Source organism: Candidatus Binatia bacterium (assembly GCA_023150935.1).
GTDB lineage: Bacteria > Desulfobacterota > Binatia > HRBIN30 > HRBIN30 > JAKLJW01.
The window spans coordinates 1-115343 of sequence record JAKLJW010000007.1 but is presented as its reverse complement, the minus strand read 5'-3'; the positions used below and the strand labels follow the sequence as shown (position 1 = coordinate 115343).

The 115343-nt window shown below is 66.5% G+C and carries 94 protein-coding genes and 2 pseudogenes; 46 read left to right on the top strand and 50 right to left on the bottom strand.

What is annotated here, in order from left to right; translation table 11 throughout:
* Positions 1-8: 8 nt before the first annotated feature.
* The 3 genes from L6Q96_06950 to L6Q96_06940 all read right to left on the bottom strand — a co-directional run bounded on the left by L6Q96_06950 (position 9) and on the right by L6Q96_06940 (position 2466).
* Positions 9-254 (bottom strand): hypothetical protein, encoded by a 246-nt coding sequence (locus tag L6Q96_06950; GenBank protein ID MCK6554311.1) that lies wholly within the window; start codon positions 252-254, stop codon positions 9-11.
* 95 nt (positions 255-349) lie between these two features.
* The gene (locus L6Q96_06945; GenBank protein ID MCK6554310.1) at positions 350-1249 is read right to left on the bottom strand and encodes a CoA-binding protein; all 900 of its coding nucleotides are present in this window, start codon (positions 1247-1249) and stop codon (positions 350-352) included.
* A 14-nt stretch (positions 1250-1263) separates the two neighbouring features.
* Positions 1264-2466 carry an acetate--CoA ligase family protein gene (locus tag L6Q96_06940; protein ID MCK6554309.1) on the bottom strand — a complete coding sequence of 401 codons (1203 nt, stop codon included), beginning with the start codon at positions 2464-2466 and terminating at the stop codon, positions 1264-1266.
* A 245-nt stretch (positions 2467-2711) separates the two neighbouring features.
* On the opposite strand from L6Q96_06940, the gene L6Q96_06935 reads away from it, so the two are divergent.
* On the top strand, positions 2712-4373 hold the full coding sequence (locus tag L6Q96_06935) for an acyl-CoA dehydrogenase family protein (GenBank protein MCK6554308.1): 1662 nt from the start codon (positions 2712-2714) through the stop codon (positions 4371-4373).
* 156 nt (positions 4374-4529) lie between these two features.
* Positions 4530-5120, top strand: coding sequence for a Uma2 family endonuclease (locus L6Q96_06930; GenBank protein ID MCK6554307.1), 591 nt, complete (start codon positions 4530-4532; stop codon positions 5118-5120).
* 87 nt (positions 5121-5207) lie between these two features.
* Here L6Q96_06930 and L6Q96_06925 read toward each other — a convergent pair whose 3' ends face one another.
* Positions 5208-5597, bottom strand: coding sequence for a putative Ig domain-containing protein (locus L6Q96_06925; GenBank protein MCK6554306.1), 390 nt, complete (start codon positions 5595-5597; stop codon positions 5208-5210).
* A 43-nt stretch (positions 5598-5640) separates the two neighbouring features.
* Positions 5641-7299 carry a nitrite/sulfite reductase gene (locus L6Q96_06920; protein ID MCK6554305.1) on the bottom strand — a complete coding sequence of 553 codons (1659 nt, stop codon included), beginning with the start codon at positions 7297-7299 and terminating at the stop codon, positions 5641-5643.
* A 107-nt stretch (positions 7300-7406) separates the two neighbouring features.
* On the opposite strand from L6Q96_06920, the gene L6Q96_06915 reads away from it, so the two are divergent.
* Complete coding sequence (locus tag L6Q96_06915; GenBank protein ID MCK6554304.1) at positions 7407-7727, top strand: cupin domain-containing protein; 321 nt, start codon at positions 7407-7409, stop codon at positions 7725-7727.
* Between the two features lie 55 nt (positions 7728-7782).
* Here L6Q96_06915 and L6Q96_06910 read toward each other — a convergent pair whose 3' ends face one another.
* On the bottom strand, positions 7783-9135 hold the full coding sequence (locus tag L6Q96_06910) for a c-type cytochrome (GenBank protein ID MCK6554303.1): 1353 nt from the start codon (positions 9133-9135) through the stop codon (positions 7783-7785).
* A gap of 211 nt (positions 9136-9346) precedes the next feature.
* Here L6Q96_06910 and L6Q96_06905 point away from each other — a divergent pair, with 211 nt between their 5' ends.
* A complete protein-coding gene (locus tag L6Q96_06905) occupies positions 9347-10291 on the top strand; it encodes a radical SAM protein (protein MCK6554302.1) in 945 nt (314 codons plus the stop codon).
* 103 nt (positions 10292-10394) lie between these two features.
* Here L6Q96_06905 and L6Q96_06900 read toward each other — a convergent pair whose 3' ends face one another.
* Complete coding sequence (locus L6Q96_06900; protein MCK6554301.1) at positions 10395-11450, bottom strand: zinc-binding dehydrogenase; 1056 nt, start codon at positions 11448-11450, stop codon at positions 10395-10397.
* A gap of 269 nt (positions 11451-11719) precedes the next feature.
* Here L6Q96_06900 and L6Q96_06895 point away from each other — a divergent pair, with 269 nt between their 5' ends.
* Both L6Q96_06895 and folP read left to right on the top strand, forming a co-directional pair.
* Positions 11720-12499 (top strand): enoyl-CoA hydratase-related protein, encoded by a 780-nt coding sequence (locus tag L6Q96_06895; protein ID MCK6554300.1) that lies wholly within the window; start codon positions 11720-11722, stop codon positions 12497-12499.
* 92 nt (positions 12500-12591) lie between these two features.
* Positions 12592-13431, top strand: a complete 840-nt coding sequence (gene folP / locus L6Q96_06890) for a dihydropteroate synthase (protein ID MCK6554299.1) — start codon at positions 12592-12594, stop codon at positions 13429-13431.
* 4 nt (positions 13432-13435) lie between these two features.
* Here the strand turns inward: folP and L6Q96_06885 are convergent, their stop codons facing one another.
* Positions 13436-13744 carry a hypothetical protein gene (locus L6Q96_06885; protein ID MCK6554298.1) on the bottom strand — a complete coding sequence of 103 codons (309 nt, stop codon included), beginning with the start codon at positions 13742-13744 and terminating at the stop codon, positions 13436-13438.
* 96 nt (positions 13745-13840) lie between these two features.
* On the opposite strand from L6Q96_06885, the pseudogene L6Q96_06880 reads away from it, so the two are divergent.
* The 4 genes and pseudogenes from L6Q96_06880 (at position 13841) to L6Q96_06865 (ending at position 18374) form a co-directional block, all read left to right on the top strand.
* Positions 13841-14053: pseudogene (locus tag L6Q96_06880) on the top strand (4Fe-4S dicluster domain-containing protein).
* Between the two features lie 207 nt (positions 14054-14260).
* On the top strand, positions 14261-16075 hold the full coding sequence (locus L6Q96_06875) for a DUF5060 domain-containing protein (GenBank protein MCK6554297.1): 1815 nt from the start codon (positions 14261-14263) through the stop codon (positions 16073-16075).
* Between the two features lie 111 nt (positions 16076-16186).
* The gene (locus tag L6Q96_06870; GenBank protein MCK6554296.1) at positions 16187-17611 is read left to right on the top strand and encodes an Eco57I restriction-modification methylase domain-containing protein; all 1425 of its coding nucleotides are present in this window, start codon (positions 16187-16189) and stop codon (positions 17609-17611) included.
* Positions 17595-18374 (top strand): hypothetical protein, encoded by a 780-nt coding sequence (locus L6Q96_06865; protein ID MCK6554295.1) that lies wholly within the window; start codon positions 17595-17597, stop codon positions 18372-18374. Before L6Q96_06870 ends, L6Q96_06865 begins: the two co-directional genes overlap by 17 nt.
* 115 nt (positions 18375-18489) lie before the next feature.
* On the opposite strand, the gene L6Q96_06860 is transcribed toward L6Q96_06865, so the two are convergent.
* A complete protein-coding gene (locus L6Q96_06860) occupies positions 18490-21660 on the bottom strand; it encodes a heparinase II/III family protein (GenBank protein ID MCK6554294.1) in 3171 nt (1056 codons plus the stop codon).
* Positions 21661-21802: 142 nt separating this feature from the next.
* Between L6Q96_06860 and L6Q96_06855 the strand changes: the two genes are divergently transcribed.
* The 4 genes from L6Q96_06855 to L6Q96_06840 all read left to right on the top strand — a co-directional run bounded on the left by L6Q96_06855 (position 21803) and on the right by L6Q96_06840 (position 27644).
* Complete coding sequence (locus tag L6Q96_06855) at positions 21803-24163, top strand: GAF domain-containing protein (GenBank protein MCK6554293.1); 2361 nt, start codon at positions 21803-21805, stop codon at positions 24161-24163.
* Positions 24164-24309: 146 nt separating this feature from the next.
* A complete protein-coding gene (locus L6Q96_06850; protein ID MCK6554292.1) occupies positions 24310-25311 on the top strand; it encodes an LLM class flavin-dependent oxidoreductase in 1002 nt (333 codons plus the stop codon).
* Between the two features lie 56 nt (positions 25312-25367).
* Entirely contained in the window at positions 25368-27194 is a 1827-nt protein-coding gene (locus L6Q96_06845; protein MCK6554291.1) for an AMP-binding protein, read from the top strand.
* A 48-nt stretch (positions 27195-27242) separates the two neighbouring features.
* Complete coding sequence (locus tag L6Q96_06840; protein ID MCK6554290.1) at positions 27243-27644, top strand: hypothetical protein; 402 nt, start codon at positions 27243-27245, stop codon at positions 27642-27644.
* Between the two features lie 9 nt (positions 27645-27653).
* Here the strand turns inward: L6Q96_06840 and L6Q96_06835 are convergent, their stop codons facing one another.
* Positions 27654-28568, bottom strand: a complete 915-nt coding sequence (locus tag L6Q96_06835) for a DUF72 domain-containing protein (GenBank protein ID MCK6554289.1) — start codon at positions 28566-28568, stop codon at positions 27654-27656.
* A gap of 51 nt (positions 28569-28619) precedes the next feature.
* Between L6Q96_06835 and L6Q96_06830 the strand changes: the two genes are divergently transcribed.
* Complete coding sequence (locus L6Q96_06830; protein MCK6554288.1) at positions 28620-29780, top strand: deoxyguanosinetriphosphate triphosphohydrolase; 1161 nt, start codon at positions 28620-28622, stop codon at positions 29778-29780.
* A gap of 2 nt (positions 29781-29782) precedes the next feature.
* Here the strand turns inward: L6Q96_06830 and L6Q96_06825 are convergent, their stop codons facing one another.
* The 13 genes from L6Q96_06825 to L6Q96_06765 all read right to left on the bottom strand — a co-directional run bounded on the left by L6Q96_06825 (position 29783) and on the right by L6Q96_06765 (position 44892).
* Positions 29783-31054, bottom strand: a complete 1272-nt coding sequence (locus L6Q96_06825) for a hypothetical protein (protein MCK6554287.1) — start codon at positions 31052-31054, stop codon at positions 29783-29785.
* A complete protein-coding gene (locus L6Q96_06820) occupies positions 31051-31275 on the bottom strand; it encodes a DUF2249 domain-containing protein (protein MCK6554286.1) in 225 nt (74 codons plus the stop codon). The genes L6Q96_06825 and L6Q96_06820 overlap by 4 nt, the downstream gene beginning before the upstream one ends.
* Positions 31272-31712 carry a hemerythrin domain-containing protein gene (locus L6Q96_06815; GenBank protein MCK6554285.1) on the bottom strand — a complete coding sequence of 147 codons (441 nt, stop codon included), beginning with the start codon at positions 31710-31712 and terminating at the stop codon, positions 31272-31274. Before L6Q96_06815 ends, L6Q96_06820 begins: the two co-directional genes overlap by 4 nt.
* A gap of 160 nt (positions 31713-31872) precedes the next feature.
* Entirely contained in the window at positions 31873-33030 is a 1158-nt protein-coding gene (locus L6Q96_06810; GenBank protein MCK6554284.1) for an acyl-CoA dehydrogenase family protein, read from the bottom strand.
* A 68-nt stretch (positions 33031-33098) separates the two neighbouring features.
* Positions 33099-33767: a hemerythrin domain-containing protein gene (locus L6Q96_06805; protein ID MCK6554283.1), complete on the bottom strand. Its 669-nt coding sequence runs from the start codon at positions 33765-33767 to the stop codon at positions 33099-33101.
* Positions 33767-34495: a respiratory nitrate reductase subunit gamma gene (gene narI, locus L6Q96_06800; protein ID MCK6554282.1), complete on the bottom strand. Its 729-nt coding sequence runs from the start codon at positions 34493-34495 to the stop codon at positions 33767-33769. The genes L6Q96_06805 and narI overlap by 1 nt, the downstream gene beginning before the upstream one ends.
* A 10-nt stretch (positions 34496-34505) precedes the next feature.
* Positions 34506-35183, bottom strand: coding sequence for a hypothetical protein (locus L6Q96_06795; GenBank protein MCK6554281.1), 678 nt, complete (start codon positions 35181-35183; stop codon positions 34506-34508).
* A gap of 7 nt (positions 35184-35190) precedes the next feature.
* Positions 35191-36741 carry a nitrate reductase subunit beta gene (gene narH, locus L6Q96_06790; protein ID MCK6554280.1) on the bottom strand — a complete coding sequence of 517 codons (1551 nt, stop codon included), beginning with the start codon at positions 36739-36741 and terminating at the stop codon, positions 35191-35193.
* A gap of 24 nt (positions 36742-36765) precedes the next feature.
* Positions 36766-40377 (bottom strand): nitrate reductase subunit alpha, encoded by a 3612-nt coding sequence (locus tag L6Q96_06785; protein ID MCK6554279.1) that lies wholly within the window; start codon positions 40375-40377, stop codon positions 36766-36768.
* Positions 40378-40427: 50 nt separating this feature from the next.
* Positions 40428-41360, bottom strand: coding sequence for a cytochrome c (locus L6Q96_06780; protein ID MCK6554278.1), 933 nt, complete (start codon positions 41358-41360; stop codon positions 40428-40430).
* Between the two features lie 346 nt (positions 41361-41706).
* On the bottom strand, positions 41707-42891 hold the full coding sequence (locus L6Q96_06775) for an acyl-CoA dehydrogenase family protein (protein MCK6554277.1): 1185 nt from the start codon (positions 42889-42891) through the stop codon (positions 41707-41709).
* Positions 42892-42966: 75 nt separating this feature from the next.
* Positions 42967-43734: a 3-hydroxyacyl-CoA dehydrogenase gene (locus tag L6Q96_06770; protein MCK6554276.1), complete on the bottom strand. Its 768-nt coding sequence runs from the start codon at positions 43732-43734 to the stop codon at positions 42967-42969.
* A gap of 153 nt (positions 43735-43887) precedes the next feature.
* Positions 43888-44892: a prenyltransferase gene (locus L6Q96_06765; protein ID MCK6554275.1), complete on the bottom strand. Its 1005-nt coding sequence runs from the start codon at positions 44890-44892 to the stop codon at positions 43888-43890.
* A 129-nt stretch (positions 44893-45021) separates the two neighbouring features.
* On the opposite strand from L6Q96_06765, the gene L6Q96_06760 reads away from it, so the two are divergent.
* Positions 45022-45909: a M48 family metallopeptidase gene (locus L6Q96_06760; GenBank protein ID MCK6554274.1), complete on the top strand. Its 888-nt coding sequence runs from the start codon at positions 45022-45024 to the stop codon at positions 45907-45909.
* A 223-nt stretch (positions 45910-46132) separates the two neighbouring features.
* Here the strand turns inward: L6Q96_06760 and L6Q96_06755 are convergent, their stop codons facing one another.
* Complete coding sequence (locus L6Q96_06755; GenBank protein MCK6554273.1) at positions 46133-46828, bottom strand: CDP-diacylglycerol O-phosphatidyltransferase; 696 nt, start codon at positions 46826-46828, stop codon at positions 46133-46135.
* Between the two features lie 120 nt (positions 46829-46948).
* Positions 46949-47152 (bottom strand): cold-shock protein, encoded by a 204-nt coding sequence (locus tag L6Q96_06750; GenBank protein ID MCK6554272.1) that lies wholly within the window; start codon positions 47150-47152, stop codon positions 46949-46951.
* 300 nt (positions 47153-47452) lie between these two features.
* Here L6Q96_06750 and lptC point away from each other — a divergent pair, with 300 nt between their 5' ends.
* From lptC to L6Q96_06680, 14 genes are all read left to right on the top strand, one after another.
* On the top strand, positions 47453-48055 hold the full coding sequence (lptC, locus tag L6Q96_06745; protein ID MCK6554271.1) for an LPS export ABC transporter periplasmic protein LptC: 603 nt from the start codon (positions 47453-47455) through the stop codon (positions 48053-48055).
* Positions 48045-48620: a lipopolysaccharide transport periplasmic protein LptA gene (lptA, locus tag L6Q96_06740; protein ID MCK6554270.1), complete on the top strand. Its 576-nt coding sequence runs from the start codon at positions 48045-48047 to the stop codon at positions 48618-48620. The genes lptC and lptA overlap by 11 nt, the downstream gene beginning before the upstream one ends.
* Positions 48617-49363: an LPS export ABC transporter ATP-binding protein gene (gene lptB / locus L6Q96_06735; protein MCK6554269.1), complete on the top strand. Its 747-nt coding sequence runs from the start codon at positions 48617-48619 to the stop codon at positions 49361-49363. The genes lptA and lptB overlap by 4 nt, the downstream gene beginning before the upstream one ends.
* Positions 49364-49371: 8 nt before the next feature.
* The gene (rpoN, locus tag L6Q96_06730; GenBank protein MCK6554268.1) at positions 49372-50865 is read left to right on the top strand and encodes an RNA polymerase factor sigma-54; all 1494 of its coding nucleotides are present in this window, start codon (positions 49372-49374) and stop codon (positions 50863-50865) included.
* A 20-nt stretch (positions 50866-50885) separates the two neighbouring features.
* A complete protein-coding gene (gene raiA / locus L6Q96_06725; protein MCK6554267.1) occupies positions 50886-51407 on the top strand; it encodes a ribosome-associated translation inhibitor RaiA in 522 nt (173 codons plus the stop codon).
* A gap of 58 nt (positions 51408-51465) precedes the next feature.
* The gene (locus tag L6Q96_06720) at positions 51466-51927 is read left to right on the top strand and encodes a PTS sugar transporter subunit IIA (GenBank protein ID MCK6554266.1); all 462 of its coding nucleotides are present in this window, start codon (positions 51466-51468) and stop codon (positions 51925-51927) included.
* A 93-nt stretch (positions 51928-52020) separates the two neighbouring features.
* A complete protein-coding gene (locus L6Q96_06715; GenBank protein MCK6554265.1) occupies positions 52021-52299 on the top strand; it encodes an HPr family phosphocarrier protein in 279 nt (92 codons plus the stop codon).
* A gap of 120 nt (positions 52300-52419) precedes the next feature.
* Entirely contained in the window at positions 52420-53640 is a 1221-nt protein-coding gene (gene metK / locus L6Q96_06710) for a methionine adenosyltransferase (GenBank protein ID MCK6554264.1), read from the top strand.
* A gap of 108 nt (positions 53641-53748) precedes the next feature.
* Positions 53749-55173, top strand: a complete 1425-nt coding sequence (locus L6Q96_06705) for a hypothetical protein (GenBank protein MCK6554263.1) — start codon at positions 53749-53751, stop codon at positions 55171-55173.
* A gap of 224 nt (positions 55174-55397) precedes the next feature.
* Positions 55398-56135, top strand: coding sequence for an ABC transporter ATP-binding protein (locus L6Q96_06700; protein MCK6554262.1), 738 nt, complete (start codon positions 55398-55400; stop codon positions 56133-56135).
* Positions 56132-56905 carry an ABC transporter permease gene (locus tag L6Q96_06695; GenBank protein ID MCK6554261.1) on the top strand — a complete coding sequence of 258 codons (774 nt, stop codon included), beginning with the start codon at positions 56132-56134 and terminating at the stop codon, positions 56903-56905. The genes L6Q96_06700 and L6Q96_06695 overlap by 4 nt, the downstream gene beginning before the upstream one ends.
* Before the next feature lie 3 nt (positions 56906-56908).
* The gene (locus tag L6Q96_06690; protein ID MCK6554260.1) at positions 56909-58462 is read left to right on the top strand and encodes a GldG family protein; all 1554 of its coding nucleotides are present in this window, start codon (positions 56909-56911) and stop codon (positions 58460-58462) included.
* A gap of 48 nt (positions 58463-58510) precedes the next feature.
* Positions 58511-59950 (top strand): DUF4340 domain-containing protein, encoded by a 1440-nt coding sequence (locus L6Q96_06685; GenBank protein MCK6554259.1) that lies wholly within the window; start codon positions 58511-58513, stop codon positions 59948-59950.
* 384 nt (positions 59951-60334) lie between these two features.
* Entirely contained in the window at positions 60335-61822 is a 1488-nt protein-coding gene (locus L6Q96_06680; protein MCK6554258.1) for a helix-turn-helix domain-containing protein, read from the top strand.
* Positions 61823-61874: 52 nt separating this feature from the next.
* Here the strand turns inward: L6Q96_06680 and hisC are convergent, their stop codons facing one another.
* Positions 61875-62921, bottom strand: a complete 1047-nt coding sequence (gene hisC, locus L6Q96_06675; GenBank protein MCK6554257.1) for a histidinol-phosphate transaminase — start codon at positions 62919-62921, stop codon at positions 61875-61877.
* A 116-nt stretch (positions 62922-63037) separates the two neighbouring features.
* Positions 63038-63292: a hypothetical protein gene (locus L6Q96_06670; protein MCK6554256.1), complete on the bottom strand. Its 255-nt coding sequence runs from the start codon at positions 63290-63292 to the stop codon at positions 63038-63040.
* A 193-nt stretch (positions 63293-63485) separates the two neighbouring features.
* Here L6Q96_06670 and L6Q96_06665 point away from each other — a divergent pair, with 193 nt between their 5' ends.
* The 3 genes from L6Q96_06665 to L6Q96_06655 all read left to right on the top strand — a co-directional run bounded on the left by L6Q96_06665 (position 63486) and on the right by L6Q96_06655 (position 70134).
* Positions 63486-64274 carry a hypothetical protein gene (locus tag L6Q96_06665; GenBank protein MCK6554255.1) on the top strand — a complete coding sequence of 263 codons (789 nt, stop codon included), beginning with the start codon at positions 63486-63488 and terminating at the stop codon, positions 64272-64274.
* Positions 64275-64434: 160 nt separating this feature from the next.
* A complete protein-coding gene (locus L6Q96_06660; GenBank protein MCK6554254.1) occupies positions 64435-67569 on the top strand; it encodes a transglycosylase domain-containing protein in 3135 nt (1044 codons plus the stop codon).
* A 117-nt stretch (positions 67570-67686) separates the two neighbouring features.
* Positions 67687-70134 (top strand): MMPL family transporter, encoded by a 2448-nt coding sequence (locus L6Q96_06655; protein MCK6554253.1) that lies wholly within the window; start codon positions 67687-67689, stop codon positions 70132-70134.
* A 234-nt stretch (positions 70135-70368) separates the two neighbouring features.
* Here the strand turns inward: L6Q96_06655 and L6Q96_06650 are convergent, their stop codons facing one another.
* Positions 70369-71025, bottom strand: coding sequence for a histidine phosphatase family protein (locus L6Q96_06650; GenBank protein ID MCK6554252.1), 657 nt, complete (start codon positions 71023-71025; stop codon positions 70369-70371).
* A gap of 258 nt (positions 71026-71283) precedes the next feature.
* Between L6Q96_06650 and L6Q96_06645 the strand changes: the two genes are divergently transcribed.
* From L6Q96_06645 to L6Q96_06635, 3 genes are all read left to right on the top strand, one after another.
* A complete protein-coding gene (locus L6Q96_06645) occupies positions 71284-73722 on the top strand; it encodes a PAS domain S-box protein (GenBank protein MCK6554251.1) in 2439 nt (812 codons plus the stop codon).
* A gap of 80 nt (positions 73723-73802) precedes the next feature.
* Entirely contained in the window at positions 73803-75344 is a 1542-nt protein-coding gene (locus L6Q96_06640) for an AMP-binding protein (GenBank protein ID MCK6554250.1), read from the top strand.
* A gap of 70 nt (positions 75345-75414) precedes the next feature.
* Positions 75415-75996 carry a DNA-3-methyladenine glycosylase I gene (locus L6Q96_06635; GenBank protein ID MCK6554249.1) on the top strand — a complete coding sequence of 194 codons (582 nt, stop codon included), beginning with the start codon at positions 75415-75417 and terminating at the stop codon, positions 75994-75996.
* Between the two features lie 9 nt (positions 75997-76005).
* Here the strand turns inward: L6Q96_06635 and serS are convergent, their stop codons facing one another.
* From serS to L6Q96_06620, 3 genes are all read right to left on the bottom strand, one after another.
* Positions 76006-77280 carry a serine--tRNA ligase gene (serS, locus tag L6Q96_06630; GenBank protein ID MCK6554248.1) on the bottom strand — a complete coding sequence of 425 codons (1275 nt, stop codon included), beginning with the start codon at positions 77278-77280 and terminating at the stop codon, positions 76006-76008.
* A gap of 54 nt (positions 77281-77334) precedes the next feature.
* On the bottom strand, positions 77335-77700 hold the full coding sequence (locus L6Q96_06625) for a YraN family protein (GenBank protein ID MCK6554247.1): 366 nt from the start codon (positions 77698-77700) through the stop codon (positions 77335-77337).
* Between the two features lie 270 nt (positions 77701-77970).
* Positions 77971-79257: an alpha/beta fold hydrolase gene (locus L6Q96_06620; GenBank protein ID MCK6554246.1), complete on the bottom strand. Its 1287-nt coding sequence runs from the start codon at positions 79255-79257 to the stop codon at positions 77971-77973.
* A gap of 326 nt (positions 79258-79583) precedes the next feature.
* Here L6Q96_06620 and L6Q96_06615 point away from each other — a divergent pair, with 326 nt between their 5' ends.
* A complete protein-coding gene (locus L6Q96_06615; protein MCK6554245.1) occupies positions 79584-80237 on the top strand; it encodes a hypothetical protein in 654 nt (217 codons plus the stop codon).
* On the opposite strand, the gene L6Q96_06610 is transcribed toward L6Q96_06615, so the two are convergent.
* The 3 genes from L6Q96_06610 to L6Q96_06600 all read right to left on the bottom strand — a co-directional run bounded on the left by L6Q96_06610 (position 80218) and on the right by L6Q96_06600 (position 82558).
* A complete protein-coding gene (locus L6Q96_06610) occupies positions 80218-80580 on the bottom strand; it encodes a hypothetical protein (protein MCK6554244.1) in 363 nt (120 codons plus the stop codon). The two genes, L6Q96_06615 and L6Q96_06610, sit on opposite strands and share 20 nt — an antisense overlap.
* A 69-nt stretch (positions 80581-80649) precedes the next feature.
* Positions 80650-82137: an amidase gene (locus L6Q96_06605; protein MCK6554243.1), complete on the bottom strand. Its 1488-nt coding sequence runs from the start codon at positions 82135-82137 to the stop codon at positions 80650-80652.
* Between the two features lie 28 nt (positions 82138-82165).
* Entirely contained in the window at positions 82166-82558 is a 393-nt protein-coding gene (locus L6Q96_06600; protein MCK6554242.1) for a DoxX family protein, read from the bottom strand.
* Positions 82559-82682: 124 nt separating this feature from the next.
* Here L6Q96_06600 and L6Q96_06595 point away from each other — a divergent pair, with 124 nt between their 5' ends.
* Positions 82683-83105: a hypothetical protein gene (locus L6Q96_06595; protein ID MCK6554241.1), complete on the top strand. Its 423-nt coding sequence runs from the start codon at positions 82683-82685 to the stop codon at positions 83103-83105.
* Positions 83106-83551: 446 nt separating this feature from the next.
* Positions 83552-85372 (top strand): carboxylesterase family protein, encoded by a 1821-nt coding sequence (locus L6Q96_06590; GenBank protein ID MCK6554240.1) that lies wholly within the window; start codon positions 83552-83554, stop codon positions 85370-85372.
* 18 nt (positions 85373-85390) lie between these two features.
* On the opposite strand, the gene L6Q96_06585 is transcribed toward L6Q96_06590, so the two are convergent.
* Positions 85391-86977: a B12-binding domain-containing radical SAM protein gene (locus L6Q96_06585; protein ID MCK6554239.1), complete on the bottom strand. Its 1587-nt coding sequence runs from the start codon at positions 86975-86977 to the stop codon at positions 85391-85393.
* A gap of 434 nt (positions 86978-87411) precedes the next feature.
* On the opposite strand from L6Q96_06585, the gene L6Q96_06580 reads away from it, so the two are divergent.
* On the top strand, positions 87412-87816 hold the full coding sequence (locus L6Q96_06580; GenBank protein ID MCK6554238.1) for a hypothetical protein: 405 nt from the start codon (positions 87412-87414) through the stop codon (positions 87814-87816).
* Between the two features lie 17 nt (positions 87817-87833).
* Here L6Q96_06580 and L6Q96_06575 read toward each other — a convergent pair whose 3' ends face one another.
* Positions 87834-88616 carry an enoyl-CoA hydratase gene (locus tag L6Q96_06575; GenBank protein ID MCK6554237.1) on the bottom strand — a complete coding sequence of 261 codons (783 nt, stop codon included), beginning with the start codon at positions 88614-88616 and terminating at the stop codon, positions 87834-87836.
* Positions 88617-88752: 136 nt separating this feature from the next.
* Between L6Q96_06575 and L6Q96_06570 the strand changes: the two genes are divergently transcribed.
* The 4 genes and pseudogenes from L6Q96_06570 to L6Q96_06555 all read left to right on the top strand — a co-directional run bounded on the left by L6Q96_06570 (position 88753) and on the right by L6Q96_06555 (position 91098).
* Positions 88753-89580, top strand: coding sequence for an SDR family NAD(P)-dependent oxidoreductase (locus tag L6Q96_06570; protein ID MCK6554236.1), 828 nt, complete (start codon positions 88753-88755; stop codon positions 89578-89580).
* 25 nt (positions 89581-89605) lie between these two features.
* On the top strand, positions 89606-89827 hold the full coding sequence (locus L6Q96_06565) for a hypothetical protein (protein MCK6554235.1): 222 nt from the start codon (positions 89606-89608) through the stop codon (positions 89825-89827).
* Positions 89828-89871: 44 nt separating this feature from the next.
* A pseudogene (locus L6Q96_06560) lies at positions 89872-90000 on the top strand (VapC toxin family PIN domain ribonuclease).
* A 123-nt stretch (positions 90001-90123) separates the two neighbouring features.
* On the top strand, positions 90124-91098 hold the full coding sequence (locus L6Q96_06555; protein MCK6554234.1) for an MBL fold metallo-hydrolase: 975 nt from the start codon (positions 90124-90126) through the stop codon (positions 91096-91098).
* A gap of 149 nt (positions 91099-91247) precedes the next feature.
* Here L6Q96_06555 and L6Q96_06550 read toward each other — a convergent pair whose 3' ends face one another.
* On the bottom strand, positions 91248-93023 hold the full coding sequence (locus L6Q96_06550) for a phosphoenolpyruvate carboxykinase (GTP) (protein MCK6554233.1): 1776 nt from the start codon (positions 93021-93023) through the stop codon (positions 91248-91250).
* Between the two features lie 127 nt (positions 93024-93150).
* Between L6Q96_06550 and L6Q96_06545 the strand changes: the two genes are divergently transcribed.
* Positions 93151-95292, top strand: a complete 2142-nt coding sequence (locus L6Q96_06545) for a glycoside hydrolase family 3 C-terminal domain-containing protein (protein ID MCK6554232.1) — start codon at positions 93151-93153, stop codon at positions 95290-95292.
* Between the two features lie 34 nt (positions 95293-95326).
* On the opposite strand, the gene L6Q96_06540 is transcribed toward L6Q96_06545, so the two are convergent.
* Both L6Q96_06540 and L6Q96_06535 read right to left on the bottom strand, forming a co-directional pair.
* Entirely contained in the window at positions 95327-96826 is a 1500-nt protein-coding gene (locus L6Q96_06540; protein MCK6554231.1) for a 4Fe-4S binding protein, read from the bottom strand.
* 21 nt (positions 96827-96847) lie between these two features.
* The gene (locus L6Q96_06535) at positions 96848-99349 is read right to left on the bottom strand and encodes a hypothetical protein (protein MCK6554230.1); all 2502 of its coding nucleotides are present in this window, start codon (positions 99347-99349) and stop codon (positions 96848-96850) included.
* A 220-nt stretch (positions 99350-99569) separates the two neighbouring features.
* Between L6Q96_06535 and L6Q96_06530 the strand changes: the two genes are divergently transcribed.
* Entirely contained in the window at positions 99570-100484 is a 915-nt protein-coding gene (locus L6Q96_06530) for an LOG family protein (GenBank protein MCK6554229.1), read from the top strand.
* Between the two features lie 93 nt (positions 100485-100577).
* On the opposite strand, the gene L6Q96_06525 is transcribed toward L6Q96_06530, so the two are convergent.
* The 11 genes from L6Q96_06525 to sppA form a co-directional block, all read right to left on the bottom strand.
* The gene (locus L6Q96_06525) at positions 100578-101792 is read right to left on the bottom strand and encodes a hypothetical protein (protein ID MCK6554228.1); all 1215 of its coding nucleotides are present in this window, start codon (positions 101790-101792) and stop codon (positions 100578-100580) included.
* Positions 101793-101926: 134 nt separating this feature from the next.
* Positions 101927-102502 (bottom strand): hypothetical protein, encoded by a 576-nt coding sequence (locus tag L6Q96_06520; GenBank protein MCK6554227.1) that lies wholly within the window; start codon positions 102500-102502, stop codon positions 101927-101929.
* Positions 102503-102802: 300 nt separating this feature from the next.
* On the bottom strand, positions 102803-103876 hold the full coding sequence (locus L6Q96_06515; GenBank protein MCK6554226.1) for an endonuclease/exonuclease/phosphatase family protein: 1074 nt from the start codon (positions 103874-103876) through the stop codon (positions 102803-102805).
* Positions 103877-103897: 21 nt separating this feature from the next.
* A complete protein-coding gene (locus tag L6Q96_06510) occupies positions 103898-105178 on the bottom strand; it encodes an HD domain-containing protein (protein MCK6554225.1) in 1281 nt (426 codons plus the stop codon).
* A gap of 61 nt (positions 105179-105239) precedes the next feature.
* Positions 105240-106373, bottom strand: coding sequence for an acyl-CoA/acyl-ACP dehydrogenase (locus L6Q96_06505; protein MCK6554224.1), 1134 nt, complete (start codon positions 106371-106373; stop codon positions 105240-105242).
* 70 nt (positions 106374-106443) lie between these two features.
* Positions 106444-107625 carry an acyl-CoA dehydrogenase gene (locus tag L6Q96_06500; GenBank protein MCK6554223.1) on the bottom strand — a complete coding sequence of 394 codons (1182 nt, stop codon included), beginning with the start codon at positions 107623-107625 and terminating at the stop codon, positions 106444-106446.
* 102 nt (positions 107626-107727) lie between these two features.
* Entirely contained in the window at positions 107728-108738 is a 1011-nt protein-coding gene (locus L6Q96_06495; protein MCK6554222.1) for a methyltransferase domain-containing protein, read from the bottom strand.
* Positions 108739-108749: 11 nt separating this feature from the next.
* Positions 108750-109610 (bottom strand): crotonase/enoyl-CoA hydratase family protein, encoded by an 861-nt coding sequence (locus L6Q96_06490; protein MCK6554221.1) that lies wholly within the window; start codon positions 109608-109610, stop codon positions 108750-108752.
* A 140-nt stretch (positions 109611-109750) separates the two neighbouring features.
* Positions 109751-110917 (bottom strand): beta-lactamase family protein, encoded by a 1167-nt coding sequence (locus tag L6Q96_06485; protein ID MCK6554220.1) that lies wholly within the window; start codon positions 110915-110917, stop codon positions 109751-109753.
* Complete coding sequence (glgB, locus tag L6Q96_06480; GenBank protein ID MCK6554219.1) at positions 110917-113124, bottom strand: 1,4-alpha-glucan branching protein GlgB; 2208 nt, start codon at positions 113122-113124, stop codon at positions 110917-110919. The genes L6Q96_06485 and glgB overlap by 1 nt, the downstream gene beginning before the upstream one ends.
* A gap of 23 nt (positions 113125-113147) precedes the next feature.
* Positions 113148-114827 carry a signal peptide peptidase SppA gene (gene sppA, locus L6Q96_06475; GenBank protein ID MCK6554218.1) on the bottom strand — a complete coding sequence of 560 codons (1680 nt, stop codon included), beginning with the start codon at positions 114825-114827 and terminating at the stop codon, positions 113148-113150.
* Between the last annotated feature and the right edge of the window lie 516 nt (positions 114828-115343).

Sequence of the window (115343 nt, the reverse complement as noted above, 5' to 3'; positions counted from 1 at the left end):
CCGGGGGGCTAGGCCTTTCGGGTGAGGACTTCCTTGTCGCCGTAGAGCTTGACGACGCGCACGGTCCCGGGCGGCGCGGCGTTGAGGCAGAGCTCGCAAAGCGTGCACTCGTCGAGATTCGGCTCGACGATCTGCAGCGCCCCGCCGCTTCCGGTGGCGAAGATGTTTACTGGGCACACCTCGATGAGTTTCTTGACGAGCTCGCCATCCCTGGCGACGGCGGCATCGACCTCGACGTTAATGAACAGCGCCATGCGACGTCCCTTCAAGTCCTGACCGGGTAACACCTTGACAGCTCAAGAGCCCACCACCGTGATAGCCTGATCGCGCACGCGAGTGACGGTGCGCGTCATATTCCCAGCCTCTTCCTGACCAGCGCCGGAATATCTTCGATGCGTTCGGCGATCGATATGCCGGCGGCTTCGAGTCGGGCGATCTTTTCGGCGGTGGTATCGGCCTTGCCTTCGACGATCGTGCCGGCGTGGCCGAAGCGCATGCCGGGCATTTCATCCATGAAGCGGCCGGCCATGAAGGCGACGATCGGCAGGCGCGACTTCCGCTCGACCACGTATCGGGCCAGCTCGGCTTCCATGCGACCGCCGGGTTCGCAGTAGATCACGATCGCCATGGTTTCCGGGTCGGCCTCGTAGAGCGGCATCAGGTCGGCGTAAGTCGAGCCGATGACGGCGTCGCCGCCGATCGACACGGCAGTCGACTGGCCGAGCCCGGCGGCAGTCAGAGTGTTGCACATCTCTGTCGTCATCCCGCCCGAACGCGACATGACGCCGATGGGGCCTTTGGTGAAAGCCTTGCGGGCATCTTCGGCACGTCCGCCGAGGCCGCCCATCTTGGCTTCCCCGGGCGACAGCACGCCGAGGCAATTCGGGCCGATGATGCGGGCGCCGCGGAGGCGGGCCAGCTCGACCATCTGCGCGACCTCGTAGCGTGGGATGCGCTCGGTGACGATCACCAATATCTTGATGCCGCACTCGAGGGCCTCGTACACGGCGTCGCGCGTGAACGCGGGCGGGACGGCAATGACCGAGCCGTCGACGGATTTCTCTTTGGCGATCGCGGCCACGGTATCGTAGACGGGGACGCCGTAGATGTCGCGTCCGGCCCGGCCGGGGGTGACGCCGCCGACGATCTTCGACCCGTAGTCGAGGCACTCCCGGGTCATGTTGACGGCCTCGCGGCCGGTGATGCCCTGGATGATGAAGGTGGTGTCCCTGGTGATCAGAATCGACATGGTCCGCTACCCCTTCACTTCATCTTGGCGACGGCGCGTCCGGCCGCTTCGTACATCGAAACGGAGCGATCGCAGTACTCGACGCCGTAGTGCCGGAGGATCTTGAAGCCCTCGGTTTCCCACGACCCCGGTATGCGAAAGATGGCGATCTTCTCGGCCGGGTCGAACCCCGACTCGACGACCCCCTTGATGACACCGCGCGCGACGATGTCGACACGGGTGTTGGAGACGACGTTCATCATCACGGCGATCTTCTTCACCCCCCGCTTGGCGAGAATGAGCTTGGTGAGGGCGCACGCCTTGGTGACGCTGGGGTTGCCGCCGATCTCGCAGTAATTGGCGGGCCGGCCGCCGTGCTTGCGGATGGCGTCGAACAAGGTCAGCGAACCGCCGCCGGCGCCGATGACCAGACCCAGGTCGCCGTCGAACTCGACCACGTTGCCGGCGACGCCGCGGTGATCGACGGCGTCGACCGCCGCCCCGTCGATCTCGAATTGCGACGGCGGACGGGCCTGGCGCTTCTCGGCCGGATCGATGCCAAGCTCCCTGAGGAGCCCCTTCTGGGTGTCGCGGGCATCGTCTTCCATGTCGACGTGTCCGTCGAGGCAAAGGAAACGCCCGTCATGCAGGCGCACCAGCGGGTTGATCTCCGCCAGGGTCAGGCCGTGGTCGCGGAAGACCCGCGCCAGGGTGGCGGCGATCTGAGTCAGGCGGTTGAGATCGGAACCGCTGATGCCGATCGACGCGATCAACTCCTTGGCCATGAAGTCGGAAAACGGGAAGAGCGTTGAGAAGTTGCGCTTGGCAATATGCTCGGGGTGCTTCTCGGCGACTTCTTCGACGTCAATGCCGCCCATGTCGCTGAAGATCATCACGGGCAAGCGGTTGACGCCGTCCCAGGTCACGCCGAGGTAGTATTCCTGGGCGATCGGGGCCCGCGCCTCGACCAGCACGCCGCGGGGCTTGTGGCCGTTGATGGTGAGGGCGAGGATCTTCTCGGCCGCGCGCGCCGCCTCGGCCGCGGTTTCGGCGAACAGCACGCCACCGGCCTTCATCCGGCCGCCGGTGAGCACCTGCGACTTGAGCACCACGGGGCCGGCGATCTCGGTGGCGATGGCGCCGGCCTCCGCGGGCGTTCTGGCGACCTTCGACCCCGTCGGCAGGGGAATGCCGTACTTTCCGAACAGTCGCTTCGATTCGTATTCGTAAAAGCGCATCGACCCGTCCTCTGCTCTTGAAGCTACGGTCCGCCGCGTCCTTCCGCGCCGTGCCGGCGCGCCGGGCGAACGAAAGCCGGTACCCTTTTCGCTTGCGAAGGTCAAATAAGCGCCTCTGCGGCATACGCGCGACGAGGCTAATGGGGCGGGCGTACTGGTCAGGGTTGCCCCTCGATGGTACACAGGGGCATCGTCGCGGCCCGTTGCGGGCGCGGGTCAATCCTCAGAGGAAAGGGCGAGTAGCGATGGCGGAAGCGAGCGTATCTCCGGTCGATCTAAAGGGCGTCGGCGAAGTGGTTAACGCGGTCGACACGGCCGTTCAGGAAGCGCTGGCGGTGGGGCGGAAGCGCACCAATGGCGGCAAGGACATCGATGCCATGCAGGTGCACGCCGAACGGCTGGCCTATGCCGCGACGGAAGTGCGCGCGGCGAAGGATTTGCTCGCCTATGCCGAGAGCGGGCTGGAGCGTAGCGGAGGGGATGGCACGATTGGGGAGATGGCCGCGGTGTTTGCCGCCGACGTCGCGGCGCGTCTGAGCGCGCAGGTCGACACCTACCCGGACGATTTCGGTCTCGGCGACGACGTGTTGCGGCGGACCCTGGCCGATCCGACCGTCAAGGGCATCGTGCGTGCCGGCGTGCAGGAAGCGCGGGTGCGGACCATCGGCCGCCACGTCATGCAGCAGCGTGGCGTCAATCACACGTGGATCGACAACGAATTGGCCGTGATGACCCGCGACTCGGTACGGCAGTTCGCCGAGGCCGAAGTACTGCCGATCGCCGAACGTATCCACCGTCACGACGAGTTGGTGCCGGACGAGATCATCGGCGAGATGGCCGAACTCGGCTTCTTCGGTATGGCGATTCCGGAGGAGTACGGCGGACAGGGCATGGGCAATCTGCCGATGATCGTTACCACCGAGGAGCTGTCGCGGTGCAGCCTGGCGGCGGCGGGCAGTCTCATTACGCGTCCCGAGATCCTCACCAAAGCGCTTCTGAAGGGTGGCACGGAAGCGCAGAAGCGGCACTGGCTGCCGAAGATCGCCTCGGGAGAAACCATGGTCGCGATCTCCGTGACCGAGCCCGATACCGGCTCCGATGTCGCTGCCGTTAAGTGCCGCGCCGAACGCGGCGAGGCCGGCGGGCAAAAGGGCTGGCTGATCGACGGAGCGAAGGCGTGGTGTACGTTTGCCGGGCGGGCCAATGTCATCTGTCTGCTGGCGCGTACCGACCCCGACATGAAGAAGGGGGCGCGCGGCCTGTCGCAGTTCATTGTTCCGAAGGACACCTTTCCCGGCCACAGCTTCGAGATGCGACAGCCGGGCGGCGGGGTGTTGGTCGGCAAGGCCGATGCGACACCGGGCTATCGGGGTATGCACTCGTTCACGCTGAGCTTCGAGAATTTCTTCGTTCCCGCCGACGGTCTCGTCGGCGGGGAGGAGGGGCTCGGCAAGGGATTCTACCTGCAGATGAGCGGTTTTGCGGCGGGCCGGTTGCAGACCGGCGGCCGCGCCACGGGCCTGGCACAGGCGGCGCTCGAGCGTACGGCCGAGTATGCCTGCGATCGGAAGCAGTTCGGTGAGCCGATCGGCAACTTCCAGCTCACGCAGTACAAGTTGGGGCGGATGGCGACCAACTTGATGGCGGCCCGTCAGCTCACGTACGCGGCGGCGCTGGAGATGGACAAGGACGAGGGCGCCGCGCTGGAGGCGGCAATGGCGAAGCTGTTCGCCTGCGATGTCGCCGTGTGGTTGACCCAGGAAGGTCAGTTGATTCACGGCGGCTGGGGCTACGCCGAGGAGTTTCCGATCTCGCGTTACGTCGTAGATGCGAACGTGCTGCCGATCTTCGAAGGAGTGAAGCCGATACTCGAGTTGAAGGTGATCGCGCGGACGCTGCTCGGGTAAGGGGGCGGCGGCGAGTCCGGAGTCGAGGGGGCGGACGTCGGAATCTGGACGGGCGAGCCTGGGAGCCCGTGCCGGTGGGGTGGGTTCTGCGATCGATGCAATGCGTAACGCGCTCGATCCGTTGGCGCTGCCGGCCAGGCGTGGTAAGCAGAACGGGTGGGCGAACGGTACGCGGAGCACAGCGGTTATACCGCCGAGGCATACTTCGAGTTGATGAAGAAGGGCGTCCTCGATGAGGACGACCGGGTCGAACTCCTCGACGGAGTCATCGTTGCCGAGCCGCCGATGGACCCACCGCACGCCTCTGGGATCGTCCGGGTGGCATGCGCGCTGCGTGCGGCGATCGGCAGCCGTGCGGTGATCCGCGAGCAGATGCCGCTCGTCGTCGGTGCGGACTCCGTTCCCGAGCCGGACGTTGCCGTGCTCAGGGGGCGGATCGAGGACTACGACGACATCCATCCGAGGTCGGCACTCCTGGTCGTCGAAGTGTCGGATGCGTCGCTCAAGCAGGACCGCCTCTCCAAGTCGCGGATCTACGCTGGGGCGGCTGTGCCGGAGTACTGGATCGTTAACCTTCGGCAGGAGTGCGTCGAGGTCTTTCGCACCCCGGACGCGGTCGCGCGTCTTTACGGCGAGCGCACGACCGTGGGGCCCGGCGAACGCGTTGCGCTGCTGGCGTTTCCCGACGCCAGCGTTGCCGTCGGCGATCTCTTACCGCGGCGCTCCCCGGTTGCGACTGACGACTGATCGCGGCATGCCGCCGAAGAGACGGCTTGGGCATGGCTCCGCTCGATCGTGCTGCCAGACGACATGTTGGGTGCCCGCATCGATCGCTCAGGGCGGTGGCGGCGTGGCGGTCGGGGTGGGGCTGGGCGTGGGCTGCGGGGTCGGGGCGTCGACGACCGTCAGCGATAGCCCCTTGAACGCCGTATCGGCGGCGTACCAACCGTCGTAGTCGACTACCTCGACGACGAAGGTGTAGGTGCCGGCGGCGGTCGGCGCGCCGCGCAGGGTGCCGTTCTGGAGGAGACCGATGCCCGGCGGCAGTTGCCCGTCGGACAGGAACCACGCATCGCCGCCGCACCGCGAACGAAGTCCGAACTGGTAGGCGAGGCCGACGGTGGCGTTGGGTAACGAGGTGGTGGCGACCTCGAGGTTACAGTCGCTGCAACCGGCAATCCCGAGTTGCAGGCAGGCCAGACCGACCGCGATCGACCAACCCATTCCGAGAAGCGAGCGCCTGTGCACCATCGTGCGTCAGACCGTATCACAGGCGCGGCGCCGGCACCTCCGCCACCGCCTTGGCGACCTCGGTGAGGCGGTCGACGCCGACCCGGTCGACGAACTCCGGAAAACGCTCGCCTTGCAGGCGGGTGCGACGGTACTCGTCGGCCAGCGCCGCCACGACCTTCGGCACCTGTGTGGCCGGAACGCGCAGCGGGACGCGTTTGCCCACGGCCGAGGCATCTTCCCCAACGCGGCCTCCGAGCAACATCGAATAGTGCGAGTGATGCTGCCCGTCGGCGCCCTTCAGGGACAGGCCGGTGAGCCCGATGTCGCCGACGTGGTGCTGGCCGCACGAGTTCGGGCAGCCGCTGATCCGGATCCGAAAGTTGCCCAGACTTTCCACGTTACCGTTCGTGGCCAGCAGTTCGTTGCGAATCGCCTCGGCGACGCTCATCGATCGGCTCACCGCCAGGCTGCAGAAGTCCGCTCCGGGACAGGCAACCACGTCGGTGATGTGCAGGGCGTCGGGTGTTGCCAGCTCGATGGCCCGGATGCCGTCGTAGAACGCCTGGAGGCGGTCGCCGGCGACCCACGGGACCATGATGTTCTGGTCGTTCATGGTGCGTAGCTGTCCGGCGCCGTAGCGTCGGGTCAGTTCCGCCAGGGCGCGAAGCTGAGCGGCGGTCACGTCGCCGAGGGGCAGCCGGACGATCGCTCCGTAATACCCCGCTTGTTTCTGCGCAAAGGTGTTGGTGCGCAACCAGTGGGCGAACGGTCCGTCCGTTGGCGACGGGGCGGGCGCGCCCGGCAGGCTCGGCGCGGCCGGCTTGAAGCTCTCGACGATCTCGACCAGATCGGCCCGCAGCGCATCGCCCTGTTCGGCTGCGACGGTCTCCACCAGCGCATCCATTTCCGCCAGGAAACGCGCCGCGCCGAGACGCTGAAACACGTACTTGAGACGCGCCTTCCGCCGGTTGGCGCGTTCCCCGTCGCGGTGGTGAAGGCGCACCAGGGCCTCGGCGACGATCAGGACGTCCTCGGCCGGGATGAAGTCGCGAGCCAGCTGCGCCAGCAGCGGCTGCGAGCCGAGTCCGCCCCCGGCATAGACGGAAAAACCGTGGCGACCGTCGCGAATGTGGGGGAAGAAGGCGATGTCGTTAACCCGCGTCTGAACGCAGTCGTAGGGGCAACTGCCGAAGCCGATCTTGAACTTGCGCGGGAGGGTGAGGTTCAGAGGGTGAAAGCGGAAGTACTCGTCGACGGCGAAGGCGTAGGGCGTCACGCCGAACAACTCGCCGGACCATACTCCACTGTGGCTGCACGCCGTGACGTTGCGCAGAGCGTCGGAGCATGCCCCGCGCGTCGAGATGCCGACCGCCAGCAAGCGCTCGAGGATGGGCAGGACGTCGCCGATGGTCACCCAGTGCAACTGGATGTCCTGCCGCGTCGTAACGTGGAGCACCGAGCGCGCGTAATCGTCGGCGATCGCCGCAAGCTCGTCGGCCTGTGCCGCGGAGACGATTCCGCCCGGCAGCTTGATGCGCTGCATGTAGCTGGTGTGATCGAGTTGATAGTAGAGGCCGTGACTGAGTCGAATGGCCCGGAACTGATCGTCGGTGAGTTGACCCTGTCGATAGCGCTCGATGCGACTGCCGTGCGCTTGCAGGGCAGCCTGCATATCGCCCCTGGTCGGACGCATGCCTGTAGCCTCCTGGAAATTCCTCGAAGAACTGACCTGTTCACCGACCTGCGTAGCGGGTATGACCGTCGCCAGTCAACCCTGTGCGCTGACAACGGAGGTTTGCAATGGAGGTGTTCAAGGATGCCCTGGGCGCGGTAGCCTTCGGCCCGGAAAAGCTGAGGAAGACGAACCTGTTCGATACGCCACGGATGTTTTGCGACGTCTACGGGCTCGAGCCCGGCCAGGAACAGGCCGGGCACGCGCACGCCGATGCGGACAAGATCTATTTCGTCCTCGATGGGACAGGCACGTTCCGCGTCGGCGATGCCGAACGTAACCTCGGCCCGGGGCACGCGATCCTCGCGCCGGCCGGGGCGACTCACGCCGTGCGCAACGCGGGCAGCGAGCGCCTCGCCCTGCTGGTCTTCATGGCCCCGAAGCCGTGAGCGGGAGACCGGGAGGGGAGCCGGCCGGACCTAGAGACAGGGGTCGGCTGGTCCGTTACCGATCCGTCAGGGTTTCGAGGAACGCCACCACCGCGTCGATCTCTTCGTCCGTGAGGCGCGGCTCCTCGCCGGGCTGACGGTCGTAGGGCGCTTCAGTGGTGTTGACGTTGTCGTGGAACGCCGCGGGCAAGTCGTCGAACTTCGCCACGGTGCCGTCGGGGTGCGCCGGATACCAGAGTTCCGGACTCGTGTCCCGGGTCACGTAGAAGCGCACCACGTCGCGCAGCGTGCTGAAGAAGCCGTTGTGCATGTATGGGCCCGTGCGAGCGATGTTGCGCAGCGTGGGAACCTTGAACGCCCCGCACAACGACTCGACGTCGAATTCGGCCGGGACCTTGTTTTCGAGCCCGTCCTGGCGGCAGAGTCCGAGGTCGAACCACGTGGGGTCGGCGGTATCGGGGATTGCCGCGTTACGCGGTACGCCGAGATTGTCGTAGGTAAAATCGGTAAACAGCCAGTCCTCCGGGGCATTGGACTCCTCGTCGCCCACATGGCAGGCGAGACAGTTGCCTTTCTCGGCATCTTTGAACAGTTCGAAGCCCCGCGCCTCCGCTTCGGTGAATACGGCCTTGCCGCGCAGTACGTCGTCGAACTTGGAGCGGAAGGGACGGAAACGTTCGGTGCGCTCGAAGGCCGCGATCGCCTGCGCGATGCGTTCGTAAGTCGCGTCGGTATCGGCGAACGTTCCGTCGCCCCAGACTGTTGCGGCGAGGCGCGCGTAAGGGCCGGCGGCGACCTTGTCCACCACGGCACGAGCCGAAGGGTTGTTCATTTCACGCGGGTTGAGGAATGGCCCTTTGGCCTGCTCGGCCAGAGAGTCGGCGCGGCCGTCCCAGAACTGGCCCCCGGTCGGAACGTACTCGATTTCGCCCTCGGGCGTGGTTTCCTCGACCAGGGCGAAGGGCGGACTGAACAGCGCGTACATGGCGGTCGGAACATTGCGGTCACCGAGAGCCTCGGGACGACTGCCCTGGGCGACTGCGGGGATTGCCGAGCCGGCGTTGCCCTGGAAGGCGAGGTCTTCCGCATGACAGGAGGCGCACGCCTGTCCGGCAGGTTCGGAGAGGTTAGTGTCCTCGAACAGACGCTTGCCCAGGAGTTCCTCGGGAGAGAGGAGTTTCTCCGCCGCCGAGAGGGGCTGATTGGGATCCGGTGTCGAAGCGGGGGTTGCCTCGTTTCCCGAGCCGCACGCGGCGAGAAGCGCGAGGCTCAGCAGGAGTGCCGCCGGTGCCCGCCGGCGCACGCTTGACCGCGCCGCCACGCGGAGAGGCCGGGGAGCGAGGTGCGACAAGGTGGGGCGCAGGTCGAGCATGGACAGGCGGGACGGGCGTGGCGGAACGGCGATCATAGAGAAGACTCCTCCGGACGAAATGAGAATGATTATCAAGTTCATTTCACGGCGCGCGGGTGGAGTCAAGTGGTACGAGGGGGAAGGTGGCGGCGGAAATGGTGCGGGCCGGGCGGCCGGCGGCGATGCGTCGTGCAGGGCAGCAATGTCGTGCTATGGTCGATCGCGCTTCGGCGCTGCCGCGGCAGGCGCCGCGCCGGGAGGACAATCGATGGTCCGTGCCGAACTGAGCGGCCACTACCGTGACGACGGGCGCTATCCGGGCGTCATCGTCAACGTTACCAACCGCTGCAATCTCGCTTGCACGCACTGTTTCGTGTTTCGCGACGGCAACCCCAACGAGGCTCCGGCCTCGAGCCGCGACGAGCCGAGTGACGAGGATATTCTGGAAGCCCTGACGGCGCTGCGTGAACGCCACGGCATCGGCTACGCACTCTGGATGGGCGGCGAGCCGCTGTTGCGGCCGGGGCTCCTCCGCAAAGGCGTACGCCTCTTCGGTCGCAATACCATCACGACCAACGGTACCGCGCCACCGATCGACCTCGGTCCCGACGTGCTTTACGTGATCAGCCTCGACGGGCCGGAGGACCTGAACGACGCGCTGCGCGGCGACGGAGTTTTCCGTCGCGTCATGCGGACGCTGGCACGGATTCCGGACGGGTTCGGATCCCCCGTCCAGGCCCAGTGCGTCGTGACGCGGCGTAACGAACGCCGCCTCGAAGAGCTGGTGGTCGCGCTACGCGAGACACGGGTCGGCTGGATGACGTTCTCGTTCTACGTGCCGCGCGCCGGCGACACGGGCCCCGATGCGTGGGCGACGAACGAGGAGCGCGCCGGGGCGGTGCGCGAAGTGCAGCGGCTCAAGGCGCGTTACCCGGGGTTCGTGCGCAACACCGCCCGCAGCCTCGAGCTCATGCTCCCACCCCACGCCGCGCGAGTCACCGCGGCGTGTCCGGCCCGCGACCATCTACTGCCGCTCTACCTCGACGGCGATCGCTTCACGACGCCATTCTGCTGCTACGGCAACGACGTCGACTGCGACCGCTGCGGCGCCTGGGTGGTGTTCCACATGGCCGCGCGTCTGGACGGCCTCGGGTCGTCGGGGCGTTCGCGCGGTATGAACGACGAAGAGAGCATGCCGAGACGAGAAGATTGAACAGAGCCCCGGTGGAACGTGCGCTCCGCGCGCGTTCGCCGAGACGAGTTGATTGGAACGAAGCGAGCGTGCGCGGAGCGCCCGCTCCACCGTGCCGTTGCCGTTACCCCCCGATCTCGACGACGATCCGCTGCGGATCTCCCGTCTTCGTCCGCAGCATCTCCAGTCCTTCCCCCACCCGTTCCAGCGGCAGGCGATGCGAAATCGACCCCAGGATGTCGAGTTTGCCCTCCGCTTCGAGGCGCAGCACCTCGGCCAGATCGTGCGGATGCGAGGCGAAGCTGCCGGCGACGGTCAACTCCAACACGCAGAAGTATGCCTGCGGGATGTCGATGCGCGGCGGCTCGAGGCCGACCCCGACCACGACGATGCGCCCGCCCGGACGCAGCGAACGTACGCCCGAAGCCACGGTGTCGGCGCGCCCGACGCACTCGATCACCAGGTCGGCACCGCCGTCGGTGAGTGCCAGAACGTGCTGCGCAGGGTCCTCGTCCGGGGCGATGCGCACGCACGCGTCGGCGCCCCGCTGCGCCGCACGTTCGAGCGCGACCTGGGAAAGGTCGACGGCGATCACCTGCCGTGCCCCGAGAACCCTGGCGATGCGCACCGCCATGGCACCGAGACCGCCGACGCCGATTACGGCGACGCTCTCGCCCGCGGTGAGTCTGCCGCGGCAGACGATGCCATGATAAGGACTGGCCACGCAGTCGGTGGCCACCGCGGCTGCCGCCAACTCGACGCCGTCGGGCACCCGCACCAGACACGAGGCCGGCACGCACACCGCATCGGCGAACGCCCCGTCCATGTGCAGCCCCGGCGAGCGCATCGATCGACAGGCGGTGGGATTGCCGCCGCGACAGGTGGCGCAGGCGCCGCAACCCGTGCCCAGGTGAATGGCTACCCGATCGCCGGCCCGCCACCCCGTGACCCCGTCGCCGAGGGTCTCCACGATTCCGGCCGGCTCGTGACCGAGCGTCAACGGCAGCGGCGCCGGCAGCGGCATGCCTTCGAGGAAGTGCACGTCCGACCCGCAGATGCCGCAAGCCGCCACGCGCACCACGACCTCACCGGGCCCCGGCACCGGCCACGGCACCCGGTCGAGGCGCAGCCCCGCAGTGCCACCGTGAAAACGCGCCGCGCGCATGGTCCGTTCGCTCATCCCTGGTTCTCCGTTCCCCGATCGGTGTCGTCGCCGGGCGACGCGGGTATTAGGCCGCAGTCCAGGAGCCAGTCAAGCACGGGGCAATGTGGATTGCGCCTGGGCGACCCGGGCCGGCGCCGCGGTGGGGGCCGCCGGTCTCCGCTTCCCGGCCTCCCTGCTTGCGCTCGCCACGCCAGTTGCGGATAGTGCGGCGGTCGCGCCGGCGGCGCGACGACTTCAATCCGGGCCGCGCCCGGCGGCGCGGGTCCGCAGGAGGAGTACGGCACATGGCGTTCGAGTTCATCACCTACGAAAAGCAGGGTCGCCTGGCCAGGATCACGATTAACCGTCCCGAGGTGCGCAACGCTCTGCACCCGCCGGCGAACAAGGAACTGTCCGCTGCCTTCGACGATTTCGACGCCGACCCGGAGTGCTGGGTGGCGATCCTCACGGGGGCCGGGGAGAAGGCGTTTTCCGCCGGCAACGACCTCAAGTACTCCGCCGAGCATGGCATGGGCGGCGAGTGGGGTAAGGGCGGCTTCGGCGGCATCACCAGCCGCTTCGATCTTTTCAAACCCGTAATCGGGGCCATCAACGGTCTGGCGCTCGGCGGCGGCTTCGAGATCGCACTGTGCTGCGATATCCTCGTTGCTGTCGACACGGCGACCTTCGGGCTTCCGGAACCGCGGGTCGGGCTTGCTGCCCTGGCCGGCGGTATGCAGCGTCTGCCGCGGCTCATCCCGCCGAAGATCGCCATGGGCATGATGCTCACCGGCAAACCGATCACGGCGCCGGAGGCGCACGCACTCGGCATCGTCAACGAGGTCGTGGCGGCCGCGGACCTCGCGGCCGCCGCGGAGCGCTGGGCGAGCGCCATCCTGGAGTGCTCGCCGATCTCCGTGCGCGCCTCGAAGCAGGTGGCGCTGCTCAGCGAAGGCGTACCGCTGCAAGAGGCCATCGGGAACCGCTCCTACCCACTGATTAGCGCCCTGTTCGGCTCGGAGGACATGATGGAAGGGGTCATGGCCTTCGCGCAGAAGCGCAAGCCGCAGTGGAAGGGCAGGTGATGGCCGTCGGACAGTCCTGAGCGACCCCTGGGGACGAGGGCCCACCCTGCGGAGACACGGAGGTACGTCTGTCTGCAGCGACCTGCCGGGCCGTGCTCGCCGGAATTGCCGTCGGGGACGGCTATCCGGTGCGCATCGTCGGTGTGATTAACGTCAGTCCCGAGTCTTTTCATGCGGGTTCGGTAACCCGCGGTGCCCCCGCCCTGCGGCAGCGGGCGCGGGCCATGGTCGCGGAGGGTGCCGACATTCTCGATGTCGGTGCCATGTCGACGGCGCCGTATCGGCAGGGGTCGATCGACGCCCGTGAAGAGAGGCGCCGGCTACTGGCGGCGGTGGTCGCCGTTTGCGACGCGGTGGCTGTGCCCGTTTCGGTCGACACGCAGAGGGCCGAGGTGGCGGCGGCGGCCCTGGATGCGGGGGCCGCGATCGTTAACGACGTCAGCGGGTTTGCCGGCGATCCGGAAATGGCTGGCGTGGCACGGCGGGCAGGCGGGGTCGTGCTCATGGCCCGGGAGACGGAACGCTCGACGGCGAGCCCGCTGCGCGTTGTTACCGCCTGCCTGCGTGCGGCCCTGCGACGTGCGGACGCGGCCGGGCTGCCGCGGGAGCGTATCGTTCTCGACCCGGGCATCGGATTCTTCAGGCAGGCGGCAGTCCCGTGGCACGCCTTCGATTGTGAGGTGCTGGCGAGACTACAGGCGCTGCGGCCTCTGGGGCATCCGCTGCTGGTCGGCGTGTCGCGCAAGTCGTTCGTCGGTTACTGTACGGGACGGCAGGACCCCGCCGACCGGCTGGCAGGGTCGCTCGGGGCGACTGCCGTGGCGGTGCGCAATGGTGCGCAGTTGGTGCGTACTCACGACATCGCCGCTACCATCGACGTCGTGCGGATCGTGGAGGCCATTCTGGCCAGGGCAGCGAAGGGCGGCGCGTAGGTCGTCAGGGCCTCCGCGCCGGCGGGTTTTCGTGGCCCGCCGCCGCACCGTGCCCGGTCTGCGCGTGCCCGCTACTGAGGCGGTGTTCGGTCAGGACGCCGGCGCCGAAGACGACGAGCGCGATCGCGACGCCAACGATGGCACCGGCGAACCCGACCAGATAGAACCCTGCGTACGACTCCGAGTTGGACGACATCGCCATGGCCTCCCTGATTTCGTGCCGCCCGCCGGCGCCGGCGGGCAGGCGGTTCTTAACCGGAACGTGGCCGGGAGTACAGACCTGCGGTCGCGGACGGAAACGGGGATCTCGCATTCGGCCGGCGGCCTCCGTTGACCGGGGCCATGAGTTCTGCTGTTTTGCAGCCGTGCGCGTTAAGGGGCGCGCGCGGAAGGTAGCGAGGAGGACCAGATGGCGTACATCATCACTCGGCTTTGCAGGGACTGTGTTGACACCGCTTGCGTGTCCGTGTGCCCGGTCGACTGCATCTATAAGTACACGGGGTCGGACGCGGCGACGTTTCCGAATCAGCTCTACATCCACCCCGACGAATGCATCGATTGCGGTGCCTGCGAGCCGGAGTGCCCGTGGCAGGCGATCTTCGAGGAGGCCGCCGTGCCGGACGTATTCAGCGACGACACGCCCCTCAACTACAAGATGATGGAGCACACCGCCGACTTCGAGGTCTGCAAGCACGAGCAGAAGCCGAAGCCGACGGCCGAGGAAATCGAAGCGAACAAGAAGAAGTGGGGTTGGAGCTAGCCAACCCGGCGAGTGGTTCCGCGAGCACAGAACCCGGATGACGGCTGCCGAGGGTGAGAGGACAGTGCCGTGTCTGGGTTACGTGTTCCGCGCTCCGTGCTCTTCTGCGGGGCGTTCGCCGCTTGCCTTGGCGCCGGGGGGTGCGGCGACAACGACGGTGTGACGCCGGTCCCGACGGCGGCAACGACGGCGACGCAATGGGAGCCGTTCGAAGCGGTTCTCGAACGGACGGTCGCCGAGGCGAACCCATTCGATCCGGCGACGGTCGAGATCGACGCCGATTTCCGGTCGCCGGCGGGCGATGTGCTGGTAGTCCCGGCATTCGTCGGACGCGATTACACGCGCAGTCTGGTAGGCGGCTTCGAGAAACTCGCGGCGGCCGGTGAACTGCAATGGCGGGTGCGTTTCTCGCCACCGGCGCCCGGCCGCTGGCACTGGCGTTGGCGCGTGCGTACGCCGTTGGGCACGACCGAGACGGAATGGGAAGCGCTGATCGTCGCGCCGGCGGCGCCCGGAGTGCATGGTCTTGTGCGGCGCAGTGCGCGCGACCCGCGTTATCTGGAACACGACGACGGCACGCCGTTTTTTGCGGTGGGGGAAAACCTCTGCTGGTACGACGGGCGCGGCACCTTCGCCTACGACGTGTGGATCGAGCGGCTGGCCGCGCAGGGGGTCAACTACATCCGTCTTTGGATGCCGAGCTGGGCGTTCGGTCTCGAATGGATAACCCGGGCCGTCGACGGTTCGGTGGCCAATAGTTCGCTGGGCAACTACACGACGCGACTCGACCGGGCCTGGCAGCTCGACTACGTCGTCGATCTCGCCCGCCGGCACGGCATTCAAATCATGCTGTCGATCCAGAACCATGGCGCCTTCTCGCTGAGCAACAACTCGGAGTGGGCCGACTGCCCGTACAATGCCGCCAACGGCGGGCCGTTGGCGCGGCCGCGAGAGTTCTTCACCGATCCCGAGGCGCGGCGGCTCTTCCGCCAGCGCTTGCGTTACATAGTGGCTCGGTGGGGTTACGCGACCAACGTGATGACGTGGGAGCTGTGGAACGAAGTGGATCTCGCCGATCAGCCGGAGGGGCTGGCGCTGATCGACTGGCACCGGGAAATGGGGCGCGAGCTACGGGCTCTCGATCCCTACGACCGACTCGTCTCGACCAGTCTCGCCTGGGGCGACGGGGTAAGTCTGGGTGCGCTGGTCAAGGCGCTCTGGGAGCTGGAAGAGATCGACTACACCCAGGGGCACTATTACTCGTTCGGGATTGCCGTGAACTTTACCGAAGTGCTGCCGCGTCAGGCGCGCAAGCTGGCGCGCTACGGCAAGCCGGTGCTGATCGCGGAGGCGGGCGTCGACTTCCGAGGGCCGGCCGAGACTATTGCCGCCGACCCCGGGGGAGACGGCTTCCACGATATTCTGTGGAGCGGTGTTATGGGAGGGACGTTCGGTACGGGCATGTCGTGGTGGTGGGACAACGTGGTGGATCCGCGCGATCAGTACTTCCACTTCGGACCGGTGGCAGCGTTCGTGCGTGGCGTCGATTTCGCGGGTCAGGAGTTCGCGGTTACGACGGCAGATACGACGGCGCCCGATGGACGGCCGTTGCGGGTGTTCGTATTGCGGGGCGCTTCGGTGACTCTCGCCTGGGTGAAGAACATGCGCCATCAGTGGAGCGCACCCGACGCGTCCGTGGTGACGGGTGCAACGGCTGTTTTCGATGGCCTCGCCGACGGCACCTGGCGGGCAACGTGGTTCGACACCTGGGGCGGGGGAACGACGGAAGGCATCGGCCTCGTCCCCGCCGGCGGGCAGCTTCGTCTCGCGGTCCCGGAGTTCGCACGCGACATCGCGGTCCGGCTAGAGCGGGCGGAAGGGTGAGGGAGGGATGTCAGGTTACCAGGCTGTTATACTGTTGGTGAGGGTTCCGGGTTCGCCGCGAGTCGTTGTGTCCTTGAACCGCGAGTTGCTGATCGTGTAAGTGGTTGCCAAATGAAAGCCTTCGTACCTACGCCGATGGAGACGGTTGACCTGATGGTCGACCGGCTGTTTCGCGACGTGGATGTCAGGCCGGAGCACACGGTTCTCGACCCTGGTTCGGGCACCGGTGCCTTCATCGAGGGCATCATCCGGTGGTGCGAACGAAGGGGCCTTGCCGTCCCGCACGTCGTCGGCGTCGAGTCAGACGCCCGCCTGCTGGCTGAAGCCCGGCGAAGGCTTAAGCGCCATCGCAGTGTTGAGTTGCGGGAGAACGACTTCCTCGCGTGCGATGCAGGCCTGTACGATTTCGTGGTAGGTAACCCGCCCTATGTCGCGATTACCGGCCTGTCTGTGACTGAACGCAGCCGCTACCGCCAGCGTTACGAGACGGCGCGTGGGCGTTTCGATTTGTACCTCCTGTTCTTCGAGCAGGCCCTGATGTGTCTGAAGCCAGGTGGGCGTCTCGTCTTCATTACGCCCGAGAAGTTCCTGTACGTCGAGACGGCGGCGCCGCTTCGAAGAATCCTTGCAAGGAGGCAGTTGGAAGAAATTCGACTCGTTGGGGAGAACACCTTCGGCACGCTCCTCACCTATCCGGCCGTGACCAGCGTACGGAATGCAGCTAGCAGGGGGCCAACGGTCCTGATCGGGAGAACCGGTGAGACGGTTAGCGTCACCCCGTCAAGCGACGGTTCATCATGGCTTCCACAGATGAACGGTAGTTCCTCGTCCAAGAGCGGCGCCACACTGAACCAGATCTGCGTGCGGGTAAGTTGCGGTGTCGCGACGGGAGCGGATGCGGTCTTCGTGCTCCGCGACGATCTGATCGACCCGCAATTGAAACCGTTTGCCTACCCGACCGTTGCCGGTCGCGAGCTGACGTTGGCGGGCGCGGAAGTGCACGGTCGCCACGCCATGCTGGTGCCCTACACGCGCAACGGCCAGCTGCTTAAGGAGTCCGAGCTTGGCGGTCTCCACGCGTATTTGATGAATCCAGGGCGGAGAGCGAAGTTGACCGCGCGAACATGTGTCGCACGCAAACCCTGGTACGCGTTCCACGAAACCCCGCCGTTGCCGGTCATCCTGAGGCCCAAGATCCTGTGCAAGGACATCACCGCGCAGCCCGGATTCTGGCTCGACCGGACCGGGGGCATCGTCCCTCGTCATTCCGTCTACTATATCGTTCCGAAGAACCCGGACTCACTTGAGGAAATCTGTCAGTACTTGAACTCCGAACTTGCTCGGAGGTGGCTCGCCTCCAATTGTCAAAGGGCAGCGAACGGCTTCCTGCGCGTGCAAAGTCACGTGCTCAAGCTTCTCCCAATTCCTCACCGGCTTGCAACGATTGCGAACCGACGGACTGGTGATCCCGCTGCCGCCAATACTGGTAAACAGCTTGGCTTGCCCCTGAGAGTGCTCGATGCGGACGCCGTTTGACGAGGTGGTCGAGCAGATAAGGGTGAGCGGCTTTCACAACCATCGACGGGAAGCGCATTCGGACACTGTCAGCCGCGGGATCATTGCCGACCTGACCGGGGAATGTGAGGTGCTCCGAGCCGACCTGGAAGCTGACAGAGTTCGTTGCTGGCTCAACGTCCGGACCCCGGGCGCACGCCAGCGGAAGATCGACCTTCTAGTCACCGAGCCGACACCGGCCGGGGAACCTGACCTGGATGCGGTCCGGATTTGTGTCGAGAACAAGTCAGTCGTGACAGCGCACCGAAACCGTGATGCGCGGTTTGACGACCTCAACGAGGCTCTTCAGGTGTTGCATCGCGTCAAGTCTGAGGCCGTCTTGGTTGCAACCGTCATCGTTGGCGTTGCCGATCGTGTCCTGAACGTGCCCGACAGGATCAAGCCAATGTTCAGGGGCAGGGCCGGCGAGTTTAAGGAGCACATACTGCCGCGGCTTTCTACGGGGGACCAGAGACTGTGGACCGAATTCCCGCTTGCGGTCAGCGCAAACAAGCCGGACGATCCCGCTAAGACGGTCGCGAAATTCCGGCAACTCCCAAGGCGGCCGCCTGGCCTGACCCATGTCGTTGGGTACGACTATGTGCTCGTCGTGCCGGCACACATCGACAACGTGAACCCACCCACCATTGCCCGGGACAACGCGCTGGGGATCGATGTCGATGCGGAGTACGAGGTGCTGTTGGCGCAAATGTGCAAGGCCTACAAGGCGCGCTGGCACTTGTGATGGTGTGAGGTACATTCCGAACCCGCACGGTCGCGGGCACTGGACTCCGGACCTGGGGCCTTGGACTTTGGACCCGAGATCTGCTTCGGGCTTCCTTATCCAAGAGGATATGCTCTTACGTGCGAGATACTGCCGCGCACCCGCTCAGTGCCCGGTCGATGGCGGCGATCAGCTCGTCGACCGTTACAGCGCCGTCCGCGTTGGTGTCAGCGTTGGCGCACGTCGACGGCGGCGCCTCGCCCTGAGCAATGGCTACCGCCGCAATCACCTCTTCGATCATGACCTGACCGTCGCTGTTGCAGTCGCTGGGGCAGGGGAGAGGGCTCGGGGCTTCACTCGTGTCCCCCGCACTGCTGCAATCCGGATCGTCGGTGTCGATCCAGCCGTCGAGGTCGGTGTCCATACCGTCCCCGCACTCGGGGCCAGCCACGACGACCACGTCGACCGGCCGGCTTGCGGAACCGTGTGCATCCGTGACGGTGAGCCGGACACGATAGGGGCCGGCACTCGTGACCACAAAAGACGGCCTCCAGGTGTCGGCGCCGCGTAGAGTCCAGTCGCTGCCTGCCGGCGCCGACACGAGAGCCCAGCGCGGGGTCAGGGCATCGCCGTCCAGATCGCAACTTGCCGAGCCATCGAGCGCGACCGTCACACCCACGTCGACGCGACGGTCGGGACCGGGATCGGCCGCCGGGGCGGAGTTGCCGCGCTCCGCTCGCAGGATGACACGGCGCTCGCGGCCGAGTCGGACAATAACGCCCCCTTCCGGTGGCTCGATTGCCGGTGAAGCGAGCGCCACTCCCTGTGCCCGCGGCGTGCCCGGGGTTTCCGGGACCAGGCTGAAGCCGCAGGCGCCGTCGGCGGCCCCCGGGACAAAGGGCAGTCCGGAGACGGCCGCTTCAGCATCGGCGGTAGCGGCGACCAGTTCAGCCCGGTCCTTGTCCGGGGCGATGCCCAGCACGCCGGCGCTCTCGGCAACCACGGCGACCGAGCCGTACCGGATCGCGCTGGCTCCCTCTGCCCAGACGAGACGCAAGGCGCCGTCCGCGCGCGCGTCGGCGAGCAGCAGATGGCCGTCGGTCGTGAGCGCCGGGAGTCCGGTCGAATCGGGGTCGAGATGCAGGACGGTTCCCTGCGACATGCGGTACAGCGCCAGCACCTGCCTGTCCGCTGCCGGGTCGCGTACGCGCAGGGCGGCGGCGTCGGAGATGTCGACCGAGGAGATCTCCGGGGGCGTCGCACCGGTGGTGCGGCTGGGAAACAGAACCTGAAGGGCGTGCAGCGCGGTTCCGGTCGCGTGTGCGTGCAGGATCGTATGCGTGCTGCGTATGTTGCCGGGAATCTCGTGGATGCCTTCGGCCGTGGCGAAACTCGGAGCCGTCGGCGCCACGGCGATGCCGGCATCGAGACGCGCCCGGGCGCGCGTCCAGCGGCCGCCGAGTGGTTGTGCCGCGAAGGTGCCGCCGCTCTCGCCGCCGCCGTTGCCGTGGAGCACCCAGGTGAACGTCGCGGGCGGATCGCCCGGCACGGCGACGCGGTCGGCAACGATCAGGTAGGCGTGGTCGGGCATCAGGAAGCGACGGGAGACCAACGCGGCGCCGGCCGCCGGCCGGCCGTAGCGGGTGGTGACGCGGACCGCATCGAGGAACCCGGTGTCGAACGTTTCTGACAGAGTGGCGTGGCCGTCGGCGGGGGGACGGCGAAGTTGCCGGCGAAACCGCAACGACGCTTCGAGGTAGTCGACGGGTCCCGAGCCGTCGATCAGAATCAGGTTATGGTGCTCCGGCTTGTTCACGGCCCCGCGGCTGCCGAAATCCAAGTAGCCGGGGTCCATCGCCAGCCGTTCGCCGAAGGCGTGCAGGATGAAGGAGCCCGGTTCGGCGTGCTCGTGCGACTGGGGTCCGACACCGCGGCCGTCGCGGCCGCGGCCGAACTCGGACGCCGTGTCGTGCTCGCCGAGCACCACGGCCTGCACGGCGTCGCTCGACCAGTCGCGGCGCAAGACGGCGTTGCCGCCCTCGATGTAGAAGGCCGTCGGTGAGCCCACAGGCGGTGCCGGCACGGTCGTGTCGTCGTAGACCACCAGGGCGTCGGCGGCGAGGTCGACGCTTCCCTCGGTCTCGAGACGGCTCGGTGCGTTGGCCCAGCGCCAGGCCAAGGCGGCAGCGTCCACCGCGGCAGCGGGAGCGGCCCCGAAGTAGAAGGAACGCCCCGGGTTGCCGTCGTCGATGGGAGCGAGCGAACCGTCGGGCAAGGTCATGTCGAAGGCCCAGCGCAAACTGCGCGTAAAGAGCGGATGGCGCCAGAGGCTCGGGATCTCGATGCCGCCGACGGGCCAGGTACGTCCGCCGACGAGGCGGTCCCACGCGCGGGCGAACGGCAAGAGGTTCTGTGCGGCGTACCGGAAATAATACGGCCCCTCCGCGTAGGCGCCGTCGCCGGTGACCAGAACGTAGCGCATGATTGCGTCCACCTGATCGAGTCCGTAGTCGATCCAGGCTTCCGGATCGCGAATGCCGCGCTCGTCGGTTCCGATGGGGGCGACGTATTCGGCGAGGGCGATACCGGCGACCACGAGGGCCGCACCACTCTTGGAGCGATGGTTGTTCTGGTGGAGATTGGTATAGAACTTCGCGGAACCGGGGTTGGCGTAATTGTCATACAGCTCGGCGGCCAGAGTGACGAGATGATCTTCGATGCGGGCGGCGTCGGCGCCGAAGTCGTAGCCCGCGCCCAGCATCGTGTCGTATGCGGTGGCGTACTGAATCAGTTCTTCGGAGGTGTTGATATCTCGGTCCCAGCCTCCGAGGGGCGGATCCACGGCCAGCCGGCAGCGGGTGTACATGTTGGCGAGCAGGTCGCGCACGCGCCCACCCGCGGCCGCGCGTGCGCCAACCGTCGGAAAAGGGGTAACCTCGCCGTCGACGATGGTGCGGTCGATGGCGTAGGCGAAGGCGAGGTTCTTGGCGGCACGCGCCTTGAGACGCGCGCTGGGAATGCTGTGATCGTCGAGCGCGATGCCGTCGGCCATTGCGGCGCGCGCGAGGAGGTCCGCAAGAACGCTGCGGTAGGGTTCGCGTCCGAGGCGGTCCCGGACGAGATCGCGCTCGGCGGCACGGTAAAGAACCCGGGGCCGTGCCAGGTCGATTTCCGCCGGCTGCCACGCGGCGCGTGCGTTCGCGGCCGTCAGCAGGCAGCACGCATACGCAAGGCCTGCGAGGTATGCCGGACCGGCGTTCCGCACTCCGGTCAGGAACCTGTGGATTCTGAGCGGTCGGCTGTCCATGGTTGTCAGGAATCAGGCTTATCGCGGCGGTCCGCGGCGCTCAATCGTATTCGCTCGAACCGAGGGCGGGCGGTTAAGCGGGTCGCGCGTGCGGTGCGGTGGGAAAATCGGGTAGACTCCGTGGCGACCGGGGGAGGGATCGATGCGATTCCGTGACGGCACGTCCGGACAGAAGGCGCTGTTTGCGCTGCTGGCGATCGCTTACTGCATCGGCGTAGGTTTCGCGCTCGAGGACAAGGCCGGGCGGATCGGCCGGCCTGACGTCGGGTTCTCGCTCGAGGGCAACAACGTCTCGCCCACCCGCTGGGACGCGGCGGCGGCCGGGCTGTGGGGCGGAGGCCAGATCCTTACCGTCAACGGTATCGCCGCGACCGGTGTCGCTCTGAAGGAGGCGATTCCGCCAACGCTGGCGCGCGACGTGGGATCGACCAACACCCTCAGGTTACGACAGACCGGCGGACGTATCGCCGAGGTGACGCTCCCGGTGCGTCTGTGGACCTGGGAGGACGCCCTGTTCGCCGAGGGTACGACCTTCGGTCTGGGGGCGCTGTTCTTTGTTGTCGGGATCGTCACGTTCCTCCTGCGACCCTATGTAGCCAGCAGTTGGGCGCTGCTGGCCGTCTGCTGCTTTGTGGGTGGAGAACTCAGCGTGCTGCTCCTGCACTTGCCGAAGGAGGATGTCTGGCAGGCGTTGTACTTCCGCCTCATGGTGGGATGCAGCGCCGTGGCCCCGTTTCATGTCGCTCTGGCATTCCCGGTCGTACACCCCGTTCTCGTGCGCCGTCCGCGCATAGTGCCGCTCATTTACGCCGGGGGGATCGGCCTTGGCCTGCTTCAGTTCCTGGGATGGTCCTCGGGTTGGGTCGGCATCCTGAAGCACTTTGGCGGCTTTCTCGATACGTCGGTGTTGCTGGCGGCGATGCTCTGCCTCACGGCGCGCAACCTCTTCCTTGCCATCCGGAGCCGCGACCCGCTGGTGGCGCAACGCGCCCGCATACTCGTCCTCGGCACGGCGGCCGGCGTGTTGCCGCTCACCGTCGTCAATTTCATGCGTAACACGCTTGGCATCCTCGTCATCGACATGCGCATCGCGTATGCGACCCCTAGCCTGTTTCTGGTTTCCCTGGGATACATCACCGTGCGGCACGACCTGCTCAACGCACGAGTCGCGGTGCAGCGGGCGGTCATTTACGCCGCGGTGGTGTTCGTCTTGACGCTGGTGGCGGTCCTGCTGGTCGCCGCCAATCCGTACGCGGTTGCGGTCCTGCTTTTTCCGCTCCTCTACGTATGGCCACGGTTCAACGCCCGGCTCGACGCCATGTTGTACCCGAAACGCAACCGCTACCCGAAGATCGTGCGCAGCATCGGTGCCGAGATGCAGGCGGCGAGGGATATCGATCAGGTACTCGCGGCGCTGGCGCGCACTCCCGGGCGCATCTGCGACGCGCGCCACGCCGTGGCTTTTCTGCTTTCCGGCGTGGTTGACGAAGGCGAACAGGTGCGGACGGCGGGGGTGGAGGGTGCAGCGCCACGGAATCTCGCCGAGGAGGTCGTGGTGCAGCTCCTGCGGACAACGCGGAAGGAGATCTTTCGCGACCATATCGCCGTGGAGCCGCAGTACACGAACATCCGGGCGGAGTGTTATCGCGCCTTTGACCGCCTGCGCGCCGAGGCGGTACTGCCGGTGCTCGACGACCGGCGTGTAATCGGCGGGTTGGCCGTAGGCGCGCGTACGACCGGAGACGTGTACGGCAGCGCCGAGCTGGATGCCCTCTCGACCGTGGCGCAGCAGGCGGTGCAGGCGATCGAGCGGGTGAAGGCGGCGCAACGCCTCGACCTGCGCGAGCGCGAGTTCTCGGAGCTCAAGCGGTTCTTCCCGCCGCAGGTCATCGACCAGGTGATGGCCCGCGGCGGCGCAGCCGAGCTGCGCAGCCAGCGCAAACTGGTGACGGTCCTGTTCGCCGACCTGCGCGGCTTCACGTCGTTTTCGGATCGGGTCGAGCCGGAAGAGGTGATGGCCACGCTGGCCGAGTACCACGAATGCATGGGTCGGCGCATCGGCGAGTACGCCGGCACCCTGGAGAGATTCGCGGGCGACGGCTTGATGGTGTTCTTCAACGACCCGGTCGAGCAGGCCGACCACGTGGACCGGGCAGTCGCGATGGCACTGGCGATGCGAGGCGACGTCGAGCGGCTGCGGGGCGAGTGGCGGCGCAAGGGCTACGCCATCGACGTCGGCATGGGCATCCACACGGGATACGCCACCTGCGGGTTCGTCGGCTACGAGGGCCGGCGCGATTACAGCGTGATCGGTAATGTGACGAACCTTGCCGCACGGCTGTCGGATGCGGCCGGTGGCGGCGAGATCCTGATCAGCGGCCGAGTCATGGCCGAGTTGCGTAACGGCTGCCGCGCCGAGCCGGTCGGCGAGCTGGCGCTGAAAGGGTTCCAGCAACCGCAGCCGGTGTACCGCCTGATCGCCCCGCCGCCGTCCCCGGCTTGACAGCCCCGGACGATTCGACGAAGTTCGCCCGCTGAGAACCGAACACGGAGCCCCGACCACGGAGCACGGGTCGCGACTGCCCGCGGGCGTCGGGAGCCGCCGCGCGGTGAACCGTAATCGAGTGATCCGCGGTGGAGGAGCCGGAGATGTATTTGAAGCTGGGAATTGTGCCGTTCTGGAAGGGGTACGACCGCAAGGGGGTGCTGCGCGCAGCCCAGCTTGCCGACGACCTCGGCTACGACTCGATCTGGATACCGGAAGCCTGGGCATACGAGCAGTTTCAATTGCTCACCGAAATCGCGGTGCACACGAAGCGGATCAAGCTGGGCACCGGAATTGCCAACGTGTTCAGTCGGTCGGCCGGATTGCTGGCGATGAGTGCGGCGACGCTCGACGAGATCTCCGAGGGGAGGGTCATCCTCGGGCTCGGTACGAGCGGCAAGGTCGTCGTCGAAAACTTCCACGGCGTTCCCTATGAAAAGCCGCTGACCCGAATGCGCGATAGTATCAAGATCATGCGCACGCTCTGGCGCGGCGACCGGTTGTCGCCGGATCTCAGTCGGCTGTTCGCGCTCCGCCACTTCAAGCTCGAGATGAAGCCGTTGCGCCCCGATATTCCGGTTTACGTCGCCTCGCTCCAGGAGAAGGCCGTTAAGGAGATCGGGCAGATCGCCGACGGCTGGTTGCCGACCTTCTGGCCGTACAGGTGCTTCAAGGAAGGTCTGGCCCTCGTGGCGGAAGGGGCGCGGGCGGCGGGGCGAAACCCGGCGGCAATAGAGCTGGCGCCGTTTGTGGCCTGCGTGCCCATCGACGATCGCGCGGCGGCGCGGGCGCTGGTCAAGCCGGGCGTCTCCTTCTACATAGGTGGCATGGGCGTCTATTACCACGAGATGTTCTGCCGCTTCGGCTTCAAGGAGAACGCCGACCTCGTGCGTGATCTCTACAACCGCGGACAGCGCCGTGAAGCCGCCGCCGCCGTCAGCGACGAGCTGATGGATGCCATCAGCATCTGCGGGCCGCTCGCTTACTGCAAGGAGAAGCTGGCGGAGTGGCATGACTGCGGCATGGGAGCCGGGTTGCTGAATCTGCCGCAGAACGTACCGCAGGAATTGACCGAGACGTTTCTGCGACAGCTTGCGCCGCAGTGACCGCGGGCGCGACGCCAATTGCATCCGGTCACGAGACTCACCGAGGAACAGGAGCTATGGCAGAACCAATCGCAATCACCGCGCCGTTTACCATCGGCGGCCAGATCGAGGCGCGGGCACAGCACCCGGCGCTCGAGAAGAAGATTTTCCTGATGCACGGCGACCGCACCTGGACGTATCGCCAGTATCGTGACGAGTCGGTGCGCACGGGGCACTTCCTGTTGCGCCGCCTCGGCTCGATCGACGATGCACGTCCGGGGCACGTCGCCATGATCCTGGAAAACCACCTCGAACTCCTGGCGTTGTACGGCGGCTGTGCCTATGCCGGATTACTGCTGTTCGGCGTCAACACGGGCCTGCGCGGCGGCGTGCTCTCCGGGGTCATCAATCAGTCGCAGGCGCGGATTCTCATCGTGGACGAGCGCTTCCTGCCCGAGGTGGAGCGCGTCAGGCAAGAGCTGCCGGCGATCGCGCCGGAGAACATCCTCGTGCTGCCAACGCAGCCGGGGGGCAAGGTGCCGGCAAGCGTCGATCTGCGAGCCTGTGTGGCAGCCGAGGTCGGTGGTCCCGAGAAGTCGCTCGACGCACCCGGGGTCGACGTCGCCCCGGATCGCAACCTCATGATCATCTACACCTCCGGGACCACCGGTCTGCCCAAGGGCATCAACAACAACCACATGAAACTCTGCGGCATCGGCCTCGGGGTGTCGTCGAATCTGGGCCTCACGCCCGACGATGTCGGTTATGCTTGCATGCCGCTGTTCCACTCGAATTCCATCTTCCTCGGTCTTATGCCGGCACTGTGGGCGAGCGGCAGTCTCGGTATCCGCGAGCGCTTCAGCGCCAGTCAGTTCGTGCCCGACGTGTTGCGGTACGGTTCAACTTTCTGGAACTACGTAGGCGAACCGGTGCACTACGTGCTCGGCGCTATCGAGCGCGAGTACGGCGGCGACGAGGCGCGCATCGCGGCGGAGATCACCAGGAATCCGCGCAACAAGTTGCGCTGGGCCGTCGGCAACGGCGCGGCGCCGCCGGACATCGAGAAGTTCAGTGCCTGGATGGGTCTCGATGACATGTTCGAGCTTTACGGCTCGACCGAGGCTGCCATCAGCACTTTCCGGCGCCGAGGCGACCCGCGCGGCAGCGTCGGCGAGATAACCGATACCGCGGTGAAGATAATCGACAGCGCGGGCCGCGAGTGCCCGCCGGCCGAGATCGGTCCGGACGGCAAGCTTCTGAACTACGAGCAGTGCGTCGGCGAGATCTGCCGGGTCGCCGAGGATACGGCACTCTTTCAGGGTTACTTCGACAATCCGGGCGCCAACAGCGACAAGTACCGCGACGGCGTCTACCACTCCGGCGATCTCGGGCACATCCTCGAACGGGATGGCAGGCGTTATCTGTTCTTCGATGGGCGAACGGACGACTGGATCCGCAAGGACGGCGAGAATTTTTCCGCGGCCCAGGTGGGCCGCATTCTTTCCGAGCACCGGGACGTTGCGCTGGCGGTGGCTTACGGAGTGCCGTGCGCGGTTTCGGACGAGCACGTAATGGCCGCCGTGAAGCTGCGCGGCGGCGCGAAGTTCGACCCCAAGGCGTTCTTCGATTGGTGCGAAGCCCAGGTGAGCGGCGGGAGTCTGGATCCGAAGTGGTTTCCGGACTACGTGCGCGTCGTCGACGACTTCGAGTACACGCAAACGCAGAAGGTGCTGGTGCGCAACATGAAGAAGGTTCACTTCGACCTCCAGCGTTTGCCGGCGGGTACGCAGGTCTACTACCGGCGGCGCGGCGACGACCGGTATCGGCCCCTCGCACCTGCCGATTACGACGCGTTGCGCAAGGAGTTCGAGAAATCGGAGCGTGCGCATCTGTTGGACCGGTAGTGTCCGCAGGGGGTTCGCGGCGACAGCGGACGGAGAGGAGGCGAACGAATGCTGCGTTGGGCACTGCTCGCGGCCATCCTTCTGGTCGCCGTGGTGGCGGCGGTGTCGCTGCTTGCGGCCGAGGCGAAGGAAGTGGTGTTGCTCGCCACGGTTGCCGATGACGGCAGCAAGCGCACCACGCGAATCTGGATCGCCGATACCCCGCAGGGAACGCTGATCGAGGCGGCGCATCCGGATCGGCCGTTTCTGGCGCATCTGCGGGCGCGGCCGCAGGTCGAGCTGACCCGCGGCGATCGGGTCGTACAGTGCACGGCTGCGGAGCTGCCCAACCCCCAGGGTCACGAGGCGGTGCGCCGCGCGTTTCGAGAGAAGTACGGCTGGGCCGACCGGTGGATCGGCTACCTAGACGACCTGTCGCACTCGATTGCGATCAGGCTGCAGTGCCGGTAGCTGCCGGCGTCACGCCGTGCCGAGTGCGTCGCCCGCCAGCAGGCCGCGCATCGTGGCGGCGTTGCGGACGCCGTAGTCCGCGTAGCAGTTATTGAACAGGACGTAGATCGTGCGGGCGCGATCGAGGCGGCGAATCTGTTCCGCGCACTCGCGTAACTCCCGGTCCGAATAGAGGTACTTGAAGCGTTCCGCGGCGCTCCGATGGCGCGCGAACCAGGCCTCGCGGTTGCGCCCGTGCAGGCGCACGTAAGCGATGTCCGTGGTCGTGACGAACGGGGCAAGCGGAATCGATGGCGCCGCGGGGGCGTCGAGGCAGACGAGTACGAGGTCACGCTCGGCCAGGAACGCGCGGGTACGCTCGGCGCGTGGGCCGAACCAGCTACGATGACGGAACTCGACGGCGAGCCGATAGCCGGGTAGCTTCGCTCGGCAGAGATCGAGGTAAGCTTCATGGGCGGGCGTGGCCGCGAACCACGGCGGGAACTGCAAGAGAACGCAACCGAGTTTGCCGGCGCGGTCGAGCGGCACGAGGGCGGAGCGAAACATGTCGAAGGCCAGATCGCTAACCTCGGGCGGCGGTCGCTCGATCCGCGGTTGGGCAAGGGCGTCGGCCGGTAAGGACGCGCGCAGCGCTTGCGGCAGAGCGCGGGTCTCGGCAGCATGCTGGGTCAGAAAGGCGAAGGCTTTGATGCTGAAGCGGAAATCGTCCGGGGTGCGAGCGGCCCAGAGGATCGAATTGCGCTCGCTCGGCAGGGCGTAGTAGGTCGAGTCGACCTCGACGGTGTCGAAATGCGCCGCATAGAATCGCAGCCGCCGCTCGGCGGTCCTCGCCTCGGGCGGGTAGAACGACGCCGCCAGCAACGTCGGGTCGGTCCATGAGGCCGTGCCGACACGGAACCGCGGCTCGGCGGCGGGGGTATTCATGACGACAAAGGCTACCAGAGGGCCTGGACGGCGACCACCGGGTCAGTGCCCATGAGCATCGTCGATCGCGCGCGGCTCGAGGCCGACGAGGATGCTGCCCTGGCGCCCTACGCGATGCGCAGCCGGCAGAGCCGTGGGCGAGCGCATCCCGAGGACGAGCACGCCTTCCGTCTCGCGTTCCAGCGGGATCGGGATCGCATCATTCATTCCACGGCCTTTCGCCGTTTGGAGTACAAGACCCAGGTCTTCGTGAACCACGAGGGCGACTACTACCGTACGCGGCTCACCCACACCGTGGAGACGGCGCAGATCACGCGTACGATCGCGCGCACGTTGCGCCTCAACAACGACCTCGCCGAGGCGGTGGCCCTCGCGCACGATCTCGGCCACACGCCCTTCGGCCATGCCGGCGAGCGGATTCTGAACGACCTCATGGCCGAGCGCGGCGGGTTCGAGCACAACGCGCAAAGCTTGCGGATCGTCGACCTGCTAGAGGAGCGCTATCCGCATTTCCGCGGTCTCAATCTTAGCTGGGAAGTGCGCGAGGGGATCGTCAAGCACTCGCCGCCGTACGAGAAACCGCTGGCCGTCGCCTTCGACCCCGGTGCGGCGCCGTGCCTGGAAGCCCAGATCGTCGATTACGCCGACGAGATCGCCTACAACACGCACGACATCGACGACGGGCTCAAGTCGGGTCTCCTGAGCGCCGAACAACTGCACGAAGTGACGCTATGGCGTGAGACGTTCGAGCGGATTGCAGCCGAGTTTCCGGGGGCCGGATTCCGCATCTGGCGCTTCCAGGCCCAGCGCGCGCTGGTGGATGAGTTCGTGACCGATCTCATAAACACGGTGACCGATCGGGTCGCCACCCTCGGTATAGGCAGCGTCGCCGCCGTGCGTGCCCACGGGCAGCCGCTCGCCGGATTCAGCCCGGCGCTGGAGGAGAAACGCCTGCAATTGAAGGACTTCCTGATGCAGAACCTCTACCGGCATTACCGAGTGATGCGTATGGCGACCAAGGCGCAGAAGATCGTCGCGGATCTGTTCCAGGCCTATGTGGCCGAACCGGCGCAGTTGCCGCCGCACATCGCGGCGCGCTGGAAAGCCGGCGAGCCGCAGGCGCGCGTGGTGGCCGACTACATCGCCGGCATGACGGATCGCTTCGCGGTCGACGAGCACCGTAAGCTGTTCGACCCGGAAGCCAGGGTGTAGGGTCAGCCCAACTGCGCCAGAGCCGTGCGGAACCGCCAGGCTGTGCGCCAGAGGTTCCAGCCCAGAACGCACTGCGAGGCCGCGAACGCCGCAACCGCCGGCCAGAACGCCGCCGGCCACCCCACTGCCGGTAGCAGCAGGGACAACGCCGCCACGTGCGCGCGGAGCTGCCAGCGGGCCGGACGATCCGGCAGGAAATCCTTCACGTTCGGCACCCGCACCGACAAGCCGGCCCGCGCCTGGAGATGGAACCAGGCCAGGAAGGGGACGATCTTGAGCAGCATTCCCTCGATCACCGAAAGAGCGAAGCCCACGATAGCCAGCAGCACGGAAAAGACCTCGAGTTGCGCGGCATTGGCCGCGGGCCACGCCGGTCTCGCGACGAAGAGCAACGCCGCGCCCGCCAAGGAGGCCATGGCCACACGCCAGTAAGTGAGGGAGACATCCGGCAGTCGGCGCCGGCGCGTCGACTGCAGGACCAGGGTCGCGGCGGCGAAAACCGCGAGCGCCAGCGCCGCGATGGTGCCTGCCGTGCGGGGCGCCCACGTTCCCGGCAGCAGCGACGCAGCCGCCAACCCGGCAAGCCCCAGTGGCGCAACCGCCCACGTCATGAGGCGCGGGTAGGGTCGCGTTAGCTGGAACATGGGAACCACCTGGTAACCGACGCCGACGACCAGCAAACCGACCCAGCCGCCAAGCCCCCACAGTGGGTGGAGGTCGCGCCATAACCCGAAGGCGGCGGGAAACGCTCCCCGGCCAAATGACCATGCCATCGGCACGCCGAGCGCGGCCGTGACCGCGAACGCAATCAGCGCGGCCCACATCCCGTTGACGGTGCCGAACGCGCTCTTCGCCCGTGCCAGGCTGAGGGCAACCACGGCGACGAAGACAACGGCGAAGGTTGCGAGCAGCAGCGCGCCGGCAAGGAAGGCGCCGCGCGTGCCGGTGAGGAATCCACCAACCAGCGCAACGGTGCCGGCGGTCAGAGGCACGTGCAGACCCCAGGCGACCAGGCGTGGATGTGGTACCGGTGCCCCGGCGACCACCGGCAGCATCTGCATCATGGCGCCGGCCATGACCATGGTAATGAAGCCGAGAGTGAGGAGATGGACCGCGGCCGCGCTGGCCGGCAACCACCGCGATTCGAGAATCGCGGGCCCGTACCAGGCCAGGACCAGGGCGGTGGCGAGCCCGAAAAGGGGCGCCGTGAGAAAGAAGCGCCACGGCACGGAGATGGGCGGCGCCTGATCGAGCGATAGAGCTCCGGTGTTCATCCGGTGTGCCGGATCGTCAGCTCGAAAGTCCCGTCATCGCGCGCGGCGGTCGCGCAGGCGTACCCCTCGCGGGCGAGGATGTCATACAGCGGATAAGGCTGGCGGTGGATATGGACCCGCAGCGTTTCACCCTGCGGCAGGGTCCGCAGGGCTTCGAGAATACGCTCCATCGGTTCGGGCGGCGCCAGGCCGCAGACATCGACGAAGCGTGTGGCGCTCATGTGCGCGCTTGCACCTGGGCGATGTACGAGGCCGCAGCCGCCCCCAGGGCACGGTCCATCATCGGATAGAGAATGTTCTCCTCCTTGAAGTTGTGCTGTTGCAGGAGGATCAACATGGTTTCCGATTGGCCGAGGAACGCCTGACCGTTCTGGGCCGTCAGCCCTTCGCGCATGGAGGCAAGTGCCTGGCGCATTTGTTCGTGCTCGTGGCGCATCATCTGCGTCGGCCCGATCGGTCCGCCGGTCTTTTCTTCGAGGGCCGGAAACAGCACTTCCTCCTCGAGCTTGAGGTGCCGCTCGAGTGCGCTGGCGAACTCGGTGAACGCCTGAGTGCCGCCCGCGAAGTCGCCGGCGGCGACGCGCTCTTCAGCGCGTGCGAACAACTCGTCGCAGTGACGGTGGTCATCGTGCATTGCCTCGCTAATGGTCGTGCTCATGCTCTTTCCTTTCCTGCGATGCCTCTGCCTTTGCGGGCTGGCAGTTCGCTTGCCGGTTTAGCCGGGCAATTCATGTTGCCCGCGTCGCGACCCCAATGCCGGTCCGTGGAGCGAAATTCATCCGGCGGGCGCCCGTTCCGAGCCGTGCCGCGCGAGTGGTTCAAAACAGCGCCCGAGCGATAATCTCGCGTTGGATTTCCGATGTTCCCGCGCCGATCGAGAAGCCGGCTACATCGCGGTAGTAGCGCGGAATGGGCGACTCCTCCATCTGTCCGAAGCCGCCGTGGAGTTGAAGGACCTCTGCGGCAACGAACTGGACGGACTCGGCGGCGTAGGCCTTGGCCATTGCCACGGCGCGCTCGGCGGCCGGGTCGCGGCGGTCGAGCAGGTCGGCGGCCTGATAGGCCATGAGCCGCGTAGCTTCGAGCCGCGTGAGCATGTCGGCAAAGCGATGCCGCCACGTTTGCAAAGAAGCGAGGGAGTTGCCGAACACGCGTCGCGAGGCGGCGTAGTCGAGCCCCAGTTCAAGCAGGCGCTCCATCGACCCGACGGCCAGGGACGCGATCACCAGGCGCTCGCCGGCGAAGTGCGAGAGGATGTATCGCATGCCCTTGCCTTCGCGGCCGACGAGGTTGGCAGCCGGAATGCGGCATTCGTCGAAGTACAACTCCGCCGTATCCGACGCGCGCGCGCCGAGCTTCTCGAGACGCCGTCCGACGCTGAAGCCCGCAGTGTCCGTAGGAAACACGACGACCGATATGCCCGATGGGCCCTCGCCGCCGGTGCGCACGGCGAGCGAAAGGAAATCGGCCCGGGTGCCGTTGGTGATATAGGTCTTCTGGCCGCTGATCACGTACTCGTCCCCGTCGCGGCGGGCGCGCGTCGAGATCGCGGCGACGTCGGAACCGGCGCCGGGTTCGCTGACGCCGATGGCGCCGATCAGCTCGCCGCGGATGGCGGGGGCGAGGTCGGCGCGCTTGAGCTCCTCCGATGCCTCGTCGGCGACGATGGCCAGGGCGAACTCCGACTGTGCCATCAGACCGACGGCGGTTCCCAGGGTATCGCCTTTGGCAAGCTCCTCGCAGAGAACGCAGGTGGCGAGGTGGCCCGCACCACCGCCGCCCCAGACAGGATCGTAGCGCAGGCCAATGAGTCCCGCCGCCGCGGCGCTGCGGTAGAGCTGGCGGGGGAACTGGCCCGCCGCTTCCCAGGCGGCGGCGTGCGGTCGAATCTCGCGGGCAACGAAGTCGGATACGGTCGTGCGAAAGGTATCCAGATCGTCGTCGAGGAAGCGCGAGGGCTGGCGGACGTACGGCACGGGGACACCTCCAGCGGTGGCTACGGCGAGGGCGGTCGCTCAAGACTCCGAGGCGCTGCCCCGCGCGGTCACCGCAGGCTCGTTGTCACCTGCATCCGGCTCAGTTCGTCGGGGGATAGGAGACGATGAGCCGACGCGAAGACGATGCCGTCCTCGCGGAAGATGTGCAGGCGCAGCAACTCCACGAGATTCATGGTCTCGTTAAGGGCGGTCCCAACCACGATGCGCCGGGCGTCTTCGTCCCTGATCATGGGTGCCATCACGAGACAGCCCGCGACCACTGCCGCCAACCGGTTGGCGCGCAGGTGTTCGTCGAGCATCAGGTCCACCGCCGTCGTGGGTTCGGGGCCCTTGCTGTGCTCTCCGGTTTCGAGCAAGCGGGCTGCGAGGGGGCCGAACAAGATGGTCTCCTCGATGCGGCTGTGGGAGACGAACTCGTCGTCGAAGGTTTTCAGGAAAGTCTCGATCGCCCCATGCACCTCGCGGGTAAACCCTGACTGCTTAACCGAGCGAACCGCGGCGGCGACCCGGTCCATCTCCGCGAGAAGGTGTTCGTGCTCGGAAACGAACCGGCGTAGGAAGGGGTGCAGTTCCTCGACCGGCACGCGGTCGAGCGCCGGCGGCTTGTAGGCATCCGGCGGATCCATCGGCGACATCTCGTCGTCGATGGGCCCGCGTTCGACCTGGCGCCGCAGCGGATCGGTGGTGGCGAGGTGTTTGATCTCGGCGATACTCATCAGCTGCTGATCGGCCGGTGTTGGCTCCACCGGGTACGCGGGTCGCGCACCGCCTTACGATCCCAATACCAGATGACGCGCTGGTACGGTCGGCTGATGTAGTGGAGGGGGGCGACAAGTATGTGTACCAGGCGGGTGAACGGGAAGATGCCCAGAATCAACCACGCGCCGACGATGTGCAGCTTAATGGGAATCGGCATCGCGGAGACCGCGATGATGTTCGGCTCGCCGCGGAAGAGCGACCACAAGTACGGCGACAGATCGGCGGCGAACCACGAGGAGCCCCAGCGATAGCCGAGGGCGATCCAGAGGCCGAGCAGCACCTGCGTCAGCAGCAGCAGCTCAAGGAAGATGTCCATGCGGTTGGTGACCATCCGGACGCGGGGGTTGGTGAGGCGCCGGTAGATGAGTCCCACCAATCCAACCAGGACGCTGAGGCCGAACGCGAAGGCGGTGACCTGCAGGATGATCAGGCGAACCGGATCGCCGTTCCACATGAGCACACCGCGCGGAATAAGGAAGGCCGTGAGGTGTCCGAGGAAAACCACCAGAATCCCGATGTGGAACGGGATCGTGCTCCAGAACAGCCGGCGACCCTCGAGAAACTGCGACGAGAGTGCGGAGACCTGGAAGGGCTCGACGCGGTAGCGATAGATAGTCCCGATCAGAAACAGGACCATCGCAACATACGGCAACCCGATGAACAGCAGCATGTTCGGCCAATCCATCGTGACCTCCTCATTGATCTGCGGCGCCTGAGCCGCAGCTTTCGATTCCCATTTCAGTGCCGACCGAGCCGGCGAACTTCGATTCCCGCTGTGTCGGCAGGCCGGCGAAGGGCCCGAAGTCCTTCGCCAGGATGCTTTCCAGGGCGGCGAGCAGATGGCGGTAGGCGAAGCGCCGGTCGCCGGCGGCGCTCTCGATCACCGTCTTGTGGTGACGCTTGTAGAGGTTCTCTTTCTTCTCGATCCGGTCGGGCTCGAATTCGCGCACCATTTCCTGTACCGCGGGTCCGAGCATGACGCGCACGAACTCCTCGCGCACGGCGTGGTTCTGCCATTTCGCCAGTAACCGGAGCACGTTCGGGAGATGGTCGGCGAGCTCGAGGCCGCAGTCGTTGCCGACCTCGATGTGTTCCCGGCTCAGGTTCGCGAGGAGCGCCCCGCGTTTGTAGTCCTCGCCGAAGAGGGTGTAGCCGACATCGAGGCAGGCGATGGGCTGCACGTCGAAGGTGCGGAGGTGCAACTCCTGCATGGCCAGCAGGTCGTTCAGCGGTGCGACGTCGGCGAAGCGCCGGAGGGCCGTGACGGCCTCCGGGTAGTCGCGTTCGTGCAGTTCGATCGCGGCTCGCAGATCCTCGTGCAACCCAGGGCCGGGGTGCGTGAAGAGCCGGGCGAGCGCATCGTAGCGCGCCATCGTCACCTCAGAGTCCCCGCCGGGGCGCCTCGCGGAAGCCGAAGCCCACTTCGCCCTTCCGGTCGCCGGTGAACTGAAGCATTTCGATCGCCTGTTCGCGGTGCGCCGGGGGAATGACGAACCGATCGTCGAACTTGGCCAGCGACGTGAGGTAGTAGATGTCCTCGGCCGCCGCGTCGGTGAGGCCGGTTTCGCGCAATGCCGCATCGACCTTGTCGCGCGACAGGTCGCCGACCGTCTTCCAGCGCCGATAGATGCGCACGGCCATGAGCTTCTTCAGCCGCAAGGCGACGGCATCGGTATCCCCGGCGGAGAAGAGGCTCGCAAGGTATTCGAGGGGAAAGCGGGCCTGATCGACGGAGGCGAAGAACTCGGTCGTGCTCGAGTCGTACAGCCAGTTGTCGTCCCAGCGCTTCGCGATCGGATTGAGCTTGTCCTTTTGTGCCGGGTCCGAGGCGCCGAGCGAGGCCATGACCGGAAGCAAGGGCGGCACGTAGAACAGCATCGGCAGCGTACGGAACTCGGGGTGCAGCGGGAGAGCCATCCCCCAGGTCTTGATGAACTTGTAGGTGGGCGAGTCCTGCGCTGCCTTGATCGTCGAGTCGGCGACGCCGTTCTTCTTGGCGGCGTCGATGATCTTCGGGTCGAACGGGTCGAGCAGGATATCGAGATGGTTGCTTACGATGTCCTTGTCGGGTGCCGAGGCCGTGGCCTCGATGCGGTCGGCGTCGTAGAGGATGACGCCGATATAGCGGATACGGCCGACGCAGGAGTGCATGCACGCCGGAGCGTAGCCGGCCTCTATGCGCGGGAAGCAGAGGATGCACTTCTCGGACTTGCCCGTGTGCCAGTTGTAGTACGACTTCTTGTAAGGGCACGCGGTCACGCACATGCGCCAGGCGCGGCAGACCTTCTGATTGATCAGCACCACGCCGTCCTCGCCGCGCTTGTAGATCGCGCCCGACGGGCAGGAGGCGACGCAGGCGGGGTTCAGGCAGTGATTGCACACGCGTGGAAGGTAGAAGAACGCCATGCGCTCGAGCTGGAACATCGCCTCGCGTTCCGCGGGGGAGAGCTTCTCGAGGTTGGGGTCCTTGCGTGCGTAGTCCGGGGTGCCGCTGAGGTCGTCGTCCCAGTTCGGGCCCATCTGCACGTCCATGGGCTCGCCGGTGATCATCGAGATCGGTCGTGCCGTCGGTTGATCGTCTGCGGGGGGCGCTTCGATGAGGTTGAGGTAGTCGTACGTGAAGGGCTCGTAGTAGTCCTCGACGCTGGGCAGATAGGGGTTGTGGAAGATGTTGAGCAGCCCCTTCTTCTTGCCGGCGCCCTTCAACTCGATCCGACCGCCGGCATTACGCTCCCAGCCGCCCTTATAGATGTTCTGATCTTCCCACTTGCTGGGGTAGCCGGTTCCCGGCTTCGTCTCGACGTTGTTCCACCACTGGTACTCCGCGCCCCGGCGGTCGGTCCAGATGTTCTTGCAGGCGATGGAGCACGTGTGGCAGCCGATGCACTTGTCGAGGTGGAAAACGATCGATACCTGAGATCTGATGTCCATAACCGGTTCCTTCCTCGATTATTCCTAGAAGACCACCTTGGTCATCTTCTTGATGAACACGTGGGTGTCGCGTTGCGGGGCGATCGGGCCCCAGTAGTTGAAGTGGTAGCTGAACTGCCCGTAGCCGCCGCTCAGGTAGTTGGGCTTCAGGTGAATGCGGGTGAAGCTGTTGTGCCCGCCGCCGCGCCGGCCGCGAATCTGCGACTTGGGGATGCCGACGGTACGTTCGGGTACGTGGTACACGATGCACACGCCGCGCGGGATGCGCGAGCTCACCGAGGCGCGAGTGCAGTAGACGCCGTGGTCGTTATAGACTTCGACCCAGTCGTTGTCCTGGATGCCGAGAGTCTTGGCGTCGGCCTCGCTGAGCCAGCACGGTTCGCAGCCGCGCGACAGCGTGAGCATGCGGTGGTTGTCCATGTATGTGGAATGGATGTGCCACTTGCCGTGCGGGGTAAGGCAGTTGAGCGCGAGTGCCTGACCGCTCTTGACGGTTTCGCGCAGGTCGCCGTAAGCCTCGGGGCGGGGCGACGGTTTGTAGGTCGGCAGGTTCTCCCCGTAGGCGATGTAGAGGTCGTGGTCGAGGTAGAAGTGCTGGCGGCCGGTGAGGGTGCGCCAGGGCACGAGGCGGTCGTGGTTGTAGGTGTACGGAGCATAGGCCCGACCGTTGTTCATCAGGCCCGACCAGACCGGCGAGGTGTTGTAGCGCCGCGGCTGCGCCTGCAGGTCCTCGTAGAAGAGCCGGACGTCGGCGTTGCCGGCGCCGAGGTCGACGAGCTGTAGGCCCGTCTTCTTTTCCATATTGCGGTAGGCCTGCAGGTTCAGGGCGCCGTTGGTCAGCGTGGAGAGGTGAAGCAGGACGTTAGCGGCCTGGCGATCCTCGCGCAGCGAGGGGTACTCCTTCCCGTCGACGATCACGGTGGGAAAGTGCTTGGAGGCGACGAGATGGTCGTATTCCGCCTCGCATGCGTAATTGACGCCGTGGGCGCCGAGCCCCGAGGCCCGCAACCGGTCGCCGAGCGCGATGTACTTGTCGTAAAGCCTGGTGTAGTCGCGCTCGATGACCGTCAGCTTGTGCATCGTCTTGCCGGGGACCGGCTCGCACTCCCCGCGATACCAGTCCTTGATGGTGGGCTGGGTGATTTCGTCGGGGGTGTCGTGGGAGAGGGGCAGGGCGACCACGTCCTTTACCGGCTTGGCGAAGTGCTCGCGGGCGCAGTCGCTGGTTGCCTTGGCGAGGGCCTTGAAAATGTCCCAGTCGGCCTTGGACTCCCACACCGGGGCCACTGCCTGCGACAGCGGGTGGATGAACGAGTGCAGGTCGGTGCTGTTGAGGTCGGCCTTCTCGTACCAGGAGGCGGCCGGCAGGACGATATCGGAGTACAGCGCCGACGAGTCCATGCGGAAGTTCAAGTCGACGACCAGGTCCATCTTCCCGAGCGGGGCCACGTCATGCCACTTGACCTCCGCGGGGTGCTCGTCCGAGTCCTTGCCGATCGCGTTGCTGTGCGTCCCGAGGTAGTGCTTGAGGGCGTACTCGTGGCCCTTCATGCTCCCCATGATCGCGTTGCCGCGCCAGATGTACCACACACGCGGGTGATTCTCGGGAGCGTCCGGGTCGGAGGCGGAGTAGTGTAGCTCCTTGTTCTTGAGTTTCTTGACGACGTAGGCGGTAATTTCCTCGTCGGTTCTGGCGCCGTTCTTTTCGGCCTCTTCGGCCAGGGACAGGGAGTTCTGGTTGAACTGTGGGTAGAACGGCATCCAGCCCATGCGGACGGACTGATAGATGGTGTCGGCCGTGTGTTGCGCCGTCCACTTGTTCTTGGGCACGGCGTTGTACCGGGAGAAGTGGCCGTCGTAGCGGAACTGGCAGGTGTTGATGTAGTGCCAGAGCGGCGCCTGTTGCAGTCGGGCTGCACCCTGCCAGTCCTTGGCGAAGGCGATTGCCGACCACGACTCGACGGGCGCGAGTTTCTCCTGACCGACGTAGTGGTTGAGGCCGCCGCCGTTCTTGCCCACGCAGCCGGTGAGCATGAGCGCCATCGCACCGGAGCGATACATCAGGTTGGCATGGTACCAGTGGTTGATGCCGGCCCCGATGATGATCATGCACTTGCCTTCGGTGGCGGCTGCCGTGTTCGCCCATTCGCGGGCGAACTGCAGAACGGTCTTACTGTTGACGCCGGTGATGATCTCCTGCCAGGCGGGGGTGTAGGCGGCGCTGGCATCCGTGTAGTCCTTCGGGTACTCGCCCTTCAGGCCGCGACCGACGCCGTACTGGGCCATGATGAGGTCGTAGACCGTGGTGACCGGCACCTTGCCCGCGGCCGTTTCGATGTACCGTACCGGTACGTGGCGCACCGCTTTCGTGTCGAGTCCGAACTCGGTGAACTGGGTCGGCAGGGTATCGTCGGAGGCGCCGAGGAAGGTGAGGCGAGGGTCGTAGGGCTTGCCGTCGACGGTGTTCTCGAACAGCATGTTCCAGTTGCCGGGCTTGCCCCAGCGATGCCCCATCGCGCCCTTGGGGACGACGAGTTCGTTGGTCTTTTCGTCGACGTTGACGAACATCCAGTCGCCGTTTTCGAGATCGGCCCAGACTTTGATCTCGTTGGCGCGCAGCAGTCGGCCGGGGAGGTAGTGGTCGCCGTCTTTGTCGAGCTTTACGAGGTAAGGACTGTCCGTGTAGCGCTTGACGTACTGGATGAAATACGGGGTCGACTTCTCGTGGTGGAATTCCTTGAGGATGACGTGCGACACGGCCATCCAGAACGCGCCGTCGCTGCCGGCGTGCAGGGGCACCCACTGATCGGCATACTTGCACACCTGGCTGAAGTCGGGGGAGAAGACCACCGCTTTGGTGCCGTTGTGCCGTGATTCCGCGAAGAAGTGGCAGTCCGGCGTGCGCGTCATGTTCAGACACGCACCCATGTCGGCAATCATCTTGGCGTTGTACCAGTCTGCGCTTTCGCAGACGTCGGTCTGTTCGCCCCAGATTTCCGGGAACGCGGTGGGGAGATCGCAGTACCAGTCGTAGAAGCTCAGATTGACGCCGCCGAAGAGCTGGAGGAAGCGGGCGCCGGCGGCGTAGCTCAGCATCGACATCGCGGGAATCGGCGAGAAGCCGATGACCCGGTCGGGGCCGTGGCGCTTGGCGGTGTAGATGTTGGCCGCCGCCATGAGCTCGAGGACGGTGTCCCAGCTAGCGCGCCGGAAGCCGCCCTTGCCGCGGGCGGTCTGGTAAGCGCTGCGCTTGGCCTCGTTCTTCTGCAGGTTTTCCCATGCCTGCAAGGTGTTTCCAGCGGCGGCCTGCTTCTCTTTTTCCCACGCGTCGAGCAGCGCGCCGCGGATCAGCGGATACTTGATGCGCAGCGGGCTGTACAGGTACCACGAATACGAGATGCCGCGCTGGCAGCCGCGCGGTTCGTACGGCGGCAGGGAGTCCTCGAGCAGCGGATAGTCGAGCTGCTGGGTTTCCCACACCACGATGCCGTCCTTGACGTGGATCTGCCACGAGCAGCCGCCCGTACAGTTCACGCCATGGGTGCTGCGCACGATTCGATCGTGCTGGAAGCGGTTGCGATAAAACTCTTCCCACTGCCGCGTCTCGGGTGAAACGATGTCCTGAATCCAACTCATCTCTCGTTCTCCATGTCCTGACGATGCGAATTCTCGGAAGCGGCGAAAGCTCACTCGCTACGGACCTGGCGAGCGAACACGTCGTGGTTGACCGGATACGACTTGCGACGGCGCCAGATGGCTCCGTAAAGCACCATTAGAACGCTGAAACCGCCGAGGCCGCTGAACGCGAGTTTCACGGCGTTCTCGCGCGGCTGGCCAAACCCCGCCGTCGTACGTCCACCGGCTTCCTGAAGGTACGCGGTGAGCGCGTTGATTTCGGTGCGGGTAAGCGCGTGAGTGGCGTAGGCCTGTTGCATCACCGGGAACGGGGGCGCCTGCAGAATGCCCTGGAGACCGGCGGCACCCATACGGGAGAAGGCATCGGTGAGTTCCTTGGCAAGCACGCCGCCGCCGAAGACTGTGTCGCCGCTGACATGGTGACAGGACAGACACGGCGCTCCGCCGTTGGCGAAACGTTGCGTCCCCTGGAACAACGCCTGGCCTTTGGTCACTTCTTCGGGGGTCGCTTCTATCCTCACCTCGGCCGCGGCAACGGCGGGTGCCGCGGCGCCGCCCCCGCCAGCCATCAGGTCGATAATCTCCTCGATCTGCGCCCGGGAGTACGGGGCGTTCGGCATGACGGTCTTGTTGTACTTCTCGAACAACGCCTTGGCGTCGGGGTCGCCGGCAGCGATCATCGCCTGGGAGTTCGTGATGAACGTGACAAGCCACTCGCGGGAGCGTCGTTCGGTGGCGCCCTTGAGGTCGGGCCCGACGCGTTGCCCCCCGCCGATCGTGTGGCAGGCACCGCAGAATGCGTTGAAGTTGTCCTGTGCCGGCGACCCGGCCGCCGGCAGGGCCGGTAACGCGCCGCTCACCACCGCGCCGAGGATCACCAGCGCCCGCCCGAGCAGCGATAACATTGCGCCAAAGGGCCCCGCCGTGAGCGTGGGCGTGGCGCGTTCCATCACACCGCGACATCTAATCGTGTCTCTACTCATCACCGACTCTCCTCAACTCGCGCGCAGGCACGCGAGGGAATTTGCGCAAGCAGACGACCCCAAACGCCGGGCGACGAGGGCGGCCCATAGTGACGGCCGGTTGGGCATAGCGCCAAAAATTCGAACTAACTCGACTCCCTCGAGCTACCGCGTCTGATCTCAAGCGCGCCGTATATACGAAGCAGGCAAAGGGCGGGTCAAGGGAGGGGGGGGGAGGCGCGCTTCGCGGGATCGAGGTTGCTCGCGGAGGATCGTAGGACGCTGGCCCGGGTTGCGCAAGATGGGTCCTTGCAGCAGGGACGAGCTACCGCGGCGGCTCTACAACCGTCGCCACGAACGGGAACCGTCATTCGGAGTAGAGGCCCAGTTCGCGGCAGATGATCTGCTGCTGGATCTCGCTGGTGCCCTCCCAGATGGTTCCCACTCTGGCGTCCCGGAAGTAGCGCTCGACCGGTAACTCCTCGATGTAGCCGTAGCCGCCGTGAATCTGGACGGCGTCGCCGGTAATCGCGACCGCGGCCTCGGTGGCGAAGAGCTTGGCCTCGCTGACCGCCCGCGTGCAGCGCTCGCCGGCTTCGTACAGCTCGCAGGCCCGCTGCACGAGTGCGCGTGCAGCGTCGAGATTCATCGCCATGCGCGCGACCTTGAAGCCAGTCGCCTGATGCTGGCCGATCGGCCGGTCGAAGGCGACTCGTTGCTTTACATACGGCACACAGGCTTCGAAGGCCGCCTGGCCGATGCCGATGCTCAGCGCCGCAATGTAGAGGCGGTTGAAGTCGAGCAGTTCCATCATGCCCCGAAAACCCTGAGCCTGGCCGGCGCCGGCACCGCTTGCGGCTCCGACGCCCGGCGCGTTGGCGACGAGAACATCCTCGAAATGCAGTTCGCCGGTCTCGCTGGAGCGCATGCCGAGCTTGGCAAGGGGCCGTCCGATCGTGAAGCCGGGGGTGCCGCGCAGCACGACATGGAGACCCATGCCGCGGGCACGTTCCGCGCGCGGCCTGTCGGCGACTTCGGACCGTACTGCGGCGACCAGGTACACGTCGGCGGTGGGCCCGTTCGAGATGAAGGTCTTGGTGCCGTTGAGAAGGAGCCCGCGGTCGCTCTTCGTCACCGTGCAGCGGATGGCCGCCAGGTCGGACCCGGCCCCCGGCTCGGTGAATGCCATGGCCGGCAGGGTCAGGCCTTGCACCAGTGGCGGCAGGGCGGGGGCGGCGGCGGGACCGCGCATTCTGACCAGTGCGGCGGGCGACAGGACCGATCCCATCACCCCGATGGCAAACCCGCCACACACCCGCGCGATCTCTTCGGCTACGATGCACAGCATCAGGCCAGTGCCGCCGACGCCGCCCAACTCCGGCGGCACGCCGATCGACAGCAACCCCAGAGCCGCCATGCCGGGAAGAATGCGGTCGCGAGGAAAGGTGCCGGTGCGCTCGGCGTCGGCGACCAGCGGCGCCAGTTCGTTGTTGGCGAACTCCCGTACCGTGGTCTGGAGCAGACGCTCTTCTTCCGACAGCCGATAGGACATGGGCGGCGGGTTGGGCCGTAGATCTGTCAGGTGGAAGGCGCTGCCTTTCCTGACTGCGCAGGCCCGGCTTATTGCCTACTTCGGCCCCATGCGCAGAGCGCCGTCGAGGCGGATCGTTTCGCCGTTAAGCATCGGGTTCTCGACGATGCTGCAGGCGAGGAGCGCGAACTCGCTCGGACGACCGAGGCGCGAGGGGAACGGGATCGCCGCCCCGAGCGCCATGCGTTGAGGTTCGGGGAGCATGGCCAGCATCGGCGTGTCGAACGTGCCGGGGGCGATCGTGCAGCAGCGGATGCCGTCGCGGGACAGGTCGCGGGCGATCGGCAGTGTCATGCCCACCACACCGCCCTTCGAGGCCGAGTAGGCGGCTTGACCGATTTGCCCGTCGAAGGCGGCGATCGACGCCGTGTTGATCAGCACGCCGCGCTCGCCGTCGGCGTTGGGGGTGTTCCCCAACATCTGCGTGGCGGCGAGGCGGATGACGTTGAAGGTGCCGATCAGGTTGATCTTGATCACCATCTCGAACATGTCGAGCGGCATCGGCCCCTGCTTTCCCGTCGTCTTCATTGCCGCCCCGACACCGGCGCAGTTGACGGCGACGTGCACGGCGCCGAACGCGGCGGCGGTCCTGGCGACGGCTTCCTTCACCTGCTCCTCACTGGTGACGTCGGCCGGGGTGAAGATCGCGTTGGAGCCCAGCTCCCGGACCAATGCTTCGCCGTTGGAGTTGGGGCGGTCCATGATCGCGGCCTTGCCGCCACGCGCGACGATCTCTCGCACCGTGGCTTCGCCGAGCCCGGATGCACCGCCCGTTACCAGGGCTACGGCTCCATCGATTTTCATGCGGTCCTCCTCGATCGATTAGTGCGTGCGCGACGGCGGTGCGGCCGTGCGCGGCTTTGCGTTAGCAACAAACCGCGGCAGGGAAAAGGTGCCCCGCCGACGAAATCGACGAAGCAGCCTCAGGGCGCGCGAAAACGCCGTCCCGGCGTCCCGCTAGAGGAGTCCGAGTTGGCGTCCGATGACGTCGAGTGCCAGCCCGAGGAGAAACAGGCCACCGAAGCGCCGGGTGTGCTGGAAGGCGAAGGCGGAGTACCAGAGCGGCCAGATGTTCGGCGGGTACTCGGGCGGCGGAGCCGCGGGCCGCGGGTGCCGGTAGACGCGCACGGCGCGCCAGTACCAGGGGAGGGCGCCGAGGACGGCAAGCAACAGGAAGGACAGAGCGCCGCTGATCACCAGGGCAATGGTCAGGAGGTATTCGAGTGTAAACATGACGATGGTTGCGCGGCGGGCGCGGGCGTCGCCGAGGAGTACCGGCATGGTCCGAATGCCCTTGGCCGCATCGGCATCGAGTTTGTCGATGTGCTTGCCGAACAGGACGGTGGTTGCCGCGAGCGCCACCGGCAGGCTGGCGAGCATGACGCTCCACGACATCGTGCCGGTAACGACGTAGTACCCGCCGCCGACCATCAGGGGGCCCCAGACGACGATCACGGCCACCTCGCCGAGGCCGATATACTTGAGCGGCCAGGTGTAGAAGAGGACGAAAAAGGCGCCCACGGCGAGCAGGGTGAGGGTCGCTTCCCCGCGCAGAGCCACCAGCGCCCATCCGGCGGCTAGCGCGATGAGGCCGGTCACCACGGCGTACAGGAGGGCCTGACTTCTGGTCATCAGGCCGTGCTCGAGCGGCTGCGGTCCATACTGGGAGCGGAAGTAGTTGTCCCGGTCGACGCCCTTGATGTGGTCGGTGATGTCATTGAGCAGGTTGTTCGTGGCGTGGGCAAACAGCAGGCCGAGCGTGACGAGAAGCCAGAGGCCGAGGTGGAACATCCCGTTACGGGCAGCCAGCAGGCCGGCGATGGCGGCCGAAATCAACGTCATGACCAGAACCGCAGAACGGGTCGCGATCAGCCAGCGCGAAATTACGTCAAGCCCCTGCCATTCCTCTTTGCTGACACGCGGAATGACGTTCACCGCCTTCATCCACATCGACACGTTCATCGCATTCCCCCTGGCGACGGCCTCGCCGGTCCGGTTTCTTCGTCGGGTCCCGAGAGTAGCCGATTCCCCCTGCCGGGCAAGAGCGCGATCGTGCAGCCCGCGGACGGTTGGACTATAGTGATTGGCATCATGAGTCGTACTATGGACGGTGCACGACGTCCTGCCGGCGGCAAGCAGCGTGCGGGTTCAACCGCCGCGATGGCCGCCGTCGCCGTCGTGTTGGTCGGGTTCGCCGGTTGCGCGACGGTGCCGTACACGGATCGCACGCAGCTGATAATGGTGTCGGCGGCAGAAGAGATGGCTCTCGGTGCCGACGCCTACAAGCAGGTGCTTTCGAAGGCAGAGATCGTGCGCGACCCGGTGCTGACCGCGCCGGTGGTCGAGGTCGGCAATCGCATCGCGGCCGTGGCCGACAAGCCCGAGTACCAGTGGGAGTTCAACGTCATCGACGATCCGAAGCAGGTCAATGCGTTCGCCCTGCCCGGCGGAAAGGTTGCCGTTTACACGGGTTTGTTCCCGGTGGCCCAGGACACCGGAGCACTGGCGGCCGTGATGGCGCACGAAGTGGCCCACGCTCTGGCGCGGCACGGCGCCGAACGGATGAGCCAGACCCAACTCGTGCAGCTTGGCGCCGTCGCCCTGGCGATCGGTCTGGGCGGCCAGTCGGCTGCCGTGCAGAACACGGCCATGCAGGCTTTCGGTCTGGGAGCGCAGGTCGGCGTCCTGCTGCCCTTCAGTCGTTCGCAGGAGAGCGAGGCGGATCACATCGGGCTCATCCTGATGGCCAAGGCGGGCTACGAACCCGAGTATGCGCTGGCACTATGGCAGCGCATGGAGGCCCGCAGCGAGGGCGGGCAACCTCTAGAGTTCCTGTCTACCCACCCCGGTTACGGCACTCGCCAGGACCAGATCCGCGCCTGGCTGCCCGAGGCCAGACGGTACTATCAGCCGAACGCCGCCGCGCGGATCGTGCCCCTGCCGCCGATTCCCAACGCAGCGGCCGCGTCCGACCGGTAATGGGTGTACCTCGGCGCGGGCTGCCGCGCGCAACCCAATGGCCGCAACTCCCCGTTCGCCCCGAGTAGGACCCGTTTGTTCAGGGTCCGTATCGAGGGGTCGCACCAGACGTGCCTCGATACGCGCCTCAAAAGATGGCGCTACTCGGCACGAACGGTGGGTACTGCTCGTCGATCATCTGGGAAGTTCTTCGCGCCGTGCGCAGAAACGCGAAAATCGAGAATCAGCGTCGCTGCGAGCGGATGTGCAGGTGTACCGACATGACGAGGTAATACAGCGGGAAGAAGAACGATAACCACGCCAGCCAGAGGGGCGGTCTCGGAAAGCCGGTCAGGAGCAAGACGAAGGTCAGCGCCCACACGGCCCCCAGCACGTATGTCGCGCGGCGCGCGGTCGGAGTGCGGCTGGGGTAGAAGTACTTGAGAGGTACGAAGACGAGAACCGAGAGCAACACCAGCGTTGCGGTGTTGAACCACACCGGCGTGCGCAGAACGTAGAAATAGAAGACCACCACGTTCCAGTACGAGGGGAATCCCTTGAAGAAGTGATCGTCGGTCTTGGCGTCAATCTGGCAAAAGCCGTAGCCACTGGCCAGAAGGGGGATGCCCGCGACGGCCAGCCCGGCCGCGCCGGCCGGCAACATCCCGGCGTGGATGGCCAGCAACAACGGTATGAAGACGTAGTTGAGATAGTCGACGATGTCGTCGAGGCGGGCGCCGTCGAACGCCGGCAATACTTCCTTGACCCGAAAGCGGCGTGCCAGGGTGCCGTCGGTGCAATCCACACAGAGCGCAACCGCCATCCAGGCGAAGGCCAGCGCGTACTCCCCCTGCGTGGTGGCACTCCACGCCAGCAGCGCCAGCACGGCTCCGCAGGCGGTGTAGAGGTGAACTCCCCACGCGGCTGCAAGGGAGGACATTACACGGTGCGCGAACGACCGCCGCCGGGCGATACGGCCCGACGCAATTCCACGCGCGGAGTGGCGCTCATGGTCTGCACCCGGGCGGCGAGTTCCGCGTCCACCGCCCGGTGGTGTGGCCTAGACCACTTTGTTGACGTTCGAGGCCTGGAGACCCTTGGGCCCCTGGGTGATTTCGAACTCCACCCGCTGGCCCTCGTCGAGAGAGCGGAAGCCCTTCCCGTTGATCGCCGAGTAATGCACGAACACGTCTTGTCCGTCATCCTTGGTGATGAAACCGTAACCCTTTTGCCCGTTGAACCACTTGACGGTGCCCTGGACCATGCTGCTGTCCCCCTTTACCCAAAGGAGAAATCGTTATGTTCCCAGGAAAGGCCGAACGGGCAGGCCGTCGAGTGTCGGTGTCGGGCAGACCCCACATCTGCTACGGCGGTACCTTGACGCCCGGTACCTTTCGTCGAAACGGCGCGCGACATACCACGGCCTCACGCGCCTGTGCAACAGGAATTCTTCGTCTTTTCACATCGAGGACGATCGCCTTTACAGCCGAAAAACCGGGTGGTACGTAACGAGGTCCGCCGTCGCTGCGGCGTATCTTCTGGGCTAATGGGTTTGCGGAAACGCTTGCGATGGGCGGTCCTCGCACTGGTGCTCCTGTTGCTCGGTGGGGTGACTGCGCTGGTGGCGCGTACCATCCTGCTGCGGCCCGAGGTGCTCCTGAAGCACGGGATCGAGGCCCTGCCGGGGGTGACGCAACACATCAGGGACTTCCGCCGCGTCAAGGTCCAGAACGGACGGACAGTCTGGGAAGTTGCTGCCAGAGAAGGGTCGTTTTTCGAAGGCGACAGTACCGTGGTGGTCAAGGACGCCGTCGTCGAATGGCATCTCGAGGACGGACGAACGGTGGGGTTGCGGGGACAGGAGGGCCGGATCGTTCTCGACGGGCGCGACGTGATAGCCGTCGAACTACGGGGCGACATCCGTGTGCAACTTGCCGATTACGAAGTCCGCGCCGACGAAGCGCGGTACGACCATGCCCGCGAGCGCATTGACGCGCCGGGGCGGATCACGGTGCGCGGTTCGGCGCTCGAGCTCGAAGGGGAGGGCATGGAGGTCGACGTGGCGGCGCAGCGCCTGACGATCCTGCGGCAGGTGTCGATGCGTCTCAATCCGGCCACCGAACCCCGCGGCGCGTCTCCTGATCCGGGCGGCGACGATGCGGCATGAGTCGGGAGCGCGGCGGCGGTGGGCGCTGGCCGCCCTGCTGGTGGTGGCCGCGGCCGTGGGCGCCGGGCGGATTACCGCCGCGCAGCCGGAGCCGTCGGCGCGGCCCACCCCGCGCGATCCGCTCCTGGACGCGCTGGCCTTCTCGTCGGGCCGCGAGCCGATCGCGGTCACCTCGGATGCGCTCGACTTCGATTACAAGACCCGCGTTCTCACTTACCGCGGCGCCGTGGTGGCGACCCAGGGCGATTTGCGACTGCAAAGCGACACGCTGACCGTGGCCCTGGCGCTCGACGGCGCCGAGAAGGTCAAGGAGGTCATCGCCGCGGGCAATGTTCGCATGTCCAAGGGCGAGCGCTGGGCCACGGCCGGCAGGGCGGTGTTCGACCAGACCGCGCGCACGGTTGTCCTGAGCGACAACGCAGTGCTGCACGACGGACAGAACGAGGTGAGTGGCGACCGCGTGGTGGTTTATCTCGACGAGGAGCGCAGCGTCATCGAAGGCGGGAGCGGCCGCGTACGAGCGGTCCTCTACCCGCCCGCCGAGGGCGCCACGCCGACGCCATGACGGCCGGGCAATCTGGCGCGGCAGGGGTGCTTGCCGCCGACAAGTTGTGCAAGCGCCTCGGTGGCCGCGAGATCCTGCGCTCGGTGTCGTTGCAGGTGAGTGCCGGCGAGGTCGTCGGGTTGCTCGGGCCCAACGGCGCCGGCAAGACGACGACTTTCTACGCGATGGTCGGCTTGATCCGGCCCGACTCGGGGACCGTACACCTCAACGGCGCCGACGTTACCGACGATCCCATGTACGTGCGCGCCCGCAAGGGGATCAGCTACCTGCCCCAGGAACCCTCGGTGTTTCGCAAGCTCACCGTCGAGCAGAATATCCTCGCCATCCTGGAGACCCTGCCGCTGACCCGCGAGGAACGCGCCGAGCGGCTGCAGGGGCTGCTGAACGAACTTGGCATCGCCCACCTGGCACGCAGCCGCGCCTATGCGCTTTCCGGCGGCGAGCGCCGCCGTTTGGAGATCACCCGCGCACTGGTCATGTCGCCCAGCTTTATGTTGCTCGACGAACCGTTTGCCGGTATCGATCCGCTTGCGATACTGGACATTCAGAGCATAGTGGCGCAGTTGAAAGATCGAGGAATCGGGATCCTGGTCACCGACCACAACGTGCGCGAGACCTTGGGGATTTGCAGCCGAGCCTATATACTGAGTGACGGCGTCGTCCTCGAGGAAGGGTCGCCGCAGGAAATCGCGTCGAGCCCACGGGCCCGGCAGTTATATCTGGGAGAAGGCTTCACGCTGTAACGACGATCATGGCTGCCGAACAACGAATGTCGCTGACGCAGCGGGTCGGGCTGCAAACGCAGCTCATCATGACGCCGCAGCTGCGCCAGGCAATCAAGATATTGCAGGTGTCGCGCGCCGAGCTCGAGACCCTGATCGACGAGGAGCTGAAGGAGAACCCAATCCTCGAAGAGGGCCTCGACACCATCGAAGAAACGCCCGCCCCGCGCGTCGACACCGCGCCGGAAGCCGACGGAACACCGGCCGACGAATGGCCGGCAGAGTTGCCGCAACGCGATACGACCAGCGAGCTCCAGGTCGACGCGGGCAACATGCGCGAGATCGACTGGAAGGACTATCTCGAGAATTACAGCAACGACTTTCATGGTGCGACCGCGGCGGCGGCCGATTACGACGAGGACAAGCGCCCCGCGCTCGAGAACGTCCTGACACGCGCAACGTCGCTCACCGAACATCTCACCTGGCAATTACGCATGTCCGGCCTCTCGCCGCAGGAAGAAGCCGCCGCTGCCATCATGATCGGCAACCTCGACGGCGACGGCTACCTGCAGGTGCCTATCGAAGACATCGCCTTTCAGACCGGCGAGGAATACGATGTGGTCGAACGGGTGCTAACGCGCATCCAGGAACTCGACCCGCCCGGGGTCGGCGCACGCGATCTGCGCGAGTGCCTGTTGATACAGCTCCGCGCGCGCGGCGAGGGCGACTCGCTGGCGGTGCGCATAGTGCGCGACGCCCTGCCGCTGCTGGAAACGAAACGCTACGATCGGATTGCCAGGGAGCTGGGCGCGACCATCGAGGAGGTCGTCGCCGCGGCCCACGAGATCGCGGCTCTCGAACCCAAGCCGGGCCGCAACTTCGGCGACGGCGATATCCGCTACATCACGCCCGACGTCTTCGTGCAGAAGGTCGGGGACGAGTGGGTGGTCACCCTCAACGACGAAGGCCTTCCCCGACTGCGCGTCAGCCAGTTCTACCGGCGCGTGCTTACCGAGGCACCGCAGACCGACGCGAAGCGTTACATTCAGGAGAAGATGCGGGCCGCACAGTGGCTCATCAAGAGCATCCAGCAGCGCCAACGCACGCTGTTCCTCGTCACGTCGAGTATCGTTCGGTTTCAACGCGAGTTCTTCGACTACGGCATCAGCCAACTCAAACCGCTGGTCCTGAAGGACGTCGCAATGGATATCGAGATGCACGAGTCGACCGTCAGTCGCGCCACCGCCAACAAGTACGTTCATACGCCGCAGGGCACCTACGAACTCAAGTTTTTCTTTACGTCGAGTTTGCAGTGTGCCGACGGCGACGAGGTGTCGGCGGAGAGCGTCAAGGATCGCATCCGCGCCATCATCAGTCAGGAAAAGCCCGAGAAGCCCTATAGCGATCAGGAGATCGCCAAGATGCTCAGTGCCGAGCGTGTCGAGATCGCCCGCCGCACCGTGGCCAAGTATCGCGAGATGATGGGCGTCCTGCCGTCGTCGAAACGGCGGCGGGCCTTCTGAGCGGTGGCGGGGAGTTCTGCATGCACGTGATGGTGACCTTTCGACACGTCGACCCGAGCGACGGCCTGCGCCGGCACGCCGAAGCGAAGCTGCGCCGCGTGGGGAAACTGCTGCGCGGAGCCGCCGAGGCACACGTGATACTGTCGGTCGTGAAGCGGCGCCATGTTGCCGAAGTGCAGGTGTCGGCCGATCATGTGAACACGACCGCGACGGAAGAGACGGACGATCTGTACTCGGCGATCGATCTCGCCGTCGACAAACTGGTGCGGCAGGTGAAGCGCCGCGCCGAGAAGATCCGTGAACGCAAAGGGGCTGGCACGCGGCCCCGCGCTACCCCAGCCGCCGGGCCGTCGCCGCGTCCGGCCGGTATCCGCACCCAGCGCGTTGCGGTGAAACCCATGTCAATCGAAGAAGCCGTGCTCCAGTTCGGTCGTGCCAACCGGGACTTCCTGTTGTTCCGAAATGCCAGCACCGACGCCGTGAGTTTGCTCTACCGCCGCAAGGACGGCGGTTTCGGCCTGCTGGTGCCGGAGTTGTCGTGATCTGCGCACGACCCGCGCCCGGGGCCGCGGCCAGCGCGACCCGGGGGACCGTATCGCCATGAAACTGACGGAAATCCTGCCGGAATCCCTGGTCGTCGCGGAGCTGCAAGGAGTCGACAAGAGCGCCGTGCTCGGCGAACTCTGCGAGCACGTCGCGACCGCGTATCCACAGATCGACGCTACGCAGTTGAACGCGGTCCTTTGGGAGCGCGAGCGTCTCGGCAGCACTGCAATCGGGGACGGTACCGCCATACCACACGGCAAGCTCGGGGGGCTTTCCACCGTGCTGGCCGCGTTCGGCAGACATCGTGGCGGCGTCGATTTTCAGTCCCTCGACGGCAAGCCGACGCGCTTGATCTTTGTCCTGGTCGCGCCGGAGGATTCGGTCGGGCAGCACCTCAAGGCCCTGGCGCGGGTGTCCCGGTTGCTGAAGGACCCGGGCTTTCGAGAGCGGTTGCTGGCGGCGCCGAATCGAGAAGAACTGTATCGCATCATTCGGGAAGAGGACGACAAGTACTGAGTACCGCAGGGACGCCCTCGCCCCCGACGCCCGCGCGGGGCCCCGGTTGTCGCCGCGGATGCGGTGGACAGCCTGGCCGGGCTCGATGCAGCGATGAATAACGAGAGCATCTCGAAGCGCCTCGAAGTCAAGAACAAGCTCGGGCTCCATGCCCGTGCGGCGGCGCAGGTGGTGCAGGCAGTGCTCCCGTTCGAGGCCGCGGTCGAGCTGTCTAGGGACGGCACGACCGTCGACGGACGCAGCATCCTCGGAGTCATGAGCCTTGGCGCCGATATCGGTACCTGGCTCGACGTCACCTGCTCGGGCCCCGACGCCGCCGCGGCCCTGGCCGCCGTTGAAGCCCTGTTCGAACAGAAGTTTAACGAGGATTGACGGCCTTGCTTGAGCGCTCGCGCTTGTACTATTTCTGGTTCGCGGTACGTGATCAGGCGGGCGCCAGCAAACACCCGAACGCCGTTAACGCATCGGCTACCCCACAGCGGAGGAGCACACATGGCATTGAAGGATTTCCTGTTTACCTCGGAATCCGTTTCCGAGGGACACCCGGACAAGATGTGCGATCAGATTTCGGACGCCGTCCTCGACGCCTTGCTGGCGATCGACCCCGATAGCCGCGTCGCCTGCGAGAGCCTAACGAAAACCGGCATGGTGGTGGTTGCGGGCGAGATTACCACCAGGGCCCAGGTTTCGTATCCAGAAATCGTCCGCGGGACGATTCGCGAGATCGGTTACACGTCCTCGGACGTCGGCTTCGATGCCGACACCTGCGCGGTCCTCACCGCCATCGACCGGCAATCGCCGGACATTTCCCAGGGCGTAACCGAGGGCGAAGGACTCCACAAGGAGCAGGGCGCCGGCGATCAGGGCCTGATGTTCGGGTTTGCGTGCGACGAGACGCCGGAGCTGATGCCGATGCCGATCACGCTCGCTCATCACCTGGTCGCTCACCTCGCCGCAGTGCGCAAGGCGGGGCGGTACGGGTTCCTGCGGCCCGATGCCAAATCGCAGGTGACCGTAGAGTACCGTAACGGGCGACCGCATCGCATCGACGCGGTCGTGGTGTCGACCCAGCACAGCCACGATGTCGACCATGCCACCCTTACCGAGGTCGTAACCGAGGAGGTCATCCGCAAGGTGCTCCCGGCGCAGTATCTCGACGCGAAGACCAAGTACTTCGTGAACCCCACCGGCCGTTTCGTGGTTGGCGGTCCGGTCGGCGACTGCGGCCTGACCGGACGCAAGATCATCGTCGACACTTACGGGGGCTATGGCCGTCACGGCGGCGGCGCGTTCTCGGGCAAGGATCCGAGCAAGGTCGACCGCAGCGCGGCGTACGTGGCGCGCTATGTTGCGAAGAACATCGTCGCCGCCGGCCTCGCCCAACGCTGCGAAGTCCAGCTCGCCTACGCCATTGGTGTTGCCGAGCCCATGTCGGTGCTGGTGGACACTTTCGACACCGGTGTCGAGTCCAACGAACGCATCGCCGCCCTGGTGCGCGAGCACTTCGAACTCAAGCCGGCAGGTATCATTCGGTCGCTCGACCTGAAACGCCCCATCTATCGCCGTACCGCCGCCTATGGCCACTTCGGCCGCGTAGCGGAAGACGGCTACTTCACCTGGGAGAGAACCGATCGCGCCGACGATTTGCGCCGGGCTCTCGGGGCGAGCGCGCGTTCCGCGCCGCGACGCGCCGGAGCGACGGCGTCGGCCTGACGACGTGCGGCGTGGCGGATGACGGCGCCGCCGGCCCGCTCCGCACGTCCAGCAAGACCCGGGTGACCACGGCAGCGCCCGGCTCGGCGTGTGCCTGCCGGAGGATGCGTGACCCGGTCATTTTCAGCGCTCAGCAGCCGCGATCGGGCGGAGGCCATCCTGGACCGCGGGACCTTCGTGCCCGTGATCTCGGTGTCGCCGGAGATGCCGTTCGTTCTCGGCTATGGATACATCGGCGGCGTTCGCGTCGGGTTAGCCCTGAGCGACGGCCATGTCCGCGGCGGCACGATCGGCGTGCGCGAGGCCAGCGTGATCGCCGGCCTGGCGCGCGGCCTCACCGGGGGGGCCGGGCGGCGTCGCCGCGGCCTGCCGCCGGTGCCCCTGATAATCGGTTTCGACACCGGCGGCGTGCGCGTGCAGGAGGGGCCCCGGGCACTGGCCGCGGCGTCGGCCCTCGGCGTGGCACTGGCCCGCATGACCCTGCTGGGCGTGCGCCTGGCTGCCGTGATCAGCGGACCCCGCGGCTGTTTCGGTGCCCCGTCGGTGATGGCCGCCTTGCCGGAAAGGGTGATCATGACCGCGGGTGCGCACTGGGGCCTGACGGGCCCCAGGCTGTTGCGCCAGGTTGCCGGGGAGGGGGCGCACGACGCCTTCGAGGCTACCTCGGCGGCGGTCCGATTGGCCAACGGCGACGCACATGCCGTCGTGTCTGACGATCCCACCGGGGTTCGCGAGGCCCTGCTCGACTTCGTCAGCACGGCGGTCGCCGAGGCGGAGGTGCCGGCGCTGGAGGAGCGCATCGCCACGAGTGCGCAGATCGCTGCCCGGCTGGAGCGTCGCTTCCACCGTGCGGCGAGCCGCTCGCAGTGGCATACGGCGGGTCCGCAGAGGCGGCGGCGCAGGGAGCTGTTGCGCTATTCGTTCCGCGGGCAATGGGAGCCGTCGGGTCCGCCGCGCCATCACGGATTGCTGCAGGCGGCGCACGGCACGCTGACCGGATTTCCGGCCACCGCCCTGATTGTCGGTCCCGAAGAAAGCCGCGGTGGTGGTGTCGGCATCGAGGAAGTGGCGCTGGCAACCGAGATGATTCACCAGAGTGTCGCCCGGGCGGGTGTGCGCCGGGGCGCGATTGTGAACGTGTTGCTGTGCCAGGGCCACGCCATCGATCCGACTCAGGAGCGTTTCGGCCTGCCGCGGGTCTTGGCCGAATGTCTGCGCGCCTCGGTGGCCGCGCGCCTCTGCGGTCATCCGCTCCTCAGCGTCCTCGGCGGCGGCACGTACGGCGCCGTCTATCTCGCCCTGGCCGCGCCGAGCCACCGCATCCTGGCACTGCGCGGTACGTCGGTGGCGCCGATGGCGCCGCGGGTATTGCGAGCCTTTCAGGGCCTGAAGGGCGCGACCGACGAGGCGGACGCCGCGCGCCAGCTTGCGGCCCTCATTCCCGAGGTGCATACCGTGGCCAGCGTCATCCGCCTGCCGCGGGTGCTGCAGGCCGAGTTGACCGAACTGATGAGTTCAGTCCAGACGGAGTAACTCAGCGCGGGCTGCCGCCCGGAGCGCCGCGGTAATTGCCGCCAGCTCGTCGGCCAGGCCAAACCTGCGGCCGTGACCCGACGCAGGCCGACGTCCACCGGGAGGATTTCGGGTGGATCCGACCAGGGGGCGCCGAAATCGTTGACAAGGCTGGAAGCTGTGGCTAAGTACGCGCGCATTCGCGCGAGCGGGGGGCGCACTGTGCCATGGCGGGTTGAAGTGGGATGATTGAAGTTCGCAACCTCACCAAGCGGTTTGGAGACATTGTCGCCATCGACGACGTCAGTTTCACCGCTGCCAAAGGCCAGATTCTCGGATTCCTCGGGCCCAATGGGGCCGGCAAGACCACCACGATGCGGATCATCACCGGCTTCATGCCGGCGACCGCGGGCACCGTTAGCGTGGCGGGCTTCGACATCTTCGAGGAGTCCTACGAGGTACGAAAACGCATCGGCTACCTGCCGGAGAATCCGCCTCTTTACGGCGATATGACCACCGAGAGCTACTTGCGGTTCGTCGGCCGCATCAAGGGGGTCGCCAAGTCGGAACTCGGGGATGCGGTCGACCGGGTTCTGCAACGGTGCGGGCTCACGGAGGTGACCGGACGCCTGCTCGGACACCTGTCGAAGGGATTTCGTCAGCGCGTGGGCCTGGCCCAGGCACTGATACACGAGCCCAGCGTGCTCGTGCTCGATGAGCCGACGATCGGCCTCGACCCTCGCCAGATTCGGGAGATTCGCACGTTGATACGCGAGCTGTCCGGCGAACGCACGGTGATCCTCTCGACGCACATCCTGCCCGAGGTCGCGCAGCTCTGCGAGAAAGTCGTCATCATCAGCGATGGGCGTATCGCGGTCGAGGGGCTGCTGGCCGATTTGACGCGCGACCGGACGCTGGAAGACGTGTTCATGCGCTACATCTCGACCGAAGGCGCGACCGCGGCGGTGGGGGGGGCGGCGTGAAGAACGCATTCGTCATCGCCGGCAAGGAACTGCGATCGTACTTCGTGTCGCCGATCGCATACGTGGTGCTCACCGGATTTCTGCTGCTCGGCGGCTGGTTCTTCTTCAACCTCGTGGCACGGTTCGATTTCCTGCTGTCGATTTACTCCGCAATGCGCAACCCCGAGGCGCAGGCGCGGTTGAACTTGAACGACTTCGTCATCGCTCCGCTGCTGCACAATCTGTCCGTCATACTCGTCATTCTCACGCCGGTGATCACCATGCGCAGCTTCGCCGAGGAGAAGCGGGCCGGGACGTACGAGCTGTTGATGACCTCGCCGCTCTCGGTAACCGAGATAGTCCTCGGCAAGTTCCTCGGTGTGCTCGGATTCCTCGTCGTCATGTTGGGGCTGACCGCGGTGTATCCGGCAATTCTGCTGGCTTACGGGAATCCCGAGGTGGGTATCATGGCGTCGGGCTATCTCGGTCTGTTCCTGCTTGCCGTGAGCTTCGCGTGCGTCGGTCTCCTGACCTCCGCCTTCACGGACAACCAGATCGTCGCCGCGGTAAGCTGCCTCGTCATCCTGCTCCTCCTCTACGTGATCTCGTGGCCCGCCGACACGGCCGGCGGCATGCTCGGTCCGCTGCTGAAATACCTGTCGCTGACGGAGCACTTCGCGGAGATGGTCCGCGGCGTGATCCGGCTGCAGGACCTCGTGTACTTCGGAAGCGTAATCGTCCTGGCGCTCTTCGTGACGCAGCGGGCGGTCGAGTCGGTGCGCTGGAGGTAGACGGTGCGGCGCAACAGCTCTCTTCTCGGGCTCATCGGGGTCGTCCTGCTCCTGTTTGCCGCCGTCGCCGCGGTCATCACCAGGGCGCGGACGAATGTCGATCTTTTCTACATTGCCATCAACGGCCTGGTCGGCCTGTTCGGCGTCGTGGCGTATCTCAGCTCCGGCGTCCAGCAGGTCCGCGACGCCGTCACGCAACGCTCCACTAAGTACGGCGCCAACGCCCTGGCGATGTCGGTGGTGTTCCTCGGCGTCCTCGCGGTGGTGAACTACCTGGTGGCGGGCAACGACCGCCGCTTCGACCTTACCGAACAGAGCGCCTTCAGCCTGTCACCGCAGTCGTCGAGCGTGGTCAAAGGTCTCACCCAGCCGCTCGAAGTGCAGGCGTTCGTGGAGGGCGGCCTGAATCCGGAGCTGTCCGACTTGCTCGCCCTTTACGGGCGCGAATCCAAGGAGTTCAAATACGAACTCATCGACCCCGATAAACAACCGGAGCTGGCCGAGCGTTATCAGATCAAGACCTACAATACGATCCGTTTCCAGTACGGCAACGAGTCGACGACGATCGCGCAGCCGACCGAAGAGAACATCACCAACGCGATCATCAAGGTGACGCGAACGTCGCAGAAGACGATTTGTTTTGTCGAGGGCCACGGCGAGCCCGACATCGACGACGTGCAAAGCCCGACCGGCCTGGCGAGTTTCCGCCAGGCGCTGGCCAACGAGAACTACGCCGTGCAGAAGGTGCTGCTGGCGTCCGTGGCGAGCGTGCCGGCGGAGTGTACCGTGACGGTCGCGATCGGGACCGAGAAGCCCTACCTCGAGAGCGAACTCACGGCGGTTCGCGGCTATCTCGACGGTGGTGGGCGAGTGTTGTTCCTGTTGCCGCCGCGCAAGGGCAACGAGCTGGTGCCGCTGCTGGCGGAGCTCGGCGTGCAGGTCGGTAACGATGTCGTTGTCGATCAGGTGGTGAGGTTGTTCCAGGGCCCGGCCCTCGGGCTGGCGCCCCTGGTGAACACGTACGGCCCGCACGAGATCACCCGGGACTTCAAGCAGCGCACGGTATTCCCCATGGCCCGTTCGGTGCGCGCCGGCGCCGACGGCAAGGCCGGCATCGCCGCCACTGAGCTGGTGAAGACGAGCCCCAATAGTTGGGCGGAAAGCGATCTGGCGGCACTGTTCGAGCGCAGCTCCGCCGGCCTGGACCCCAGCGCGGACACCAAGGGTCCGGTGGCGGTTGCAACCGTGGTCGATCTCGACCTGAAAACCCTGGGCAAGAAGACTGATGGGACGGCACGTCTGGCCGTGTACGGCAGTGCCGAGTTCGCGAGCAGCCGGGAACTCGAGGGTACGTACTACAACCGCGACCTCCTGCTGAATACCGTCGGTTGGCTGGTCGGTCAGAGCGACCTGGTGTCGGTGCGACCGCGGGGCGTGCGGGCCTCCCGCGTGCAGTTCACGGCCGATCAGTACACGGTGATCTTCTACCTTTCAGTGCTTTTCCTGCCGCAGGTGCTGCTCCTGGTGGGCCTCGCGGTGTGGTGGCGGCGCGAGTAGACGCGCGCGTCGCGCGGCTGCCCGTCTGACTCCGGAGGGCGTAGCACCATGCGGTTTCGGACCACGCTCATCCTCGCGGCGATTTTCGCCGGTTTGCTCGCGTATGTGTTCCTCGTGGAAGAACCCAGACGGGTCGAGGAAAGCAAGAAGAAGACCCTCCTTACGGTGCAGAGCGACGACGTTACCGGCGTGACGCTAAAGTTCGCCGATCGCGAGATCGTTCTGCAGAAGGTCGACGGAAGCTGGCGGATGGTGGCGCCCGTCGAGGCGCCGGCCGATAGTGTGGCGGTCACCAACCTCGTGAACGCCGCAGTGCAGGCTGAGGTAACCAAGGACCTTGGCGATGCCGGCGGCAAACTGGCGCAGTACGGTCTCGACGCGCCCCTGGTTACGGTCACCCTGAAGGCCGGGGACAAGACGCTGCCGGCGGTACTGGTGGGCAAGACCACGCCGATCGGCGCCGGGGCTTACGCCAAGCTCGCCGACATGCCCAATGTAGTACTCACCAGCGGCGCCCTGCGGGCCGGCATGGACAAGCAGGTGAAAGACCTGCGCGACAAAACGATCCTTACGTTCGGCGACCCCGAGCTGCGCCAGGTCGAGCTGCAGGGCGAGGGCAAGGATATCGTGCTGACGCAGGAGGACGGCAACTGGCGTATCGAGAAGCCGCGGGCAATGGCCGCCGATGCGGCCACAGTGCGCAGTTTCCTGTCGAGCCTCCGCTCCCTGCGCGCCGTCGACTTTCCCGCCGACCAGCCAACCGATCTCGCCGCCTTCGGTCTCGACAAGCCGAGGTTGCGGATCACGTTGCGCATCGGGGAAGAGGGGGCCGAGAAGACCCTGCTCGTCGGCTCGACCAACGACAAGAAGGAGATGTACGTGCAGCGCGCCGGTCAGCCGGCCGTGTATGCCGTGAGCGACTGGGGCTACCGCGATCTCGACAAATCGGCGGACGATTTCCGCGACAAGACCATCATCGCGTTCCTGCCTGCCGACGTCAGGGGACTCGCGGTGATCGGTCCCGACGGAACGGCGAAGTTGACTCGTGGCGACGGTAACGAGTGGCGGCTGGACGGCTCTGCAGACAAGGTTTCGGCGGCGGCTGTGACCCAGTATCTCGACGAGGTCCGTGAGGTGAAGGGGTTCTCGGTGGCCGCAGACGGGCCGACGGACCTTGCCGCCCTGGGGTTGAATCCGCCCGCGCTTACGATCGCTCTCACCGGCGAGGGGGTCAAGCCGCTGGGTACTCTGCTGATCGGTACCCGACAGACGGCCGCGGGGCCGCCCGAGCACACGGCGATGGCCGGAGACGGTCAGACGGCGTTCGTAGTCCGCGACTATCTGGTGAAGCGCCTCTTCAAGAAGCCCGATGCATTTCTGGAGAAGCCGACCGCGGGGCCGGGCACGCCGGCGCCGCCGGCTGCGCAGATCGGCGAGGTCGAAGACGAAGAACTGTTGATCGACGAGCCCGTCGACCCGCCGGAATAAGGGGAGCCACCCCCTCGACGACCGCGCCCCGATCGTCGGCGCCAACTCGAGGCGGCCTTAGCGATTTCTCGACGGGGAGACCGGATAGCTCGTGGGCTCTCCCGAACCGAGCCAGGTTTTCCGTTTCGTATTTCCTCTTTCCGGATCGAAAGCCGCCCGTTCGCGTCGGGTAGACGCCGCGCAGAGTTGGTCGAGACGTGCCTCCGAACTCGGTTCGGCACATGAATAGTGGAGCGGAAGTCCGACGCGCCATCGAGGGGGATTTCTAACGACAGCATGCCGGTGTCGCCAGACGCCCAACCGTTGGGTCAGAGGTCGGGTGGTAAAGCATATGCAGGGCCGAATCTGGCGAGTATTGCCGGCGTGGTGCGGTAATATGTGCCCATGCTGGTCGATCGAGAGGCGTGCTACCGGGCACTGCGGACGCGCGATGCGCGTTTCGACGGTCGCTTCTTCACCGGGGTGCGGAGTACCGGTGTGTACTGCCGGCCGGTGTGTCCGGCGCGCACCCCGAAGTTGGACAACTGCGTCTTCCTGCCCAGCGCCGCCGCGGCTCAGCGCGCAGGGTTCCGACCGTGCCTGCGGTGCCGCCCCGAGGTGTCGCCCGACCTCGTAGTCTGGCGGGGAACGCTCAACACGATTTCGCGGGCCCTGCGCCTGATTGCCGACGGGGCGCTCGACGACGCCAACGTCGACCAGTTGGCAGGGCGCATCGGCGTCGGGGCGCGGCATCTGCGCCGCCTGTTCGAACGACACGTCGGCGCTTCGCCAGGTGCCGTCGCTCGCACCCGGCGGCTGCTTTTTGCCAAGCGTTTGCTCGACGAAACTGCCTTGCCGATTACCGAGGTCGCTTACGCATCCGGGTTCGCAAGCGTGCGACGCTTCAACGATGCGGTCCGCCGCACATACGGGCGGGCCCCACGCGACCTGCGGCGGTTGCGGCGCAGCGATACCGGACCGCCCGGTACGGGAGTATCGCTGGTGCTGCCGTGCGCGCCGCCATACGATTGGCCGGGGATTGCCGACTTCCTGGGCGCCCGGGCCATTCCGGGGCTCGAAGTCGTGCGCCACAACGTCTACCGGCGCACGATCGCACTCGCTGGGAAGACGGGAACCGTCGAGGTGCGCCCGGCGGGGCAGGCGCCGCACCTCGTGGCGACGATCCGCTTTCCCGATGTGGCCCTGTTGGCGCAGATCGTCGGCCGTCTGCGGCGCCTCTTCGATGTCGACGCGGACATCAACGGTATCGTCACCCACCTCCGACGGGACGCAAGGCTCGCCGGCTGCGTTCGGAGCCGACCCGGTCTGCGGGTGCCCGGGTGCTGGGACGGGTTCGAGCTGGCCATCCGTGCGGTTCTCGGTCAACAGGTCAGTGTGGCCGCGGCGACGACGCTGGCCGGGCGGCTGGTCGCACGGTACGGAACGCCGCTGCATGCGGACGGAGTGTCGCCGGAGGACCCCGAATTGCGGTTCGTGTTTCCGACGCCGGCCGCGCTCGCGGCGGCAGACCTTACGGGGATCGGCCTGCCACGGTCGCGGGCGGCGGCGATTACCGCGTTCTCCCGCGCCGTGACCGCCGAGCCCGCACTCCTTCGGGAGGCCCAGAACCTCGACCACGCGATCGACCGGTTGAGTGCGCTTCCGGGGATCGGCGAATGGACTGCGCAGTACATCGCCATGCGCGCGCTCCGCGAACCCGATGCGTTCCCCGCGAGCGACCTCGGGCTGCGCCGCGCCGCGGCTACAAACGGGCAGAGCCCGACAGCATGCCAACTTCGCGACGTCGCCGAGAGCTGGCGCCCCTGGCGGTCCTATGCGGCGATGCACTTGTGGGTCGGGGGCGGGGACCCGGGCCGGGGGGCCGACAGATGAGGGTTGCGGGGTAAGGACAGATGGAACTTTGAACCGACCGTGGCGCCGGGGTTCACATGATACGCCGCAGTGCCGCCAGCAGCGCATCGGTTTCTTCGTCTGTGCCCACGCTGATGCGCAGCGCGTCGCGCAGTTCGGGTACGGGAAAGAAGCGGACAAGAATTCCGTGCTCCTTGAGCGCGCGATACGTGCGCTCCTGGTCGGTTCCCGGCCGCCGCGCCAGGACGAAGTTGGCCTGACTCGGCAGCACCAGGAAGCCGAGGTCTGCGAGCGCGGCACTCAGGCGGGCCCGCGTGGCCCGGATACGGGCGACGTTGGCTTCCATCCACGCGTAGTCCTCGAGCGCGGCCGTGGCGGCAACGATGCTGAGGCGGTTGACGTTGTAAGAGTCCTTCACCTTGGCGAACTCGCGGATCAGACCGGGCGACCCGAACGCCAGGCCGATGCGCATGCCGGCCAGAGAGAAGGACTTCGAGAAGGTACGCAGCACCACGACGTTGTCGTGGCTCTTCGTTAGCGCCAACGCCGATTCGTCCGCGAAGTCGACGTAGGCTTCGTCGACGACGAGCAGGCCCCGTATCTGTGCGGCCAGGTCGCGGATCGCCGCCATCGGCGCGGCAGTACCGGAAGGCGAGTTGGGGTTACAGAGGAAGGTGACCCGCCCGCCCGCGGCCGCCAGGCCGGCGGGCAGAACGTAGTCGGCAGCGTAGGGCAGGTGGACCGGCCGGCCGCCCTGAATCGTTACCAGAGTGTCGTACAGGCTGTAGGTCGGAAACGGGTAAGCCACGAGGTCGCCGGAATCGACACAGGCGCGAATAATCAAGTTGAGCAGTTCGTCGGAGCCGTTGCCGACGAGAAGGCCGTCGCGCTCGCAACCGTACACGGCCGCCGCACGGTCGCGCAGCGCATTGGCAACCGGATCGGGATAGCGGCGCAGGTCGTCGCCGGCCGCCGCCCGGATCGCGGCGACAACACGCGGTGAAGGCGGGTAGGGGTTCTCGTTCGTGTTCAGCTTGATGTAACCGCGGTCCTGCGGCTGTTCCCCGGGTACGTAAGGGTCCATTGCCGCTACCGCGGGGCGAATCCAATCGAACGTCATGATGGACGGGTCGTAGCAAATCGCCGGCCCCGGCGAAACGAGATCGCGGCGATACGGGGCGCCTTCAGGTGCGCCACAATTCCACGCATGTCGACGGAAGCAACACTCCTTTGCGGCTAGCTCCGGGAGCGCAGATGGGCGACGATTCTCTCTCTCGTGGCGGCTGCGAAGTCGTTACCGTAGGTTCGCAGGAACAGCCCCTCCCGCATTGCGCACGAGCGGTCCGTGCAGGTGGAATCGCCGAGCCCTGCGCAGGCGAACGCACGGGCGGCGTCGAACATGCTACAGCCCATGCGGAGTCGCTCCTCGCCGGAGCGCTGCATCAGGAGCGTGCGTACGCGCGTTTCCCATGTCGCGGTCGGGGCGGTCACCGTCGTGCCTCCTGTTCGCGCATGACCGGCGATTTCGACGCCAGCCCTCCGGCGCGTGTCAAAGCGATCGAGAGTTCTCCACGACCGCAGTTGGCGCGGTGAGCCTGTGCACCGGGGTAAAGTTGCCCGACGTGCGCTTGCGATGACGGCCGCCGCGTTGCACGGGGCTCCGGGACGCGGCAGAATTTCACGTATGTCGACCGAGGCGCTGTTGGGTTTGGAGGCGGCGATGGCTGAGCTGGGAACCCTATATGTGGCGGCTCGGAGCTTCACTCCGCTCGCCGGGGCCGCGGAGACCGAGCTGTTGCCACGCATAACTGCCCTCGGGTCGAGAATTCGCCGTTGGGTCCGCGACGGGGCGCTGGACGGCACGAAGGTCGACGCCGCTTCGCTCGAGGTGCTGAGCCTGCGGGCGGAATGGAATGCGCGATTGGAGGCGATGCGCGTCTCGGTCGATTATGCGGCGGCAAGGGCCGCTGTAGCCGCGGATCGGCAACGCGAGCTCGCGGTGGCGATTCCCCGAGTGCTGACAGGTTTGCGGCCGGCGATGCCGCCCCCGCCACTGTTCGTGCCGGTGTCGATAGCGAGCGGCCGGCGGCAGCCCGGGACGAGTCCTTTTCTGGCACCTGACGCCGCCGCGGAGCGGATCTCGTACCTGCTGCGCGACGGTATCTCGGCGAGTGCCGAGCCCGCCGCCGCTCAGGCGGCCGACTTGCCGAGCGTCACCTGCGCGGACGATCCGGCGGCTCTGGACACGCCGGTGGCGGTGCGCGTCGACTGCGCGGCGCTGCGGGCGATGGTGTTCGCGGTCGGGGAGTCGTCCACGTACCGCATATTCACATCGCGGCCGCTTACGGCCGGGCAGGTGTGGCTGGCGAGCGGGGCCGCGGACGCCTGGTGGGAGGTCTATGAGATGCCGTACGAATCGTTCCGAGACGCGCTGCGAAAGGAGCTCGCCGCGCGCGGCATCGTTGTGAGTTAGGAACTGCCGGCGCGCTGAACCGGGCGTGGATCGCTGCTTTCGAACGGGTGGCGGAGGCGTTATGCTTGTGAGGGTTGCATAGCGGACGGGTCACCATGAAATCGCGCGCTTGGCGAACCGGTGTGAGAGGTGGCTTCATGGTTGTGCAGGGTTGGCTTCCGTGTTGACCACGGCACCCCTGGCGCTGGGAGTCACCGCGCCGCCGCCGCTGGCGTGGCGGGCTCTCAGACGGCTGGCGCGCCTGACCGCCGGTGTAATGCAACTCTGCGCCGGCCTGCTTGCCGGCGGTGCTCTGGTCTACGAAGCCGAGACATCGGCGCTACAGGCGCGCCTGTTTGCCGCTTATGCGGCGCGCCTCTCCTATACCACCGACCCGGGTCCGAGTCCGCTGATCGCTTTTCCGCGCGACGGACCCTTCGACGAACAGCGGGGCTACTCCCGTATCCCACGGTTCCAGGCCCGCCTCGAGGATGCCGGTTTCCGGATCGCCGCGCAGGCCAGAGTTTCCGAAGAGCTTGCCCAGCTCGTCAGTTGGGGTGTGCCGCCGCCATACCGTGAGCCGGCCGTGGTCGGACTGCGCATCCGCGCCGCCGGCGGTGGGCCGCTGTACGAACGCGCCCGGCAGACTGCCGTGTTCGACGGCTTCGACGACATCCCGCCGCTGCTCGTCCAGAGCCTGCTGTTCATCGAGAATCGCGAACTGCTCGACCCGCGGCACGCCCGCACCAATCCCGTTATCGAGTGGGACAGACTGGCCATGGCCGGGCTCGTGTACGCGGGCAGCAAGGTCGGTCTCCCGCTCGGCATGCAGGGTGGCAGCACGCTGGCAACTCAACTCGAGAAATATCGTCACTCGCCGCGAGGGCGGACCGACTCGCTGACCGAGAAGCTGCGGCAGGTGAGCGGTGCGACGCTGAAGGCATACCGCGATGGGGAAGACACGCGCCACCATCGCCGCCAGATCGTCCTCGACTATTTCAACACCATGCCGCTGGCGGCGGTGCCCGGGCAGGGTTCGCTGTACGGATTCGGCAACGGTCTGCGCGCCTGGTTCGGCGTCGATGTCGAAGAGGTTGCGACCGCGCTGGCACAGCCCGACGCAACGGTCGAAAAGGCGCGGGCCTACAAGCACGCCCTGGCCCTGCTCGCGGCAGTACGGGCGCCGACGACGTACCTGGTCCGGTCTCGGGAACAACTCGAACGCCGCATCGGCGACTACGTGCCTTTGCTGGTCGAGGCGGGAATCATCGATCTCGACCTCGCCGGGCTGACCCTCGTGACGCCGTTGACGTTCGTATCCGCGGCGCCGTCTCTCGGCACGGCATCGTACGTGGAGCGCAAGGCCCTGAACGGCGTGCGTACCCGACTCCTCAAGTTGCTCGATCTGCCCGGACTATATGACCTCGACCGCCTGCATCTCGAGGTCGATGCCACGGTTGACACGGCATTGCAGGCGGAAGTCGTCACCGTCTTCGGGCAGCTTGCCGACAAGCAGTTCATCGGCGCGCGCGGACTCAACGCCAGGCGCCTCCTGCAACAGTCCGATCCCTCCAAGGTCACGTATAGTCTGCTGTTGTACGAAAGGACTCCGCTCGGCAACCTGCTCAGAGTTCAGGCCGACAGCCTCGACCAGCCCTTCGATGTGAACGAGGGCCTCAAGCTCGAACTCGGCAGCACGGCCAAGTTGCGCACGCTCGCTCACTACCTCGAGTCGGTGGCGGAGTTGCACCGCGAGTTGCAGGATGCCGAGCCGGCCACTCTGGCGTTGCTGGCCGCGCGGAAGAACGACCCTTTAACGAAGTGGGTGGCCGAGACGATGCTGGCGCGGCCGGGAATCGGGCTCGAGGAGTTGCTCGAGGAAGCGCTCGAACGGCGGTACTCCGCCAGTCCCGGCGAGGTGTTCTTCACCGGCGGGGGACGTCACGTGTTCAACAACTTCGACCGGCGCGACAACGGTAAGAAGTTCACCGTGCGCGAGGCGCTGCGGCGCTCGTCGAACCTCGTGTTCATCCGCATCATGCGCGACCTCGTGCGGTATCACGAAGCGCGGCTGCCGTACGACAGCGCCGCAGTGCTGTCCCAGACCGACCACCCGGAGCGGAAACGCATGCTGGAGGCCATCGCCGACGCCGATGGACAGAAGGTTATGGCGAAGGCGTACCGTACCTATCGGGACCTCCCCCCCGAGGGACTCGTCGGCCGGCTTCTGGGAGACAAGATCCGATCGGCGCGCCACCTCGCCATCCTCTATTTCGCCTGGCACAGGGGTGGCGATGCGGGCGGACTCGCGGAATGGATGGCACGGTGGGGTGTCGCGGTGCCGCCGGCGGAGCTGCACCGGCTGGCACGTGCCTACGGCGGCCCGCGACTCTCGCTGGCGGACTTCGCTTATCTGCTCCGCCGGCATCCGCTCGAGATCTGGTGCGCAGGGCAGTTGCTGGCCGATCCCTCGGTTGGTTCGAAGGAATTGATCGAGCGGAGTGCGGCCGAACGGCTCGCGGCCTCGTCCTGGCTGCTGGCGACACGGCAGCGGCGGGCGCAAGACACGCGCCTGCGAATCCGCATCGAGGAGGAAGCGTTCCAGCGCATGACGCCGTACTGGCAACGCCTCGGGTTCCCGTTCGCCCGGCTGGTGCCTTCCTACGCGACGGCGATCGGCAGTTCCGCCGATCGGCCGGCGGCGTTGGCCGAACTCATGGGGATCATCGTCAACGACGGCATGCGGCGTCCGTTGCTGCGGCTGACCGGACTGCAATTTGCGCGCGGAACGCCGTACGAGACCGTGTTCGAGCCGGACGCGGCGGTGGGCGAACGGGTCATGGAGCCGACCGTCGCGCAGGTCCTGCGGACGGCCCTCGTAGGTGTCGTCGAGGCGGGCACGGCGCGTCGGGTTGCGGGGGCGTTTGTTGGTCCGGACGGTCGTCCGCTGGTCGTGGGCGGGAAGACCGGTTCGGGCGACAACCGGGTTACGACCTTCACGCGCGGGGGCGGCGTGCGGTCGTCGCGGGCGGTGAGCCGGACGGCGACGTTTGTGTTCTTCATTGACGATCGGTACTTCGGCGTTCTCACGGCCCTGGTGCCGGGTAAAGAGGCCGGCCACTACGGGTTCACGAGCGCGCTGCCGCTGAGCGTACTGCGCCTGACGGCGCCGATGCTGAATCAACGCCTCAGACAAGGTCCGGCCGAGGGAGGACCATTGCTCCAGCATGCGCAGAACACCGCGCCGATCCCGGACGGTGTCGAGGCGGCAATGGCAAACCCGGCAGGATCCGCTCTGAAGAACGCCCGATTCTGATCCCAGGCGCGCGTTGCCACGGAAGCAGCCGCTGCCGGTTACCGGCCTGCGTTCGCCACGAGTGGCACCGCACAGTGACACGCGCAGCCAGGTGTGGTATCTGCGGGCGGTACAGTCATGTTCCCACAGCGCTGGATCGAGGGGTATCTCGCCTTTCTGCTGCGGCGCCGAAGACCGGTGTCTGTAGCGATTGGGCTGGTTACGGTCGGGTTTCTCCTGGCAACTACGACCTTGCGGTTCAACACCGATTTCCTCGACGTCTATCCGCGTCAGCATCCGTACATGCGGTTCTTCGAGCAGTTCCGTGGCATGTTCGGCAGCGCGAACATCCTGACGGTTATCCTCGAGGTACAGGCGGGGAACATCTACAACCCGGAAACCCTGCAGAAACTCGAGCGGATGACGAAATTCATCATCAATAGCCGCGGCGTCGTGCCCTACCAGGTGCGCTCGATCGCTCACCCGGCGGTGGTCACGGTCAATGCGGTTCAGGGCGGGATCGAAGCGCGGCCTGTGTTCTGGCCTCACCTTCCCCTGACGCAGGAGGATGCCGACCGCGTCCGCCTGGCGGTATATTCGAGTCCCGCGATCCGCGGCGTCTATGTCGCGCAAGATGACTCTGCAGCGGTCATCTACGCCTCGCTCTGGGAGCGGGATCTGGATTACGCTGACCTGACCCAACGCATCGCCGAGCTGCGGCGAACCGAGGAAGACGCCGGTCATCGGATCCAGGTCACCGGTCTCCCATGGCTCTACGCATCCGTGCTGCTTCACGCCCGGCATCTGTACTGGATCTTCGGCCTCACTGCGGCGACGCTCACGTTCCTTCTCTACGCCTACTTCCGCACCTGGACGGGCATCTGGGTGCCGATCGCTTCGGCCATCATGTCGACCGTGTGGGGCCTCGGCCTGGCGGCGCTGCTCGGCTTCGCCGTCGATCCACTGGTTCTCGTGATCCCGATCTTCCTGACGGCCCGGGCTCTGAGTCACTCCGTGCAATCGATGGACCGGTACCACGAGGAGTACGAACGGCTCGGCAATCGCGAGCAGGCGATCGTCGCGTCGTATTCGCACCTGTTCTCGCCCGCGATGTCGTCGATCGTGACAGATGGACTGACGCTGCTCGTCGTCGCCCTGGTGCCGATCCCGCTGGTGCAGAAAGTGGCCATCTTCGCTTCCTTCTGGATCGTCTCCATATTCGCCAGCGTCGTCACCTTGCACCCTATCGTGCTGTCGTGGATCCAGCCGCCGGAGCGTCGAGTTCTATCGGCCGCGGGTGGGTTCCGGCAAGCGACTGCGATCATGTTGGCCGCAGCGATAATTGCGGTCTGGGCCTCCGTACATGGATGGATGGGCGGCCTCGCAGCCTTCGTTATCTTGTCGCCGTGTCTTGCGTGGTACTGGCTTTCGTACAGCGAGCGCATCTACGGGCTGCTGATCGAGCTGACCATCGCAGCGACAAAGGGATCTCGCCGCTACGCCGTTGTGGTCGGAACGGTTGCCGCGGCCGTTGTCCTGCCGATCTGGGGGTGGAAGCTCGAGGTTGGCGACATGACACCCGGACAGGCGCTCTTGTTCGAGGATCATCCTTACAACGTCGCCTACGACAAGCTGAACCAGAAGTTTCTGGGTGCCACGCAACTCGTGGTTATGGCGGATGCGGGGGCGCCGAACAGGATCAAGAAGGAAGAGAGCCTGCGAGCGATCGCGGAGCTCGGTGACCACATGAGCGGCGCCGCGGGAGCAGCGGTCACCATAACGCTTGTCGACATCGTGCGGGAGATATCGCGCCTGATGCACGAGGGCGATCCCAAGTGGGCGGTGGTACCTACCGACGGATCCGAGCGCAACGTGTTCTTGTTCTCACAAGCCGCGGTAAGCGGTCGCGGCGACCTGTTCCTCGATGGAACCGGACAATACTCCGCCGTCGTAACCCTCTTTCAGGAGCACGACCACGACACTATCGAGACCGCCATCGAGTGGGCGAAGCAGTTCCGCAACGACGACGGCCTGAAGGTGCAGCTCGCCGGCGGCGTGTTCGGGGTCCTCGCCGCCGTGAACGAGGTCGTCGAGTCGTCGTACTGGCTGGCGCTCGTGGCTATCTTCGCAGTGGTCGCCGTGTGCCTGTGGTTGACCTACGGATCTTTCTCCGCGGCAACGGTCCTGCTGATCCCGGTAGTCCTTTCGCAGCTCGGCGCCGAGGCACTCATGGTGGCGCTGTCGATCGACCTCAACGTGAACTCGCTTCCGGTGGCAGCGGCGGGCGCCGGGGTCGGGGTCGACTACGGCATTTACCACTTCAGCCGGATGATCGAGGCGATGCCGCGAACTGCCAGCTTCAACGCGGCCGTTGACCATGCCACGGCGACGACCGGCAAGGCCATTCTGTTTACTGCGAGCACCATGGTCGCCGCCACGGTCTTCTGGTGGTTCTCGGGCATCAAGTTTCAGGCGGAGATGGGAGTCCTTCTGGCCCTGCTGATGGTCTTCAACACTGCCGGGGCGCTGCTGGTCGTGCCGGCTTTCGTCAAGACGTTTCACGGGCGGTTCCGGGTGTCGAACTAGTCCGTACTCTTCGTGAGCTTGACCGCGGCGCGCGCGGATCCGGGTGAACGGGGGCAGTGGGTCCGGAAGCGAGAAGCGAGAAGCGAGAAGCGGAGGGTATAGATCCCCTGTCATCAGGTCGTCCTTCGGATCCTCGACCGGGTTCTCGGACTGCCCGCAACGGCAGAAGATCAGGTGCTGCGCGCCGCACTTGAGGTCCGGCATCCGGCGCGCCGTTCGGGCAATGGACCCTGGTTAGCCACTCGTCTCTGGAACACGCCATGGGACTTCGGGCAGCCAGTTGATGACACGGACCTGCACCGGCTGGCGTCGTCCGAAGCGCACTATGCTGATCGAGCCGGGATCGACGACGAGGCGGCGGTACGCCGCCAGGGGCATGCCCAACAACTCGGCAAGCATTATGCGCAGGGGATCGCCGTGCGAGACCGCCACCACCGTGTGGGGGCCGGTAGCCGCGCGGAGCCGATCGAGAAAAGCCAGAATCCGGCTGCGAACTGAAGTCGCCGACTCGATGGCGTCGCACTCGTGCAGTGGATCGCGCCCGTAATGCGCGAGGTCGGGGTCATCGCGGAGTTCGGCGCGGGAGAGGTCCTGCCACCGCCCGAGCCACACTTCGGCGAGGGCTTCGTCGCTGGCTACGGAAAGCCCGTGCGCTTCGGCGACTATCGCCGCCGTTTCCTGCGTGCGCAACTGCGGGCTCGCCACCACTGCTCCCACCGGGCGGGCGCCGAGGGCGAGGGCGGCGGCGCGCGCCTGGACCCGGCCGCGATCGTTCATCGGAATGGGGCGGCGACCCATGAGGCGGCCGGCTTCGTTCCAGTCGGTGACGCCGTGACGCACGAGGATCAGTTCGCGCACCCCGGGGGCGGAAGCTTCCGGCGACGAAGTCACGGGAACACTTCGGGGCCGATCCGCCACCGGCGATGCGGGCAGCGACCGAGCCCACGATTGTTCGGGCGCTTCTCTAGCGCTACCTGTACCGTCCGACTCATGCGGTATTGCCTCCTTGCCGCACCGTACGGTTGCTATTACAGGAGAAGCGTAGCACCGGAGCAAGGGCGGCTGCGATTTCTCGGCGAGAAAGGCGGCGCGGGCAACGGCTTGCGACCGCTGCCGCGGATGTGCTTGAAGCAAAGAATTCGGAAGACAATGAACGGCAACGCGGTTGACGACCGGCTCAGCGCCGCACGACGGCATCTGGCGACGCTGCGCCAGCGTGCGGGGCGGGGGCGCAATCAGGCTGCCGTACTCGAAGAAGCGCTCGACGGGCTTGCCGCGGCGCTCGAAGCCTTGCGCACCAGTGAGGCGCAAACCCGGGCCATACTCGCCACGGCCGCCGACGCCATCATTACGATCGACGATCGCGGTCGCATCGAGTCGTTCAACCCGGCGGCCGCGGGGATGTTCGGTTACAGTGCCGAGGAGGCGATCGGAAAGAACGTCAGTATGCTGATGCCGTCGCCGTACCGCGAGGAGCACGACGGATACATCGCCCGCTACCTTGGTACCGGCGAGGCTCGCATCATCGGTGTCGGGCGGGAACTGACTGCCCTGCGGAAAGATGGCAGCGAGATTCCCGTGGAGGTGGCCGTGAGCCCGGTGCGCGTGGGCCGCCGGCGCTCCTTTACCGGGGTCCTGCGCGACATCAGCGCCCGCAAACGCGCTGCCAGCCGCCTGACCCTGCAGCACGCGGTGACTCAGGTGCTGGCGGGATCCGCCTCGCTGAGTGTCGCCGCGCCGATGATTTTGCGAGCGGTGTGCGAGACGATCGGGTGGCAGGTGGGCGAGTTCTGGCGCGTCGACCACAGCGCCGACCTGATTCGCCTCGATACGGTCTGGCACTCGCCGGGGCTGGCGGCGGCGGCCTTCGTGGCTTCGACGCAACAACTCGCCTTCCCGCCCGGCCGGGGATTGCCGGGCGAGGTGTGGGCCAGCGGCCAGGCGCTGTGGACGCGCGACCTCGCCGCGGCGCCGATATTCGTGCGCCAGGGAGGCGCTCGGGAACTCGGTCTCCGTGGTGCCTACGCGTTCCCTATCCGTACCGTGCAGGCGACTCTGGGGGTGATGGTGTTTTTCGGGCGGGACGCGCTGGAGCCTGCGGCGGATTGGTCCCAGACGCTCGATGCCATCGGGCGGCAGACGGGCGACTTCATCGAACGCAAACGCGCCGAAGCCGCGATGCGACGCAGCGAGGCCCGCTTCCGCAGCATTATCGCCAGTAACCCGGACGGCATCGTCGTCGTCGATCCGGACGGCATCGTGCGTTTCGTCAATCCGGCCGGCGCCCGATTGCTCGGCCGCGCCGAGAACGAACTGCTCGGGCAGCCGTTCGGTACTCCGCTGGTGAGCGGTGAAGCTACCGAGGTGGACATCGTGCGGCCGGACGGTCGTCCCGGCATCGCGGAAATGAGAGTCGTCGCCACGGAATGGGAGGGCGAGTCCGTCGGGTTCGCTTCGCTCCGCGACATCACCGACCGGCGGATTGCCGAACAGGCGTTGCGGGAGAGCGAAGCGCGCTTCAACGCGTTCATGAGCAACAGCCCGACGCCGGCGTGGATCAAGGACGCCGCGGGCCGCTACGTCTACATGAACCCTGCGCTCGAGGGATTCTTCGGCGTCGGTGCCGCCGAGTGCGTGGGTCGGACCGATTTCGACATCCTTCCTGCGTCCGTAGCCGGCGCCCTGCGCGGCAACGACGCCACGGTGCTGCGGGAGGACCGTACCATCGAGGTCGCCGAGTCGGTGCCGGGGGCCGATGGCGAAGAACACGATTTCGTCATGTTCAAGTTCCCGGTGACCGACGAGGGTGGCCGGCGTTACGTCGGTGGCATCGGACTCGACATCACTGCCCGCCGGCGCGCCGAAGCCGAGGTGCGCGACTTGCAAAAGGCGGCACAGCAGCGGGAAAGACTGGCCGATATCGGTGCCATCGCGGCGCAGATCGTGCACGACCTGGGCAACCCGCTGGCCGGGATTTCCATGCAGGCCCAACTGCTGGTGCGCCGCGCGGAACGGGACCCGTCGCAACCGCTCGAAGGCGTGCGTGCGTCGCTGGAGCGCATTCTCGGCGAGGTTCGGCGATTGGATGTCCTGATCAAGGAGTTCATGGAGTTCTCGCGCGAACAGCGACTCGACCTCCAGCCGGTCGACCTGATGCGCTTTCTTGAGGAGGTGCGCGACCTCTGGCGGCCGGTGGCGGCCGCCCGGGACATCAATCTTACCCTCGATGCCGACGATCGGCTGCCGCAGATAACCGCCGACGAGTACAAGCTCCGGCGCGTCTTCGACAACCTCGTCAAGAACGCCATCGAAGCCATCGACCGTGGCCCCGGTCGCGTCGGTATCCGCGTCGTCCACCTGGAACCCGATACCGTCCAGATCCTCGTCAGCGATACGGGACCCGGCATACCGGAAGCGGTGCAGGTGTTTCGGCTCTTCGAGACGACCAAAATGCACGGATCGGGGATCGGCCTGGCCGTCGCCAAACAGATCGTGCTGGCCCACCGTGGCAGCATAAGCTTCGGCCCGCAGCAACCGCGGGGCACAGTCTTTCGAGTCGAGCTCCCGGTGATCGGCCCGATGCCCTGAGAACCACGGCGCCGTAATCGGTGGGCTGGCACCGCGCGTGAAAGCGACCCCGACCCGCCCCGTCCAAGGAGGACTAACCCATGTATCCCGGAACGCATGCGCTGACGACTCCCGGCAAGCCCGCTTACGTCATGGCCGGCAGTGGGGAGGTCGTAACCTATCGCCAGCTCGACGAGCGCTCGAACCGTTGCGCGCATCTGTTTCGGTCTCTTGGCTTGCGCCGTGGCGACCACGTCGCGCTGTGCCTCGAGAACCACCCCCGGTTCTTCGAGATCGCCTGGGCGGCCCAACGGTCCGGACTCTACTATACGGCCGTCAGCTCTAGGCTTACCCCCGGCGAGATGGAGTACATCGTCCGCGATTGCGGGGCCAGGGTCTTTCTTACCTCGGCCCACAAACGCGAGGCGGCGGCGCAGTTGGTCGAACCGCTACGCGATATTGCGGCCCGATTCATGCTCGACGGGACCATCCCCGGGTTCTCCGCCTACGAGGAAGCGGTGACGGCGCACCCGGAGACGCCGGTGAGCGACGAGGCCGAAGGCCAGGATATGCTGTATTCCTCGGGTACGACGGGCCGTCCGAAAGGCGTCAAGCTGTCGCTTTCCGGCCGTCCCGTGGGAACGCCGAACCCCCTTTTCCATCTGGTCACCGCACTCTACGCCGCCGACGCCGACACCGTATACCTGTCGCCTGCGCCGCTTTACCACGCCGCACCGCTGCGGTTCTGCATGACCGTGCACCGCCTTGGCGGTACCACGGTCGTCATGGAGAAGTTCGATCCGGCCGAGGCGTTACGCTTGATCGAACGGCACCGTGTGACCCATAGCCAGTGGGTACCCACGATGTTCGTGCGACTGCTGAAGCTGCCCGAGGAGGAGAGGGCGCGCTACGATCTGTCGAGCCTGCGCGTGGCGATCCACGCCGCGGCCCCGTGCCCGATTCCGGTGAAGGAACAGATGATCGCGTGGTGGGGACCCGTACTGCACGAGTACTACGCCGCTACGGAGGGCAACGGTTTCACGGCGATCGACTCGACCGATTGGCTGGCGCACAAGGGCTCGGTTGGCCGCGCCCTGCTCGGCGAGGTGCGCATCGTCGGCGAAGACGGTCTGGAATTGCCGGCCGGAGAGATAGGAACGGTGTACTTCGCCAAAGGACCGCGTTTCGAATACCACAACGATCCGGAGAAGACGGCCGGCTCGCGCAATACGCAGGGTTGGTCGACACTCGGCGACATCGGCTACGTCGACGCCGACGGCTTCCTGTACCTTACCGATCGCAAGGCCAACATGATCATCTCCGGCGGCGTCAACATCTACCCGCAGGAGGCGGAGAATGTGCTGGTCACGCACCCGAAAGTTGCCGACGTGGCCGTCTTCGGCGTGCCTAACGAGGAGCTCGGCGAAGAAGTGAAGGCGGTCGTGCAGCCGATCGACATGCGCGATGCCGGTGCAGAATTGGAACGTGAGCTGATCGCCTTCTGTCAGGAGCAACTGGCGCGTTACAAATGCCCGCGTTCGATCGACTTCGAGGCGGAGTTGCCTCGCCACCCGACCGGCAAGCTCTACAAGCGGCTCCTGAGGGAGCGCTACTGGAAGGGTCACGCGACGCAGATCGTTTGACGATCGCGTGTCGGAGAACGCCGTTGCGGGCCAGAGAAAGCTCCGAGACTTTTCCAGTACGGTGAAACTCGTGACCGGAAAACGCATCCGCTGCGCGTGGGTGAGCGCCGACCCGATCTACGTTCGTTATCACGACGAAGAGTGGGGTGTGCCCGTCCGCGACGATCGGGAGCTGTTCGAACATCTTATCCTCGACGGCGCCCAGGCCGGCTTGAGCTGGCTGACGATTCTGAAGAAGCGCGACAACTACCGCCGCGCCTTTGCGGGCTTCGATCCGGAGCGGGTGGCGGCGTACGGAGCCCGCGAAGTGCAACGCCTGCTGGCCGATCCCGGGATCGTCCGCAACCGCTTGAAGATCGCGGCGGCCATCGACAACGCCCGCGCCTTCGTCGCCGTGCAGGAGAAAGAAGGCAGCTTCGGAAGGCTGCTCTGGAGCTTCACGGAGGGCAGGACATTGCAGAACCGCTGGCGCAGGCCGCGCGACGTGCCGGCCCGGACGCCCGCCGCGGAAGCGATGAGCGGGGCCCTCAAGGCCCGCGGGTTCCGCTTCGTCGGCCCGACGATCTGCTACGCCTTCATGCAGGCCGTCGGCATGGTGAACGACCACATCGTCGACTGCTTCCGCCACCGCCAGCTCGGCGGACACGAGTAAGGAAGGAACTCAGCTCCCGCGCACGATGCGGTCGGCGCCCATGAATGGTCGCAGGACCTCGGGTACAACGACGCTGCCGTCGGGTTGCTGGTAGTTCTCCAGGACCGCGATGAGCACGCGCGGCAAGGCGAGGCCCGATCCATTGAGCGTGTGGACGAATTCCGGCTTGGCGCGGGGCGCCGGGCGATAGCGGATGTTGGCCCTCCGCGCCTGAAAGTCGGTACAGTTGCTGCACGAGCTGACTTCGAGCCACTCGCCACAACCCGGCGCCCACATCTCCACATCGTATTTCTTGGCGGCCGTGAAGCCGAGGTCCCCGGTGCAGATTGAAATCACCCGGTGCGGGATAGCGAGGCCTTTGGCGACCGCTTCGGCGGCGTGCAGGATGTCATCCAGCGCGGCGGCAGAGTTGGCCGGCGCGGTGATCTTGTACATCTCGACCTTATCGAACTGATGCCCGCGCTTGATGCCGCGCACGTCCCGCCCGGCCGACATCTTCTCGCGCCGGAAGCACGCCGTGTAAGAGACGTACGACAGGGGCAATGCGCTCGCTTCGAGGATTTCGTCGCGGTGCAGGTTGGTCACCGGTATCTCCGCCGTGCCGATCATCCAGAGATCGTCCTCGGCGTCGCGATAGATGTTGTCGGCGAACTTCGGCAACTGGCCGGCCCCGTAGAGACACTCCTGTTTGACCAGATAGGGCGGGTATACCTCGGTGAAACCATGGACCCGCGTGTGCAGGTCGAGCATCCACGCGATAAGCGCTCGCTGCAGGCGCGCCCCGGCGCCGGTAAGGACGTAAAACCGCGAGCCGGAGATCTTCACGCCACGGTCGAAATCCAGAATGCCGAGTGCCGGACCGAGTTCCCAGTGCGGCCGCGGCGCGAAGTCGAACTCCCGCGGAGTTCCCGTGGTGCGCAGAACCGTGTTGGCCCGATCGTCGGCCCCGACCGGCACCGAGGGGTCGGGGATATTCGGGACCTCCAGCATGCGCCGCTGGACGTCCGCCTCGGCTTCCGCCAGTTCCTGTTCGAGGGCGCTGACGCGGTCGCCGACGGCGCGCATGTCGGCAACGAGTTGCGTGCGCGCGGCGGGGTCGCTGCGGCCGATCGTGCGCGAAACCTCGGCACGATGGGCACGCAAGGCCTCCACTTGCTGAATCAGACTGCGGCGGCGGGCATCGGCGGCGACGATGGCGTCGATGGCAGCGGCCTCGAAGCCCGTCTTGGCGAGTTCCGTCTTGACGTAGTCGGTCCGTTCGCGGATCAGGCGCATCTCTAACATCAACCGCTGGTTAGCACGGGGCGGCGGCCCGATTCCAGTCACCGCGGGGAGGCCTCAGCAGGCGTCGAAGGCGTTGCGGATCAGCTCGCAGCGTGGCTCGCCGTCGTTCCACCAGATACCGACCACGTCGAAGCGGGCCGGTCGCTCGAGCAGACGCCGGGAGGCAAGGAAGCGCTGTGCGGCGCGGGTCATCTGCCGCTGCTTGTGACGGCTGACGGCGTCGAAAGGCGAGCCGTGATCCGTGCCGGTGCGGGTCTTGACCTCGACGAACACAACCGTGGGGCCGTCGAGGGCTATGAGATCGATCTCGCCACTCGGGGTGCGGTAGTTGCGTGCCACGATCGTATATCGTAGACGGCGCAGGAAGCTCTCGGCGACCCGCTCTCCCGCCGCACCGAGGCTCTGGCGATCGTCTGTCATGCTGTCGACGCTTGCGGCTCGCGGAGCGCAGCCTTTTACGTGCGGTCTTCCGTCGAGATGGGTTTCACGACCAGGTACAGCGCTTCGACGTCGGTTCGACGTAGAGGTGCATCCGCCCTTTGCTCACGCACGTTCCGTACCGCTGCGACACCGGACCGGCAACCAAGCCGGCAACGCGGCGCCGCAGCTATCTGGACGCGGAGACTTGTGCTCGAACGGAGTGCGCCGGGAATACACCGGCGCCGAGAACTGTGGCGAGCGTACTGGCGTTCAGTCCCTCGGATGGTGGAACGCCAGCGGAACCTCTTCGCCGCGCAGGAACGCCCCCACCACCGTTTCGAGGAGCGACTGTTGTTCCACCCAGAGGAGATAGCCGCCGGCGGGTACGGCCACGTACTTGGCGCCCGGGAGGGTGGTGAGGTACTCGTGCGCCACCTCCCAGCGGATGTAGTCGCAGATCCCGCGTACAATGAGCACCGGCACCTGGAGTTTCTCCAGGGCGGGTCGCGGGTCGGGGAGCTGCAACGCGTCGGCGAGCGTATAGCTGTGGGCGAAATAACCGACGCCGAGAACCGGAGGCAGCAGGCGCGCCGGGTCGCTGTTGCATACCAGATTGGGTTGCGCGAGCCGCCCCTCAGCTTCCAGGCTGCGGGTCCACCATTGATCGACTTCGTAGTCTTCGACCATCGTGTGCGCCGCCTTGCGGCTGGTGGTGGCCGTCAATCTGCCGATGACGAGACGGAACGGGGGCTGTTCGAGGAGAGCCAGGGTCGACGCCTGAACCTCGGTCAGTGTGGCCCGTGCGTCGGGGGTCACCATCTCCTCGAACGCGGGATACCAGAGCGGTGCCGGCGCGATGACGACCAGCCGGGCTACGTGTTCGGGATGCGCGAGTGCGTAGTTCGCTGCCAGCGTGGCACCCCATCCGTGCCCCACCAGCACCATGCGTTCGGCCCCGAGCGCCGCTCGCACCGCCTCGAGGTCCGCCACATGGCCGGCAACCGAATACGCATCTTCGCGGCGCAGGTCGACGCGGCTCGAAAACCCGGCGCCGCGCTGGTCGTAGTAATAGACGGCGAAGCCATCGGCGGCGAGAAAGTCGAGCGGTCGGACTCCCTTCGCTTCGATGACGGGGAGCGCCGGGATGCCGGGGCCGCCGTGCAGCATCACCACCGGAGTATCGCGCCGCTTCCCTTTTGCCGGGGTGTGGAGGTACGCGAGGCGTCCCCCGTCCGGCAGTGTCCAGTACTTCACGTTGGGGGACGCCACCGGATCGTCGAGCGTTCGTGGCGGCTGGCGGCCGACCGTGAACTGGGCGACCGACATGTAGACCGCGGCGCCGGCCAGAAGCCAGACCAACCGGCGCCTCCGGATGGTCTGGTCGGTGCCCGGGTCAACAACCCGCAGCAGCAGGAAGCCGCTCGACAGGAAGGCAGCCAGCGCGGCGCCGGCCAGCACAACGAAGTCCGGCCGCACCGCCGCAACCAGCACCCACGCGACCACGGCGGCAGCCGTGGCGCAAAGAAGACTGAACACGCGAAGTGTCACGTTCTTCATCGTAGCTCCGCTGCCAATGCGTCAGTTGGATGGCAGCCCCGACCGCGTTAGGAACGATCCGTGCCGCCGCTTCTACGCCGGAGGTGAAGATCTGGTCAAGGGTCCGTGCAGGGTCCGTGCAGGACCATTGGGACTTAACACCTGATGGGTGGGCGAAGACGGGAGGCGATGGGTGTAGCCCCAGCCCCGAGATCGGCGTGCGGGACGGGCAGCAATCGGCACCGCGGGAAAGCGGCTTGCTGCCGGCGGTCGACGCAGGTACACTCGTTCTTGATGCTCAACGTCAAAACGTCGCCGCGGCGGCGGATGCGGCAGGGGTGGCGGTGATGAGGAGGTACTTGCTTCTTGTCCTGGCGACGGTTGGGCTTGCATGGGGAGGCAGGGCGCTCGCCCAACAGCCGGCCTACGCCGGAACGAACGCGGATGCTTCTCGGCGTCTGGCAGACGAATCCCTCGCCTTGATGATGCAGGCCGAGGATGAGTTCGACGATGCCGTGCGTCTCGCCACGTACCGCAAGGGTCTGGAGCTGGCGCGGCAGGCGGTTGCGGCTAACGACCTGAATCCGGACGCTCACTTCGCTTTGTTCGCCAGCAACGGGCGGATCATGTTGCTCGAAGGCGCGGCGCCGAACCCGATAAACCTGTTCGCGGTCAACAGCGAGCTGGGCCGCGTTCTCGAACTCGATCCCAACCATGCCGATGCGCTGGCGGCCCGCGGCGGCCTGTATCGGCAGTTGCCGAGGCTCCTCGGAGGAAGTCTGGACAAGGCGCGGGCCGACCTCTCGCGGGCCATCGAGCTGGACCCCGAAGCGGTCGGTGCGCGCATGGAACTGGCGCAGGCTTACCGGGACCTGGGCGAGCCGGCGCGCGGTCTGCCTTTGCTCGAAACGGCGGTGCAGTTCGCGGAGAAGAAGGGCATGCGCCGCAAGCTGACCGAAGCCCGCCGGCTGCTGCAGGAATTCAAGACGGAGAATCGCTGAGGGACGTGGGCGTTGCGGGGGCCGAGGGGCTGCTCGGCACCGCGGTCGCCTGCGCCTCGAGTGCTTCTGCCAGCGCGGCCAGCGCCTTGAAACGCTCGTCCAGCTTGTCGAAGCTGGCGGTCATCTGCTCGGCAAGCTGGGCGAAACGCTCCAGTTGCTGGTCGGCTCGCCGGCGTGCTTCCTGCGCTTCGGCAAGTTTAAGGGTCAGTTCCTCTACCTGCAGCGCCGTCGCCCGAGAATCCCGGTCGCCCCGCGGCGATACGAAACCGACCCCGATCCCCAGACCGATGGCGAGGCCCGCAATCGATCCCAGCACCAGCCCCGACGAAAAGCTTCGACGCATCGCACCCGCCATCCTCTCGACTCAGCCTGCAACGTAACCCGGAACCGCTTACGCCTGACAACCGCGCCTCTAATTCCCCGTGACCGTCTTCCCCGCTATCGGCGGCCAGCGATCCGCCCACGGCGCGGCTCGCTCGATCTGCGCCGCGACCTGCAACAACAAATCCTCTCGCCCGTACCCTGCTGCGAGCTGCGCACCCACCGGCAGGCCCTCCGCGGTCCAGTGGAGGGGCACGGAGATAGCCGGTTGACCGCTCATGTTGAAGGCTGTCGTGAAGGCGCCGAACGGTGCCGCCCGCGTAAAACCGAGAAACGGCTCTTCCGATGTGCTGGGGAATTGGCCCAGCGGTGGTGGGGGTTCGCCCGTGGTTGGCGTGAGCAGCAGATCGAAACCCTCCTCCCACCACGCCGCCAGTTTCCGCCCGAACTCGTGTGCCGCGTCGACGGCCGCGATGTAACGCGGGGCCGCCGTCGCCCGGCCGAGCTCGGCGACGGCCCAGGTGAGGGGCTCGACGTCCATCGCCGCCAGCGCCTTTCCGGTCAGCCGCTCGATTGCGTCAAGCGTCCGGGCGATGTTGCAAGCCACCACGGTGACGAACGTGCGGGTCGCGTCCTCGTCGGCCAGAGCGCCTGGCGACGCTTCCTCGACGCGATGGCCAAGCTCCTCGAGTAGGCGCGCGGCCCGCAGCGCCGCCGCCCTGCAGGCAGGATCGACCCCGATACCCGACCGTGGCGCGTGCGTCAGGACGCCGATGCGCAGCGCCGGCGGTGTCTGGGTCGCAAGCTCGGCGAACCTCCTTGCCGGGGGCGGCGGGAAGTACGGGTCTCCGGGCATCGGCAGTGCCAGCACATCGAGCACCGCCGCCGTGTCGCGCACGCTGCGCGACACGACCAGCTCGCAGGAGAACCCCGCCCAGCGCTCTCCCGCCAGAGGGCCGAACGAGACCCGTCCACGCGTCGGCTTCAAGCCCACGAGCCCGCAGTGGGCGGCGGGAATGCGGATCGAGCCGCCACCGTCGCTGGCGTGTGCGACCGGAACGAGCCCGCTGGCGACGGCCGCCGCCGAGCCGCCACTCGATCCGCCGGGGCTGCGGGTGGGGTCCCACGGGTTGCGGGTCGGCCCGTAAGCGACCGGTTCGCTGGTTGGAAGGAGTCCCAGCTCCGGCGTGTTGGTGCGTCCGAGACTCACGAAGCCCGCGGCGCGCAGACGTGCCGCCGTGTAGCTGTCGGTCGGTGCGCGCCAGTCGATGCGCTTCAGTCCGCCGATACCCATGTGAAACGGCGCGCCGCCCTCCTGTCCGCCGAGGTCCTTCATGAGCAGGGGCACGCCGAGGAACGCCGGGATAGTGCCGGCGGCATCGCGGGTATGAGGACGCAAGCGCCGCGCGGCGTCACGGGCGCGATCGAAAGCGGGCAGAATAACCGCGTTGAGAGCGTCGTGGGTGCGCTCGATGCGCTCGATCGCGCCATCGACAAGCTCCAGGGGCGTTACCTCGCCGCGGCGGACCAATTCCGCCTGCGCCACAGCGTCGAGACGCCAGATCCGATCGTCACGCATTACATCCTCCAATGCACGAGCCCGTGCTTTATCGACGCCGGGCGTCGCCCGCAACCGGCGCACGGGGCGCGGCGCCCGTGGTCCAGCGCAACCAGGCGAGCAGCGCCAGCATGCCGCCTGCGGTCGCCGGCGCGAGGACCGGTTCGCCCAGGCGCCAGTGCGTCCACACCGCGCCGGCCATCACCGGGACGAGCGTAAGGGCGCCGGGCAGGGCCGAGCGCGGGAAGAGCAGGGACAGACCGGCAAGCAGTTCGAGGGCGCCAATCAGAAGCATGAACCACTGCGGGTAGCCGAAGCGTGCAAACTCCGCGGCCGCCTGCTCCGTGGCCGCGAGCTTACCGCCGCCGGCGAGAACGAACAGCGCCACCAGTAAGGTCGTCAGGACCCAGATGGCGAAGATCTGCACGCGACTTGCCGCCACTATCGTTTCCTTCTCGGAGCCTATCGTCCTAGCACAGCCGGGAGGGAGAGAAAGCAGGCGCGCCACTTTTGACAAAGTTGCGGGAATCTCCGAAGAGTGGCGATGGGGCAGGGGAGGAATAGCGATGCGACGATGCCGCAGCAGACGGACGGCCGGACTCTCGATCTGGTTCCTGCTCGCGTGCCTGAGCGGCTGTGGGGCCAATATCGCGGCCGCGCCGAATCCCGGCACCGTCGACGCCCTGACCGACAGCGAGTACCTCACCGGCGAGTCGCAGCCTACCGGCGAGTACGTCGGCACGCTGGTTGCCCTGCCGTGTGCCGTGACGACGGCAGGTCGAGCGCCGGCATGCGACGGCAGCGCGCGCCGCTTCGGACTGCTGATCGACGGGGACGTGAAGGTCCACCGGCTCGTGGCCGGCGACACCCCCGTGCGTGCGGTGCTCGATGCCGGCACCTACAGCGGCAAACGGGTGCGGGTGCTGGGGGTGTTCTACCCGACGCTGGACACGATCCGTGTAAGCGAGATCGAAGCGCCGGCACGGTAGCCTGCGGTCCAGGGTGGAACGCGATCTCCGAGCGCGTTTGGGCTTGAGGTGGAACGCGATCTCCGAGCGCGTTCCAGCGGCGCGAGATGGCACGTGCGCTCCGCGCGTGTTCCTGCGGTACGCGCATTCAGGTGGAACGTGCGCTCTGCGTGGGTTCGGCGCGCAACCCGCCGCCACCGTACGGCAACGGCACCCCGCGACGGAGTCAGGTTCCTCTCCCGGCGGGAGTGCCCATGACCTGGCGGTCGTCCCGGGACGATGGAAATGTGGGCCTCTCTGCGGGGACGGGATCGGAATCGCTATCGGGATCGAGGGAATCGAATCGATACCGATGCCGACCCCGACGGCAGCCCCCCATTGCCCCTGGTCGGGGGTTGCCCGGGCGGCCGTCCAGGGCGTATGCCAGTCGGGACGTGAGGGAGACTATGACCAATATGTCGCGCGGGATGGCGGCCCTATGTATTGTGGTGGCGCTCGGGAGTGCCGCGGGTTGCGAACGTGAACGCCGCGAACGGCACGAGCCTGATGCAAGCACGCGGCGGACGACAGCGTCGGGCGCGGTGCTCGGCTTCAAAGGCCAGTACGGCAGCGACGCGTGGCTGGGAATTCCGTTTGCGCGTCCCCCCGTAGGCGACCTTCGTTGGCGTGCACCAGAACCGCCGTCACCGTGGCCGGGGACGCGTGAGGCTTTGGCCAGCGGCGATCCGTGCCCGCAATACTCGAGCGTATTCGGCGGCGTGGCGACCGGCCGCAGCGACGAGCCGGTCGGCAACGAGGACTGCCTCTACCTGAACGTCTGGGCCCCGCGCGGTGCGACCGGTGGGCGGCGGCCGGTCATGTTGTGGATCCACGGCGGCGGCAATTCGATCGGGCAGGCCGCCAACTATGACGGCGGCCGGCTGGCGGCAACGCATGACGTGGTTGTCGTCGCCCCCAACTACCGCCTCGGACCATTCGGCTGGTTCAGACTGGCGGCTCTGCGCGCCGGTGACCCGTCGCCGGCGGGGCAGTCCGGCAACTTCGGCACGCTCGACCTCGTGCGCGCCCTGCAGTGGGTACGCGACAACGCCGCGGCGTTCGGCGGCGATCCGGATAACGTGACGATCTTCGGCGAGTCGGCCGGCGGATTGAATACCTTCACGCTGCTGCTGAGCTCGCAGGCGACGGGATTGTTCCATCGGGCCATCGTCGAGAGCGGCGGAACGTGGATGAGCCCAATCGCCGAGGCCGAGAACTTCACCGACGAGGCCGAGCCGGGCGCCGGCAACAGCAGCGGTGAGGCCGCGCTGCGCATGCTTCAGGAGGACGGGCTTGCCGGCGGTCGCGCCGCCGCGCGGGCGCGCTTGCAGGCCATGACCGACGCGGAAATAGCGGCGTACCTGAGGGGCAGGAGCACGACGGCCATTCTCGAGGCCTACAAGCCCATGCCCGGCATCGGCATGATCGACATGCCGAAGGTGTTTCCCGACGGTGTGGTGCTGCCAGCCGAGCCGGCGCTCGATCGTTTCGCGCAGAGAGGCGGGTACAATGAGGTGCCGGTGATGCTCGGGACCAACCGCGACGAAAACAAGCTGTTCATGTTTGCCGACCCATTCTGGGTGAAGCGGGTGCTCTGGATACTGCCGCGGCTGCGGGACCCGCGCATGTACGACCTGACGGCGAAGTACTTGAGTCTAATGTGGAAGGCGACCGGAGCGGACGAGCCCGCGGCGACTATGGCGGCCGCGCAGAGGCCGAGTGCGTTCGTGTATCGGTTCGATTGGGACGAAGAGCCGACGTACCTCGGCGCCGATCTGTCGGAGATGCTGGGGGCGGCGCACGGACTCGAGATCCCGTTCGTGTTCGGGCACTGGGATCTCGGACCGGCGGCCAGCATGCTCTTCACCGACAACAACGAAGCGGGGCGCCTGCTGCTGTCGTCGCAGATGATGTCGTACTGGACGCAGTTCGCGCGCACCGGTGACCCCGGTCAGGGCCGCGACGGGTCGTTGCCGTTATGGACATCGTGGGATCTTACGGTGGGGGCGCCGAAGTTCATGGTGCTCGACACACCCGCCGGCGGCGGCCTGAGGATGTCGGATTCCCCGGTGACGCGCGATCTAGTGCTGGCGCAGGTGGCTGCCGACCCGGCCCTGTCGGCACCGCGCGACCGTTGCATGGTCCTGCGGAGCCTGGCGAAGTTCTCGCGCGGGTACTCGCAGTCGGAGTACGCGGCCGAGCCGGCGTGCACGGCGTATCCGTACGCCGACTATCCGTGGCAGAGGTAGGCGCGCGAGGGCTGTCTTTCAGTGGCCCGGTAAGGAAGCTGGCGACTGCTCGATGGGAACGTCGAGTTGCGGTTCGGGCTGGCGGGTCAGTTGTGCTGCCCTGTCCTTGAGGGTGGCGTGATCGACGGTGCGTGACAGCACTTCGTTGGGGGTGGCGCCGCTGCTGTTTCCGAGGAACGGTTTGCGAAGCAGGTAGAGTACGTCCCGGAGCGGCATGTGTCGCAGGAAGCGGCGCAGCAGGCGCAGTGTCTGTATCGGGTAGTGCAGGAGCTTGTAGCGGAACACGCGTCGCAGGCCGCTGGCGCGCACCGCGTTGATCTGCTCGCCGGACAGACAGGTGGAATCTATCTCGGAGCACTTGAAGTACTTGTACCAGTCGGCAGCGTCGCTCACGATGCCGCGCGCAACGTACTCCTGCCACAGGGGCGTGCCGCGGTACACGCACAGACGATTGAACGCGAAAGTGTCAAGCGGCAGGCGTGCGGCGAAGTCGAAGGTGGCGTGCATGTCCTCGACCGTCTCACCGGGGCTGCCGACGACAAAGAACCCGTGCACGATTTCGACGCCGGCCCGCTTGGCTGCAGTAACCGCGGTTTCGACGTCGGCCAGGGTCTGCCGCTTCTTCAGCCGGTCGAGAACCGCCTGACTCCCGCTTTCGACGCCGAACATCACGGTGCGGCAGTGCGCCCTGACCATCGCCGGGAACAGGTGCTCCGCCGTCGAGCCGACCCGGCCCTCGCAGCCCCACTTGATCGTAACCCCGGCGTCGGCGATGCCCTTGCAGATCGCGTCTATCCGTTTGGGTTGCAGCAGGAAATGGTCATCGACGAAGTAAACCGCTCCGTAGCCCTCCCGCTGCAGGTGGGCGAGTTCGCCGACCACGTGCTGCGGACTCCGCGAGCGCCACTTGCCTTCGTTGAAGATCGGGATGTCGCAGAACACGCACGACCACGGACAGCCGCGTGACGTCTGCACGGTGGTGAATCGATCCATGGAAAGGACGGTCGGAACGTCGAGCGGCATCGACTCGACGAACTCGAGCGGCAAACTCTCGCGGTCGGGAAAAGGCCACTGGTCGAGCCGCCGGTCCAACGTGCGATCGGGATTGTGTACGACCCGGTCGCCGTCGGCCCAGGTTACTCCCGCGACGCTGCCGGGGTCGTCCAGCCGCTCCACGAGGTCGAGAAGAAGTTGCTCGCCCTCGCCGCGACAGACGAAGTCGACCTCCGGACACTGCTGCTTCACCAGCACCGCATTTAGAGTGGCGAACACCCCGCCAAAGGCCAGTGGCACCTGGGCATTGTCGGCGCGGATCTGACGCGCGAGGACCTTGGCATACGGGTAGCTGGTCGTACTCAGGAAGCTCAAGCCGACCAGACCGGGCCTTCTCCGGCGGATCTCCGCGACGATTGTGTCGTTCGGCGTTTCCGGGTTGGCCTGGTCGAACATGACGCACTCGTGGCCCGCCCGTTTTAGAACCGCGGAGAGGGACATAATGCCAATGGGCGGAAAGCCCATGATGCGGGTCCTGCCGTTCGTGGCGCGGGTTGCCGCGGGGAGCGCGTAGAACTGGGGATCTCGAATGTGAATCAGAAATACAAGCACCGCTCGGACCTCCTCCAGTGCGCTGTGCGCCGTCGGCTTCCTCGCAGGCTGCCTGCCCGCGGACCTTTCGGATCTGTCACCCGTATCCGGACTTCCGCCCTCGCCGCCGGTCCATCGGGGGGGTGGCCCGATCAAGTGTGGTGGCGATAGGTTGCGGTGCCCTGTTTCCAGATGAAGTGGCGCGTGCGTGGACACCGCCGCACGTAGGAGGTTACTTTCTAGCACGGCGCGGACGGAACGAGAAGTGTACTGGCGCTTGAACGGGAGAGGCGGAGGTGGTTCGGCGAGGCGCCGTAGATTCGAGACAACACGACGGACGCACTGGCTGCGGATCGTGCGGAGGTGGAATGGCGCTCGATGCATGTGGTAGAGGATCGGCGACATAGGGCGTTGACGAACACGGGGGACCAGGCCCCGCCGGAGAGGAGACGAGCATGCCGAGCAAGAAGACGAGGAAGGGTGCGAAGCCGAAGACCGCCGCGCAGCGGGCGCAGGCGAAGATGTCCGGCGAGGCACGGGCCGCCTACGGAGAAATCCAGAAGGGCGTTGCGCACCTCGAGAAGTCCATGGCCGAGATCCAGCGTGGCTTCCGCCAGGCCGAGCGCGAGATCGAGGTGGACGCTCGTGCGCGCATACGCGCCCTGCGCAAAGAAGCGGACGCGCAGCTCGGTGTCCTGAAGGCGAAGCAACGGGAGGCCGCGCGCACGCTGAAACAGGTATCCGCGGCGGCCGGCGAGTCATGGAAGGACGTCAAGCAGACGGCTGACAGTCTCCTCGGCGACGCGCGCGACACGGCCGCCGGGATCATCGACCGCTTCCGGACTGCGCTGAAGCGCTGAAGGCGCCCGGGGCGCCGTCAGCGGCCGTGGAAGCGGGGGCGGCGCTTCTCGAGGAAGGCGCGCACACCTTCCATGTAGTCGGCGCTCTCGTAGCAGGCGTGCACGGCGCGAGCGACTCCAGCCGGGTCGCGTTGCGCGGGCTCGCGCAGAAGTTCCTGCATGGCCCGCTTGGCGGCGCGAATGGTCAGCGGCGCGTTGCCGGCGATCTCCGCGGCAACTTCGCGGACGGCGGCTTCGAGATCGGCCTTGGGTACGATGTGATTGATTATGCCGAGGCGCAGAGCGTCGGTGGCGGGGAACCTGCGGGCCGTGAAGAAGAGTTCCTTGGCGGCCGACGGGCCGAGGACGTGCACGAGCAGCTCGATGCCGGCCGCACTGTAGCCCAGGCCCAGCCGCGCCGCGGGAATTGCGAAGACGCCGTCGTCGGCGCTGTAGCGCAGGTCCGCGGTGAGCGCGAGGGCGCAGCCGCCACCGACGCAGAACCCGTGAATCATCGCCAGCAGCGGCTTGGAGCACGAAAGCAGGGCGGTCACCGCGCGCGCGTTCTGCCGGTCGTAGTCCTCGGCGGCAGTGCCGGCACGGGCGCGCTCGAACTCGGAGATGTCGGCGCCGGATACAAAGGCGACCTCGCCCGCTCCGCGCATGACGACGACGCGTACGGCGGGGTCGGCGTCGAGTTGCTCGACGGCGGGCGGGATGGCCCGCCACATTTCGCTCGAAATGGCATTGCGCCGAGCCTGGTTGTCGAAGACGATCCAGCCGATATGACCCTCGGTCCTGGTATGTATCTGTCCCGCCATGGCCGGAGAGCGTACCAGATTGCCGAACCCGGGGCAGCGGGGCGCAGGGGTGGTGGTCGGTGGGCGGTGGCGGGTCGCGTACGACGAACGGCCGCTCTTGGCCAGACTCCAGGCTGCAACTCCGACGGAGCGCTAAATGAAGCCGCACGAATTCGCAGGACAGACTGTATTCATTCCCGGGGGGTCGATGGGACTCGGGCTGGCGGCGGCACGGCGTCTCGCCGCGCTGGGCGCGCATGTAGTTGTGTTCGCGCGACGCCGCGGGCCGCTGGAGGCCGCGGGTCGGGAGATTGCCGCCGCCCGGCGCGATGTGCGTCAGACGGTGGCCCACTACGAACTCGACGTTGGCGACCCCGAAGCGGTGCGGGAGGTGGTGACCGCGGCGATCGCTGCGCACGGAACGCCGGCGGCGCTGCTCAACTGCGCCGGGCAGGCGAGGCCGGGGTATTTCGAGGACATTACGCAGGAACGGCTCACGGAGACCTTAAGGGTGAACCTGCACAGTTGCTGGAACACGATGCAGGTGCTGGTGCCTCACATGAAGGCTCGCGGCGGCGGTTACATCGTGAACACCGCTTCGGTGGCCGGACTCATCGGCGTGATCGGATTCAGCGATTACTGCGCGGCCAAGTTCGCCGTGGTGGGTTTGTCGGAAGCGCTGCGCTGCGAGCTGGCACCGCACGGAATTACCGTGTCGGTGCTGTGTCCGCCCGACATGGACACGCCGGGGTACGCCATCGAGAACCAGAGCAAACCGGCGGAAACCAGGGCGGTGTCGGCCGGGGCGCGGATAATGACCGCCGACGAAGCCGCCGTCGAGTTGCTGGCCGGCATGGCGCGGCGGGCCGCGGTGATCGTCCCGGGGCGTGACGCGCGCCTCGTCGTGCGGATCAAGCGGTGGGTGCCGCGCATTGTGGAATGGATGATGGCGCGGCAGATCCGCGCGGTGCAGCGGCGCGGTTGAAAAGATCGATAAGACGAATCGAAACGTGCCTGCGCGTGTCGACGCGGCTCTCCGGCGGCGGGCGAAACAAGAGGACAAGAGCCTCAACGAGGTGGTGATCGAGGCGCTCCTGCAAGCGACGGGACTGGCCGGTGAACGCATTCGGCGCCGAGATTTGAGTGACCTGGCGGGCACCTGGGCCGACGATCCTGAATGCGAGGCGGAGCTGGAGGCTCAGGATCGCGTCGACGTCGAGCTGTGGAAATGAAGCTGGCCATCGACAGCAACCGCTATGCCGCCGTCTATCGGCAACTCCGGCGCCAGGGGACGCCGATTCCAACGAATGACCTGTGGATTGCTGCCCTGGTCCTCCAGCACAATCTCGTGCTCTTTGCGCGGGATCGGCATTTCGACAGCGTGGCACAGATCGCCCGCGTGTAAGCGGGCGGCACTCTCGCGCGAGGTGACCGGGTGCACAGCGGCGGGACAGCCTGCGCGGTGGGTCCTTCCGCAGCGCGTCGGGGGTGTTGACGTGGTGGGCGAGATCGGCCAAGCAGATCGGCGATGCGTCGCTTGGCGGTTGCCGTACTCGTTCTGTTCGCCGTCGCCGGGGGATGGCTGGTGTACGCGTGGAACGACCGGCCGTCGATCGAGCGCCGCCGCGGACTCATGCTCCCCGCGGCGGCGGAAACGGCGCCGGTGCGGGTTACCTTTCTCGGTGTTTCGACGCTCCTGTTCGACGACGGCGACACGGCGATCCTGATCGACGGCTTTTTCAGCCGGCCGGGTTTGCTGCGCACGGCTCTGATGCGAATCGAGCCGGACATGCCGAGGATCGAAGAGTCGCTGCGGCGAGCCGGGGTCGAGCGTGTCGCGGCCGTGTTTGTCGTGCACTCGCACTACGACCACGCCATGGATGCGCCCGAGGTCGCGCGCCGCAGCGGCGCTCTTCTCGTCGGCTCGGAATCGACGGCGAACGTTGGCCGCGGCGGCGGCCTTGCCGAGGAGCGTACCCGCGTGGTCCGCGGCGGCGAGACGCTCACTTTCGGCCGCTGGCGCGTTACGGTGATCCCGTCGCGTCACTTCCCGCACGGCATGGCGATGGGCGAGATCGGGGCGCCGCTTCGCCCACCCGCCCGCGCCGCCGACTATCTCGAAGGGGGCAGCTTCTCGGTGCTGCTCGATAACGGCGAGCGGAGCTTCCTCGTGCAGGGAAGCGCCGGCTACCTGCCCGGTGCTCTCCGTGGCCGGCGCGCGGAGATCGTCTTTCTCGGCATCGGCGGCCTCGGCTCGCGCGACGATGCGTACCGCGACGAGTACTGGCGCGAGGTCGTCGCCAGCGTCGGTGCGCGACGGGTGATCCCGATCCACTGGGACGATTTCAGTCGGCCGCTGACGGAGCCGCTGCTGCCCCTGCCGCGTTTACTGGACGACTTCGACATCTCGATGGACTTCATCGCGCAACGCGCCGCCGCCGGGGGAGTCGACGTCAAGCTTGTCGACGCGTGGCAGAAGGTCGACCCCTACGCCGGCCTCTGACCGGCTTGCCTTGCTGAAGACGGACGGCGACCACGCCGCCCTTCTTCCTGTTTTACAATTCCCGCGTTTGCGTGCACGGTGCGAAGAAATCGCATGGGGAGGGCTCGGCTCCCGCCGAGCCCGGCGGCCCAGCCTGCCGCCGCCGCCAATCAGTCGGCCTTCAGGAGCGCCTCCGATACGCGGTGCGCCAGCGCCTGATGCTCTTCGACGATGGCTCCTGGCAGGTGGGCGCCGAACTTCTCGAAGAACAACTGCTGGCTCTCGATGGCGTCCAGCCAGTCGACGCGGTCGACGTGCAGTAACTGATCCATGACCGCGTCGGGAACATCGATCCCGGTCCGGTCAATGACGCGTCGGGTCGGGATGTAGCCGAGAAACGTGCGTTCGGCCTCTCCCTTGCCCGCGCAACGGTCGATGATCCACTGCAGGACCCGCAGGTTATCGCCGAAGCCGGGCCAGAGGAACTTGCCGTTTGCACCCGTCCGGAACCAGTTGACGCGAAAGATCTTGGGCGCGTGGGCGAGGTGCGCGCCGACCTCGAGCCAGTGTCCCCAGTAGTCGGCCATGTTGTATCCGCAGAACGGCAGCATGGCCATCGGGTCGCGGCGCAGCACGCCCACTTTCCCGGCGGCGGCCGCCGTGGTCTCGGAAGCCAGCGTGGCGGCGAGAAAGACCCCGTGCTGCCACGTCGTGCCCTGGAACACCAGCGGCACCACCCGCTGCCGGCGGGCCCCGAAGAGCATGGCGTCGATCGGCACGCCCCGGGGGTCTTCCCAGAGGGGAGAGATCGACGGACACTGCACGGCCGGAGCCGTGAAGCGGGAATTCGGATGCGCTGCCGGTTCCGAAGAGAAGGGTGTCCAGGGCATCCCCTGCCAGTCCATCGCCTCGTCCGGGGCCGGTTCGTCGTGCCCTTCCCACCACACCGTGCCGTCCTTGCGAAGCGCCACGTTGGTGTAAATCGTGTTCCTCGCGATGGTGCGCATCGCGTTGGGGTTGGTTTTCGCACTGGTGCCGGGGACGACGCCGAAGAAGCCCGCTTCCGGGTTGATCGCCCAGAGACGGCCGTCTTCCCCGGGGCGCAACCATGCGATGTCGTCCCCGAGGGTCCAGACCTTGTAACCTGCGGCGGCCATCTCCGGCGGCGGCACCAGCATGGCGAGGTTCGTCTTGCCGCAGGCACTCGGGAAGGCGCCGGTGATGTAACGGGTGTTGCCGTCGGGGGTCTGCACGCCGAGGATCAGCATGTGCTCGGCGAGCCAGCCTTCTTGCTTGCCGAGCCAGCTTGCGATCCGCAGGGCCAGGCACTTCTTGCCGAGCAGCGCGTTGCCGCCGTAGCCGGAACCGATCGACCAGATCTCGTTGTCCTCCGGGAAGTGCAGAATGAAGCGCTTCTCCGGATCGAGCTCGCCGAGCGAGTGCAGACAGCGCGTGAAGTTGTCCCGGCCCTGCAGATGGTCGAGCGCCACGGCGCCCATGCGGGTCATGATGCGCATGTTGAGGACGACGTAGATGCTGTCGGTGATCTCGATGCCGACCTTGGAAAACGGCGATGACGGCGGGCCCATGAGAAAGGGCACGACGTAGAGGGTGCGACCCTTCATGCACTTCTTGAACAACCCCCCGACGGTCTTGCGAGCGTCGGCCGGGTCCATCCAGTTGTTGGTCGGTCCGGCGGCTTCCTTGCTTCGCGTGCAGATAAAGGTCAGGTGTTCGGAGCGGGCGACGTCGTTGGGATGGCTGCGGTGCAGGTAGCACCCGGGGAGCTTTTCCTGGTTAAGCGGTATGAGCACCCCGGTCTTGACGGCCTCGGCGGTCAACCGAGCGTGTTCCTCGGCCGAGCCGTCGCACCACACGACCTGGTCGGGAGTGGTTTGATCGGCGATTTGTGCGACCCAACGTTTGGCAGAATCAGGGATGATCATTCGCCCTCCGATCAGTATAAGGCCCGAGTCTATGCAAGCCGTCTACACCCTTCAAGGGAGCCCCCCGGGCGCGATTGCGCGGGCTGGCGGGTCTGCCCGGGGGCAGGATGCCGGGAGGATTCAACGCATGACAACGCCATTTGCCGCGGCGGCGCGCCGCGTTCGCGACGGGGCCGACGCCCGAACGGAGGCTGGGGCGCTGGTTGCCGCGATGACCCTCGACGAGAGGCGTTCCTGCCTCGACGGCGACACACCCTTCTGGGCCGGTATTCTCGATGCGCTGGCGGGGGGATACTATCGGCATCCGTACCCGGCCGCGACGGTGCCGCGTCTGGGAGTGCCGGGCATCCGGTTCAGCGACGGTCCGCGCGGCGTGGTGGTGGGCAATTGCACCGCGTTTCCGGTGAGTATGGCGCGGGGTGCGACCTTCGATCCCGGGCTCGAGGAGCGTATCGGCGAGGCGATCGGCAAGGAGTTGCGGGCGCAGGGCGCCACGTTCTACGGCGGCGTTTGTGTCAACCTGTTGCGCCACCCGGCGTGGGGCCGTGCGCAGGAGACCTACGGAGAAGACCCGCTGCACGTCGGCGAAATGGGTGCGGCTCTGGCCCGCGGCGTGCAGCGCCACGCCATGGCCTGCGTCAAGCATTACGCCTGCAACTCGATGGAGAACGCGCGCTTCACGGTCGACGTCAGTATCGGCGAGCGAGCGCTGCACGAGGTGTACCTGCCGCACTTCCGGCGCCTCGTCGAAGCGGGGGTGGCGAGTGTGATGAGCGCCTACAACTCCGTCAACGGAGAGTGGTGCGGGCAGAACCGGGGGTTGCTCACGGAGATCTTGCGCGAGGAGTGGGGCTTCGCGGGTTTTGTGGTGTCCGACTTCCAGTTCGGCCTGCGCGATGCAGTGCGGTCGGTGGAGGCCGGGTTGGACATCGAGATGCCGTACGTACAGCAGCGCGAACAGCACCTCCCGGCGGCACTGGCGGAGGGCAGGCTCGACGTTGCGCTGGTCGACGCGGCCGTGGAACGGATCGTCGCCACGCTGTTGCGGTTCGCGCACGTGTTCGAGGGCCCCGGCGACCGTGGCGTGGTGGCCTGCGCCGCGCACCGTGCGCTGTCTCGCGAGGCGGCGCAGAAGAGCATCGTGTTACTGCGGAACGCGGGAGCCGTGCTGCCGTTGAATGGGGCGTGCCTCCGTCGGGTGGCTGTCATCGGACGTCTGGCCGCGGAGCCGAACCTCGGGGACGGTGGGTCGAGCGACGTTCATCCGCCCGGCGTGGTGACGCCGCTCGACGGCCTTCGCGCCGCCCTGCCGGGGACGGATGTCGCGTACGACGACGGCGTGGACCTCGCGTGTGCCCGCGCGCTTGCCAGCGACGCCGACGCTGCCATCGTCGTGGTTGGATACACGAAGCGCGACGAGGGCGAGTACATCGACGTCGCGCGCGCGGCCGACCTGATGCACCTCTTCCCGCCCTTGACCGACCCGGAGGTGGGGGCGCAGGTGCAGGCCGGGGTGGCAAGGATGGGCTCCTCCGGGGCATTCGCGCCGGGGGGCGATCGCCGCGCGCTGACCCTTTCGGAGGCGGACGAAGTTCTCGTCGAGGCGGTGGGCGCCGCCAATTCACGCACGGTGGTCGTGGTCATGGGTGGCAGCGCGGTCTTGATGGAGCGGTGGCGCCGGCAGGTCCCGGCGATTCTGCTGCTGTGGTATCCGGGCATGGAGGGCGGGCACGCGCTGGCCGATGTGTTGCTCGGCCGCGCGGAGCCGGGTGGGCGCCTGCCGTTCGCGATTCCGACCGACGCCGGTCATCTGCCGGATTTCGACCGCGAGGCGACTGCGGTGACCTACGATCTGTGGCACGGGCAGTGGAAGCTCGACCGCGACGGTAACGAGGCGGCGTACCCGTTCGGGTTCGGACTCTCGTACACGAGCTTTGCACTGAGCGGGCTGAGCGTCGACGGCGACGGTTTGCAGCGGCGCGCGCGGGTGACAGTTGCGAACACGGGAAAGCGAGCCGGCTCTACCGTGGTGCAAGTGTATGCCGGGGTGTGCGGCTCGCGTTACGATCGACCGGTGCGGCGGTTGGTGGGCTTCGCGCGGATCGAGGTGGCGGCCGGGGCTGCGCCCGAGGTGGAGATCCCGTTCGATCTCCGTACCCTTGCCGTACGCGAGGCTGGCGCGTGGGTAGTCGAGGGTGGCCGGTACGAGCTGAGCGTGGCGCGCTACGCCGGCGATCCGCAAGGGTTGGTCGCGAACGTCGAGATATAAGCTGCCGGCCGACCTGTGCGGCAGGTCGCAAGCGTTATCGCGCCACGGCGGTTCTGACCGCGGCCGTCTCGGGCGGTAAGTAAGCCGCCAGGTGCGGCGCCAGGCGCACTGCGCTGGCGAAAGCCACTGCGGCCTCGCCGCTGCGGCCCTGCCGCGCCAGCTCCTTGCCGAGGTTGAAGTGGGCCGCCGGTTGCGTCGGATCGAGGTCTGCTGCCCGGCGCAGGTGCCTTTCGACTCGGTGGGACTCCCCGAGGGCGCGGCCCAACCATGCCAGCCGCATGTGGTCGTCGAACGTTTCGACCAGACCGTAGCGGACGCACCGCTCGAGGTTTGCTGCCGCGGTCGCCGCGGTCCCGCGCTCCGCATTGGAGTAATCCGAACGCAACTGGGGGAAGCCGAGGGTCGTGATGGCCGATACGGCCTGCCAGTGGTGGTACTGGACGCCGGCGGAGTGGATCAGAAAGCCGAGCAGGATGACGCATCCGGCGGCAAAGACGCGCCCGGCCGCCGACAGCGTGCCCGCCTGCTTCAAGGCAATGCCCCGCAGTGCCACCACGGGCTGCCGCAGCAGGCGCAGTACCATGGCGCCACAGTAACCGGCGATCACGCTCGCGCCCAGGGCGAGCAACAACGGCACCCGGTCGTAGAGGCCGTGCAACGCCAGGAACGCCGCGGCACAGAGCCCGAGGACGAGCGCCTCTTCGCCCAGCGTGAACGGGAAGGGCGTCAGTCCCGTGCGGGTTCCGGCGGTCAGTGCCGGACGCCCGAAACGGTAAGCCAGCACTCGTTGCGGGCAAGCACTGACACACTCGAAGCAGCGCATACATCCGGAGTTCGCCACCATCGACAGGCGTTGCACTTCGGCATGCACCTGCACGCCGGTCGTGCAGGCGGCGGTGCAGCGCGCGCAGCCGTCGCAGTCGCCGATCAGTCGTATGCGGCCGAGGGAGAACTGGTCGGCGAGCGCGAACAGTGCGCCGTAGGGGCAGACGTACTTGCAGAAGCTCAACGAGCCCAGGAAGTAGACCATTAGAACGCCGCAAACGAGGAACGTGAGTACGGCGCTCGTCGGCCCCGGCAAGTGTGTCCAGAGGTTTTCGGAGGTGAGCTCCAACTGTGGCGTCGGCAGCGGCACGCCGAGCCAGAGGCGCTGCACCGCGGGGAAGAAGAAGATGTAGAAGGCGGCAACCAGGGGCACCACCCAGAGGAGACGCAGGCGAATCAGTCGCGGGCGAATGCCCAGGCGGGTAAGGGCAAAACGACAGGCCTCCTGAAAGGCAAGCATGTGGCAACCCCAGGCACAGAAGAAGCGCCCGAACACCATGGTCGCAACCAGCACCGCTACCATGAGTAGCAGCGCCGCCGTCACCACCCCTTCGGCCGCAAACCGGCCGGCGTCACTCAGTTGAATCGACGAGAGCGAACGGCCCGCCAGCCGCCAGTGCACGATGTGTGCGGCGATCGCCACGTGCACGAACACCAGCGTGGCGATGCGCCACCGCGCCGGCCGCGAGAACGCGGAGAGCCCTGTCATCCCACCTCACGCCGCGGCCGCTCAACGCAGCGACCGAATAATCCGCTCCGGACGCTGCGGTCGGGTCGGCCGCGGACGGTGTATCGGCCGCGTGGGACGATCGGGTCGGGTCGGCCGCGACGGTTGTGCGGTTACCGTCGGAACTGGTGACGGCCCGGTCGTCGGCCGTACCGTCGGTACGGTACCTGGGCCGTCCGGGTCGGGGAAGGGAACGCCGACATTGACGTATCCGACATTCGATTCACGGCTGTCGTCCTTTTCCCACAGCATATTGGCCGGATTGACGACGTTGACGAGATAATAGTTGCCCGAATCGATGACCTTCTCCGGATCGCCGTCAAGGTCGATCCATTGCGCCGGATGCGCGCGCTCGTAGACGTCCTTGAAGCCGACGGAAATACCCATGCGTCCGAGCGTGTCCGTACAGTGGGCTTCAAACTGATTGAGCCGGCCGTCCGCATACCTTATCGGGTCGGTATCGAGCAGGCAGTACGCCGACTTGGTGGCCAGAACCATCAGATCGCCGGTCATCGGATCGTCCTTGCGCAACTCGTAATTCACAACGTGTCCGTAAGACCAGTGTCCGCCGCTGCCGGTGAACCACATGCTGCCGGCGGGGCGCGCACACTTCGAACCGTCGCGCCGCAGAATGACCTGCTCGGCCGGGACGAAGTCGGTCGGGGGACTCTCCGAACGTTCCGCGGCCTGGATGATCAGCGGTCCATCGCCCGTGTTTACCACACTGGTGGTAAACTCGATGCGGCGGTGTCCGAAGCGGATGAGCGTGCGCACGTCCTTCGGTGGTTCGACGGTGAGTTCGGGGAGCAGCAGATCCGGATCTTCCCGTCTGCATACCGGTAGATCTTCGTCCCCACCGTCGGACGGCGGCGGCGGGCAGGGATCGATTCGATCCGCGGTGCCGGGAACCATTCCATGTTCCGGCGCACCGGCCAGAATCCATAGCCGTATGACGTCAAGCGCTTCAGGGCTGGTCGGCATGCCTCCGACGGGCATTGCCACACCCGGCACGCCGCGACGTCCCAGAGTGCGTGCCGCCAGCTTGAGCCACAGCATGCTCCGTTCCGGAGCGCCCGGCTCGACCAGTCTCATGCCGTTGATGCCGACAGCCTCGTCGAGCAGGTCCGCGTACGACCCCGGCGCGCGCAAGTCGAGTTCCCCACCGCGGTTCTCACCGTGACAGATTGCCTGGTTACAGCTCTGGCGCTCGAAAACCCCGCGCTGAATGAGTTCGTACGTGCTCGCAACCTGCCGGCAGTCGCCCTGGCCTGGGTCTCCCGGGGTCGGAGTTCGCGGCGGCCGAACAATGCCGGTGGCCGAAGCCGTCGGCTGGGGCGGCCCACCGCTCCCCGGGCGGGGACGGGTGGTACGCAGGGCCAACCGGTACGAGGCGCTGTTTGCGGCTCTGTCGTTATTGGTTTCCCAAACCACATCGGTCGGGTCGGCGACCGTGACCAAGTAGTAGCTGCCGGAGGGTACCGTGTCCGGATCGGCATCGACCTCGATCGTCTGGCCGTCGGTGGAGCTACGGTACACATCCTTGAATCCCACCGAGATGCCCATCCGACCGAGATCGTCTTCGCAATGCGCCTCGAATTGATGGCCACCGCGCCACCCCCGCACTTGCTCGGCGTCCACAAGACAGTTGGTCGACTTGGCGACGAGACCGACGACCTGGCCGGTCACCGGATCGCCCTTGCGCAGTTCGTAATCGATGATGTTGTCGTACCGCCAGTGCGCGCCGCTGGCGGAGTAGATGATTTCGCCGGCGGGCCGGGCGCAGCGCTTGCCGTCACGCTTGTTGATGACCTGCATGGCCTGGATCGCTCCGGGCCCCGTGGGCAGAAAGGCGGGCTGAATGATCAGCGGGCCCTGGCCGACGTTGGCGATAGAGGCTGTGAAGGTTATGCGGTGCTTGCCGTCCCGGGAACTGACGCGAACATCTCTCGGGGCCTCGCTGATCAGGTCAGGTAGCAGGAGGTCCGGGTCGCCCGGTTCGCACGGAGGCACATACCCGTAGTAAGCTTCGATATCGCGTTCGCAGAGGTCGATCCGATTGGCTACCCCGGGCACAATGCCGGTCTTTGGCGCGCCGGCGAGAATCCAGAGGCGCACGCCTTCCAGTTCTTCGCGGTTGATGCGTGGACGGCCGACCGGAATCGGTTCACCCGGATACAACTTCAGATCGTTCGTGCGGTAGTCCATCACCCGGTAAAGATGACTTTGATCCGGCTGCCCCGGCTCGATGCGATCGAGACCCTTGAGGCTGGTAATCGCAGGCCGGTTTACGAGATCGGCGTAGGAAGCGCCGGCACGCATATCGAGATTCGTCAGCTTGGTTTCGCCGTGACAGTAAGCGACATCGCACCCGTGCTTCTCGAAGATGCCCTTCTGGATGAGTTCGAAGGTGCTCGCGGCGGTTGGACAGTTGGGGTTCTGTCCGGCGGCCGGCAGAGCGGCGGAAAACAGCGAGAAAACGAAAACGCACCATCGCAAATCGCGCATTACCAACCCTCCCGTGCGGCGCAGCCGAACCGCTCCGCAGGTCCTGTGCCTGTCACGTCCCGACGTCCTCTTCGTCAGGTCAAACGTGTGGCACTAGAACCCGGAACGGGGCAAATAGGCAAGTTAAAAGCGCCACGGATGATAAATATCATAATCGGCCATGCGATCGCTCAGGCGCCCCCGCGCGCGACGGTCGCGGGCTGGTACCGTAGGAGGACCCATGGCCGACCATCCAACGCACCCTGAAGATGGCAGGATCAACAAACCCGACCCGCGCCAGGAGGCGATTATCAAGAGTCAGTCGTACGTGATGGCAGAACGGGACATTGTTTTATTGAGCCGGCCGAACCTGACCGGGGTTCGCCTCATGCTCGAGTACATGAAGCCGCAACTGGCGTTCGCGGCTAACGACGTCTACTCGACCATCGTGCTGTTCGGCGGCACCCGGATTACCGACCCGGCCCGCTCCCAGGTCCGCCTCGAAGCCGCACGAGCCGAGGCCGCCGCCCATCCCGACGATACCGAGGCGGCGCGGCGGCTGCGCGTCGCCGAGAACCTCCATGCGCTCAGCGCCTATTACGAAGTTGCCCGGGAGTTCGCAGCCCTCGTCAGTCACCGCTACCAGAGGCCGGGAGAACGCAACTTCGTCATCGTAACCGGAGGCGGTCCGGGCATCATGGAGGCCGGAAACCGTGGCGCCTCGGAAGCCGGTCACGCGAGTGTCGGGTTCAACATCAGCCTGCCGCACGAGCAGGTGCCCAACCCGTACATCACGCCCGATCTGTGCTTCAGGTTCCGCTACTTTGCCCTGCGCAAAATGCACTTCGTCGCTAAGGCCCGCGCTCTGGTGGCGTTCCCGGGCGGTTACGGGACCTTCGACGAGCTCTTCGAGGTGCTCTGCCTCATTCAGACGCGCACCATCGATCCGGTGCCGGTGGTGCTGGTCGGCGAGGCGTTCTGGCGCCGCGCCTTCGACCCGGCGTTCCTCGCCGAACAAGGGGTTATCGATCCGGGAGACGTACACCTGTTCGCTTTCGCGGAAAGCGCCGAAGAGATCTGGACCCGCATCGAGGAGTGGTACACGGCTCGCGGTCTGCGCGCCCCGCAGCCGGTGGACTACGACGAGGTGAAGTGAGGGGAGGGGAGGGACGAACCCCGCGCCGCGCTCGTCGGAGTGTGCGCGCGGCCGCTCCGGACGGTCCGCCGGGGCTGGCCTCGGGACGGCGGTTCATTTCATTGCCCGGCGGAACAGGGCGGCTGCGAACACGGTGCCGGCCGCGAGCGGCAGGCAGGCGGCAACGCGCAGGGCGCCCGGGTCGCCGGCGAGCACGGCCGCTACGGTGCCGGCTACGCCCAGGTTGAGGAAGCCGTACACGGCGATGTGAACGCCGTTGGCGAGCAACACCCGGCCGCCACTTCCCATCATGCCCGACATCATGCGGCTGCCGAAGCCGACGATGTAGTTGGAGATCCAACCGAAGAGCACGAGCGTGCCGTATGCCACCGTGAGGCGGCTGCCGGCAGGCGTGCCAGGGTCGACAATCGTGAGCAGCGCCAGGCCCGCCACGCCGGCGACCGCTAAGTGCACGAAAGCCGTGAGCACATGCCTTGTGCTCCAGTCGACCGGCATGCGTCGCGTGCGCAGAAACCCGACTATAATCGACGCGTACCGCCCCAGACTGGCCGCCAACAAGACCGTCAATACGACCGACACACGACTGCGCAGCAACAAGCTCAGCACCAGCAACGGGACGATGACGATCAGGCTTCCGACCTGCCACCGAATCGCCCGGACCTGGAACTCCGTCGGCAGGAGAAAGGCCGTACTCATGCGGTAAGACACCACGCACATCGTCAGAGTGATCCAGCCCAGCAGACCGAGGTGGGCATGGGCGGCGAGATTGCCGAACACACCGCCGCCGAGAAACGGAGCGACCGTGTTGACGGCGAACAGGAAGCCGAGCGTCGCGGTGCCGAGCAGGCACAGCACGGCTACCGACAGGCCGATGGTCGTTGTGTCACGGTTGCGGCTGCGCCAGAGCGGCCAGCCGAGGTGCAGGGCGAGCAGCAGGACGGCAGCCAGCAGGCAGGCGGCGCTCCAGACCATGCCCACGGGGCGGCGAATCCAGAAATGCGCCACCACGCCCGACGTACCGAAGGCAAACAGCGCCACCTGCACCGGCGCCAATCGGGGCAGTAGCAGCGGCTCCTTGGTCAGAGCCGGCACGTACTGGAACAGCACGCCGGTCATCGCCAGGCTGATCCAGCCGAGCGTGAAGGTATGAACGATGGCAATGACCCGCGGTTGGTAGAAGAACGCAACCACGTCGGGTGCCGCCGCGATTACCAGTACCCAGCCGGTGACGAAGGAGAACGCGGACAGCAGGAAACAGGCCCCGGAGATCTTCGCACTGGGGCGCAGCGAATTCGGTGCGGCGGACATACCGGCTCAATCGCTCCGGATCTTCAGCGGGTACGAACCGGTCCCGATCCGCCGCGCACCGCCCGCCCTGAGGATGCCCCGGCTGACGGCGGCCTCCTCAGGGCGGGGCGGGATTCTCCAACCTCCGGTTACGGTTACTTTGCCGGATGCTCGACGGCGATGGCCAATCCCTCAAGGAGGGTGACGGTGACGTCGTCGCCAACCTGGAGACCTTGCAGGGCCTTGGCGTCCTTGGCCTTGACAGTGGTAACTTTACCGCCGGGTCCTTCGAACGTGACCGACGGCGCCTTGGTGTCGATGGCCTTGATCTTGCCCTGCAGCGTGATCTGCTCGACGACCGCACCGGCCGGCATTTGACCCTTCGCGGCCTTGACGAACGCCTCGTCGACCTCGGCGCCGGCGGGGCCGGACTTGGGTCCCTTGAGGGCGACGGCGACGGCGGCGAAGCCCTTGACGACTATGACGTCGCCCACTTTGACCTTATCGAGGTTCTGGACCTTGTCGTCCACTTTGAAAGACCACGTCGATCCGTCCTCGGCCTCGATGGTAATCGAGCGAGTCTTCATGTCGAGCGCCGTAATCTTGGCCGTGGCGGTGAAGGTGACGCCCTCGGCCGCGGCGGCAATGGGCGGGTCGCCGGCCCGAGCGGACGCGGCGAGCGTGAAGGACAGCGCACATGCGGCGGCCGCAACAGCTATGGTGTGACGCATCGTTTCTGGACCTCCTCTCGGTTGGTGGTGCGTGGAATCGACACCCCGCCGACTACGGGCGGGCGTCGCGACACCCGCCGCGACGACGTGTCACTACCGAAGAAGATCGGGGGTCGCAACCGGAATCTTGCGGTGCGGCTGGCGGTTCCTCGAGCGTGCCACTTGCACGCCACTCTACGGGTTTACGGCGCCCTCGATCGCGTTCTCGAAGGAACGCGTTCTGGTGCGGCGAGCGTCGAGCGACGCTGATGCCGAGCCGTCGTTCGGCGCCGACTCGGTAACCATGCCCGTTTCCCGCCGTCATTCGCCGACGTGCACGGTGGCCCAGATCGGCAGGTGATCGGAGAGGTTGCCGCAGCGGTCCTGCGGGCAGATGCCCGGGTTGGAGACCGCGACGCCGCGCGTGAACAGGAAGTCGATGATCAAGGGCGCCGGATCGAAGCTGGTCGTTCGGGTACGCGGCGGCAACGGCGCGTGGGCGTCGTCGAAGCCGCGCGTGAGGAAGGCCTGCGTCGGGCCGTCGTTGGCAGCGCCGTACTCCAGGTCGAAAACGGCGCCGTAGGCGTTGAGGTCGCCGCCGACCACCACCGGGTAGGGCACGGCAAGGGCGTCGGCAGCGATCTCTGCCGCCTGAGCCGCCCTTATCCGCGCGGCGGTCGCCTCGGATTCGAGGTGCAGCACGTAGAGCCGAACCAGGCCGCGACCGATTCGCATGTCCGCAGCGATGGCAACCCTGCCGCCGAGGCGCGGCTCGTCGGGGTGGGGCTCGTCGGGCGGCGTGTACCAGCTCCAGTTTCGGGCGTGACGGATGGTGCGAACGTTGCCGAGCGGATAGCGCGCCACGATCGCATTGCCATGCTCGCAGAGCGGCGGATCGTACGGCCCCGCGGCACCGCGCACGCTCGGCAGTTCGACGAACTCGGTGGCGTAGACGTACCCGTACCCGAGGGCACGCGCGTAGTCGCGGGCAATGTTGCGGAACGCGGTGCGGGCGCAGCCGCGGTCGACCTCGCTGAGGAGCAGGACGTCCGGCGCGGGGATCGTGCCGTCACGCAGGCGCGCCAGTTGGGCATCGGCGCCGAACCCGCGCTCGATGTTGTAGGCGAGGACGACGATGTCCGTCTTCGGGCGCACCCTCGCCGGCGCAAAGGTGGCACCCTCGACGGCGCAGTGAATGAAAGTGGTATCCGGGGCGCGGTCCGGATCCGCGGCTTCGGTGCAGAGTCTCTGCACGCGTACGTCCGGCTCTTCCGCTTGCCACTCGAACTCAGCGAAAGGGGCGGTTGCCGCTGCCGGGTCACTGTCGCCACCACACGCGGTCAGCAGCAACAGCGCCAGGACAACCAACGTGGTCGAGTTCGTCGCGCAACGCATGGGCGGCCGTCGTGCCGGCGATCAGTGACGCCGGTGTTCGCTCGGGTACCCGATAACCGCCGCGGCGGCCGAGGCGGCCCGGGCGGCCGCTCCCTCGGGTACGAACACGTACAGCCGCCACAGCGCCGCGTAGCGCGCTTCGATCGCGCCGATTTCGGCGGTGCCGTCGTCGTCGTAACGGTTCAGGGCAACGAGACCGCGCGGCGTGTGGACGAGGGCCGCGGCTTCCTTCATGACCGTGAGCGCGGGGCAGTACAGGATGACTTCGGTCGGGTCGCAACCGATCGCTCGGGCCAGATCGTGTTCGACGGCGCGGCGCTCCGCGGCCGTTTCGTGGAACCGCTGTACCAGTCGGCGGCGGTCTTCCGCTGGCACCGTCAACGGCGAGCACACGTACCCGCGCTTGAGCAGGGCGCGACGTTCGAGGCGGCCAACCAGCACGGCGATGCGCGGATCGGGACTCGCCGCCGACGGCACCGCACGCAGGCGGTCCAGCAACGTCCAGTCGTTGAGTTCCAACAGCTCGTCCTCGTCGAGTGCGCCGCATTCGCGGGCGAGTTCGACGGCCTTCGAGATCATCGCGCCCGCGGCGACCTTGGTGTGGTGGTAGTACACTCGCTCGGTGAGGAAGTAGCGCATCCGCAGGAGTTGTACCGTCTCCGAACGCGCGTCCGGACGTTCCATGCCGTGCTTGGTCATGTTGACGGCGAGATGGCCGTCCGCGACCACGAAGTGCCGAAAGATGCGGTCGTCATACTGCTGCGCGAGACCCGTGAAGTAGGAGTCGCGCCGCAGATAGTCGAGGAGGTCGGCGTCAATGGTGCTGGCGACGATCTCGCGTGCCCACGCCGGCACCGTGCCTGTATCGCCCTGCAGGGCGAAGAACTCGGCAATGCGGTCGCGCAGGCCGAGCTGAGCCAGGGCGTCCCCCAGCGCGCCGTCGAACATCCGCATCAGGCGCACGCCTTTGTCGTGGCGCGGCAGGAGGCGGCGCTCGTCTTCCAGGGTGTGGCCGAAGGGCACGTGCGTGACGTCGTGCAACAGCGCGCCCACGCCGATGAGCGTTTCGACGTCCCGGTCGATCGGGGTTCCGGCCCGGCGCAGTTCCGCGACCATACGGTGGGCGAGCGCGCACACCCCGAGGCTGTGATCGAAGCGCGTGTGCACAGCCCCCGGATACACCAGATGGGCCGTACCGAGCTGCTTGACGCCGCGCAGGCGCTGCACCTCGGGCAGGTCGAGGACGGCGGTCTCGACCGGGTCCAGCCTGATATCGCCGTGAATCGGGTCGCGGATCAGCATGAATGCCAGGGGTCGGTGGGTACGCGGTTACCCTGTCCGGGTCGAGGAGCGGAACGCCGGCCTAGACCGACAGTGTGGCCACCCGCTCGCGGTGGAACACCGCGTCCCCGAAGGCGGTGCGGTTCCACAGGGCGCGCTTGAACCAGAGCTGCATGTCGTGCTCCCACGTGAAACCGATGCCGCCGTGCATCTGGACGGCGCGGTTCGTGGTTCGACTGTAGATATCGGTGAGTCGGGCCTTCGCCATGGCGGCGGCGAGACCGGCACGCCTCGGCTCGTGGTCGTACGCGTACGCAGCGTACCAGACCAGCGACCGCGCCGGCTCGATCTCGCTGACCATCTCGGCCGCCATGTGCTTGAGCGCCTGGAACGAGCCGATCGGCCGGCCGAACTGCTCGCGGGTCCTGGCATAATCGACCGCCATTTCCAGGGCGCGTTGCGATCCGCCGAGACTGTCGGCGGCGATGGTGACGCAGGCGGCATCCGTGACCCGGCTCAGAGCCCGCCAGCCGGCCGGCTCGTCGGCCAGCCGCGCACTCTTCGGCAGTTCGACGTCGCGCAGCTCCACGGCGCACGGTCGCCGCGTCTGATCGACGTCGGGCAGGGGCCGGACGGTGACTCCCGGGGTATCACGGGGGACGGCGAACAGGCAGACGCCGTCGGCGTCGCGACCGCGGGTGCGAGCCGCCGTGACGATGAGATCGGCAACGTGGGCGTCGGGCACGAATAGCTTGGTTCCCGACAGACGAAAGCTGCTACGTGTCGAAGTGCACCTGGTTCGGATCGCAGCCGGGGTCGGACACGGCTCGCCCTCGGAGACGGCGAGCGTTGCCAGAGCTTCCCCCGCCGCGATCTGCGGCAGCCAGAGTTTCTGCTGCGCGGTCGCTCCTCGCGCGTGGACGAGGCTCAACGCTCCGAGCACCGCCGTGGCGAAGAACGGTCCGGGAACCGCGGCGCGGCCCAATTCCTCGCAGAGCACGGCAAGGTCGAGAAGGCCGAGCCCGAGACCGCCGAACTTCTCCGGGATGACGAGGCCGGTCCAGCCGAGGGCGGCCATCTTCTGGTGCAGCGCCGGCGAATATCCCTCCGGCGTGGCCATTGTCTGGCGCACCACGGTCGGCGCGCACTCGCGCGCCAGGAAGTCGCGCGCGCTCTGTTGCAGAAGCTCCTGTTCCTCGGAAAGGGCGAAGTCCATGGAGGGTACCTCGGGGTAGGGAAGTGCGGGTTCTGGTCTCCAGACCAATAACAAACGACGAGCGACACCCCTATCTCGGCATGCCCAGCCCGCGTTCGCTGATGATGTTCTTTTGAATCTGCGATGTGCCGCCGCCGATGATCAAGCCCAACGAGAACATGAAATGGATCGGCCAGTCGCCGCGGTCGTGGGCGTCGGCGGCGCCCCGGCCAAGCGAGCCGTACGGGCCCATCACGTCGAGCGCCATCGCCGCGATGTCGTGGTTCAGTTCGGTGGACACGAGCTTGTTCACTGACGCCCCGATGCCTGGCGGTCGCTTACGAATCGCGTCGGTGAGCTGCCGATAGGCGTGGTACTTCATGGTTTCGACACGAATGATCAGGTCGGCGAGTTGTTGCCGAACGACCGGATCGTCGGCGGCTGCCCGGCCGTTGCGTTGACAGGTCCTGGCCAGCCGCAACAGGCCGTTCATCATCATCTGCGTGGTGGTCGTCGAGCCGAGCATGTTGCGTTCGTGCTGCAGGGTCGCATTAGCGACCAGCCAGCCCTGATTCAGCTCGCCAACGAGGTTCTCCCGTGGGATGCGTACGTCATCGAAGAAGACCTCGTTGAACCCGGGTTCGCCGGTCATCTGGATGAGCGGGCGCACGGCGATGCCGGGCGTCTTCATGTCGATGAGCACATAGGAAATGCCGCGGTGCTTGGGAGCTTCGGGATCGGTCCGTACGAGACAGAACATCCAATCGGCGAAGTGAGCGTTGGAGGTCCAGACCTTCTGCCCGTTGATGATGAACTCATCGCCGACGAGCTCGGCCCGGGTGCGCAGCGAGGCAAGATCGGAACCGGAGCCGGGTTCGGAGTAGCCCTGGCACCAGATCTCTTCGGCGGTGAGGATCTTCGGAAGAAAGCGCCGGCGCTGTTCCTCGGTGCCGTGCTGGATGAGGGTCGGACCGACCATCTGGATGCCCATGCCACCGACCAGTCCGGGGGCGCGGGCGACGATCAGCTCCTCGTTGACGATGGTCTGCTGAACGACGTCCGCCCCCTGGCCACCGTATTCGCGTGGCCAACCCATGGCGACGTAGCCGGCATCGTAGAGCTTGCGCTGCCAGGCCTTGAGCATGCGAATCCGGCGGGGGTCGCCGGATTCCAACGATCCCGCTTCCGGGTCGCGTTTTGGCAGGTTGGCCTTGACCCAGGCGCGTACCTGCCGGCGAAAGGCTTCCTGCTCCGGCGTAAACGAGAGATCCATCGATAACTCCCCACCTGCGGTTCCGGACCCGCGGCCCGGGAACACCGACTCGAACGTTGGACTTCGGACCCGGGTCTTCAAGTCCCGGGCCCGGGACGCATCTCACTCCTCTCTGCGCGCCAGCACTACCTCGGTGCCGTGGCGTCCGAGCGGTGCCCGTCTTACGCCGCCGAATCCGGCGGCTTCGAGCATTTCAGTGAACTCGCGGAAGGTATAGACGTCGCCGCTGGCGGTGGACGCCAGCATGAGGACGGCAAACATCAGAGCCGGTCCGTGGGTGGTGCGCTCGTCGTCGGCGACCCACTCGTGCAGCGCGAGCGTGCCGCCGGGCTTGAGCGCGCGAATGAAGCGCATCGCCAGGTGGATCACCTGCGCGGGCGGAAAATGATGAATGAAATGGCTGGCGAGCACGAGATCGAAGCGGCCCTGAGGGATCGGCGTGTCGAAGGCGCTGCCGGCGATCCAGTTCATGCGCTCGGCCAGGCCGCGGCGCTGCGCGGTCTGTTGCGCCGCCCTGACGACGTCTTTCCAATCTAGGGCCGTTACGCGGGCCTGCGGCCAGCGCTCCAGAATGGTGAAACCGTAGACGCCGGAACCGCACGCAACGTCGAGCACCTCGACCGGGCGGTCGGTGGCCAGCGGGAGCGCGTCCGCGACCAGTGCCGCGGTGTAGGCGGAGGTGCGTTCGGACGCCTCGCAGAACTCCAGCCAGAAGTCGTGATCCGGAACGTGAACGATCGACTCGGGCGGCTGCCCGGTCCTCACGATATCGCTGAGCTGGCCGACGGCGTCCCAGATGATGGGGTTGGCGGTAACGCGCGCGAAGCCGCCGGCGTAAAGGGCCGAGTCCTTGACGAGGAACTGCTCCGCCACCGGCGTCAGCTCGTACTGGCCGGCTTGCTTGGCGAGCAATCCCTGGGCGACCAGCGCATTGAGCAGGATGCGCACGCCCCTCTCGTCGGCGTGGGTGGCGAGCGCAGCGGCGTCGACGGTGTTGCGCCCGCGCGAGATGTAGGTGAACAGATCGAGGTCGATCGCCGCCTTGACCACTCCGGTGCGCACGAACGAAAAGAGGAGATCGAAGAGCGCTTCGAGGGAGTCGGGTTGAGACATCGGCTGGCGGCTCACTTGAAGGGCCGGGGCGGCCACCACGGGTAGAATGGCGGCATGTTGGTGCTCGGTCGCATCGTGAACTGCGGCGGCCGTTTCTCGAGAAATGACGTGACGCCTTCGACCGCGTCGGCGGACCGGCCCATCCAGTAGATGCACTGCGAGTCGATCCGGTGCGCCGCCATTGGATGATCCGCTCCCAGCATGCGCCAGAGGAGCTGGCGGGACAAGGCGACGGATACGGCGGACGTGCCGCCGGCGATTTCGTTGGCGAGGCCGTAGGCGGTATCGAGCAGGGCCTCGGGAGCGACGATACGCGAAACCAGTCCGCCGGCCAGCGCCTCGGCGGCGGGGAAGACGCGACCGGTGTAAACCCACTCGGCGGCGCGGCCGATCCCGACGAGGCGGGGCAAGAACCAGCTACTGCAGGCTTCTGGGACGATGCCACGTCTGGTGAACACGAATCCCATCTTTGCGGTGTCGGCGGCGATACGGATGTCCATCGGCAGGGTCATGGTGATGCCGACGCCGACGGCCGGCCCGTTGATGGCGGCGATGATCGGTTTGGTGAGGTCGAAGATGCGCAGCGTGACCTGACCGCCGCCGTCGCGGTGCTCGTCGAGGGTCTCGGGGCGCGGACCGCGACTGCTGTCGAAGGTGGCGCCGCCTCCGGACAGATCGGCGCCGGCGCAGAAGGCCCGCCCGGCACCGGTTACGACGATCGCGCGGATGGAGTCGTCGGCGTCGGCCCGGTCGCAGGCGTCAATGAGTTCGTGCTGCATCCGCGTCGTGAAGGCGTTGAGCTTCTCCGGGCGGTTCAACGTGATCGTGAGGATCGATCCGTCAACGGTGTAGAGGATATGCTGGTAGTCCATCGCCGTAGAGTTGAGCCTCGGGAGAGCAAAGTCAAAGGGGCGCAGACCGTCGCGGCGCCAGGTAGGCTGTCCGGCCTCGCCGGGTTGCCCGCCCGGGTCGAGCGGTCATCGATCCGGCGTATTGGAGCCCGACAGCCGGATCACGCCACGCACTGCGCCGCCAGGGTCGAAATCGCGGTGGTGCGGCGGCCGGCGGTGAGCCAGTCGACGAAGCCGTTGGTGCAATAGCCGACAGAGATCCCGGTTGCAGGGTCGCCCCATGCCACCTGACCGCCCGCTCCCCCGTGGCCGAAGGCGCACGGTGACGCAGCATGGCCGAAGCCGCGCAGGTGGGCGCAGCCATCGGCTCCGGCGACCACGACCCCGAGCGCCCGGTTGACCGGGATGTCGAGGATGGGGTCGCGGTGGTGATCCTGCGTGCGAACGCGGGTTGCGCAGACGATCGTCTCGGTCGCGAGAATGCGGGTCCCGTTCGGCGTAACTCCGCCGGCGAGCAAGGTCTGGTAAAACATCGCCAGCTCTGCCGCACTCGCTACGGCCCCGCCGCCCGGAATGCCGATCAGACGCAGCTCGGGCCGGTTCAGTTGCAGGATCGCATCCGGGGTTACGTCCTTCCAGCCGCCCGGTGGCGCGAGCGGTGCACCCACGTAACAGACGTCGGCGACGCGGTGGTTGTGCTCGGCCGGCAGGCCGAGGAAGTACTCGTCGAGGCCCATCGGTCCGGTCACACGATTGCGCACGTAGTCGCGGTAGTCCTCGCCGGAGCGCCGCTCGATGAGTTCGGCGAGCACCCAGTGCGCCGAGGTCGGGTGGTACTCGTAGCGACTGCCGGGTTCCCAGTTCAGACGCCACTTGCCGAAGGCGGCGAGCCGTCGCCCGCGGTCGTCCCAGTGATCGGGATGAAACGGAGCGTAGGGAAAGCCGCCGACGAGCAGCAGAAGCTGCTCGATGGTAATGACCTCCTTGCCGTTCGTGCCGAACTCGGGGATGACCTCGGCCACGCGTTCCGCGAGGTTCAACTTGCCGGCTTCCAGCAGTTGCCACACCGACACCGCGATGGCCGCCTTGGTAACGGAGAACACGCTGTAAAGCGTTGCGTCGGTGGCCGGCGCGTCGACGCCGCCCTGGGTGGCACGACCGAACGTCCGCACGCCGGCAAGCCGGCCGTGGCGTGCCACCGCCACCTGCGCACTCGGCAGAACGCCTTCGTCGACGTCGCGGCCGGCGCGCGCGAACAGAGCTTCGAGCCGCCTGCTGTCGATACCCACATCCTCGGGGCGGCCGGCGATCGATTCCGACCGGAGCATCACGGACCTTCCGTCGTGGCCGTGGGTTTCAGGACGATCGCCCCGAGCGGTGGGACGTCGACCAACAGCGAGAACGGCCGGCCGTGACAGGTTCTCTGCTCCGCGGTGACGCCGAGGCCATTGCCGACGTTACTGCCGCCGTAGTACTCGGAGTCGCTGTTCAGCGCCTCGCGGTAAGCGCCGCCGGCCGGTACGCCGACGCTGTAGCCGAGGCGCGCCACGGGCGTGAAGTTGCACACCACCACAAGGAAGTTCCGGCGATCGCGCGCGAAGCGGAGGAAGGAAATCACGCTGGCGTCGGCGTCGTTGCAGTCGATCCATTCGAAGCCCTGGTGATCGAACTCGAGGTCGTGCAGCGCCGCTTCCTGGCGATAGAGCCGGTTGAGGTCGCGCACGAGGGCCTGCACCTGGCGGTGCATGTCGTGCTCGACCAGGTGCCAGGGGACGCTCTCGGTGCAATTCCATTCCGTCCACTGTCCGATCTCGCCGCCCTGAAAGAGCAATTTCTTGCCCGGATGGGTGTAGAAGTACGTGTAGAAGGCCCGCAGATTGGCCAGCTTCTGCCACAGGTCGCCCGGCATCTTGTCGAGCAGGGCCCGCTTCCCGTGTACCACCTCGTCGTGGGAGAGCGGCAGAATGAAGTTCTCGCTGAAGGCGTAAAGCATCGAGAACGTGAGATGGTGATGGTGGTAGCGCCGGTACACGGGATCCCTGGAGAAGTAGTCCAACGTGTCGTTCATCCACCCCATGTTCCACTTCATGCTGAACCCGAGGCCGCCGGCGTACGTCGGGCGGGAGACGGCGGGCCAGGCGGTGGATTCCTCGGCGATGGTGACGACGCCCGGATGATAGCGGTGCACGACTTCGTTGAACGTCTTGAGAAAGTCGACGGCTTCCAGGTTTTCGCGCCCGCCGAAAACGTTCGGTACCCATTCGCCGGCCGGACGGGAGTAATCGAGGTAGAGCATTGAGGCGACACCGTCCACGCGCAGACCGTCGACGTGGTACTTGTCGAGCCAGAACAGGGCGCTCGAGATGAGGTAGTTGCGCACCTCCCAGCGGCCGTAGTCGAAGACGAGGCTGCCCCAGTCGCGCTGTTCGCCTTTCTTCGGGTCGGCATATTCGTAAAGCGCGGTGCCGTCGAAGTGCGCGAGGCCGTGCGCGTCGCGCGGAAAGTGCGCGGGGGTCCAGTCCAGAACGATACCGATACCCTGCTGGTGGAGGTAGTCGACGAACCACATGAAATCGGTGGGGGTGCCGAAACGGCTGGTCGGGGCGAAGTAACCGAGGGTCTGGTAGCCCCACGAGAGGTCGAAGGGGTGCTCGGTGATGGGCAGCAACTCGACGTGGGTGAAGCCCATGTCCTTCACGTAAGCCGTCAGCTTCGGCGCCAGCTCGCGGTACGTCAGCCAGCGACTATCTTCCTCGGGGACCCGCATCCACGAACCGAGGTGAACCTCGTACAGCGCGAGCGGTTGATGGAGCCAGTCGAACCGCTGTCGGCGCTCCATCCAAGCCGCGTCGTTCCAGGTGTAGCGGTCGATGTCGTAGACGATCGCCGCGGTCTTCGGCCGGTGTTCGAAGTGGAAGCCGTAGGGATCGGTCTTGACGCCCAGGAAGCCGTGCTCGCGTCCCTTGATCTCGTACTTGTACAGGTCGCCTTCCTGAAGGCCGGGGACGAACAGCTCCCAGACCCCGGTACTGCCGCGGACACGCATCTGGTGTCGGCGGCCGTCCCAGTTGTTGAAGTCGCCGACCACCGACACGCGCTGGGCGTTGGGAGCCCAGACGGCGAAGTTGACGCCGCGCACACCGGCGATCTCGGCGGTATGAGCGCCGAGCTTTTCGTACTTGGTGTAGTGTCGGCCTTCGGCGATGAGGTGGAGGTCGAAGTCGGACAGAATGGGCGGAAAGGCATAGGGATCGTAGGTTTCGAAGCCGTGGCCGTGTTGGTCGACGATGCGCAGGCGGTACTGCGCGGGTTCCGGCCGGCTTTCGAGGCGCGCTTCGAAGAGCCCCGCCGAGTGCACCCTGCGCAAGGGCACGCGTTTGTTGCCGGCCACGGGGACGTAGTCCACTTCGCGCGCCTGCGGCACGAAAGCGCGCACGACCCAGCCGCCGTCGACGTGGTGCGGGCCGAGGATCTGAAAGGGATCCCAATGGGTCGCGTTGACGATCAGGTCGAGATGTTCTGTCGAGGTGTCCATCGTTCTCCAGGTGCCGGCATGGGTCAGAAGAATCGGAAACGGAACGGGAGGAGGGCCCAGACCCGTTCGCGGTAAAGGCCGCCGAACCACGACCAGCGGGCCATGATCTCGGCGTGCGGCGACGCGAGATTGAGCGACAGTTTCCACCACCGCTTCGGCTTCGGATAGCGGTCGATAGCGACGATCGTCTCGCGCGTGACGCCGGCCAGCACCTTGGCTTCGTCGAGCGCGTGTTCGAGGCCGCCGATTTGGTCGACGAGCCCGAGAGCGAGGGCTTGTCGGCCGGTCCAGACGCGGCCTTCGGCAACCGCCGCCACCGCGTCGCGACTGAGATGCCGGCCGGCGGCGACCTTATCCAGAAAGACGTCGTAAAACGAGGCCGCTTCGCGCCGCAGGAGTTCGCGCTCCTCGTCGCCGAGGGGCAGGTAGTCCGAGTAGAGCGCCGCATGGCGGCCGCGCGTTACCAGTTGTTTGGTTATGCCGACGCGGTCGTACAGGCCGCGCAGGACAGCCTTGCCGGCGAGCACGCCGATGGAGCCGGTAATGGTACCGGCGCCGGCAATGACCGACGAACCCGCGACCCCCACGTAGTAACCTCCGGAGGCCGCCATGTCACCGAACGAAACCACCACCGGCTTGCGTTCGCGGGCCCGCGTCACCTCGCGCCAGAGCAGATCCGAGGCGAGGCCGGAGCCGCCGGGGCTGGCGACGCGGAGGACGATCGCGCCGATGTCGGGGCGCTCACGGAGTTCGGCCAGGTCGCGCGTCGCCGCGACCACGCCGGTCGCACTGGCGCCGTCGGCTCCCGGTACGCTATCGCCCATCTTCACGGTCCCAGTGATGTGGAGCAGTCCCACGGTGGTCCTGGCCTGGCGCAGCACGCGGCGTCTAATCGTACGGCCCCGGCGGGCCGCGTAATCGCCCATGCGGATCGCCGGTCCCTGGTCGCAGGCGGCGCGCAGACCAGCGTCGGCTTCGTCGGCGTACGCCAGAGCGTCCACCAGGCCGAGCTTCAGGGCATCGCCGGCGATGAACGGCCCGCCATCGAGGAGTTCGCGCACGTCGCTCTCGGGGCGGCGGCGGCTGGCGGCCACGGCGGCAACGATCTGGTCGTACAGGTCGCCGAGCAGGCTGTCGAGCATCTCCCGGTGCGGTGCGGACATGTCTTGACGGGTAAAGGTCTCCGCGGCCGACTTGTACCTGCCCATCTGGATGACGTCGGGTTCGATGCCGAGCTTTTCGAGGGTACCGGCGACGAAGGTGACTTCGGAAGACAGGCCGGTAATATCGAGTGTGGCGGTGGGTGCGAGGAGCACCCGTTCGGCGGCGCAGGCGACCAGATACTCGCGCAAGCCGCCGTGGGTCAGATGGGCCCAAACCGTCTTCCCGGCGGCCCGCAGGCCGGCGACCAGGCGATGCAACTCGTCGAGTTTGGCCCAACCGCCGTGGATGTTGCCGCACTGCAGAAGGACGCCGCGCACGGCCGGGTCCTCGCGCGCCCAGCGCAGGGCGGCGATGAGACCGAGGTAATCGATTCGCTGCGGCATGCCGAACAGGGGGTTGCTCCAGACCTGTTCGTTGAGTTCGCCGTCGAGATCGACCGTGAGCACGGCGTAAGGGGGCCGGCGCCCCAGGGCGTGTAGAACCGCTTCCGACGCGCCCAGTGTCGCGGCTGCGCACAGGCGCCACGCCCGTTGCAACATAGCGGCCTCTTGTAGCACCTGGCGGCGGAGGGCAAAAGGCGGGTCCGGCGGCGCCACGTGTCCGTGTCGCCGTCGGCGAACGTGTACGTGCCGCTCAGGCTCTTGCGCGCACGTGTCCCGGTGAACGTACCGATCTGCCGGTCGTCGGGGCCGACCAGCACGCCATAGACCTCGGCGCCGTCGATGCGGCCTTCGATTCGCGCCTCGTCGAGCAGCGGCGAACCGAGGACGGTAACCCGCCCGCCGACGCTGCCGTCGTCGCGCCGCTTCAGCTCCACCTGCCAATCGCGCTGGCCGTGCCCCTCGCGCCGACTCTGCCACTGCCCGCCGCCGACGAACTGGCGGACGACGGCGGGCGGCCGCAAGCATGCCTGCCGGGTTGCCGCCGGAGAACGCCGCAACAATGCCAGTCCCAGCTCCCATCAGGCTGAGCTCGGAATAGAAGGTGAAAGCACCTTGAGAGATCTGGTTCGAAGCGTAGGCTTGGTTCACCCCCACTTGAGTTAGTCCGAACGC

Excerpts from the sequence above, each read along its gene's own strand:
- L6Q96_06950 (MCK6554311.1), bottom strand. The coding sequence starts at position 254 with ATGGCGCTGTTCATTAACGTCGAGGTCGATGCCGCCGTCGCCAGGGAT.
- L6Q96_06945 (MCK6554310.1), bottom strand. The coding sequence starts at position 1,249 with ATGTCGATTCTGATCACCAGGGACACCACCTTCATCATCCAGGGCATC.
- L6Q96_06940 (MCK6554309.1), bottom strand. The coding sequence starts at position 2,466 with ATGCGCTTTTACGAATACGAATCGAAGCGACTGTTCGGAAAGTACGGC.
- L6Q96_06935 (MCK6554308.1), top strand. The coding sequence starts at position 2,712 with ATGGCGGAAGCGAGCGTATCTCCGGTCGATCTAAAGGGCGTCGGCGAA.
- L6Q96_06925 (MCK6554306.1), bottom strand. The coding sequence starts at position 5,597 with ATGGGTTGGTCGATCGCGGTCGGTCTGGCCTGCCTGCAACTCGGGATT.
- L6Q96_06920 (MCK6554305.1), bottom strand. The coding sequence starts at position 7,299 with ATGCGTCCGACCAGGGGCGATATGCAGGCTGCCCTGCAAGCGCACGGC.
- L6Q96_06915 (MCK6554304.1), top strand. The coding sequence starts at position 7,407 with ATGGAGGTGTTCAAGGATGCCCTGGGCGCGGTAGCCTTCGGCCCGGAA.
- L6Q96_06910 (MCK6554303.1), bottom strand. The coding sequence starts at position 9,135 with ATGATCGCCGTTCCGCCACGCCCGTCCCGCCTGTCCATGCTCGACCTG.
- L6Q96_06905 (MCK6554302.1), top strand. The coding sequence starts at position 9,347 with ATGGTCCGTGCCGAACTGAGCGGCCACTACCGTGACGACGGGCGCTAT.
- L6Q96_06900 (MCK6554301.1), bottom strand. The coding sequence starts at position 11,450 with ATGAGCGAACGGACCATGCGCGCGGCGCGTTTTCACGGTGGCACTGCG.
- L6Q96_06895 (MCK6554300.1), top strand. The coding sequence starts at position 11,720 with ATGGCGTTCGAGTTCATCACCTACGAAAAGCAGGGTCGCCTGGCCAGG.
- L6Q96_06885 (MCK6554298.1), bottom strand. The coding sequence starts at position 13,744 with ATGCGAGATCCCCGTTTCCGTCCGCGACCGCAGGTCTGTACTCCCGGC.
- L6Q96_06870 (MCK6554296.1), top strand. The coding sequence starts at position 16,187 with ATGAAAGCCTTCGTACCTACGCCGATGGAGACGGTTGACCTGATGGTC.
- L6Q96_06865 (MCK6554295.1), top strand. The coding sequence starts at position 17,595 with ATGCGGACGCCGTTTGACGAGGTGGTCGAGCAGATAAGGGTGAGCGGC.
- L6Q96_06860 (MCK6554294.1), bottom strand. The coding sequence starts at position 21,660 with ATGGACAGCCGACCGCTCAGAATCCACAGGTTCCTGACCGGAGTGCGG.
- L6Q96_06855 (MCK6554293.1), top strand. The coding sequence starts at position 21,803 with ATGCGATTCCGTGACGGCACGTCCGGACAGAAGGCGCTGTTTGCGCTG.
- L6Q96_06850 (MCK6554292.1), top strand. The coding sequence starts at position 24,310 with ATGTATTTGAAGCTGGGAATTGTGCCGTTCTGGAAGGGGTACGACCGC.
- L6Q96_06845 (MCK6554291.1), top strand. The coding sequence starts at position 25,368 with ATGGCAGAACCAATCGCAATCACCGCGCCGTTTACCATCGGCGGCCAG.
- L6Q96_06840 (MCK6554290.1), top strand. The coding sequence starts at position 27,243 with ATGCTGCGTTGGGCACTGCTCGCGGCCATCCTTCTGGTCGCCGTGGTG.
- L6Q96_06835 (MCK6554289.1), bottom strand. The coding sequence starts at position 28,568 with ATGAATACCCCCGCCGCCGAGCCGCGGTTCCGTGTCGGCACGGCCTCA.
- L6Q96_06830 (MCK6554288.1), top strand. The coding sequence starts at position 28,620 with ATGAGCATCGTCGATCGCGCGCGGCTCGAGGCCGACGAGGATGCTGCC.
- L6Q96_06825 (MCK6554287.1), bottom strand. The coding sequence starts at position 31,054 with ATGAACACCGGAGCTCTATCGCTCGATCAGGCGCCGCCCATCTCCGTG.
- L6Q96_06820 (MCK6554286.1), bottom strand. The coding sequence starts at position 31,275 with ATGAGCGCCACACGCTTCGTCGATGTCTGCGGCCTGGCGCCGCCCGAA.
- L6Q96_06815 (MCK6554285.1), bottom strand. The coding sequence starts at position 31,712 with ATGAGCACGACCATTAGCGAGGCAATGCACGATGACCACCGTCACTGC.
- L6Q96_06805 (MCK6554283.1), bottom strand. The coding sequence starts at position 33,767 with ATGAGTATCGCCGAGATCAAACACCTCGCCACCACCGATCCGCTGCGG.
- narI (MCK6554282.1), bottom strand. The coding sequence starts at position 34,495 with ATGGATTGGCCGAACATGCTGCTGTTCATCGGGTTGCCGTATGTTGCG.
- L6Q96_06795 (MCK6554281.1), bottom strand. The coding sequence starts at position 35,183 with ATGGCGCGCTACGATGCGCTCGCCCGGCTCTTCACGCACCCCGGCCCT.
- narH (MCK6554280.1), bottom strand. The coding sequence starts at position 36,741 with ATGGACATCAGATCTCAGGTATCGATCGTTTTCCACCTCGACAAGTGC.
- L6Q96_06785 (MCK6554279.1), bottom strand. The coding sequence starts at position 40,377 with ATGAGTTGGATTCAGGACATCGTTTCACCCGAGACGCGGCAGTGGGAA.
- L6Q96_06780 (MCK6554278.1), bottom strand. The coding sequence starts at position 41,360 with ATGAGTAGAGACACGATTAGATGTCGCGGTGTGATGGAACGCGCCACG.
- L6Q96_06775 (MCK6554277.1), bottom strand. The coding sequence starts at position 42,891 with ATGTCCTATCGGCTGTCGGAAGAAGAGCGTCTGCTCCAGACCACGGTA.
- L6Q96_06770 (MCK6554276.1), bottom strand. The coding sequence starts at position 43,734 with ATGAAAATCGATGGAGCCGTAGCCCTGGTAACGGGCGGTGCATCCGGG.
- L6Q96_06765 (MCK6554275.1), bottom strand. The coding sequence starts at position 44,892 with ATGAACGTGTCGATGTGGATGAAGGCGGTGAACGTCATTCCGCGTGTC.
- L6Q96_06760 (MCK6554274.1), top strand. The coding sequence starts at position 45,022 with ATGAGTCGTACTATGGACGGTGCACGACGTCCTGCCGGCGGCAAGCAG.
- L6Q96_06755 (MCK6554273.1), bottom strand. The coding sequence starts at position 46,828 with ATGTCCTCCCTTGCAGCCGCGTGGGGAGTTCACCTCTACACCGCCTGC.
- L6Q96_06750 (MCK6554272.1), bottom strand. The coding sequence starts at position 47,152 with ATGGTCCAGGGCACCGTCAAGTGGTTCAACGGGCAAAAGGGTTACGGT.
- lptA (MCK6554270.1), top strand. The coding sequence starts at position 48,045 with ATGCGGCATGAGTCGGGAGCGCGGCGGCGGTGGGCGCTGGCCGCCCTG.
- lptB (MCK6554269.1), top strand. The coding sequence starts at position 48,617 with ATGACGGCCGGGCAATCTGGCGCGGCAGGGGTGCTTGCCGCCGACAAG.
- rpoN (MCK6554268.1), top strand. The coding sequence starts at position 49,372 with ATGGCTGCCGAACAACGAATGTCGCTGACGCAGCGGGTCGGGCTGCAA.
- raiA (MCK6554267.1), top strand. The coding sequence starts at position 50,886 with ATGCACGTGATGGTGACCTTTCGACACGTCGACCCGAGCGACGGCCTG.
- L6Q96_06720 (MCK6554266.1), top strand. The coding sequence starts at position 51,466 with ATGAAACTGACGGAAATCCTGCCGGAATCCCTGGTCGTCGCGGAGCTG.
- L6Q96_06715 (MCK6554265.1), top strand. The coding sequence starts at position 52,021 with ATGAATAACGAGAGCATCTCGAAGCGCCTCGAAGTCAAGAACAAGCTC.
- metK (MCK6554264.1), top strand. The coding sequence starts at position 52,420 with ATGGCATTGAAGGATTTCCTGTTTACCTCGGAATCCGTTTCCGAGGGA.
- L6Q96_06700 (MCK6554262.1), top strand. The coding sequence starts at position 55,398 with ATGATTGAAGTTCGCAACCTCACCAAGCGGTTTGGAGACATTGTCGCC.
- L6Q96_06685 (MCK6554259.1), top strand. The coding sequence starts at position 58,511 with ATGCGGTTTCGGACCACGCTCATCCTCGCGGCGATTTTCGCCGGTTTG.
- L6Q96_06680 (MCK6554258.1), top strand. The coding sequence starts at position 60,335 with ATGCTGGTCGATCGAGAGGCGTGCTACCGGGCACTGCGGACGCGCGAT.
- hisC (MCK6554257.1), bottom strand. The coding sequence starts at position 62,921 with ATGACGTTCGATTGGATTCGCCCCGCGGTAGCGGCAATGGACCCTTAC.
- L6Q96_06665 (MCK6554255.1), top strand. The coding sequence starts at position 63,486 with ATGTCGACCGAGGCGCTGTTGGGTTTGGAGGCGGCGATGGCTGAGCTG.
- L6Q96_06655 (MCK6554253.1), top strand. The coding sequence starts at position 67,687 with ATGTTCCCACAGCGCTGGATCGAGGGGTATCTCGCCTTTCTGCTGCGG.
- L6Q96_06645 (MCK6554251.1), top strand. The coding sequence starts at position 71,284 with ATGAACGGCAACGCGGTTGACGACCGGCTCAGCGCCGCACGACGGCAT.
- L6Q96_06640 (MCK6554250.1), top strand. The coding sequence starts at position 73,803 with ATGTATCCCGGAACGCATGCGCTGACGACTCCCGGCAAGCCCGCTTAC.
- serS (MCK6554248.1), bottom strand. The coding sequence starts at position 77,280 with ATGTTAGAGATGCGCCTGATCCGCGAACGGACCGACTACGTCAAGACG.
- L6Q96_06625 (MCK6554247.1), bottom strand. The coding sequence starts at position 77,700 with ATGACAGACGATCGCCAGAGCCTCGGTGCGGCGGGAGAGCGGGTCGCC.
- L6Q96_06620 (MCK6554246.1), bottom strand. The coding sequence starts at position 79,257 with ATGAAGAACGTGACACTTCGCGTGTTCAGTCTTCTTTGCGCCACGGCT.
- L6Q96_06615 (MCK6554245.1), top strand. The coding sequence starts at position 79,584 with ATGAGGAGGTACTTGCTTCTTGTCCTGGCGACGGTTGGGCTTGCATGG.
- L6Q96_06610 (MCK6554244.1), bottom strand. The coding sequence starts at position 80,580 with ATGCGTCGAAGCTTTTCGTCGGGGCTGGTGCTGGGATCGATTGCGGGC.
- L6Q96_06605 (MCK6554243.1), bottom strand. The coding sequence starts at position 82,137 with ATGCGTGACGATCGGATCTGGCGTCTCGACGCTGTGGCGCAGGCGGAA.
- L6Q96_06595 (MCK6554241.1), top strand. The coding sequence starts at position 82,683 with ATGCGACGATGCCGCAGCAGACGGACGGCCGGACTCTCGATCTGGTTC.
- L6Q96_06590 (MCK6554240.1), top strand. The coding sequence starts at position 83,552 with ATGGCGGCCCTATGTATTGTGGTGGCGCTCGGGAGTGCCGCGGGTTGC.
- L6Q96_06580 (MCK6554238.1), top strand. The coding sequence starts at position 87,412 with ATGCCGAGCAAGAAGACGAGGAAGGGTGCGAAGCCGAAGACCGCCGCG.
- L6Q96_06575 (MCK6554237.1), bottom strand. The coding sequence starts at position 88,616 with ATGGCGGGACAGATACATACCAGGACCGAGGGTCATATCGGCTGGATC.
- L6Q96_06570 (MCK6554236.1), top strand. The coding sequence starts at position 88,753 with ATGAAGCCGCACGAATTCGCAGGACAGACTGTATTCATTCCCGGGGGG.
- L6Q96_06555 (MCK6554234.1), top strand. The coding sequence starts at position 90,124 with ATGCGTCGCTTGGCGGTTGCCGTACTCGTTCTGTTCGCCGTCGCCGGG.
- L6Q96_06550 (MCK6554233.1), bottom strand. The coding sequence starts at position 93,023 with ATGATCATCCCTGATTCTGCCAAACGTTGGGTCGCACAAATCGCCGAT.
- L6Q96_06545 (MCK6554232.1), top strand. The coding sequence starts at position 93,151 with ATGACAACGCCATTTGCCGCGGCGGCGCGCCGCGTTCGCGACGGGGCC.
- L6Q96_06540 (MCK6554231.1), bottom strand. The coding sequence starts at position 96,826 with ATGACAGGGCTCTCCGCGTTCTCGCGGCCGGCGCGGTGGCGCATCGCC.
- L6Q96_06535 (MCK6554230.1), bottom strand. The coding sequence starts at position 99,349 with ATGCGCGATTTGCGATGGTGCGTTTTCGTTTTCTCGCTGTTTTCCGCC.
- L6Q96_06530 (MCK6554229.1), top strand. The coding sequence starts at position 99,570 with ATGGCCGACCATCCAACGCACCCTGAAGATGGCAGGATCAACAAACCC.
- L6Q96_06525 (MCK6554228.1), bottom strand. The coding sequence starts at position 101,792 with ATGTCCGCCGCACCGAATTCGCTGCGCCCCAGTGCGAAGATCTCCGGG.
- L6Q96_06520 (MCK6554227.1), bottom strand. The coding sequence starts at position 102,502 with ATGCGTCACACCATAGCTGTTGCGGCCGCCGCATGTGCGCTGTCCTTC.
- L6Q96_06515 (MCK6554226.1), bottom strand. The coding sequence starts at position 103,876 with ATGCGTTGCGCGACGAACTCGACCACGTTGGTTGTCCTGGCGCTGTTG.
- L6Q96_06510 (MCK6554225.1), bottom strand. The coding sequence starts at position 105,178 with ATGCTGATCCGCGACCCGATTCACGGCGATATCAGGCTGGACCCGGTC.
- L6Q96_06505 (MCK6554224.1), bottom strand. The coding sequence starts at position 106,373 with ATGGACTTCGCCCTTTCCGAGGAACAGGAGCTTCTGCAACAGAGCGCG.
- L6Q96_06500 (MCK6554223.1), bottom strand. The coding sequence starts at position 107,625 with ATGGATCTCTCGTTTACGCCGGAGCAGGAAGCCTTTCGCCGGCAGGTA.
- L6Q96_06495 (MCK6554222.1), bottom strand. The coding sequence starts at position 108,738 with ATGTCTCAACCCGACTCCCTCGAAGCGCTCTTCGATCTCCTCTTTTCG.
- L6Q96_06490 (MCK6554221.1), bottom strand. The coding sequence starts at position 109,610 with ATGGACTACCAGCATATCCTCTACACCGTTGACGGATCGATCCTCACG.
- L6Q96_06485 (MCK6554220.1), bottom strand. The coding sequence starts at position 110,917 with ATGCTCCGGTCGGAATCGATCGCCGGCCGCCCCGAGGATGTGGGTATC.
- glgB (MCK6554219.1), bottom strand. The coding sequence starts at position 113,124 with ATGGACACCTCGACAGAACATCTCGACCTGATCGTCAACGCGACCCAT.
- sppA (MCK6554218.1), bottom strand. The coding sequence starts at position 114,827 with ATGTTGCAACGGGCGTGGCGCCTGTGCGCAGCCGCGACACTGGGCGCG.